Annotated in this window: 92 protein-coding genes, 2 tRNA genes and 1 pseudogene (1 of these 95 cut by a window edge); 45 read left to right on the top strand and 50 right to left on the bottom strand. The window is 63.4% G+C overall.

What is annotated here, in order from left to right; all coding sequences use genetic code 11:
• Both AC2FNA_RS16530 and AC2FNA_RS16525 read left to right on the top strand, forming a co-directional pair.
• Nucleotides 1-110 (top strand): annotated as a pseudogene (locus tag AC2FNA_RS16530) (bifunctional methylenetetrahydrofolate dehydrogenase/methenyltetrahydrofolate cyclohydrolase); the annotation flags it as partial.
• 262 nt (nt 111-372) lie between these two features.
• On the top strand, nt 373-1116 hold the full coding sequence (locus AC2FNA_RS16525; RefSeq protein ID WP_496828378.1) for a LytTR family DNA-binding domain-containing protein: 744 nt from the start codon (nt 373-375) through the stop codon (nt 1114-1116).
• Nucleotides 1117-1126: 10 nt separating this feature from the next.
• On the opposite strand, the gene pdeM is transcribed toward AC2FNA_RS16525, so the two are convergent.
• The 16 genes from pdeM to AC2FNA_RS16445 all read right to left on the bottom strand — a co-directional run bounded on the left by pdeM (nt 1127) and on the right by AC2FNA_RS16445 (nt 17199).
• On the bottom strand, nt 1127-1789 hold the full coding sequence (pdeM, locus tag AC2FNA_RS16520) for a ligase-associated DNA damage response endonuclease PdeM (protein WP_496828376.1): 663 nt from the start codon (nt 1787-1789) through the stop codon (nt 1127-1129).
• 41 nt (nt 1790-1830) lie between these two features.
• Entirely contained in the window at nt 1831-4239 is a 2409-nt protein-coding gene (locus AC2FNA_RS16515) for a ligase-associated DNA damage response DEXH box helicase (RefSeq protein ID WP_496828374.1), read from the bottom strand.
• Between the two features lie 82 nt (nt 4240-4321).
• Nucleotides 4322-5131 (bottom strand): NAD(P)-dependent oxidoreductase, encoded by an 810-nt coding sequence (locus tag AC2FNA_RS16510; protein ID WP_496828372.1) that lies wholly within the window; start codon nt 5129-5131, stop codon nt 4322-4324.
• Nucleotides 5128-6435, bottom strand: a complete 1308-nt coding sequence (locus AC2FNA_RS16505; RefSeq protein ID WP_496828370.1) for a DUF8689 domain-containing protein — start codon at nt 6433-6435, stop codon at nt 5128-5130. Before AC2FNA_RS16505 ends, AC2FNA_RS16510 begins: the two co-directional genes overlap by 4 nt.
• Before the next feature lie 118 nt (nt 6436-6553).
• Nucleotides 6554-7099 carry a hypothetical protein gene (locus AC2FNA_RS16500; RefSeq protein ID WP_496828368.1) on the bottom strand — a complete coding sequence of 182 codons (546 nt, stop codon included), beginning with the start codon at nt 7097-7099 and terminating at the stop codon, nt 6554-6556.
• A gap of 4 nt (nt 7100-7103) precedes the next feature.
• Complete coding sequence (locus AC2FNA_RS16495) at nt 7104-7952, bottom strand: tetratricopeptide repeat protein (RefSeq protein WP_496828366.1); 849 nt, start codon at nt 7950-7952, stop codon at nt 7104-7106.
• A 29-nt stretch (nt 7953-7981) separates the two neighbouring features.
• Nucleotides 7982-8572: a tetratricopeptide repeat protein gene (locus AC2FNA_RS16490; RefSeq protein WP_496828364.1), complete on the bottom strand. Its 591-nt coding sequence runs from the start codon at nt 8570-8572 to the stop codon at nt 7982-7984.
• A gap of 4 nt (nt 8573-8576) precedes the next feature.
• Nucleotides 8577-9557, bottom strand: a complete 981-nt coding sequence (locus AC2FNA_RS16485; protein WP_234144677.1) for a type II secretion system F family protein — start codon at nt 9555-9557, stop codon at nt 8577-8579.
• Nucleotides 9558-9567: 10 nt separating this feature from the next.
• A complete protein-coding gene (locus AC2FNA_RS16480) occupies nt 9568-10536 on the bottom strand; it encodes a type II secretion system F family protein (RefSeq protein WP_496828361.1) in 969 nt (322 codons plus the stop codon).
• An 11-nt stretch (nt 10537-10547) separates the two neighbouring features.
• Nucleotides 10548-11987: a TadA family conjugal transfer-associated ATPase gene (locus AC2FNA_RS16475; protein WP_496828359.1), complete on the bottom strand. Its 1440-nt coding sequence runs from the start codon at nt 11985-11987 to the stop codon at nt 10548-10550.
• Nucleotides 11988-12011: 24 nt separating this feature from the next.
• On the bottom strand, nt 12012-13250 hold the full coding sequence (locus AC2FNA_RS16470; protein ID WP_496828357.1) for a CpaE/TadZ family protein: 1239 nt from the start codon (nt 13248-13250) through the stop codon (nt 12012-12014).
• Nucleotides 13251-13433: 183 nt separating this feature from the next.
• Nucleotides 13434-14060, bottom strand: a complete 627-nt coding sequence (locus AC2FNA_RS16465) for an OmpA family protein (protein ID WP_496828355.1) — start codon at nt 14058-14060, stop codon at nt 13434-13436.
• A gap of 16 nt (nt 14061-14076) precedes the next feature.
• Nucleotides 14077-15483, bottom strand: a complete 1407-nt coding sequence (locus AC2FNA_RS16460; protein WP_234144682.1) for a type II and III secretion system protein family protein — start codon at nt 15481-15483, stop codon at nt 14077-14079.
• Nucleotides 15484-15678: 195 nt separating this feature from the next.
• Nucleotides 15679-16545 (bottom strand): Flp pilus assembly protein CpaB, encoded by an 867-nt coding sequence (cpaB, locus tag AC2FNA_RS16455; RefSeq protein ID WP_234222098.1) that lies wholly within the window; start codon nt 16543-16545, stop codon nt 15679-15681.
• 188 nt (nt 16546-16733) lie between these two features.
• Entirely contained in the window at nt 16734-16922 is a 189-nt protein-coding gene (locus tag AC2FNA_RS16450) for a hypothetical protein (protein WP_496828353.1), read from the bottom strand.
• 88 nt (nt 16923-17010) lie between these two features.
• Nucleotides 17011-17199 (bottom strand): hypothetical protein, encoded by a 189-nt coding sequence (locus AC2FNA_RS16445; protein WP_496828351.1) that lies wholly within the window; start codon nt 17197-17199, stop codon nt 17011-17013.
• Between the two features lie 354 nt (nt 17200-17553).
• On the opposite strand from AC2FNA_RS16445, the gene AC2FNA_RS16440 reads away from it, so the two are divergent.
• Nucleotides 17554-18399 (top strand): lytic transglycosylase domain-containing protein, encoded by an 846-nt coding sequence (locus AC2FNA_RS16440; protein WP_496828349.1) that lies wholly within the window; start codon nt 17554-17556, stop codon nt 18397-18399.
• A 53-nt stretch (nt 18400-18452) separates the two neighbouring features.
• Here the strand turns inward: AC2FNA_RS16440 and AC2FNA_RS16435 are convergent, their stop codons facing one another.
• The 3 genes from AC2FNA_RS16435 to AC2FNA_RS16425 form a co-directional block, all read right to left on the bottom strand.
• Nucleotides 18453-19079, bottom strand: coding sequence for a 3-oxoacid CoA-transferase subunit B (locus AC2FNA_RS16435; protein WP_496828347.1), 627 nt, complete (start codon nt 19077-19079; stop codon nt 18453-18455).
• 3 nt (nt 19080-19082) lie between these two features.
• Nucleotides 19083-19787 carry a CoA transferase subunit A gene (locus AC2FNA_RS16430; RefSeq protein ID WP_496828345.1) on the bottom strand — a complete coding sequence of 235 codons (705 nt, stop codon included), beginning with the start codon at nt 19785-19787 and terminating at the stop codon, nt 19083-19085.
• A 132-nt stretch (nt 19788-19919) separates the two neighbouring features.
• On the bottom strand, nt 19920-20345 hold the full coding sequence (locus AC2FNA_RS16425; protein ID WP_496828343.1) for a VOC family protein: 426 nt from the start codon (nt 20343-20345) through the stop codon (nt 19920-19922).
• 67 nt (nt 20346-20412) lie between these two features.
• Between AC2FNA_RS16425 and AC2FNA_RS16420 the strand changes: the two genes are divergently transcribed.
• Nucleotides 20413-20994 carry a TetR family transcriptional regulator gene (locus AC2FNA_RS16420; protein WP_496828341.1) on the top strand — a complete coding sequence of 194 codons (582 nt, stop codon included), beginning with the start codon at nt 20413-20415 and terminating at the stop codon, nt 20992-20994.
• A gap of 20 nt (nt 20995-21014) precedes the next feature.
• Here AC2FNA_RS16420 and topA read toward each other — a convergent pair whose 3' ends face one another.
• From topA to tldD, 3 genes are all read right to left on the bottom strand, one after another.
• Nucleotides 21015-23654 carry a type I DNA topoisomerase gene (gene topA, locus AC2FNA_RS16415; RefSeq protein ID WP_496828339.1) on the bottom strand — a complete coding sequence of 880 codons (2640 nt, stop codon included), beginning with the start codon at nt 23652-23654 and terminating at the stop codon, nt 21015-21017.
• 163 nt (nt 23655-23817) lie between these two features.
• On the bottom strand, nt 23818-24966 hold the full coding sequence (gene dprA, locus AC2FNA_RS16410) for a DNA-processing protein DprA (RefSeq protein ID WP_496828337.1): 1149 nt from the start codon (nt 24964-24966) through the stop codon (nt 23818-23820).
• A 224-nt stretch (nt 24967-25190) separates the two neighbouring features.
• On the bottom strand, nt 25191-26612 hold the full coding sequence (tldD, locus tag AC2FNA_RS16405; RefSeq protein WP_496828335.1) for a metalloprotease TldD: 1422 nt from the start codon (nt 26610-26612) through the stop codon (nt 25191-25193).
• 177 nt (nt 26613-26789) lie between these two features.
• Between tldD and coxB the strand changes: the two genes are divergently transcribed.
• The 12 genes from coxB to AC2FNA_RS16345 all read left to right on the top strand — a co-directional run bounded on the left by coxB (nt 26790) and on the right by AC2FNA_RS16345 (nt 37336).
• Nucleotides 26790-27626, top strand: coding sequence for a cytochrome c oxidase subunit II (coxB, locus tag AC2FNA_RS16400; RefSeq protein ID WP_496828333.1), 837 nt, complete (start codon nt 26790-26792; stop codon nt 27624-27626).
• An 87-nt stretch (nt 27627-27713) separates the two neighbouring features.
• Nucleotides 27714-28670, top strand: coding sequence for a heme o synthase (gene cyoE, locus AC2FNA_RS16395; RefSeq protein ID WP_496828331.1), 957 nt, complete (start codon nt 27714-27716; stop codon nt 28668-28670).
• Nucleotides 28667-28834 (top strand): cytochrome c oxidase system small membrane protein, encoded by a 168-nt coding sequence (locus AC2FNA_RS16390; RefSeq protein ID WP_234139625.1) that lies wholly within the window; start codon nt 28667-28669, stop codon nt 28832-28834. Before cyoE ends, AC2FNA_RS16390 begins: the two co-directional genes overlap by 4 nt.
• Nucleotides 28834-29409, top strand: coding sequence for a cytochrome c oxidase assembly protein (locus AC2FNA_RS16385; protein ID WP_496828329.1), 576 nt, complete (start codon nt 28834-28836; stop codon nt 29407-29409). The genes AC2FNA_RS16390 and AC2FNA_RS16385 overlap by 1 nt, the downstream gene beginning before the upstream one ends.
• Nucleotides 29410-29431: 22 nt before the next feature.
• A complete protein-coding gene (locus tag AC2FNA_RS16380) occupies nt 29432-30247 on the top strand; it encodes a cytochrome c oxidase subunit 3 (RefSeq protein WP_496828327.1) in 816 nt (271 codons plus the stop codon).
• Between the two features lie 183 nt (nt 30248-30430).
• Nucleotides 30431-31102 (top strand): SURF1 family protein, encoded by a 672-nt coding sequence (locus AC2FNA_RS16375; protein WP_496828325.1) that lies wholly within the window; start codon nt 30431-30433, stop codon nt 31100-31102.
• Between the two features lie 5 nt (nt 31103-31107).
• Entirely contained in the window at nt 31108-32499 is a 1392-nt protein-coding gene (gene thrC / locus AC2FNA_RS16370; RefSeq protein ID WP_496828323.1) for a threonine synthase, read from the top strand.
• Nucleotides 32496-33758, top strand: coding sequence for a M16 family metallopeptidase (locus AC2FNA_RS16365; RefSeq protein ID WP_496828321.1), 1263 nt, complete (start codon nt 32496-32498; stop codon nt 33756-33758). Before thrC ends, AC2FNA_RS16365 begins: the two co-directional genes overlap by 4 nt.
• Nucleotides 33758-34342, top strand: a complete 585-nt coding sequence (locus AC2FNA_RS16360; RefSeq protein WP_234139631.1) for a GNAT family N-acetyltransferase — start codon at nt 33758-33760, stop codon at nt 34340-34342. Before AC2FNA_RS16365 ends, AC2FNA_RS16360 begins: the two co-directional genes overlap by 1 nt.
• Nucleotides 34343-34446: 104 nt before the next feature.
• The gene (locus AC2FNA_RS16355) at nt 34447-35265 is read left to right on the top strand and encodes an MBL fold metallo-hydrolase (protein WP_496828318.1); all 819 of its coding nucleotides are present in this window, start codon (nt 34447-34449) and stop codon (nt 35263-35265) included.
• 38 nt (nt 35266-35303) lie between these two features.
• On the top strand, nt 35304-36719 hold the full coding sequence (locus AC2FNA_RS16350; RefSeq protein ID WP_496828316.1) for an FAD-binding oxidoreductase: 1416 nt from the start codon (nt 35304-35306) through the stop codon (nt 36717-36719).
• A 182-nt stretch (nt 36720-36901) separates the two neighbouring features.
• Nucleotides 36902-37336 carry a DsrE family protein gene (locus tag AC2FNA_RS16345; RefSeq protein WP_496828314.1) on the top strand — a complete coding sequence of 145 codons (435 nt, stop codon included), beginning with the start codon at nt 36902-36904 and terminating at the stop codon, nt 37334-37336.
• Between the two features lie 41 nt (nt 37337-37377).
• Here the strand turns inward: AC2FNA_RS16345 and AC2FNA_RS16340 are convergent, their stop codons facing one another.
• The 3 genes from AC2FNA_RS16340 to AC2FNA_RS16330 all read right to left on the bottom strand — a co-directional run bounded on the left by AC2FNA_RS16340 (nt 37378) and on the right by AC2FNA_RS16330 (nt 38790).
• Nucleotides 37378-37860 (bottom strand): fasciclin domain-containing protein, encoded by a 483-nt coding sequence (locus AC2FNA_RS16340; RefSeq protein WP_496828312.1) that lies wholly within the window; start codon nt 37858-37860, stop codon nt 37378-37380.
• A gap of 168 nt (nt 37861-38028) precedes the next feature.
• Nucleotides 38029-38568, bottom strand: coding sequence for an adenine phosphoribosyltransferase (locus AC2FNA_RS16335; protein ID WP_496828310.1), 540 nt, complete (start codon nt 38566-38568; stop codon nt 38029-38031).
• Between the two features lie 99 nt (nt 38569-38667).
• Nucleotides 38668-38790: a hypothetical protein gene (locus AC2FNA_RS16330; protein ID WP_496828308.1), complete on the bottom strand. Its 123-nt coding sequence runs from the start codon at nt 38788-38790 to the stop codon at nt 38668-38670.
• 72 nt (nt 38791-38862) lie between these two features.
• Between AC2FNA_RS16330 and AC2FNA_RS16325 the strand changes: the two genes are divergently transcribed.
• Nucleotides 38863-39066 (top strand): hypothetical protein, encoded by a 204-nt coding sequence (locus tag AC2FNA_RS16325; RefSeq protein ID WP_496828306.1) that lies wholly within the window; start codon nt 38863-38865, stop codon nt 39064-39066.
• Here AC2FNA_RS16325 and AC2FNA_RS16320 read toward each other — a convergent pair.
• The 3 genes from AC2FNA_RS16320 to AC2FNA_RS16310 all read right to left on the bottom strand — a co-directional run bounded on the left by AC2FNA_RS16320 (nt 39063) and on the right by AC2FNA_RS16310 (nt 41296).
• A complete protein-coding gene (locus AC2FNA_RS16320; protein WP_496828304.1) occupies nt 39063-39692 on the bottom strand; it encodes a LysE family translocator in 630 nt (209 codons plus the stop codon). The two genes, AC2FNA_RS16325 and AC2FNA_RS16320, sit on opposite strands and share 4 nt — an antisense overlap.
• A gap of 73 nt (nt 39693-39765) precedes the next feature.
• Nucleotides 39766-40638 carry an S-methyl-5'-thioadenosine phosphorylase gene (locus tag AC2FNA_RS16315; protein WP_496828302.1) on the bottom strand — a complete coding sequence of 291 codons (873 nt, stop codon included), beginning with the start codon at nt 40636-40638 and terminating at the stop codon, nt 39766-39768.
• Nucleotides 40639-40714: 76 nt separating this feature from the next.
• Nucleotides 40715-41296 carry a hypothetical protein gene (locus AC2FNA_RS16310; protein ID WP_496828300.1) on the bottom strand — a complete coding sequence of 194 codons (582 nt, stop codon included), beginning with the start codon at nt 41294-41296 and terminating at the stop codon, nt 40715-40717.
• Between the two features lie 160 nt (nt 41297-41456).
• On the opposite strand from AC2FNA_RS16310, the gene AC2FNA_RS16305 reads away from it, so the two are divergent.
• Entirely contained in the window at nt 41457-43091 is a 1635-nt protein-coding gene (locus AC2FNA_RS16305) for a SulP family inorganic anion transporter (RefSeq protein ID WP_496828298.1), read from the top strand.
• A gap of 128 nt (nt 43092-43219) precedes the next feature.
• On the opposite strand, the gene AC2FNA_RS16300 is transcribed toward AC2FNA_RS16305, so the two are convergent.
• Nucleotides 43220-43858: a CatB-related O-acetyltransferase gene (locus AC2FNA_RS16300; protein WP_496828296.1), complete on the bottom strand. Its 639-nt coding sequence runs from the start codon at nt 43856-43858 to the stop codon at nt 43220-43222.
• On the bottom strand, nt 43855-44463 hold the full coding sequence (locus tag AC2FNA_RS16295; protein ID WP_496828294.1) for a flavin reductase family protein: 609 nt from the start codon (nt 44461-44463) through the stop codon (nt 43855-43857). Before AC2FNA_RS16295 ends, AC2FNA_RS16300 begins: the two co-directional genes overlap by 4 nt.
• Before the next feature lie 83 nt (nt 44464-44546).
• On the opposite strand from AC2FNA_RS16295, the gene AC2FNA_RS16290 reads away from it, so the two are divergent.
• The 5 genes from AC2FNA_RS16290 (at nt 44547) to AC2FNA_RS16270 (ending at nt 47532) form a co-directional block, all read left to right on the top strand.
• A complete protein-coding gene (locus AC2FNA_RS16290; RefSeq protein ID WP_496828292.1) occupies nt 44547-45035 on the top strand; it encodes a GNAT family N-acetyltransferase in 489 nt (162 codons plus the stop codon).
• Nucleotides 45036-45084: 49 nt separating this feature from the next.
• A complete protein-coding gene (locus AC2FNA_RS16285) occupies nt 45085-45846 on the top strand; it encodes an EcsC family protein (RefSeq protein ID WP_496828290.1) in 762 nt (253 codons plus the stop codon).
• Between the two features lie 68 nt (nt 45847-45914).
• Nucleotides 45915-46415, top strand: coding sequence for an NUDIX hydrolase (locus AC2FNA_RS16280; RefSeq protein WP_496828288.1), 501 nt, complete (start codon nt 45915-45917; stop codon nt 46413-46415).
• A gap of 51 nt (nt 46416-46466) precedes the next feature.
• A complete protein-coding gene (locus tag AC2FNA_RS16275) occupies nt 46467-46892 on the top strand; it encodes a DUF1178 family protein (RefSeq protein WP_496828286.1) in 426 nt (141 codons plus the stop codon).
• Nucleotide 46893: 1 nt separating this feature from the next.
• Nucleotides 46894-47532, top strand: coding sequence for an SDR family oxidoreductase (locus AC2FNA_RS16270; protein ID WP_496828284.1), 639 nt, complete (start codon nt 46894-46896; stop codon nt 47530-47532).
• Here AC2FNA_RS16270 and AC2FNA_RS16265 read toward each other — a convergent pair.
• Nucleotides 47526-47879, bottom strand: a complete 354-nt coding sequence (locus AC2FNA_RS16265; protein WP_496828282.1) for a hypothetical protein — start codon at nt 47877-47879, stop codon at nt 47526-47528. The two genes, AC2FNA_RS16270 and AC2FNA_RS16265, sit on opposite strands and share 7 nt — an antisense overlap.
• 182 nt (nt 47880-48061) lie before the next feature.
• On the opposite strand from AC2FNA_RS16265, the gene AC2FNA_RS16260 reads away from it, so the two are divergent.
• The 5 genes from AC2FNA_RS16260 to AC2FNA_RS16240 all read left to right on the top strand — a co-directional run bounded on the left by AC2FNA_RS16260 (nt 48062) and on the right by AC2FNA_RS16240 (nt 56278).
• Nucleotides 48062-49300, top strand: a complete 1239-nt coding sequence (locus AC2FNA_RS16260) for an aspartate kinase (protein WP_496828280.1) — start codon at nt 48062-48064, stop codon at nt 49298-49300.
• 47 nt (nt 49301-49347) lie between these two features.
• On the top strand, nt 49348-51591 hold the full coding sequence (gene ptsP, locus AC2FNA_RS16255) for a phosphoenolpyruvate--protein phosphotransferase (RefSeq protein ID WP_496828278.1): 2244 nt from the start codon (nt 49348-49350) through the stop codon (nt 51589-51591).
• 791 nt (nt 51592-52382) lie between these two features.
• Nucleotides 52383-53834 carry a glucose-6-phosphate dehydrogenase gene (gene zwf, locus AC2FNA_RS16250; RefSeq protein ID WP_496828276.1) on the top strand — a complete coding sequence of 484 codons (1452 nt, stop codon included), beginning with the start codon at nt 52383-52385 and terminating at the stop codon, nt 53832-53834.
• A 2-nt stretch (nt 53835-53836) separates the two neighbouring features.
• A complete protein-coding gene (gene edd / locus AC2FNA_RS16245; RefSeq protein ID WP_496828274.1) occupies nt 53837-55642 on the top strand; it encodes a phosphogluconate dehydratase in 1806 nt (601 codons plus the stop codon).
• Between the two features lie 3 nt (nt 55643-55645).
• Nucleotides 55646-56278, top strand: a complete 633-nt coding sequence (locus AC2FNA_RS16240; RefSeq protein WP_496828272.1) for a bifunctional 4-hydroxy-2-oxoglutarate aldolase/2-dehydro-3-deoxy-phosphogluconate aldolase — start codon at nt 55646-55648, stop codon at nt 56276-56278.
• 21 nt (nt 56279-56299) lie between these two features.
• Here AC2FNA_RS16240 and AC2FNA_RS16235 read toward each other — a convergent pair whose 3' ends face one another.
• Nucleotides 56300-57112 (bottom strand): alpha/beta fold hydrolase, encoded by an 813-nt coding sequence (locus AC2FNA_RS16235; RefSeq protein ID WP_496828270.1) that lies wholly within the window; start codon nt 57110-57112, stop codon nt 56300-56302.
• 50 nt (nt 57113-57162) lie between these two features.
• Between AC2FNA_RS16235 and AC2FNA_RS16230 the strand changes: the two genes are divergently transcribed.
• Nucleotides 57163-57477: an ArsR/SmtB family transcription factor gene (locus AC2FNA_RS16230; protein WP_496828268.1), complete on the top strand. Its 315-nt coding sequence runs from the start codon at nt 57163-57165 to the stop codon at nt 57475-57477.
• Between the two features lie 93 nt (nt 57478-57570).
• Here the strand turns inward: AC2FNA_RS16230 and AC2FNA_RS16225 are convergent, their stop codons facing one another.
• Entirely contained in the window at nt 57571-59427 is a 1857-nt protein-coding gene (locus AC2FNA_RS16225) for an ABC transporter ATP-binding protein (RefSeq protein ID WP_496828266.1), read from the bottom strand.
• Nucleotides 59428-59635: 208 nt separating this feature from the next.
• On the opposite strand from AC2FNA_RS16225, the gene AC2FNA_RS16220 reads away from it, so the two are divergent.
• On the top strand, nt 59636-60844 hold the full coding sequence (locus AC2FNA_RS16220; RefSeq protein ID WP_496828264.1) for a pyridoxal-phosphate-dependent aminotransferase family protein: 1209 nt from the start codon (nt 59636-59638) through the stop codon (nt 60842-60844).
• A 7-nt stretch (nt 60845-60851) separates the two neighbouring features.
• Here the strand turns inward: AC2FNA_RS16220 and AC2FNA_RS16215 are convergent, their stop codons facing one another.
• Both AC2FNA_RS16215 and AC2FNA_RS16210 read right to left on the bottom strand, forming a co-directional pair.
• Entirely contained in the window at nt 60852-61031 is a 180-nt protein-coding gene (locus AC2FNA_RS16215; RefSeq protein ID WP_496828262.1) for a hypothetical protein, read from the bottom strand.
• A 50-nt stretch (nt 61032-61081) separates the two neighbouring features.
• A complete protein-coding gene (locus tag AC2FNA_RS16210) occupies nt 61082-62188 on the bottom strand; it encodes a pyridoxal phosphate-dependent aminotransferase (RefSeq protein WP_496828260.1) in 1107 nt (368 codons plus the stop codon).
• A 92-nt stretch (nt 62189-62280) separates the two neighbouring features.
• On the opposite strand from AC2FNA_RS16210, the gene AC2FNA_RS16205 reads away from it, so the two are divergent.
• Together AC2FNA_RS16205 and AC2FNA_RS16200 are read left to right on the top strand one after the other, a co-directional pair.
• Nucleotides 62281-63351: an SMP-30/gluconolactonase/LRE family protein gene (locus tag AC2FNA_RS16205; protein WP_496828258.1), complete on the top strand. Its 1071-nt coding sequence runs from the start codon at nt 62281-62283 to the stop codon at nt 63349-63351.
• A gap of 73 nt (nt 63352-63424) precedes the next feature.
• Entirely contained in the window at nt 63425-64207 is a 783-nt protein-coding gene (locus tag AC2FNA_RS16200; protein WP_496828256.1) for a crotonase/enoyl-CoA hydratase family protein, read from the top strand.
• 170 nt (nt 64208-64377) lie between these two features.
• On the opposite strand, the gene AC2FNA_RS16195 is transcribed toward AC2FNA_RS16200, so the two are convergent.
• The 4 genes from AC2FNA_RS16195 to AC2FNA_RS16180 form a co-directional block, all read right to left on the bottom strand.
• Nucleotides 64378-65775, bottom strand: a complete 1398-nt coding sequence (locus AC2FNA_RS16195; RefSeq protein ID WP_496828254.1) for an alpha/beta fold hydrolase — start codon at nt 65773-65775, stop codon at nt 64378-64380.
• Between the two features lie 72 nt (nt 65776-65847).
• On the bottom strand, nt 65848-66180 hold the full coding sequence (locus tag AC2FNA_RS16190; protein WP_496828252.1) for a DnaJ family domain-containing protein: 333 nt from the start codon (nt 66178-66180) through the stop codon (nt 65848-65850).
• Nucleotides 66181-66262: 82 nt separating this feature from the next.
• Nucleotides 66263-69424, bottom strand: coding sequence for a valine--tRNA ligase (locus tag AC2FNA_RS16185; protein ID WP_496828250.1), 3162 nt, complete (start codon nt 69422-69424; stop codon nt 66263-66265).
• A gap of 358 nt (nt 69425-69782) precedes the next feature.
• Entirely contained in the window at nt 69783-70670 is an 888-nt protein-coding gene (locus tag AC2FNA_RS16180; RefSeq protein ID WP_496828248.1) for a phytanoyl-CoA dioxygenase family protein, read from the bottom strand.
• 105 nt (nt 70671-70775) lie between these two features.
• Here AC2FNA_RS16180 and AC2FNA_RS16175 point away from each other — a divergent pair, with 105 nt between their 5' ends.
• The gene (locus AC2FNA_RS16175) at nt 70776-71687 is read left to right on the top strand and encodes a LysR substrate-binding domain-containing protein (protein ID WP_496828246.1); all 912 of its coding nucleotides are present in this window, start codon (nt 70776-70778) and stop codon (nt 71685-71687) included.
• Here AC2FNA_RS16175 and AC2FNA_RS16170 read toward each other — a convergent pair.
• Nucleotides 71660-72388, bottom strand: a complete 729-nt coding sequence (locus AC2FNA_RS16170; RefSeq protein ID WP_496828244.1) for a dienelactone hydrolase family protein — start codon at nt 72386-72388, stop codon at nt 71660-71662. The two genes, AC2FNA_RS16175 and AC2FNA_RS16170, sit on opposite strands and share 28 nt — an antisense overlap.
• 161 nt (nt 72389-72549) lie before the next feature.
• Here AC2FNA_RS16170 and AC2FNA_RS16165 point away from each other — a divergent pair, with 161 nt between their 5' ends.
• Nucleotides 72550-74841, top strand: coding sequence for a xanthine dehydrogenase family protein molybdopterin-binding subunit (locus tag AC2FNA_RS16165; RefSeq protein ID WP_496828242.1), 2292 nt, complete (start codon nt 72550-72552; stop codon nt 74839-74841).
• Nucleotides 74816-75895 (top strand): T6SS phospholipase effector Tle1-like catalytic domain-containing protein, encoded by a 1080-nt coding sequence (locus tag AC2FNA_RS16160; protein ID WP_496828240.1) that lies wholly within the window; start codon nt 74816-74818, stop codon nt 75893-75895. The genes AC2FNA_RS16165 and AC2FNA_RS16160 overlap by 26 nt, the downstream gene beginning before the upstream one ends.
• Nucleotides 75896-76098: 203 nt before the next feature.
• Here the strand turns inward: AC2FNA_RS16160 and AC2FNA_RS16155 are convergent, their stop codons facing one another.
• Entirely contained in the window at nt 76099-76584 is a 486-nt protein-coding gene (locus AC2FNA_RS16155; RefSeq protein ID WP_496828238.1) for a PaaI family thioesterase, read from the bottom strand.
• A gap of 61 nt (nt 76585-76645) precedes the next feature.
• On the bottom strand, nt 76646-77512 hold the full coding sequence (gene metF / locus AC2FNA_RS16150; RefSeq protein ID WP_496828236.1) for a methylenetetrahydrofolate reductase [NAD(P)H]: 867 nt from the start codon (nt 77510-77512) through the stop codon (nt 76646-76648).
• Nucleotides 77513-77618: 106 nt separating this feature from the next.
• On the opposite strand from metF, the gene AC2FNA_RS16145 reads away from it, so the two are divergent.
• Complete coding sequence (locus AC2FNA_RS16145; RefSeq protein ID WP_496828234.1) at nt 77619-78524, top strand: LysR family transcriptional regulator; 906 nt, start codon at nt 77619-77621, stop codon at nt 78522-78524.
• A gap of 42 nt (nt 78525-78566) precedes the next feature.
• On the opposite strand, the gene AC2FNA_RS16140 is transcribed toward AC2FNA_RS16145, so the two are convergent.
• Both AC2FNA_RS16140 and AC2FNA_RS16135 read right to left on the bottom strand, forming a co-directional pair.
• Complete coding sequence (locus AC2FNA_RS16140; RefSeq protein WP_234218315.1) at nt 78567-78926, bottom strand: hypothetical protein; 360 nt, start codon at nt 78924-78926, stop codon at nt 78567-78569.
• Between the two features lie 235 nt (nt 78927-79161).
• Entirely contained in the window at nt 79162-80202 is a 1041-nt protein-coding gene (locus tag AC2FNA_RS16135) for an NADP-dependent oxidoreductase (RefSeq protein ID WP_496828232.1), read from the bottom strand.
• Nucleotides 80203-80377: 175 nt separating this feature from the next.
• Between AC2FNA_RS16135 and AC2FNA_RS16130 the strand changes: the two genes are divergently transcribed.
• On the top strand, nt 80378-81163 hold the full coding sequence (locus tag AC2FNA_RS16130) for an inositol monophosphatase family protein (protein WP_496828230.1): 786 nt from the start codon (nt 80378-80380) through the stop codon (nt 81161-81163).
• A gap of 70 nt (nt 81164-81233) precedes the next feature.
• Here the strand turns inward: AC2FNA_RS16130 and AC2FNA_RS16125 are convergent, their stop codons facing one another.
• On the bottom strand, nt 81234-81977 hold the full coding sequence (locus AC2FNA_RS16125; protein WP_496828228.1) for a rhomboid family intramembrane serine protease: 744 nt from the start codon (nt 81975-81977) through the stop codon (nt 81234-81236).
• Nucleotides 81978-82099: 122 nt separating this feature from the next.
• Nucleotides 82100-85504: a bifunctional proline dehydrogenase/L-glutamate gamma-semialdehyde dehydrogenase PutA gene (gene putA, locus AC2FNA_RS16120; RefSeq protein WP_496828226.1), complete on the bottom strand. Its 3405-nt coding sequence runs from the start codon at nt 85502-85504 to the stop codon at nt 82100-82102.
• A 104-nt stretch (nt 85505-85608) separates the two neighbouring features.
• Here putA and AC2FNA_RS16115 point away from each other — a divergent pair, with 104 nt between their 5' ends.
• The 8 genes from AC2FNA_RS16115 to AC2FNA_RS16080 all read left to right on the top strand — a co-directional run bounded on the left by AC2FNA_RS16115 (nt 85609) and on the right by AC2FNA_RS16080 (nt 92675).
• Nucleotides 85609-86097, top strand: a complete 489-nt coding sequence (locus AC2FNA_RS16115; protein WP_496828224.1) for an Lrp/AsnC family transcriptional regulator — start codon at nt 85609-85611, stop codon at nt 86095-86097.
• Nucleotides 86098-86127: 30 nt separating this feature from the next.
• The gene (locus AC2FNA_RS16110) at nt 86128-86688 is read left to right on the top strand and encodes a tetratricopeptide repeat protein (RefSeq protein ID WP_496828222.1); all 561 of its coding nucleotides are present in this window, start codon (nt 86128-86130) and stop codon (nt 86686-86688) included.
• 226 nt (nt 86689-86914) lie between these two features.
• Nucleotides 86915-87001, top strand: a tRNA-Leu gene (locus AC2FNA_RS16105).
• An 88-nt stretch (nt 87002-87089) separates the two neighbouring features.
• Nucleotides 87090-87164, top strand: a tRNA-Gly gene (locus tag AC2FNA_RS16100).
• Nucleotides 87165-87324: 160 nt separating this feature from the next.
• Entirely contained in the window at nt 87325-89124 is a 1800-nt protein-coding gene (locus tag AC2FNA_RS16095) for an ABC transporter transmembrane domain-containing protein (protein WP_496828220.1), read from the top strand.
• 66 nt (nt 89125-89190) lie between these two features.
• The gene (lysM, locus tag AC2FNA_RS16090) at nt 89191-89619 is read left to right on the top strand and encodes a peptidoglycan-binding protein LysM (RefSeq protein ID WP_496828218.1); all 429 of its coding nucleotides are present in this window, start codon (nt 89191-89193) and stop codon (nt 89617-89619) included.
• Nucleotides 89620-89844: 225 nt separating this feature from the next.
• Nucleotides 89845-91734 carry an acyl-CoA synthetase gene (locus AC2FNA_RS16085; RefSeq protein WP_496828216.1) on the top strand — a complete coding sequence of 630 codons (1890 nt, stop codon included), beginning with the start codon at nt 89845-89847 and terminating at the stop codon, nt 91732-91734.
• Entirely contained in the window at nt 91722-92675 is a 954-nt protein-coding gene (locus tag AC2FNA_RS16080) for an alpha/beta hydrolase (RefSeq protein ID WP_496828214.1), read from the top strand. The genes AC2FNA_RS16085 and AC2FNA_RS16080 overlap by 13 nt, the downstream gene beginning before the upstream one ends.
• A gap of 13 nt (nt 92676-92688) precedes the next feature.
• Here the strand turns inward: AC2FNA_RS16080 and AC2FNA_RS16075 are convergent, their stop codons facing one another.
• From AC2FNA_RS16075 to AC2FNA_RS16060, 4 genes are all read right to left on the bottom strand, one after another.
• Nucleotides 92689-93255 carry a DUF4453 domain-containing protein gene (locus AC2FNA_RS16075; protein ID WP_496828212.1) on the bottom strand — a complete coding sequence of 189 codons (567 nt, stop codon included), beginning with the start codon at nt 93253-93255 and terminating at the stop codon, nt 92689-92691.
• Between the two features lie 58 nt (nt 93256-93313).
• Complete coding sequence (locus tag AC2FNA_RS16070; protein WP_496828210.1) at nt 93314-94150, bottom strand: alkaline phosphatase family protein; 837 nt, start codon at nt 94148-94150, stop codon at nt 93314-93316.
• 95 nt (nt 94151-94245) lie between these two features.
• Nucleotides 94246-95883 carry an ABC transporter ATP-binding protein gene (locus tag AC2FNA_RS16065; protein ID WP_496828208.1) on the bottom strand — a complete coding sequence of 546 codons (1638 nt, stop codon included), beginning with the start codon at nt 95881-95883 and terminating at the stop codon, nt 94246-94248.
• Nucleotides 95880-96101 carry the end of an ABC transporter permease gene (locus AC2FNA_RS16060; protein ID WP_496828206.1) on the bottom strand. The gene runs 594 nt beyond the window's last position, so 222 of the gene's 816 nt are visible here — the last part of the coding sequence; its start codon lies off the right edge, out of view — the gene reads right to left on this strand; the stop codon is at nt 95880-95882. The genes AC2FNA_RS16065 and AC2FNA_RS16060 overlap by 4 nt, the downstream gene beginning before the upstream one ends.

The raw sequence follows: 96101 nt of genomic DNA, 5'->3' as shown, positions 1-96101 counted from the left end.
CCGTCCCCGGCGGCGTCGGCCCCATGACCATCGCCTGCCTGCTCGCCAACACCCTCACCGCATGCACTCGCGCAAACAAACTCACAGAACCAAAGGGACTTACTCCGTGAGTATCCTCTGATCAGCGATGGGCCGCTGGAAGGCGCAAGCACCGGTGGCCCTGATGCTTCGGAGCGTCAAACTGACTTGGAGCAGATTGTATTTTCTGCTGCGCATTAAACTTTATTGAACAACTTTAAGCTGTTGCTTTCTTGCTCTGCCTGACGCCAAAGCGTCGCAGTTTGTCAAAATGGACCCTTCCCGGTATTTGTCGCAGGGGGCCAGTTGCGGTATGACGGTGTTCCGCGTCAGATCAGTTCAAGCAAGTTCTTCATGATAGCCACACTGAGATCCTTTCTGAGTGCCGATAAACGGGGTCTGATCGGACCGGCCTTTGTGTTTCTATCGCTCTTGGCCAGTATCTCGGCTCCGTTCGGCGGACACAGCATGTCCTTTGTGCAGCGGTTCCTGTTCTGGCTGCTGCTCATGGGGGTCGCGGGCGGCATCGCGCACCAGAGCCATCGTCTGGTCGAGCGGCATTTGCCCGACGCGGCGCTTTTGGGCAAGGACCTGCTGATTGTCGCACTGGTCACGCTGCTTTTTACACCGGCGTTGTGGCTGTTGATTCGGCTTCTGGCGCTGCCTTCTGCCGCCGCATCGCCCGACCTGTGGAGCATGGCGCGCTATGGGACCATTTTTGCCTTGGGCCTGATCATTTTGCGTCGCGGGGTGTCGTCTTTGGGGAGCGCGTCAGAGCAACCGCCGCAACCCCGGATATATAAACGCCTGCCTGACGGGTTTTCGGAACAAATCCTCCGGTTGACCGTCCGTGATCACAGTGTCGATGTGGTGACCGACAAGGGGGTGCACACGATCCGCTCGCGGTTCGGGGATGCCATTGACGAGATGGCGCCGATCAGCGGCCATTGTACCCATCGTTCGCATTGGGTGACCGATGTGGCGATCGAGAGCGTCGAGCGCAGCGGCGGCAAGGTCCATCTGCGCCTGACCAATGGCGACCTGATCCCGGTCAGCCGCAAATACCGCCCAGCACTGGAAGAGGCGGGGATCATCTAGCAAGACTGCCTTAGCGCGGCATCGGCACGGCCACGGGGGTGGCGCCGGTGACGATGGCGAGTGCCCCGGGGCGCATCAGCCGGGCCAGCACCGGCGCATCGCTGCGCAACCCGCCGGTATAGGTGCCATAGGCGGGCATCACGATCCGGTCCTGATCGAGCAGGAAGGCGGGGCGCGACAGGCTGCGCCCGCGCAGGCGCAGCGCCGCCTTTGGGTGGTAATGGCCCGAGATCTCTCCCTGTGCTCCATCTTGCGCGATATGACGAAACAGCAGCGGCCCAAATGTCAGTTCGCGCAGATGCGTGCCGCCGATGTCCACCGGGCCGGGATCGTGGTTGCCTTCGATCCAGACCCAGCGCAGCCCGGCCTGGAGCGTGGCGATGCGCAGGCGCGCGGGTTCGGGCAGCGCGCGGGCGGCTTCGGCATCGTCGAAACTGTCGCCCAGGCAGATCACCGTCTCGGGCGCGGTGCGCTCCAGATCGGCGGAAAGCCGATCCAGCGTGTCGGCCACCTCATAGGGCGGCAGCGGGGTGCCGCCGCGCCGGGCGATGCGCTCGGATTTCCCCAGATGCAGGTCTGAAACACACAAGAGCCGCCGTTCGCCCCACCAGAGCGCGCCGGACCCCAGCGCCGTCAGCCGCGTCCCGGCAAAGGTGAAATCATACCCGTTCATGATGTGTTCTTTGCGCGGGACGTCGGGATGCGCAAGCCTTTTCAGACGGTCAGCCCGGCGTCGGCCAGCAGACGGGCGCTTTCCTCGGCCAAGAGTCGTTCTTCGGCTGCACCCTGTACCGGCACCTTGCCGACCTCCAGAAACAGCGGCGCGGCCAGCGGCGTCACCCGGTCCAGCCGCACCAGGTCGATACGGCTGCCGACCCGGGCGATCATCTCTTCGATCCGGCCGAAATCGACCAGCCCGCGCATCGCCTCGGCCCGGGTGATTTGCATCATCAGGTGGTCGGGATCGTATTTAAGCAAGGTGTCATAGAGGATGTCCGAGCTGAAGGTCGCCTGCCGCCCGGTCTTGCGCTGGCCGCCCAGATTGCGCTCGATCAGCCCGGCGATGGTGGCCGAGGCGCGAAAGGTGCGTTTCATCACCGCGTTGCCGGCCAGCCACTGATCCAACCCGGCGCGCAAGCTGTCGATTTCAAAGAGTGGCGCCGGGTCGGTTGTGGCCTCGAGCCCCCAGATCAGCACCGCGTAATCGGTGGCGACAAAGCCCAGCGGGTTCAGGCCCGTCTCCTCCATCCGTTTGGTCAGCAACAGGCCCAGCGTCTGCATCGCGTTGCGCCCGGCGAAACCATAGACGCAAAGATGCTCGCGCCCGTCCTTGGGAAAGCTTTCGACCAGCAGCCGCCCGCGTTCGGGCAGGCGCGAGACCTGGCGTTGCAGGGCCAGCCATTCGGCGGTGTGGCGCGGCAGTTGCGGCCAGTCGGCCTGCCCGAACAGGTCGAGGATACGGGCGCTGAGCTGGGTCGAGGTGGCGAATTTTGTGCCCATGAAGGTGGCGATCTTGGGCTTTTTATCGGCGCGGCGGCTGACCTCGACCACCATTTCTCGCAGGCCCTCGTACCGCACGATCTGGCCGCCGATCAGAAAGGTGTCGCCGGGGGTGAGCGAGGCGGCGAACCCTTCCTCGATCTCACCCAGCGGCTTGCCGCCGCGATTGCGCCGGAGCCGCACCTTGAGCGTATCGGTGTCCTGGATGGTGCCGATATTCTGGCGGATCCGCTGGGCACTGCGCGGGTCGCGCAATTGCCAATGCCCATCGGGGCGTTGTTGCAGGCGCTGCCAGCGGTCATAGGCGCGCAGGGCATAGCCGCCGGTGGCGCAGAACTCGAGACAGGCATCGAATTCGGATCGGGCAAGATCGGCATAAGGCCCGGCAGAGGTCATCTCGGCAAAGAGTGCATCGGCGTCGAACGGGCCGGAACAGGCGGCGATCAGGATATGCTGGCAGAGCACGTCGCGCGGGCCGGGGCCGCGCGGATCACCGTCCAGTGCGTGTGCGCGCACCGCCTCAAGCGCGGCGATGCATTCGACCACCTCGAACCGGTTGGCGGGCACCAACAGCGCCTTGGAGGGCGCGTTATAGCGATGATTGGCCCGCCCGATCCGCTGCACCAGCCGTTTGACGTTCTTGGGGGCGCCGATCTGGATCACCAGGTCCACGTCACCCCAGTCGATGCCCAGATCGAGACTGCCGGTGCAGACGATGGCGCGCAAGTCGCCCCGCACCATCGCCGCCTCAACCCGCTCGCGCTGCGCCCGGTCGAGGCTGCCGTGATGGATGCCGATGGGCAAACCTTCGTCATTGGCCAGCCACAGGTTGTGAAAGAAGATCTCGGCCTGGGCGCGGGTGTTGTGAAAGATCAGCGTCGTTTTGTGCTGCCGGATCTGATCGAGCACGGCGGGGATGGCATAGGCGGCACCACCACCCGACCAGGGCGGCATCTCTTCGGTCTCCAGCATGGCGATATCGGGGTCGGGGCCGGGATCGGCCAGCAGGATCTCGCAAGGGTCGGGGTGGCGGGCGAGGAAGCGGGCGATGGCCTGCGGGTCCTCGACCGTGGCCGACAGGCCCACCCGGCGCAGGTCGGGACAGAGGGTTTGCAGCCGCGCCAGTGCCAGCATCAGCTGGTCGCCGCGCTTGCTTTCGGCCAAGGCGTGGATTTCGTCGATCACCACGCGGCGCAGCCCGGCAAACATGCGCGTTGCATCCTCGTAGGAGGTCAGGAGCGCCAGGCTTTCCGGCGTGGTCAGCAGGATATGGGGAGGATCGGCGCGCTGGCGTTTCTTTTGCGTAGCCGAGGTGTCGCCGGTGCGATCTTCGATCCGGACGGCCAGGCCGATCTCGTCGACCGGGGTGCGCAGGTTGCGCTTGATATCGGCGGCCAGCGCCTTGAGCGGAGAGACATAGAGCGTGTGCAAGCCCTGATGCTGTCCATCTGCCAGCTCGGCCAACGTGGGGAGAAACCCGGCCATGGTCTTGCCGCCACCGGTGGGCGCAATCAACAGGGTCGCGGGGCGGTCGGCGCGATCAAACATCGCCTGTTGATGGGGATGGACGGACCAGCCCTTGGCGGTGAACCAGTCGGTGATGGGAGTGGGGAGTGCGGGCATGGCTGTGACACTAGCATCTGCCTTGTGCAAGGGAAGGGGGCGCTGCCCCCGCCGCCCTTTGGGCGACTCCCCCGAGGTATTTTCAAACAGAAGAAGGGCGCGGGCGCAGGGCTCTGATCGCGGCCTGCACGCTGCGGGGCAGGGTGGTGTCGGTGCCCGGAGGCGCGGCATCGAGCGCGCTTTCGACATCCTTGACCAGGATGCCGATCGTGTTGTCCTCGCTCAACCCGTCACGGGCGAATTCGATCTGGTCGAAATTGCTGGCGAACCAGTTCTGGCCCGAGCTGGTATGGATGAGTCGAAGCAGCGCGGCCTCGTCGAGGCCGGCGGCATCGCCCCAGTCCAGCACCAGCCGTGTCATCGCCGTATTGGCGGCGGCGAGCAGGTTGTTGAGTACCTTGGCCTGCACGCCCGAGCCATAGGGGCCCATACGGTGGAAATGGCTGCCCATCGCGTCGAAGAGCGGTTGTGCCGCATCCAGATCGGTGGGTGCGCCGCCCAGCATGAAAGAGAGCCGCGCCTCTTCGGCCGCGACCTGGGCACCGGACATGGGGGCGTCGATCAGGGCGATATGGTTCGGCACCCTAGCCCGCAGCGCGCGCACATAGCGGGGCGACAGGGTAGAGCAGAGGATGACACAATCGAGATGTTTTGCGTAAATAAGTTTCTGATCCGTAAACAATATCTGCTCAGTTTGCGCAATATCCCGGACGACGGTGATGAGAGTCTTCAAGTCTTGCGAAAATACTGCGATGTCATCGGTAATCCCGTGATCTTTGCCTGCAAAATCGCTGGATGGGCGAATGTCGAAACCTTTCGCCGGGAACCCCGCGCGTCGCAGGGCGGCCAGCATTGGCGCGCCCATGCGGCCACAGCCCGCGACCCCGATCATTTCACGATCTTCTCGTCCTTGACGAACATGTTGGCCCAGGCGCGGTCGATCAGGTCGGGGCTCATCTGATAGGGGATGCCCTCGAACTCGCAGATGGCGATCATCTGGTCGATCAGGAAGACCGGCTGATAATTGGCGTAAATGTTGTCAATGGTCGGGTATTTGACCTTGAGCAGATGCACCAGCGCCTTTTCGTCCAGCGGTACACCCTTCTTGCGGGCGACCATGGCGAAGATTTTCAGGAAGTTTTCCTGGTTCGGGCCGTCGATCTTGATCTTGAAGAAGATCCGCCGCAGCGCCGCCTGGTCAAAGATCTCGTTGGGGTGGAAGTTGGTCGAGAAGATCACCAGCGTGTCGAAGGGGACCTCGAATTTCTCGCCCGATTGCAGGCCCAGGATGTCCTTGCCCTCTTCCAACGGCACGATCCAGCGGTTGATGATCGCCTGCGGAGGCTCGGCTTGGCGGCCAAGGTCGTCGATGATGAAGATGCCGCCGGTGGATTTCAGCTGCAAGGGCGCCTGATAGGTGCGCGCGGTGGGGTTGTAGACCAGATCAAGCATCGACAGCGACAGTTCGCCCCCGGTGATCACGGTGGGGCGCTCGCACATCACATACCGGCTGTCAAAGCGGGCGCGGCGGCGCAACTGGGTCGGGTCGTCGGGCTCCTGTTCCACGGCGGTGTGCACGATCGGGTCATAGACGGTAATGACCTGGCCGGAATATTCGATGGCGCGCGGCACATAGACATTGTCGCCCAAGGCGTCGCGGATGCCGTTCGAGATCGAGGATTTGCCGTTGCCGGGCGGGCCATACATCAGGATCGAGCGGCCGGCGCTGACGGCGGGGCCGAGATGGCCCAGCAGGCTGTCGGGCAGCACCAGGTGGCCCATCGCGCGGACCAGTTGATCGCGGGTGACCTGGATATTGCGGATCGACTGGCGTTTCACCTGCTCACGGTAAACCTCGAGCGGGACCGGCATCGCGCCGAAATATTCAGATTGGCTGAGCGCGTCGAGCGCGCGCGACTTGCCCGCATCGGTCAGCTGATAGCCCATCTCGTTGCCGCTGTTGGCGTTGAGTGTCCCGGTCGCCTCGAGCAGTTTCTGGCCGCGCGCCATGTCGATCAGTTCCTGTGTCACCGACAGGGGCAGACAGATCGCCTCGGCGATCTCGCGAGCGGTTTCCACATTCTTGCGGAACACGGTCTTCAACAGGATGTCCCGCATCATGACGATGGGCAGCTGCATCTCGGCGATGCCCTTGGGCGCGGGAGGGGCGATCACGGCGGTGGGTTGCATATTCATCGGAGTGCCTGCGGTGCTTCTGGTGACATGTCTGCGGGGGACCCGCATGGCGCCGAAAGTGATGTAACAATGTGGCAGCACAAGGGCGCCGGAAGGGAGTTTGAAGGGTCAGCCGCCCTCAAGCCCCCCAGGCCACGCCAAGCGCCAGATAGGTGGCCAGCCACAGGCCCAGCGCCAGGCCCATTGGGAACTTCTTGCCGCTGTCCCAGCTTTTCCAGTCAGGGGCAAAGCGTCTGAGACCGCTGTATTTGGCGATGCGATGGGTTGCAAAGGCCCCCAACAGGCTGGCCGCGAGGATCGCCATGGCAAGGATCAGGTCGGCGGTCCAGACAAAGGGCGCGGCGGCGGCCAGGAACTTGGCATCGCCTGCGCCCATGGCGCCAGCGGCATTGAATGCGATCCCCAGCAGCAGGATCAGCGGCAGGTGCAGCAATTGCCAGACATAGGTGGGCAGGGCCATGGGGATCGGGCCGATCCGACCCGACACCCAGTCGCTGGTGAAAGGCGGATAGGCGATCAGGCCGATCGCCACAAAGATCGCGGCCAGGGCCACGACGGCGTGGTTCCGGATCTTCAACTCGGCCAGATCGGTATAAGCGACATAGAGGCAGATCGGCAGTGCGAAGGGCAGAAACCACATTGCCGCATAGGCGGGGAGGGCCATCGGCTCAGCCGGTTTCCAGCGCCCGAAGCGAGCGTACCGCGTCTTCGAAATGCTGCGGGTGGGTGTCGATCGCCTCGCGCAACAGGCCCTTGCCGGTTGTTATGTCACCTTGTTTGACCGCTGACAGAGCCATTGTATGCAACAGCTGGGCGCGCTCGGTCTGGGTCATCGGTACGACCGGCAGCGTATAGTTGCGCTGGGCACTGCGGGCCAGAACCAGATTGTTCTTGGCGGTGAACAGGTTGCCGTCCTGGCGGATGGCGTCGCCGAACAGGCGTTCGGCCTCGGCAAAATCGCCGCGGGTCAGCTTGGAATAGCCCCAGTTGTTCATCACGCCCGCGGGACGAGTGGTCAGGCCAACGGCAATCTCGTAGAAGGTATCGGCGTTTTTCCATTCCTGATTGGAATCCGCCACCATCGCCTCGAGCCGATAGCGCTTGAAGGTCTCGTGGGTGGGCGGCACGGTATCCAGGACCTGCTCGGCCCGGTCCCATTCGTTGTTGCGGATCAACGCATCGGCCAGATCCACAGAGTCATCGGGTGCCGCGCCATCCATCTTGACCACGCGGTTCCAGGCGGCGACCGCTTCGGTGTTGCGGTTGGCACGGGTCAGCGATTTGGCAAGGCCGCGTTGCAGGTCGACCCGGTCAGGATTGTCCTTTGCGGCACGCTGGAAGTAGTCAACCGCCTCGTTGGGGTCGGCCACGGTCAGCATCACGTCGTTCAGATTGGTTTCGTCGACGACATTCACGTCCTGAAACGCACGCTCGACGGTTTCATCCGCGTTGTCGGAACAGGCCGATAGGGTCAGGCCACCTGCCAGCATGACCGGAACCAGGATAAAGTGGCGCATTTTTGCGTCCTTCTTGCTGCTCTTGCCCTCTATGGCGTCTTGCGGATCAAGAAGTCTCCTTGCCCCCGCTGCACCAATTTGAATTCTTCTTTTTGTTCAGTATTAATAGCAGGATTTTCGGATTTTGCGAGCGCAATCCGCAGATTGTTCCGGATTGAGTCACTTTCGCCATTGTCCAGCGCATAGGCCTTGCGAAAGACGGCTGTCGCTTCGGCGATCTCGCCTTTTTCCATCAGCAGAACGCCCAGATTGTTCCAGGCTTCGGGCCAGTCGGGGGCCTCTTCGACGGCGCGGCGCAGCATGGTTTCCGATTGCCCCAGCCGCCCCAGGCCCAGATTGGCGGTGCCGATGCCGGTCAGGATCTCGGTGGTCATGCCCTCGTCCAGCGCGGCACGGGTAAAGGCGTCGAGCGCCAGTTCGTATTCGCCGGCGGCCATCAGGCGTTGGCCCACTTCGACACCGCTGACCGCCTGCTTGCGGTGATCCACGCCGGGTGGGAAGGGGCTGTCAGGCAGGGCGATGTCGTCGTTTCTTGTGCAAGAGGCCACCGTCACCACGGTGACGATGGCCCATGCGAGAACAAGCCTTGGCGGCCGGGTCGGCGCAGCCGATGATGTCATGTCGTCATTTGCTCATGTTGCCAAGTTCCATGATGCCTTTGGCCGAGGGACCCACAAGGATGATCAGCAGCGGCGGAACCGTCAGCATCATTGTGGCAAGGGTCATTTTGGTTGGCAACTTGTTTGCGGCCTCTTCCGCGCGCATCACGCGCTTGTCCCGCATCTCGCCGGCATAGACGCGCAGCGCCTCGGCGATCGAGGTCCCGAATTGCGACGACTGGATCATCACGGTCACGAAAGAGGACACATCGACCACGCCGCAGCGGGTGCCCATGTCGCGCAGAACCTTGTCCTTTTCCTTGCCCGCTTTCATCTCGTGGGCGACCACCTCGAATTCGTCCGCCAGATCGGGATACGAGGCCCGCAACTCCTTTGAGACGCGCACGATGGACTGGTCGAGCGACTGGCCCGCCTCGACGCAGACCAACAACATGTCAAGCGCGTCGGGAAAGGCACGGGTGATGTTTTCCTTGCGTGTATCGACCCGCCGGGTGATCCAGTAGCGTGGCAGGAAATAGGCAACACCGCCCGGACCCAGAACACGGATCAGCATGGCCTGGCCATCCAGATCCTTGTCCGCTTCGATGACGAAGACATAGAGCACGCCAAGCAGAAGGCCCACCAGACCCAGCGCCATCTGCGCAAAGTGGAAGAAGCGCACGGCGTCCTTGGACTGATAGCCGGCCTGGCGCAGTTTGAGCTGCATCGCGGAAAGCTCGTCGGCGTCTTGCGGTTCCAGGAAAGTGGCAAAACGTTGCAGCTGTTCGTTGCGCCCGCTCTGGCGCAACTGCTCTTTCTTGGGTTTGGCGACCGTTTTGGGATTCATGTCGCGCTTGAGCTTTTTCAGTGGGTCCTCGGGCTGGCTCATCAGCAACGGAACCGCCAGAAGGACCATGAACAGGCCCAGCACGCCAACCACGATCAGAGGACCGAACTCGCCCAGGTGCTCGGTCAGGAAAGTATTGATCTGGCTCAGGATTTCCATGATGCTCTCCTCAGACCTTGATATTGGTCAGCATGCGCATGACGAACAGGTTGGCGGTCAGCAGGACCCCGACGACGAAACAGGCGGGAATGAACAGCGGGTGGTCCATCACCCCGTCGTAATAGCCCGGATCGTTGAACAGGATGACCATCAGCGCGACCAGCGGGAAGGCGGACAGGAACTTGCCCGACCATTGCGCTTCGGCGGTGATCGCCTTGACGCGCCGGAACAGGCGAAAGCGGGCACGGATCACCTTGGCCAGGCCGGCCAGAACCTCGGCCAGGTTGCCGCCCGATTGCTGCTGGATGGTGACCGCAACCGAGAGGAAGCGCAAATCCTGCATGTCGAGCCGCTCGGCCATTTCCTTGAGCGCCTCGCCCACTTCGCGGCCATAGGCGGCCTCATCGGCGATGATGCCGAACTCGGTGGCGATCGGATCCTCGGATTCCTTGGCCACGATCTGGATGGCCGAGACCAGCGGGTGCCCGACCCGGAGCGAGCGCACCATCAGTTCGACCGAGTCGGGGAGCTGCTCTTCGATCATGCTCAGCCGTTTCTTGGCTTTCTGATTGACCCAGAGATAGACGGCGGCGATGCCAATCGCGACCGAGATGGCGGCGCGCAGCTTGACCTCGGTTTGGGTGCCGACGCTGAGACCGACAAAGGCGATACCCGCCAGCAGCGCCATGATCATGATCAGCTGCCGGGGGGTAAAGGCGATGGCCGCCTTTTGCGCCTTTTCCGCCAAGAGCGAATAAAGCGGGATCGACTTCGACTTCATGTGCTGCTGCATCTCCTTGCGGAGCTGCTCCAGCACCTGTTCGCGACCGGCGCCCTTGTCCAGCATTTCCAGCCGGCGGTTTACCCTGCTGTTGAGGCTGATGGATTTCCCGAAAGCGACAAGATAAAGACCCTCGACCAGGACCAGGACCCCGACGAAGATCAGGCCGTAGATGATCGGTTCTGCACTGAGTTGCATCGTTTTGATCCTTACATCGTGGTCGGTTCATAGATCGACGGCGGCAGATCATAGCCCCACATGCGGAAGCGCTCCGAGAAATGGCTGCGCACGCCGGTGGCGGTGAAATGGCCGATAATCTTGTTGTCGGGGGTCAGGCCCACCCGCTGATAGCGGAAGATTTCCTGCATCGAGATGACGTCGCCCTCCATCCCGGTAATCTCGGTGATCGAGGTCATGCGACGGCTGCCGTCCTGAAGGCGGCTGGCCTGCACGATCAGGTTGACGGCGCTGGCGATCTGGCTGCGCACGGCCTTGATGGGCATCTCGATACCGGCCATGGCGATCATGTTCTCCAGACGGCTGACACCGTCACGGGCGCTGTTCGCGTGGATCGTGGTCATCGAACCGTCATGGCCGGTGTTCATGGCCTGGAGCATGTCGATGACTTCCTCGCCGCGGGTCTCGCCGACGATGATGCGGTCGGGGCGCATCCGAAGCGCGTTCTTCAGACAGTCGCGGGGGGAAACCTCGCCCTTACCCTCGACGTTTGGCGGGCGGCTTTCCATCCGGCCCACATGAATCTGCTGCAGCTGGAGTTCGGCCGTATCCTCGATTGTCAGAATGCGTTCGGCATTGTCGATGAAACTCGACAGCGCGTTCAGCGTTGTGGTCTTGCCCGATCCGGTACCGCCCGAGACGATCACGTTCAGCCGGGTGGCGACGGCGGCCTGAAGATAGGCGGCCATCTCCTCGGTAAAGGCGCCGAATTTCACCAGGTCGTCGATGCCCAGCTTGTCCTTCTTGAATTTCCGGATCGACACCAGCGAGCCGTCCACCGCGATCGGCGGCACCATCGCATTGAAACGCGAACCATCGGCGAGGCGGGCGTCGACATAGGGATTGGATTCATCGACACGCCGGCCGACCGCGCTGACGATCTTGTCGATGATCCGCAGCAGGTGGCGTTCGTCTTTGAATGTGATGTCGGTCAGTTGCAGCTTGCCCGAACGTTCGACAAAAATCTGCTGCGGCCCGTTCACCAGGATATCGTTGACCGTATCGTCCTGAAGCAGGGTTTCCAACGGTCCCAGACCGGTGACCTCGTCATACAGCTCCTTGTTGAGCTGCATGCGGTCCTCGCGGTTCAGTACCACGCCTTTGTTTTCTAGTATCTCGCTGGTGATGGCGGTAATTTCAGCGCGCAGTTCTGCCTCGGCGGCGTGTTCCAGCGCCGACAGGTTGAGATTCTCCAGCAGATCGCGATGGAGCTCTATCTTGAGCTCGCTCAGCCGCTCCTTGCGCTTGCGGTCCCGGTCCTGCGGAGCCGCCTCGGCCGCCTGTTTCTGGATCGGTTTGCGCAGGCTGGCGACGGGCGCCGGTTCGACCTTGGCGATGGGCGCTTCGGCTTTCTTGGTGGCCAGGGCGGCCACCGGCATTGCCTTGTCGGTCTTTTTATATCTCGAAAACACGGTCGACCCCCTCTTCTATGGTGTTCAGGCTGCCTTGACGTCGCTGCGCCCCAATTCGTGCAGCGATTGCGCCAGTTTCGCGATTTCGCGGCGTAGTGGATTCTTGGGCGCCGAGGTTGCCAGCGGCAGACCGTGATCGGCGCCCTGGGTGACCTGTTTGCCACCATCGGGCAGTTGCAGGTCGATCGAGATGCCCAGGGATTCCCCCATCCGTTTGACCCGACTCTTGCCGCTGAGATCGGTGAATTTAGGCGCTTTGTTCAGGGCAAAGCGCAATTTGTTGAAAGGCAGGTCCTCGGATTGCAACGCGCGCTTCATCCGCAGCGCGTTCTGGGCCGAGCGCATGTCCAGCTCGATCATCGCGAAATAGACATGGGCGGCCTGAAGGATCGTCTCGGACCATTGCACCAGCGTTTTGGGCATGTCGACGATGACATAATCGAAATGCGCGCGCGCCATTTCGATCACCCGCTGGATGTCCTCGGGTGTCAGAATGTCGAGTGGCACCATGTCCGACGGCGCGGTAAGCACCTGCAACTTGTCCTCGAAGCTCAAGAGTGCCTGACCGAACACCTCTTCGTCCATGCTTTCGGTTTCCGAAAGCATCTCGAACACCGCCTCGCGGCGGGGCAGGTCCAGATAGGTCGAGACAGAGCCGTATTGCAGGTCGAAATCCAGAAGACAGACGCTTGGCGCATCGTCGCCGCCGATATTGGCCAGCTCCCAGGCCAGATTCACCGCCAAGGTGGTTGATCCGGTACCGCCGGCCAGCCCATGCACAACGATCAACGCCCCCTCGCGCGCGGCGCCCTTGTTCAGGTGCGCGGTGTTATGATGGGCCTGAGTTTGTTCGGGTTCGGGCTTGTTCAGCCGGTCGATGGCCGATTGCAGTTCGCGTTCGGGCAGGGGATAGGGTACGAATTCGTCCGCCCCCTTGCGCAACAGCTGATGCAGCGAGGCCGGGGTGACGTCTTCGGCGATCAGAATGACCTTGATACCGCGCGCCTTGGCCTGGGTGATGATTTCACCCATAAGCACCAGATTGTCTTCGTCATCGGCGTCGATCGCCAGGGCGATGAATTCAAGTGAGTCGGATTCGGGCTGACCGAAGAAGGCCAGCGCCTCGGCAAAACCCAGGTCGCCCCAGCCTTCGCCCATCGCGGCTTCCATGTCCTCGATCAGAAGATCGAAATTCTGCACGTCCCGGCTGACGGTACAGGCCAGGATCGGCATTGTTTCGGGTTGCGGCATTGCGCTGCTCATTGCCTTTTTCCTCTTTACGGGGGCGGGGCAACAAGACGGTGTCCGTTCTGCCTTCACCCGCATGCGACCGGGAATCTGGTCGCACGTCACCTATTGGAAGCAATGTCGCGGGTAAGTTGGGCGAGATTTGGGCCGAAAAGAACCAATTGTAGGGAATGGGGCGACTATGCCGCCCGATTCCACTTATTGTTCGAAGGCGCTGGAGGTGGTGTCGATCTCGATCGAGGTTTTGGGCTCAGCGCTCTTGATGTATTCGCGATAGACAACTTGGGCATATTTGCCGTCCAGGATGTTCTGATGCCCATCGACAAAGCCCGAGACCTGGGTGACCGTGCGCCGGTTGCGGCGTTCCCGCTCCGAGGTGGGCACCAGCGGCTGCGTTTCGCCATAAGAGACCATCGCTTCGAGCCGGTTCCGGCTGATGCCGCGGCTGGCAAAGAACGACACGACCGCGCGCGCGCGACGCATCCCCAGGCTCTTGTTATAGCCCGAGGACCCGACCGCGTCGGTGTGGCCGTAGACTCGGAATCGCACCTCGGGGAACTGCCGGATCCAATCCGCCTGAAGGGTCAGGACCTGTTGGGCAGTGGCGTCCAGCTCGGCGCTGTCAAAGGCAAAGTTGATCTGGGTCGGGACCTCGCGGGCAAAGCGGTCCGCCAGGGTCTGCGCATAGCTGCGCTCGCCGTTCATCATCTGGGTATTGTTCAGCGTTGCGTTGCCGAACGTGCCCGAATCGACCTGATAGCCCGCTTCGAGACCGCAGGCTGAAAGCGTTCCGGCCAGCCCAAGGCACATCATCCAGTTCCGCATCGGTCCCATCCCCTGATCACTCCAAGACATAGCCATAAGAGCCGCTGAAATCCTGTCGCGCGACCTCGGAGGCAGCGCCGCTACGGGCCCGCTGGGTCCGGGTGGTTTTGCCACGCAGGAACAGATCGCTCTCGGTGGGCGGCTTGACCCGATCGGTCGGCAGCGCCAATGCCTCGCCCCGCGTGGGCGAGACCAGATGCGCGGTGATGATGATCACCAGCTCGGTCTGCGAGCGCTGATAGTTTGCACTGCGGAACAGGGCACCCAGCACCGGCACGTCGCCGATCCAGGGTAGTTGCGAGTTGTTGTCCAGAAACTCGTCCTCGATCAGACCGGCGATTGCAAAGCTCTCGCCATCCTTGAGTTCGACGGTGGTCGAGGTTTCGCGGCGTTGGAACGCGGCGATTTCGAATCCGTTCACGGTTACCGAATTGTTGGGATCAAGCGACGAGACCGCTGCAAGCAGTTCGAGATTGATCAGATCGCCATCGACGACACGGGGGATGAATGCCATCTCGACGCCAAAGGGCTTGTACTCGACCGTGAACAAGCCGTCGCGCTGGGCCACCGGGATCGGATATTCGCCACCTGCTAGGAACTTGGCCTCTTGCCCAGACAGGGCCGAAAGGTTCGGTTCGGCCAGTGTTCGCACCACGCCCTTGCGCTCCAACGCCTCGAGCAGCAGCCGCACCTGGGTCGATCCGGCGCTGAACCCGAACAGGATCGCACCGGTATTGTCGTTCAGGACCGGGATGTTGCCGTTGATCGCGTTGGTCAGGCTTCCCGAGTTGTTCAGCGTGTTCAGGCCGCCGACGGCATTGCCGCCGCTGAAGCCAAGCGAGGCGCTGAGCGATTTCGAGACCGAGCGCTGCATCTCGGCGAAACGCACCTTGAGCATGACCTGCTGCACGCCGGCCACGCTCATCAGGTTCGAAACCCGTTCGGGCGCATAGCGTTCGGCCAGGTCAAGCGCCCGTTGCAAACGCGCGGCGCTGGAGGCGGTGCCCGACAGCACGATACCGTCATTGGCGGTGCGCACCTCGATCTTCTCGTTGGGCAGGATCTGTTTGAGACGTTCCTTGAACTCGGCCACGTCGAACGAGACCCGCACGTTCACATTGGTGATAAGCCGCCCACCCGCGTCGAACAGGCTGAGTGTTGTCAGGCCCGGCGATTTGCCCAGAACATAGATGGTACGGTCGGACAGCGAAGAGATATCCGCGATCCCGGCATTGGCAATCGAAAGCTCGGCAAAGGGCGTTTCGCTTTCAACCACGATGGCCCGGTTCATGGGAACATCGAGAGTTTCGGCGGTGCCTTGTTTGACCACGCGCAGGTCCTGAGCTTGCGACATGCCCGCGATCGGGCTGCACGCAAGGACGAGCCCTGTCAGGGCCGCTTTGATGAAACCATCAATTTTCATGTGACCTGCCTTTCCGATCACGCCTCTGAACCGGGTCTTGACGCCCGATGTTTGGGTCACTTTGCGCGACTTGATGCTTTTTTGCAAGAATCAATGCTTTTGGGCGCCTTATTGATGTGTGGATTGAGCAACAAGCAAGAAGGACCGCCCCTTGCGGTGCGGCCCTTCCTTTTGCAACCTGCGCAGATCGACACATCAATTCGTGCAGGGGATCGGGATGTCGACAACCTCGGCCCCGCGACGGGTGCGGATGGTGCAGACCTTCTCTTCGACCTTTTCGGGGGCGGCTTCGAGCGCACCGAGACCCAGCAGCATACGCTGATCCACCTCGACCGCAGAAGCGATGGTATCGTCATCGGCGCCGACCAGCGCGAGGGTCAGGCGTCCGGTTGTCTGCGCCTGGGCCAGCGCGGCCACCTGCTGGGGCAGGGCGGCGACGGTGACCGTGCGGGCGATATTGGCGCCAGTCACGTCACCCCCCGCGATCTGGTCGATTGCGACAATCTGGATATTGGTCTGAATCAGGCGGGTAATCTCTCCCTGCATGCCTTCCAGCGGGCCGGTTCCGCCTGACATGCCTCCGGTCCAGTAGACATCGACCCGGTCACCCGGACGCAGGAAACCGGACACGCCGCTGGTGACGTCGACCTTGATGGCAAAGGCGCGCATGCCGCGCGATAGTTGCGAGGTCAGCCCGGCATCCTCGCCGGGTTTGGTGACCTTGACGGCCATGATCGCCTCATCCTTCTCCATCGCGCGCAGGACGTAGCGATTGTCCTCCTGACGCTCGGGGAACAGGGTGGCGGCATCCAGGAATGTGCCTTCGGGGATTGCGTTCTCGGGCCATTTGACCGCGCGCACGTCCTCTTTGGTCAGCCGTTCGCCATAGCGCAGCGGGCGCGAGGCCACATAGACCGTCTTTGTAGGCACGATCTGTGCCCGTGCCTGCCGCTCACGCGCCAGTTCGCTTTGATAGGCGGAAATATAGTTGCGGGCCATCATGACCGCGCCCCCGGCAAGTGCGATCCCCACGATCAGGACCAGTCCGAATACTGCTCGCATCTTGTCACCTCTCTTCTGTTCCGCTCGCCCGGCGTCGGCCATTCTGGCCGGGCACGGGCGATCTGAAACAAATCTTGCGCTTCAAATATGTCATTCTGAGGGTCAAAGGGCGCCCCTACAGCGTCTTTGACAGACAATTGAAGCTTGTTTTTCTGCGCATTTGTCTCGAAACGGTCTTTGCCGCCAGTTCAGAACCCGGCGTCCACGTTGACCGAACCAATTGTGGTCGAAACGGCTGTGGATACATCCCCGGTCGGACCGTTGATCGCCGAATAGGCGATACCGGCCAGGGAAACCACCGCAGCAGTCAGAACCACCCAGTCCACCGTGACGGCGCCGTCTTCCTCTTTTGCAAAGAGCATCCAGCTAATCAGCATGGTAGTGCCTCCGTCGCATCGGATTCAGGAAAAAGGGCCACGCCTTGGGTAAAGACGCGGCCCCGATCTGCTGTAGTCAGCCAGGCTATTACAGGCCGGTATCCGGCGTCACGGTGCCCAGCTCGGTGTTGATGGCGGTCGACAGCGTGCTGGTACCGGTCGAGATGCCGTTGTAGGCAACTGCGGCCAGGGCCACGACTGCTGCGGTCAGCACGACCCAGTCAACGGTCACTGCGCCATCTTCGTCTTTGCGGAAGTTTTTGAAGAATTTGATCATGGTTAGTCCCTCCTAAGGATCACAAGAGTGTTTCTCAACCTCGCCGTCCGTCTGAACCTGCTCTCTCTCGTTGGCTCATGTCCGTCGCGGTATGGGTGTATATTTGCCGGTCAGCCGTGGCAGGATTTGGGCCAAAACTCGGATTTCTTTGCCAGATTTTAATTTTTCTAGCGGAATTTCACTAACTCTTTGTTTTGTAACGGTAAAAAAAGAAAAATTTTTAGTTACCCCCGGTAGGGCCGATGCAAAACCGCATCAAATATGGCGAAATCGCCTTATTTGGGTGGTTTTTTCGGTGTTGAAAGGGTCTTTTGCACCGTAGAGTCGTGAAAAAACATATCTAGAGGCGAGCAGATGGCCCTCAGATACATCACTCTGATTGCGGCGGTGGCCGTTCTTGCGGTCGTGGGCGAGTCGCACGCGGAAAGCCCCGTGCCGCTGCCCGAGGTCAAGTTCAAGCGGGTGCGCGCACCCGCGCCGGGGGCGCCCCCCCGCGTGGATGTCCAGATCTCGGCCGAAGAGCACGCCCGCGCGCCGGTTTCCGGGCGGCAGAAGCCGGTTGCGGAGGACGATATCGTCACCGCGGCGGCCGCGCCCGTGCCTGACGCAGCGGGCGCCGCCGGCCGTTATGCGTGGTTCTGGGACAAGATATCTCCGGCGCTTGGTCCCGACCGACCCCGCCAGTTGGAGGATATGCTGAGCGCGCTATCCGCCGGCGGGGTGGATGCGCCGCGCCTTCAGGCCTTGCAGGATATCGCGCGGGCACAAGGCATCTCGATTCTGCGCTCGACGGTGGGAACCGAGGTTTCGCCAGCGCTGGTGCTGGCGGTGATCGCGGTGGAATCGGCGGGGCGGGCCGATGCTGTCAGCGGTGCGGGCGCGCAGGGTCTCATGCAGCTGATGCCGGATACCGCGGCCCGGTTCGGGGTCAATGACAGCCTTTTGCCGGATGACAATATCGCGGGCGGCGTGCGCTATCTGAACTGGCTGATGAAGGAATTCGGGCGCGACCCGGTTCTGGTGCTTGCCGGATACAACGCGGGCGAGGGCGCGGTGCGCAAACACGAAGGCGTGCCGCCCTATGCCGAGACCCGCGATTACGTGCCCAAGGTGCTAGCCGCCTATCAGGTTGCGCGCGGGCTCTGCGCCACACCGCCAGAACTGATCACCGACGGTTGCGTGTTCACCGCCATGCAATAGAAAAACCCGCCCCGGTTGCGGGGGCGGGTTGGTGATCCCAAGAAGAGACCCGGTCAATCGACCAGCGTCGCCTCGGTCGCGGCGCGCATCTCTGCCTCGGTCACGCCATCGGCCAGTTCGACGATCCGCAATCCGCCATCGACTACGTCGAGTACGCCGAGGTTGGTGATGATGCGGTCGACCACGCCCTTGCCGGTCAGCGGCAGGGTGCATTCCTTGAGCACTTTCGATTCGCCGTGCTTGTTGGTGTGATCCATCACAACCACCACGCGACCAACGCCCGCCACCAGGTCCATGGCGCCGCCCATGCCCTTGACCAGCTTGCCGGGGATCATCCAGTTGGCCAGATCGCCCTTTTCGTCCACTTCCATCGCGCCCAGGATCGCAGCGGCGATCTTGCCGCCCCGGATCATCGCAAAGGATGTGGCGCTGTCGAAATAGGCGGTACGGGCCAGTTCGGTGATGGTCTGCTTGCCGGCATTGATCAGGTCCGGGTCCTCGTCGCCCTCATAAGGGAAGGGGCCCATGCCCAGCATGCCGTTTTCCGATTGCAGGGTGATGTCCTTGTCGCCCACATAGTTGGCCACCAGCGTCGGGATCCCGATGCCGAGGTTCACATACATGCCGTCTTCAAGCTCTTCTGCCGCGCGCGCGGCCATCTGATTGCGGTCCCAGGGCATGGCTCAAGCCTCCTCACGTTTGCGGGTGGTGCGCTGTTCGATGCGCTTTTCATGCTCGCCCTGAATGATGCGATGCACATAGATGCCGGGCAGGTGGATGCAATCGGGGTCCAGCTCGCCGCGCGGAACGATTTCCTCGACCTCGGCGATGCAGATCTTGCCGCAGGTGGCCGCGGGCACGTTGAAATTGCGCGCGGTCTTGCGGAACACCAGGTTGCCTGTGTCATCGGCCTTCCAGGCCTTGATGATCGACAGGTCGGCAAAGATACCCTCTTCGAGGATATAGGTCTCGCCGTTGAAGTCCTTGTGCTCCTTGCCATCGGCGATGACGGTGCCGACGCCGGTCTTGGTATAGAAGCCGGGGATGCCCGCACCACCGGCGCGCATGCGCTCGGCCAGGGTGCCTTGGGGATTGAATTCCAGCTCCAGCTCGCCGCTCAGGTATTGCCGCATGAATTCGGCGTTTTCGCCGACATACGAGCTGATCATTTTCTTGACCTGCTTGGTTTGCAGCAGGATGCCGATGCCGAAATCGTCGACACCCGCATTGTTCGAGGCAAAGGTCAGATCCTTGGCGCCCGACTCCTTGATGGCCTGCAACAGCAGCTCGGGAATGCCGCACAGGCCGAAACCGCCCGCCGCGATCAGCATGCCGTCCTGCAGCAGACCGTCGAGCGCCTCGGTGGCGTTGGCATAGATTTTTTTCATGGAAACTCCCCCAATGACTTGGTGATTGCGCCGGTTTTGCCGCCGCGTCAGCGCGGAGTCAATGACGGGTTCCGGGGGATGGTATTTCTACGGAATGGCACGGGCCGGGGCGGCGGAACCGCCCCGGCCGGGTCACTGGGGCAGCGCCTCGGCGCTGTATTGCGCGGCAAATTCGGCGCTGGGCGGGATCGGGGTGATGACGTCAATCAGCACGCCATTTGGGTCGGCGGTGATGAAATGGCGCTGGCCGAACGCCTCGTCCTTGAGCGGTTTCAGCATTGGCAGGCCAGCCGCTGTCAGCCGGTCATATTCCGCCGCCGCGTCTGCCACCTCGAAGTTAAGGATTACGCCGCGCACCGGGCCACGGGCCCGGCTCGGTATGGTTTCGTGCTGCCCGTCCAGGATCGCCAGATTGACCGAGGGGTCGGCGCTGGATTGCAGATGAACGTACCAATCGGCCTCGAACGCGGTGTGGAACCCGAAATGGCTGCGATAGAAATCGGCGGTGCCCTGCACGTCGTCGGTCTGGATGACGGGGTAATACTGGGTCGTTTTCATATTGCCTTTCTCCTCAACATGCATACAGTTTGTATGTGAGTTGTAAATAAACATACAGGCTGTATGTATGCAAGAGAAAAATACACCCGTCCCCAATGCCGACCGCCGCGCCGCGATGCGGGCACGCCTGATCGCCGCCGCGCGGGCGCTGTTCGTGGACAAGGGATATGCCGAGACCTCGACACCCGAGATTGTGCGCGCCGCCGACGTGACGCGCGGCGCTCTCTATCACCATTTCGCCGACAAGGCCGATCTGTTTCGCGCCGTGGTCGAGGCGGAGGCCGAGGCGCTGGTGGAGCGGATCGATGCCGAGGCCGTCGACGCCGGGGCAGGGGGGATGGAAGCGGGCAGCGCCGCCTTCTTCCGCGCCATGGCCGAGCCGGGCCGCGCCAGGCTGCTGCTGATCGACGGGCCAGCGGTGCTGGGACCGGACGAGATGAGCCGGATCGACGCCGGAGGCGGGCGTGCCTCGCTGCGGGCGGGGCTCGATCTTGTGGTCAGCGGTGTCGGCGAAGCTGAGATGCAGGCATTGACCGAGGTTTTGTCTGCCGCTTTCGATCGCGCCGCGCTTGCGATTGCGCAAGGAGCAGAACCCGCGCCTTTTGAACAGGCGATGGCACGGCTGGTGGCGGGGTTGGGCGCGCGCTGACGCCCGCGCCCGCGCCGTGGTCAGCTCTCGGTCTTCTTGGTGGTCTTCTTGCGCGGGGCGGCCTTTTTCTTGGTGCCCTTCTTGGCTGATTTCTCGGCAATCAGCGCGACCGCCATCTCCATCGTCACATCCGCCGCCTCGACATCCTTGGGCAGGGTCGCATTGACCTTGTCCCATTTGACATAGGCGCCATAGCGGCCATCCAGCACGTTGACCGCGCCGCCGTGTTCGGGATGTTCGCCCAGCTCCTTGAGCGGTTTGGCCGCCGCCCGGCCCCGACCGCGCGGATTCGCGCGCTTCTCGGCCAGCAGTTCCACCGCGCGGTTCATGCCGATCTCGAACACGTCGTTCGGGTCCTTGAGATTGGCATAGACCGGTTTGGCCTCATCCGGCAGCTGATGCATCAGATAGGGGCCGAAACGCCCGAAATTCGAGCTGATCATGCCGCCTTCGGGGTGTTGGCCGATCTGGCGCGGCAGACTGAGCAGCACCAGCGCCTTTTCGAGGTCCAGGTCTTCGGCCGACCAGCCACGCGGCAGGCTGGCGCGCGGAGGTTTCTTGTTTTCTTCGCTGATCTCGCCGCGCTGGACATAAGGTCCGAACCGGCCCGCCTTGAGCCAGATCTCGTCGCCCCCGTCCTCGCCCAGCAGCCGCTCGGCGCTGTCGTCCGCGTCGCCGCTGATCGGGCGGGTATAGCGGCATTCGGGATAGTTGCCGCAGCCGACGAACCCGCCGGTGCGCGAGGTCTTCAGATGCAGCTGGCCGGTGCCGCATTTGGGGCAGATCCGCGGGTCGGATCCATCCTCGCGCGGCGGATAGAGCTGCGGCGCCAGCGCCTCGTCCAGCTTGTCGAGCACTTCGGAGATCCGCAGCTCGGATGTTTCGCTGATCGCCGCCGAGAAATCGCGCCAGAACCGGCCCAGCAGGTCCTTGTAATCGCGCGAGCCTGCGCTGACGTCATCCAGCTGCTCTTCCAGATTGGCGGTGAACTCGTAACCCACATACTGGCGGAAGAAGTTCAGCAGGAAGATGGTGACGATGCGGCCCTTCTCCTCGGGGATCAGCCGGTTCTTGTCCTTGCGGACATATTCGCGGTCCTGAATCGTGGTGATGACCGAGGCGTAGGTCGAGGGGCGGCCGATGCCCAGCTCTTCCATCCGCTTGACCAGCGTCGCCTCGGTATAGCGCGGGGGCGGCTGGGTGTGGTGTTGCAGCGCCAGGACGGCTTCGTTTTCGGAGAGAATCGCCTCTTTGGCGATCTTGGCACCCTCGGTCAGCGGGGCATCTCCGGTCGCCTTGGCGAACTGATCGGCCAGCGAAATCTTGGCAAAGACCGCCTTTTCCCCCATCGAGATCTGGGGCAGGCGCTTGTCCTCGTCATTCTCGACATCGTCGCGCCCCTCTTCGTAGACGCGCAGGAACCCGTCGAACAGCACCACCTGGCCGGTGGCGCGCAGGCCGACCTGGCCGTCGGCGCTGCCGATTTCGACCGTGGTCCGCTCCAGCCGGGCGGCGGCCATCTGACAGGCGATGGTGCGTTTCCAGATCAGGTCATAGAGACGGCGCTGATCCTCGTCTTTCAGTTTCAGCGCGGCGGCATCCTTGCGCATGTCGGTGGGGCGGATGCATTCATGCGCCTCCTGCGCGTTCTTGGCCTTGTTCTTGTACATGCGCGGGCTGTCGGGCACGTATTCGGCGCCGAACCGCTCGGCAATGGCGTCGCGGGTGGCCATCACCGCCTCGGGCGCCATGTCGATGCCGTCGGTCCGCATATAGGTGATGTGCCCGGCCTCGTAGAGGCGCTGCGCCGCGCTCATGCAGTGGCGCGCGCCCATGCCGAACTTGCGGCTGGCCTCCTGTTGCAGGGTCGAGGTCATGAAGGGCGCCGAGGGGTTGCGCGCCGCCGGTTTCGCCTCGACCGACTGGATGCTCAGCGCGCGGCTGGTGATCGCCTGCACCGCCAGTTCGGCCTGGGTGGCGTTGGACAGGTCCATCTTGTCGAGCTTGTTGCCCGCCAGCGTGACCAGCCGCGCCTCGTAGACCTGGCCACGCGGGGTTTCCAGCAACGCCTTGACCGACCAGTATTCCACCGGCTTGAAGGCCTCGATCTCCATCTCGCGCTCGACGATCAGGCGCAGGCAGACCGATTGCACCCGGCCCGCGCTGCGCGCACCGGGCAGCTTGCGCCAGAGGACGGGCGACAGGTTGAATCCCACCAGATAATCCAGCGCACGGCGGGCCAGATAGGCCTCGACCAGCGGCATGTCGACCTGGCGCGGGTTCTGCATCGCCTTGGTCACCGCGTCCTTGGTGATGGCATTGAAGGTGACGCGACTGACGGCGGTGCCCTTCTTGATCGAGCGGCGCTTGGTCAGCGCCTCTTGCAGGTGCCAGCTGATCGCCTCACCCTCGCGATCGGGGTCGGTGGCGAGGATCAGTTCGTTGTCCTCGGCCAGGGCGTCGGCGATCGCCTTGACGTGCTTGCGACTGTCGGCGGCAACCTCCCAGGTCATGTCGAAATCATGCTCGGGATCGACCGATCCGTCCTTGGCAGGCAGGTCGCGCACATGGCCATAAGATGCCAGAACCGTGTAGTCCGAGCCGAGATATTTGTTGATCGTTTTTGCCTTGGCAGGGGATTCTACAACAACAACAGGCATTTAAGTGGCTACCTCATTCATCGGACACGGCGCGTTCTATGGCGGGGCAACATGTGGGGTGCAAGCCCCGATTGTCAATCGGTGCTGTTTGGGCGCAGTTGTTCCGAGTGTCAGAGGCGGGTGGGACCGGCCCTTCGCAGTCTTGGGTGCGGGCGGGACGGGGTCAGTTGACGCGCGACAGCAGCCCACCGGCCTGACGGTTGATCCGGCCTTCCAACTCCAGATCGACCAGCACCGGGGCGACCTCGCCCGGGCTGGCGGCCAGATCGCGGATCAGCTGATCCTCGGCCACCGGCGAGGGGCCGAGCCGGTCGAGGATTTGGCTGTGCAAGTGCGCCGTCTCGCGCAGGCTGCGCTTTGGGGGCGGCGCTGGCTGTTGCATCAGGTCGCACAGGTCGGGCTGCGGTTCCGGTGTCGTCAGGGTCGGAAGGGCAGCGATCACGTCTTCGGCATTGCGCACTAGATGGGCGCCGTCGCGGATCAGCATGTTGCAGCCGGCGGCACGTGCATCGAACGGGTGGCCGGGCACCGCCAACACTTCGCGTCCCTGATCTAGCGCGTCGCGCGCGGTGATCAGGCTGCCGGATTTGGCGGCGGCCTCGACCACCACCACCGCCTGGGCCAGGCCCGAGATGATGCGGTTGCGGCGCGGGAAGTGGCGGGCCTGCGGGGGCAGGCGCATCGGCTGTTCCGACAGGCGCAGCCCTTGCCGCGCGATATCACCCGCCAGATGCGTGTTCTCGGCGGGATAGACCGTGTCGACACCACCGGCCATGACCGCGATGGTGCCGCTGGGCAGCGCGGCCAGATGCGCGGCGGTGTCGATGCCGCGCGCCAACCCCGAGACCACGACAAAACCGGCAGCACCCAGATCCTGCGCCAAGGCCCGCGCCATGCGGGTGCCCAGCGACGAGGCATTGCGGGCGCCCACCAGCGCGATCATCTGGCGGCGCAACAGGGCCGGGTCGCCGAGCAACCACAATAGCGGCGGCGCATCCGAGATCTCGGCCAAGTGAGCGGGGTAATCGGCATCGCCCAGGCACAAAAGCCGCGCTTGCGCGGCTTTTGCGGCCTTGAGCTCTGCTTCGACAACACCGGGCGGGCATATTTCATAGCCCTCGACCCCGGCGGCACGTGCCACTTCAGGCAACGCGGCCAGCGCGTTCTGCGCCGTGCCATGCTCGTGCATCAGTCGGCGGAACGTTGTCGGGCCAACTCTGCGCGAGCGCAAAAGGCGGAGCCAGGAAAACCGGTCCTCTTCCGTGGTGGGTGGGAGTGGGGGGTGATAGGAAGAAAACTGTTCCTCGGTCATCCGTCGCTCCGCCTGTTTGCAGAAACAGGTTTACGGTCCGGCGCGTTAACAGGTGGTGAATCAAGCTAAATTTTTCGCAGTTTTTTGCGGTCGGGACAGAAAGCCACGCTCAACCATCTGAAATAAAAGAACTTTGATGAATGTTTCTTGGGCGAGCCCGTGGGCGGCTCGGTCGCAGGGAGGCGAATCGGCGGCAAAGCTGTTTACCTTGCCGCCGTCCGGTTTCACGCCGCCGAGCCGCCCACCGTCAGCCCATCCATCAACACCGTGGGCTGGCCCACGCCCACCGGCACCCATTGGCCGTCCTTGCCGCAGGTGCCCATGCCGGGGTCGAGTGCCATGTCATTGCCAAGCCCCCGGATGCGTTTCAACGCCGAAGGCCCGTCGCCGATCAGCGTGGCCCCCTTGACTGGGGCGCCGATGCGGCCGTTGCGCACCCGATAGGCCTCGGTGCAGGAGAACACGAACTTGCCATTGGTGATGTCGACCTGGCCGCCGCCAAATCCCACCGCCCAGATGCCGTCCTTGATCTCGCCCACCAGATCGGCTGGGTCTGCATCGCCGCCCAGCATCACCGTATTGGTCATCCGTGGCATCGGCTTGTGGGCATAGCTTTGCCGCCGTCCGTTGCCGGTCGGCTCCACTCCCATCAGGCGGGCGTTCTGGCGGTCTTGCATGTACCCGGTCAGAATGCCGTCCTCGATCAGCACGGTCCGGCGCGAGGGCGTGCCCTCGTCATCGACGGTGATCGAGCCGCGCCGGTCGGGCAGGGTGCCATCATCGACCACGGTGACCCCGCGCGCGGCGACCTGCTGACCCATCAGCCCGGCAAAGGCCGAGGTGCCCTTGCGGTTGAAGTCGCCCTCCAGCCCATGGCCGATCGCCTCATGCAGCAGAATGCCGGGCCAGCCGGGGCCAAGCGCCACCTCCATCACCCCAGCAGGCGCCGGTTCGGCATCGAGGTTTACCAGCGCGATCCTCAGCGCCTCGCGCGCCTGCACTTGCCAGGCCTCGGGCGCGATCAGCCCGTCCAGCCCGACCCGACCACCGCCACCGGCGCTGCCGCTCTCGCGCCGTCCGTCCCGCTCGACGATGACCGAGACATTGACCCGCGTCATGGGCCGCACATCGCGCAGATGCACCCCGTCGGGTCGCAGTATCTCGACCTCTTGCAGCGAGGCCATGATCGAGGCCGAGACCTGCACCACCCGTGGATCGAGATCGCGGGCAAAGGCGTCGATCTCGCGCAGGGTCTCGACCTTGACCGGAAAGGCGGCCGACGCGATGGGATCGTCCTCGGTGTATAGCTTGCGATTGGTGCGAGCCGGGGCGCCCGCCAGAGTGCCGCCACCATCGCCCACCGCCAGCCGCGCGGTTTCTGCCGCTCGCCGCAATGCAGGGATCGAGACATCGGTGGAATGCGCATATCCCGCCACCTCGCCCTTGACTGCCCGCAACCCGAAACCCTCGGATGCGTCGTAAGAGGCCGAGCGCAACCGCCCGTCGTCAAAGCTCAGCGCCTCGGATTTGCGGCGCTCGACGAACAGCTCGCCATCTTCGGCCCCGTCGGTGGCTGCCCGAAGAACTGTCAGCGCCTCGTCCTGCGGAAGGGCTGTTTCAAAGGGGCGAAAAGGGTTCTGCGCCATGATTTGCGGCCTCGTTGTTTGATCCAGATCAAAAATAGCGTCTGTTTGACGCAAGCATTTTGCTTTATCTGCCTCCGGGAATATGATTTTTAACGCGACCAAAGACAACGGGCGGGGTGTGTTTGATTCACGAACCCCCCGGTCAGGGACGCAAAGATCAAACGATCAGGACAGAACATGAAGAACGCTTTGACGCTTTCGGCGCTTCTCGCCACACTTTCGAGCCTGCCCGCCGCGGCGCAGGAGCTGGAGATCATCGGCAAACCGGTCGACGGTGGGATGGGCTTTCAGCCCGCCGCAACCGAGCTGGCGCGCGAGTTGCAATCGCTGGACGGCATGATTCTGGTGATCATCACCGCCATCTGCCTGTTGGTGGCGGCATTGCTGGTCTGGTGCATCGTGCGGTTCAACAGCCGCGCCAACCCGACCCCGGCGAAGTTTTCGCATTACACCCCTGTGGAAATCCTCTGGACCGTCGGGCCGATCCTGATTCTGGTCTTCATCGGTGCCTTCTCGCTGCCGGTTCTGTTCAACCAGCAGGAAATTCCCGAGGGCGAGATCAACATCAAGGTCACCGGCTACCAGTGGTACTGGGGCTATGACTACACCGACGAGGGCTTCGGCTTTGAAAGCTTCATGCTGGGTCGCGACGATCTGGAAGAGCATGGCTACAGCCAGGACGAATACCTGCTGGCGACCGATACCGCCGTTGTCGTGCCCGTAGGCAAGGTCGTCGTGATGAACGTCACCGGTGCCGATGTGATCCATTCCTGGACCATCCCCGCATTCGGCGTGAAGCAGGACGCAGTGCCGGGCCGTCTGGCGCAGCTCTGGTTCAAGGCCGAGAAGGAAGGTATCTATTTCGGCCAGTGCTCGGAGCTTTGCGGCAAGGATCACGCCTATATGCCGATCACCGTCAAGGTGGTCAGCGAGGCGGAATACGCCAAGTGGCTGGCAAGCGCCAAGGAAGAATTTGCCGGTCTGCCGACCAGCTATCAGGTCGCATCGAACTGAACCTTTCGGGCGGGGCCTGATCCCGCCTGCCAAGACTGATCCGGGCTGCGCGCATGTCGCGCGGCTTTTGCCCCAAGGGACCACCGCATGAGCGACGCAAGCTTCAACGCCAGCACTGCCCGGGCCGCACATCGCCCGGAAGAGGCCGGTTTTGGCGACTACTTCGCCCTGCTGAAACCGCGGGTCATGTCGCTTGTTGTTTTTACCGCGCTGGTTGGCCTCTTGGCCGCGCCGGTGCCGGTGCATCCCTTCATCGGTTTTTGCGCCATCCTGTTCATAGCCATCGGCGGCGGCGCCTCGGGTGCGCTGAACATGTGGTGGGATGCCGATATCGACCAGGTGATGAAGCGCACCAAGAAGCGTCCGATTCCCGCCGGCAAAGTCGAAGCGGGCGAGGCGCTGGCCGTGGGTCTGGGCCTGTCGGGCCTGTCGGTGATGATGCTGGCCCTGGCCACCAATGTGTTTGCCGGTGCCTTTCTTGCCTTCACCATCTTCTTTTATGTCGTCGTCTATACCATGTGGCTGAAGCGGACGACGCCGCAGAACATCGTGATCGGTGGTGCGGCAGGGGCCTTTCCGCCGGTGATCGGCTGGATCGCGGCAACGGGTGACATGTCGGTGGAACCCTGGCTGATGTTCGCGCTGACCTTCATGTGGACGCCGCCGCATTTCTGGGCGCTCGCGCTCTTCATGCGCTCGGATTACGACGACGCAGGCGTGCCGATGCTGACCGTGACTCACGGTCGCCGCGCCACGCGTGTTCATATCCTCGTCTATACGGTCCTGCTGGCGCTTCTGGCGCTGGGTACCGCGTTCTCCGATATCGGCGGACCGATCTATCTGGCCGTCGCTCTGGTGCTGAACGCGCTGTTCCTGCTGGGGGCCATCCGTATCTGGCGCCGGGACGAGGCCGATAGCGAGGCCGATAACTTCAAGACTGAGCGGAACTTCTTCAAATTGTCGCTGCTCTACCTCTTCCTGCATTTCGGCGCCATTCTGGCCGAAGCGCTGCTGCGCCCCTATGGGCTGGGAGGCTGGGGATGAGCCTGCGCCAGACACATGAACTGCATCAGCGCCGCTTTGGACGCAACCTGGGTGTTGCTCTGACGCTTGCGGCGTTCATCGTCATCATTTTCGGCCTGACCGTGGTCAAGGTGACCCGTGGCGATTTCGAGCCGCCGCAGGCCAGTACCGGAGGGCAGGGTTGATGGCTTTGAAGGGACCTCAGAAAACCGTTTTGCAACTGGTCAGCGTGGTCGTGGTTATGGGCGGTCTAGCCTGGGCCTCGGTGCCGTTCTATGACTGGTTCTGCCGGGTCACCGGGTTTGGCGGCGCCACCGGCGTGGCCGAGGCCGGGTCGGACACCATCCTCGACAAGACAATCAAGGTGCGCTTCGACGCCTCGAAAGAGCGCGGCATGCCGTGGGAGTTCCGCCCCGTTCAAACCGAGATGGAGCTGCGCATCGGCGAGACCGGGCTGGCCTTTTACGAGGCCTACAATCCGACCGACCGGCCGGTGGCGGGGCAGGCGTCGTACAACGTCGCGCCCTATTCGGCGGGTGGCTATTTCGACAAGATCGCCTGTTTCTGCTTCGAAGAGCAGGTTCTGCAGCCCGGCGAGCGGGTGCAGATGCCGGTCAGTTTCTTTGTCGACCCCGAGATCGTCAACGACCGGGACGCGAAATATGTGCATACGATCACGCTGTCGTATACATTCTACGAAATCGATCTGCCCGAGGGCTATGCCGCTCTTGATGCAGGTACAACAACGAACACGAACTAACGCCGCAAGGTGAGGGACACTGATGGCACACGCTAAGAACCACGATTATCACATTCTGCCCCCGTCGATCTGGCCGCTGGTTGGCGCGATCGGCGGCTTTGTCATGCTCTTCGGCGCCGTTCTCTGGATGCACGGAATCACCTCCTACATGTTCTGGGCCGGTTTCATTGCCGTGCTCTATGTCATGTACGCATGGTGGGCCGAGGTCGTGGCCGAAAGCCGCGTCGGCGATCACACGCCCGTTGTCCGCATCGGCCTGCGCTATGGCATGATCCTGTTCATCACCTCCGAGGTGATGTTCTTTTTTGCCTGGTTCTGGTCCTTCTTCAAACATCGCATGTACCCGATGCAGGACTATGTGGGCACCGAGTATGTGGCGCCGAACATCCACGCGGTCGACCCGTTCCACCTGCCGCTGATCAACACGCTGATCCTGCTGCTGTCGGGCTGCGCCGTGACCTGGGCGCACCATGCGCTGGTGCATAACAACGACCGCAAGGCGCTGATCCAGGGCCTGTCGATCGGCATCTTCCTGGGCATGATCTTTACCTTGCTGCAAGCCTATGAATATGCCGAGCTGCTGCTGCATGAAGACTGGACCTTTGGTGGTGACCAGTTCTACTCGAACTTCTTCATGGCAACCGGGTTCCACGGCATGCACGTGATCATCGGCACCATCTTCCTTGCGGTGTGCCTGTTGCGCGCGCTCAAGGGCGATTTCACCCCTGAGAAGCATATCGGTTTCGAGGCCGCCGCCTGGTACTGGCACTTCGTTGATGTGGTCTGGCTGTTCCTCTTCTTCGCCGTCTACATCTGGGGTCAGTGGCCGCTGCTCTGATCGCATGGGCCCTGCGCCGGAAAGACAGACAAGGCCGCCCCTCGGGGCGGCTTTTTCATTGGTGCTTCGGTGGCGCGATCCCTGAATTGCACCCGATACAATTGACCGGTTGCAAATGCGGCCCGTCTCGCCATACCAAGGCACCGGCCCGCGCCGGGCCGTTTCACCTGTTCCGGAGCCGCCATGCGCCGCGTTCTCTTTCTGCTTCTCGTAGGTCTTGCGGGCCTCGCCGTGCTGATCGCGCTGGGCAGTTGGCAGTTGCGGCGGCTGGACTGGAAACAGACGATGCTGGCAGATATCGACAGCCGCATCGCCGGCGCGCCGCAGGTGCTGCCTGCCCAGCCCAATCCCGAACGTGACCGCTATCTGCCGGTTGCGGTCAGTGGCGAGATGGCGGGCGAGGAACTGCACGTGCTGGTCTCTGTCAAGATGGTCGGGCCGGGCTACCGCGTCATCGCCCCCTTGGTGACAGACGAGGGCAGGCGCATCCTGATCGATCGCGGCTTCATCCCCACGACCGCCAAGCAGGACCGCCGCGAGATCGGCCCGATGCGGGTCGAGGGCAACCTGCACTGGCCCGACGAAATCGACAGCTATACCCCCGCGCCCGATCTAAGCGGCAATATCTGGTTTGCCCGTGACGTGCCTGCGATGGCAGCGGAGCTGGGCACCGAGCCGGTGCTGCTGATCGCCCGCGCGCCGACCGGCCCCGGTATCACGCCCTTGCCGGTCGAGAGCGCCGGCATCCCCAACGATCACCTGCAATATGCAATCACCTGGTTTGGCCTGGCCCTGGTCTGGGCCGCGATGACCTCCCTGTTTTTGTGGCGCAGCCGCGCCCGCAAGAAAGGCTGACAGCAATGAAATACATCTCGACACGCGGGCAGGCGCCCGAGCTTACCTTCGAAGAGGCGATGCTGACCGGTCTGGCCCGCGACGGCGGCCTTTACTTGCCCGCCGAGATCCCGGTGATGGGCCAGGACGAGATCGCCGCGCTTGCGGGCCTGCACTATGAAGAGATCGCCTTTCGTGTAATGTGGCCCTATGTGAGCGGATCGTTTGCTGAGGACGAATTCCGGGGCATCATCGCCCGCGCATACGAAGGCTTTGGCCATGCCGCACGGGCGCCGCTGAAACAGCTCAACGAGAACCACTTCCTGCTGGAGCTGTTCCACGGGCCGACGCTGGCCTTCAAGGATTTCGCGATGCAGCTGATCGGCCAGCTGTTTCAGGCGGCACTGGCGCGGCGCGGCGAGACGGTGACCATCGTCGGCGCCACTTCGGGCGATACCGGCTCGGCCGCGATCGAGGCGTTCCGGGGGCTGGATGCGGTCAATGTCTTTATCCTGTTCCCGCATGGCCGCGTCAGCGAGGTGCAGCGCCGCCAGATGACCACGCCCGCCGACAGCAACGTGCACGCACTGGCGGTGGATGGTGATTTCGACGACTGTCAGGCGCGGGTCAAGGACATGTTCAACGACTTCGCTTTCCGCGACGGGGTGCGGCTGGCTGGTGTCAACTCGATCAATTTCGCGCGGGTTCTGGCTCAGGTGGTCTATTACTTCTCGGCGGCCACCAGCCTTGGCGCACCGCATCGCAAGGTCAGCTTCACCGTACCCACTGGCAATTTCGGCGATATTTTCGCGGGCTATATCGCCAAGCGGATGGGGTTGCCGATCGAACAGCTTGTGGTGGCCACCAACCAGAACGACATCCTGCACCGCTGTCTGTCGGGCGAGGGCTATTTCAAGGGCGAAACCATCCCTTCGATCAGCCCGTCGATGGATATTCAGGTCAGCTCCAACTTCGAACGCGCGCTGTATTACGCCTATGGCCAGGATGGTGCGGCGGTGTCGCAGCTGATGGACGAGCTGCAAAAGGGCGGGTTCCATGTCAGCCAGGGCGCGATGCAGGCCCTGCGTGAAAGTTTCACCTCGGGCCGCGCCTCGGAAGAAGAGACGCTGGCCACCATCAAGGCCACGCTGGCCTCGAGCGGCGAGCTGCTGTGCCCGCATTCGGCGGTGGGGGTGAAGGTCGCCGAAGAGGCCCGCAGGGCCGACGCGGCGCCGATGATCACGCTGGCCACCGCCCATCCGGCGAAATTCCCCGCCGCGGTGGAACAGGCCAGCGGTGTGTTTCCGCCTCTTCCCCCGCGCATGTCGGATCTGTATGAACGACCGGAACGGGTGACCCGGATCGCAAACGAGCTGGCCGCCCTCCAGGATCATATCAGAAGGCATATCCCTGCGTGACAGTAAGACAGGACCAACTGGCCAACGGCTTTCGCATCGTCAGCGAGAACATGCCGGGCCTGCAATCGGCGGCAATCGGCATCTGGGTGACCGCAGGCGGGCGGCATGAACGGATCGATCAGAACGGCATCGCTCATTTCCTGGAACATATGGCGTTCAAGGGGACGGAGCGCCGCTCGGCGCTGCAAATCGCCGAAGCGATCGAGGATGTGGGCGGCTATATCAACGCCTATACCTCGCGCGAAGTGACCGCCTATTATGCCCGCGTCCTGAAAGAGGACGTGGCGCTGGCGCTCGACGTGATCGGCGATATCGTCCTCAACCCTGTCTTTGACCCCCGCGAGATCGAGGTCGAGCGCGGCGTGATCCTGCAAGAGATCGGCCAGGCCCATGATACGCCCGACGACGTGATCTTTGACTGGCTGCAGGAGGAAAGCTATCGCGACCAGCCGCTGGGCCGCACCATCCTGGGGCCGGCTGAGCGGGTCAGCGCCTTTTCCCGCGCCGATCTGTCGACCTTTGTGGCCGACAATTACGGGCCCGAGCAGATGATTCTGTCGGCCACCGGCGCCGTCGATCACGACCTGCTGGTCCGGCTGGCAGAAGAGATGTTCGGCCATCTCACCCCGCGCAAGGGCGCGCTGGCGGAACCTGCGCTGTTTACCGGCGGCGAAGCACGGCGGGAAAAGGCGTTGGAGCAGGCCCATTTCGCGCTGGCGCTCGAGGGGCCCGGCTATCGCGACGACGCCATCTATACCGCTCAGATCTACTCTTCGGCACTGGGGGGCGGCATGTCCTCGCGCCTGTTCCAAGAAGTGCGCGAAACGCGTGGCCTGTGTTACACGATCTTTGCACAGACCGGCGCCTATGCCGATACCGGCACCACCACCATCTATGCTGGGACCAGCGCGGGCCAAGTGGCCGAACTGGCGGGCATCACCATCGACGAGATGAAGCGCGCCGCCGAAGACATGAGCGAGGCCGAGGTGGCCCGCGCCCGTGCCCAGATGAAGGCGGGCATGCTGATGGGGCTGGAAAGCCCGTCGAACCGGGCCGAACGGCTGGCGCGGCTTGTGCAGATCTGGGGCAAGGTGCCCTCGCTCGAGGATACGGTCGCACGAATCGACGCGGTGACCACCGCCGATGTCCGCGCCTTTGCCGAGCGGATGGCGGTCGAGGCGCCGGCGGCGCTGGCGCTCTATGGCCCGGTCTCGGCTGCACCCAACCTGGCGGAGCTGCAAGAGAGGCGCGCTGCCTGATGCTGCTGGGCCGCCGCAAGCTGACACTCGAAACCGAGCGGCTCAGCCTGCGTCTGCCGGCGCATTCCGACTATGCCGACTGGGCGGCGCTGCGGCGGGCTTCGCGTGACTATCTGATCCCGTGGGAGCCCAGCTGGGCCAGCGATCATCTCAGCCGCAAGAGTTTCACAAACCGGGTTTATTGGGCGCAGCGCTCGGTCTCCAGCGGCTCGGCGGTGCCCCTGTTCGTGTTCCGTCGCTCGGACGATGTGCTGGTTGGGGCGATCACGCTGGACAATATCCGCCGCGGTCCCGCCCAGGCGGGAACGCTGGGATACTGGACCGGGCAATGCTATGCCCGGCAGGGATATATGCGCGAGGCGATCGGCGCGGTGGTGCACCATGCGTTCTCCCGTCTCGACCTCAGCCGACTCGAAGCGGCCTGCCTGCCCGAGAATATGGCTTCGCGCGGGCTGCTGGAAAGCTCGGGCTTCAAATACGAAGGCGTGGCGCAGTCCTATCTTCAGATAAACGGGCGCTGGCGAACCCATGTACTCTATGCCTGCCTGCGCTCGGACCGGCGCGGCAAGACGGACGCGGGCTAGATGGGCGGTCTTGCGTCGTCGGGACCGTTCCGGAGCCGGTGTGTTTTTTAACGAACATGGATCAGAGGCGTGACTTGCCGCGATGATGCGCTACTATTCATGAAATGTGGTGGTTTCTACTGGCATTGACTTTACTTGCTGGCGGCGCGGCGGCGCAAGAGCGTCGCCCAAGCCACTGCATTGCCATCGCCGATGCCGCGCCCGGCATCGAGTATCTGCACAAGGTGGGCTGGCAGGATCCGGTGCCGGAGTATTCGGTGCGGATCAGCTATATCGCGCATGCTTCGTTTCTGATCCAGACGCCCGGCGGGCTGAACGCGGTCACCGATTTCACCGGGTTCATAGGCACGGCCGACATGATCCCCGATATCGTGACCATGAACCACGCGCACGAGACCCATTGGACGCAATTCCCCGACCCGGCGATCCCGCATGTTCTGCAAGGCTGGGGTCCGTTCGGCGAGGGAATAGAACACTATCTCGATCTGGGTGAAATGCTGATCCGGAATGTCTCGACCGATATCCGTTCGGTCTATGGTGGGGTCGAGGAGCGCGGCAATTCGATCTTCGTGTTCGAGGTCGAGGGAATGTGCATTGGGCATCTGGGACACCTGCACCATGTTCCTGACGATGCGCAATTCGCTGCCCTTGGCCGGCTTGATGTGGTGATGGCCGCTGTTGATGGTGGCACGACCATGTCGCTGCCCGAGATGATCGCGGTGCTGCGGCGCCTGAAAAGCTCGGTCATCATCCCGATGCACTGGTTCTCGGGGCACTCGCTGGACCGCTTTCTTGCAGGCGTTCGAAACGATTTCGACATTCGCCGCGATGGCGTGTCCGAGATCGACATATCGCTGCGCTCGCTGCCCGACCGGCCCACGGTGGTGGTGCTTGAACCGCGCTACCTCGTCGATCTTGATTAGGGCTTGCCCGGTCCGCGCGCCTTGGGCATGGAAAGGGAATGATCCCGAATCCCGCCGATGAGAGTTTTGCCACCCACCTGCGCGGCCTTCTGCCCGCCGAGGTGTTTCGCCCGGTCGAGCCCCGCTATCTGGCCGAGCCGCGCGGGCGCTGGACCGGGCAGGCGGGCGTTCTGGCCTTGCCGCGTTCGACCGAGGAGGTGGCGACACTGATCCGGGCTGCATCGTCGCAGCGTGTGGCGGTGTTGCCTTATGGCGGCGGAACCGGGTTGGTGGGCGGACAGGTAATGCCCGACGGGCCCGCGCCGCTGGTCATCTCGCTGGAACGTATGAACCGGATACGCGGCGTCTATCCGCAAGAGAATGTGGTGGTGGCCGAAGCGGGCTGCATCCTGGCCGATCTTCAGTCTGCGGCAGCCGATGTGAACCGACTGTTCCCGCTGTCACTGGCGTCCGAAGGGTCCTGCCGGATCGGTGGCAATCTGGCGACAAACGCCGGCGGGGTGGGGGTGCTGCGCTATGGCAATGCGCGTGACCTGTGCCTGGGGCTTGAGGCGGTGTTGCCCAACGGCGAAATCTGGAACGGGCTGACCCGTCTGAGAAAGGATAATACCGGCTATGATTTGCGGAACCTGCTGATCGGTTCCGAGGGCACACTGGGTATCATCACCGCCGCCGCGCTGAAACTTTTTCCGATGCCGAACTCGCTGGGCACCGCATTGCTTGCGGTGCGCGATCCGCAGGCCGCGTTGGACATTCTGGTATTGGCGCGTGGCCAGATCGGCGAGGGTATCAGCGCCTTTGAACTGATTCACCGCCAGAGTTTCGAGTTTCTGGCGGAGACCCTGCCGCATCTGCGCCAGCCGCTGGACCCGGTTCCGGAATGGAGCGTTCTGGTGGAGTTGGGCCTGTCGGGCGGTCTGGACGCGGTCACTGCGCTTGAGTCGCTGTTCGAGGTGGCGGTGGAGGCCGAGTTGGTCAGCGATGGGGTGGTAGCACAGAGCGAGGCGCAACGAGCCGCGCTCTGGAGCCTGCGTGAGCATATCCCAGAAGCAAATCGCCGGATCGGTTCGATCTCCAGCCATGACGTATCGCTGCCGCTGTCGGAACTTCCAGAGTTCATCCGCCGCGGGAAAGAGCTGGTTGCCGCAGCGGGATCATACCGCATCAACTGCTTTGGTCACCTCGGAGACGGGAATCTGCACTACAACCTGTTTCCACCAAAGGGACGGAACCGGTCGGATTATGCGGATCAGGCCACTGGCCTCAAGAGACTGGTGCATGACCTCGTGCACGAGCACGGCGGTTCTGTCAGTGCCGAGCACGGCATCGGACGGTTCAAGACCGGAGATTTACAGCGCTATGGCGATCCGGCGAAACTGGCTGCGATGCGCGCGATCAAAACAGCGCTCGATCCCGAAGGGATCATGAACCCTGGTGCAGTCCTCATCACCTGAAACGGCATATATGGTGGCAAGCGGTTGCAGCCGGACCTCTAGGCAATGCGAAGCCGGGATTTGCGTGTACGTCGCGAGGAGACAAGCCAAGCTGCCACGAAAAAACAAATGCGAGAAATATGATTTTTCTATGAATGTTCCCAGTAATGCGAAACAATGAATGTGTTAGGGAGGACACGAAAATGAAACATTTTTTTCTGGCAGCAGCTCTGGCCGTTTCAACAGCAAGCGGGACCTGGGCCGAAGGCAAGACGCACTACGTCGCTGTTCATGTGGACGAGAATGATCCGCAGGTCATGAACATGGCGCTTAACAACGTGGCGAATGTCACCAAGCACTATGAAAGTGTCGGTGACACGGTTTTTGTAGAGGTCGTGGCCTACGGCCCTGGCCTTAACATGTACATACCCGGCAAAAGTCCGGTTGCGGACCGCATCTCGACCATGAGCCTGGAAATGGAGAACCTTACTTTCGCTGCCTGCGGCAACACCAAGACTAAGATGAGCAAGAAGGCCGGTCACGAGATCGAATTGATGGCGGAGGCGACCATCGTTCCTTCGGGTGTTGTCCGGCTCATCGAGCTGCAAGAGCAGGGCTACGCCTACGTACGCCCGTAATGGGAATACGGGGCCGGTTCCACCGGCCCCGCATCTACGGGTTATCCTTTCGGCAGGATAACCTTGTCGATCACGTGAATGACGCCGTTGCTGGCTTCGATATCCGCTGCAGATACGGTCGCATCGTTCACCATCACTCCGTTGTCCAGGTCGATGGTTACAGCGCCACCCTGAACGGTGGTTGCGGTCATGTCGTCGCTCAGATCTGTCGACATCACCTTGCCCGGAACCACGTGATAGGTGAGGACGGCGATCAACTGATCCTTGTTTTCCGGTTTCAGCAAGTTCTCAACCGTCCCTGCGGGCAGCGCGGCAAAGGCTTCATCCGTCGGGGCGAAGACCGTGAAGGGGCCATCCCCTTTCAGCGTGTCCACAAGACCGGCGGCCTGAACCGCGGCCACAAGTGTCGAGAACGAGCCCGCGCCGACGGCGGTATCGACGATGTCCTTGGAATTACTGCCTGCGACGGCTGAGGTGGCAAAGAGAAGGGCAGTTGCGGTCGTGAGTGCAGACTTTCGAAACATTTGGTATCTCCTTCGGTTTGCTGCCAATGTTGGCATCGAAGTCGATTACGCGCAGCTTGAGGCCATGGATTTCCGGGAATTGGTGGCCGGCCTTCTTGACGGAAAGAGAGGAAAAGCTAAGCTCGGGTCCTTTGTAAAAGCCAATCACGATTTTGCGATGTTTCGTGATCAAAGGCCGTCGAATTCGCAAAGGGCGTGCACATCCATGCCCATCGCTTCCAGCACCTTGCGGCCACCCAGGTCAGGCAGGTCAATGATGAAGGCACAAGAGACGATCTCGCCGCCCAGCCGTTCGACCAGCTTGATTCCGGCCGCCGCAGTTCCGCCGGTCGCCAGCAGGTCATCTACCAGAAGCACCTTCTCGCCAGGTTGGATCGCATCGTCGTGGATCTCGACAATGGCCTCGCCGTATTCCAATTTATAGTCTTGGCTGATCGTGGTTCCGGGCAGCTTGCCTTTTTTGCGGATCGGTACGAAACCAACGCTCAGTTGGTGCGCGATTGCACCGCCGAGAATGAAACCGCGCGCCTCGAGCCCCACCACTTTGTCGATCCGCTCGCCGGCATAGGGGTGCAGCATTTGGTCGATCGCCATGCGAAAACCGCGTGGATCGGCAAACAGCGTGGTCACATCCCGAAACAGGATCCCTTCATGGGGAAAATCGACGATTGTGCGGATGTAATCCTGAACCGATTTCGTTCTGGACATGTGGCCCCCGGAAAAACAGCGTTTCCTGCGGTTTGGCGCATGAAACGCGTGGACGCAAGGGGGAGGGGTGACTTGTGTCGTCCCGGAGCGGGGGCGTCGTCAGGTCTTGGTCTTGAGGCTACCAAAGGATCGGTAGAGCGCTGCCGGCAACCAGGACAGGTGCGGTTTCACCCAGTCGCGGCGATCCTGTATGAGCAGCGATTGTGCGGTGTGCAGGTTCATTGCATTTGCCTCCGTTATGTTGCTACGGTTGAAGTGCATCGACATGTTCTATGCTTTGTATATACAAAGAATATGCAGATTTTCAACCACACAGGTAGGTTTGTGGGCAAGAAAGACGGAAAAAACGCCTCCAGAAAGGATGCGCAGCTGGTTTTGCGGCTCGACAAGAACGAGCGGGACGCGTTTGTGGACAAGTGCAAGGCGCTCGACACCAGCGCCGCGCGCGAGATACGCCGCTTCATCCGCGAGTTCATGAAGGCGCATTCGGACGATTAGGCGGGACGCCGAAGCAGAGCTGTGGCAATACCCATACCCATCAGGGTTATTCCGCCCGTGCGGGTCAGTCCGGCAATGACCGAAGGCCGGTCGATCCAGCGGCGCAGATGGTCTGCCAGCAGCGCATAGGCAAGCGCATTCAGCCCTGCCAGTCCTACAAAGGTTGCGATCAGGATGGCGAATTGTGGGATCAAGGGGGCTTCGGGGCGCAGAAACTGCGGCACGAAAGCGATGAAGAAGGCGATGGATTTCGGGTTCAGCGCGGTGACAGCGGCGGTATGGGCAAAGACAGAGCCTGCGCTGACATCCTGAGAGACACGCATCTGCGCCAGCCCGGCGCTGCCCGCGCTGCGAAACAGGCGATAACCCAGCCACAGAAGATAGGCGGCGCCGACCCATTTCAGGACTGTAAACAGCGTGGCCGAGGCCAGCACCAATGCGCCGAGCCCGGCGAGAGAGGCGCTCATAGCGATCAGATCGCCCAGAGCCACCCCCGTGGCCGAGGCAACCGCCACACCGCGTCCCTTGGACAGCGCATAGCTCAAGACCAGCAGCACAGTGGGGCCGGGGATCAGCAGAAGGGCGGTCGAGGCGGCCACAAAGGCCAGCCAGAGATCGAGGGGCATTGGGATCTCCGTACGGTAACTGGATGCAGCAGTCAGCCTGCTTATCTGCTCAGCGTCAAGCGCCTGTTCGCGCTCACAACATCCGGCCCGCGACGGCGTCGAGTTTTGCAAGCAGGGCCGGGTCGCGCGCCTCGGGTGCGGTCAGGATGGCATGGTCCAGCGCCCGGTCGCAGCCATGCGGGCAGGGTGCGCGCGCGTCGCCCAAGAGGGCGGGCAGGCCCTTGACCATAGCGCGCGCCTTGTCGGCATTGCCCATCAGGGTGGCGATGATCTGGGTCACGTCGACCTCGCCATGATCGGGATGCCAGCTGTCGTAATCGGTGACCATCGCGACGGAGGCATAACAAAGCTCGGCCTCGCGGGCGAGTTTCGCCTCGGGCATGTTGGTCATGCCGATCACATCGGCGCCCCAGTGTTCGCGATACATCTTCGATTCAGCCAGGGTCGAGAATTGCGGCCCCTCCATCGCCAGATAGGTGCCGCCGCGATGCACGGTGACGCCGGCGGCACGGGCAGAGGTCTCGCAGGCATCCGACAGGCGCGGGCAGGTGGGATGGGCAACGCTCACATGGGCGACGCAGCCGGTGCCAAAGAAACTCTTCTCTCGCGCAAAGGTGCGGTCGATGAACTGATCGACGATCACGAAATGCCCCGGTGCCATCGCCTCGCGGAACGACCCGCAGGCGGAAACCGAGATCACGTCGGTGACGCCCAGCCGTTTCAGCGCGTCGATATTGGCGCGATAGGGGACCTCGGTCGGGGAATGCACGTGACCCCGCCCATGCCGGGGCAGAAAGGCCATCTCGACCCCGTCGAGCCGCCCGGTCAGGATCTGGTCCGAAGGCGCCCCCCAAGGCGTCTCGACGGTGACCCATTCCGCCGCGTCCAACCCGTCGATGTCATAGATGCCCGAGCCGCCGATCACGGCGATCTTGGTGTTGCGCATGTCTCTGGCCTTTTCCTGTTGCGGGCGTTTCGCGTCCGAGTTGCGCGGATTCCGGCGCGCATTTCAAGGGTGGGGCTTATCCGCCCCGAGGGGCGTCTTCGCCGGTCAGGCTGCGCTGGCCGGACTGATCTAGAAAGTCCTGCCAGGCCGCTTCGAACAGATCGAGCGGCCAGGCGCGATCCTGCGCCTTTCCGTGGCGGTCTCGGAAGGTAAAGCGAAAGCTTTCGCCCTGTCGCATCGCTGCGATAAGGGTCTCGGCGCTGCCCTCAGAGAAGGCGCAGCCGAGCCCGGTCAGGCAGCCGGGCCAGTTGCTGTGCCAAAGCCGTTCTCCAGCCCTCTCGATCCGGATGCCGCCGGGCGCAAACAGCGTACCCGGCTCGATGCCGATTTCGACCGCAAAGCCCGTATCCTCGGGCGTGACAAAGAGATATTGCGCGGCGAATTCGGGATGTGGCGAGAACACGTCCACGTGCCGCAGATAGCAGCGTTGTACCAATTGCCCCTGCTCGACCCGCTCGTCGCACATCGAGTCCCAGATGCCGATCAGCCGGTGATGGGTGACCCGCCAGTTGCCGGCGGTATCGTTGCCCTGCATGTCCTGGGCATGTGCGGGCAGGGCGATCAGGGCGGAGAGCAGCAAGGGGATAAAGGAACGCATGCAAGACAGGTGAGCAGCGGTCGGGCCGGGTGCAAGTCACGTTGCCGCGAGCGAAAGTCATGCATGCGACGCATAGCCGCTACCCGTGCTGCGCCATGGCCGTATGGGTAGCGATTCGTTACAAGGCGCGGAACGCGAACTCCCCATCAGGACCTGACCCATGCCCCGTGCCTTCCTGGCAAGTGTTGCCAATCGTCTCGCCATTCCCGACCTGCGCTGGATGCCGGACGAGCCGCTGACCGCCTCGCGCCTCAGGATCGAGCTGTTGTCGGGGCTGACCGTGGCACTGGCGCTGGTGCCCGAGGCGGTGGCCTTTGCCTTTGTCGCCGGGGTGCATCCGCTGGTCGGGCTTTATGCGGCCTTTCTGGTCGGGCTGATCACCGCGCTGATCGGTGGGCGGCCGGGCATGATCTCGGGTGCGACCGGGGCGCTGGCGGTGGTGATGGTGGCGCTGGTGGCACAGCACGGGGTGGAATACCTGTTTGCGACCGTGGTGCTGATGGGCCTTTTGCAGCTGGTCGCCGGGGTCATGCAATGGGGCAAGTTCATCCGGCTGGTGCCGCATCCGGTCATGCTGGGCTTTGTCAACGGGCTGGCGATTGTGATCTTTCTGGCGCAGATGGGCCAGTTCAAGGTGCCCGGCAGCATGGAAAACACCGGCCACGGGCTGGGCGGCGGCGAATGGCTGTCCGGCGGACCGCTGATGTTGATGCTGGCGCTGGTGGCACTGACGATGGTGGTGATCTGGATCATGCCGCGGGTCACGCGTGCGATCCCTGCGCCGCTGGCGGGCATCGCGGTGGTCGCGGCGCTGGTGATCGGCGCCGGGCTGGATGTGCCGCGCGTGGGCGACATGGCTTCTATCGAGGGCGGCTTACCGCAGTTCCACATCCCGATGGTGCCGCTCAATTGGGAAACGCTGGAAATCATCCTGCCCTATGCGGTGATCCTCGCCGCGATCGGGCTGATCGAGTCGCTGCTGACCCTGAACCTGGTGGGCGACATCACCGGTAAACGGGGTGGTGCCAGCCAGGAATGCATCGCCCAGGGCGCGGCCAATGTGGTGACCGGCTTCTTTGGCGGCATGGGTGGCTGCGCGATGATCGGCCAGTCGATGATCAACGTGAAATCCGGGGGCAGGACCCGCGTGGCGGGGATCGCGGCGGCGCTGTTCCTGCTGTTGTTCATCCTGGTGGGCGCACCGCTGATCGAGCAGATCCCGCTGGCCGCGCTCGTCGGCGTGATGTTCATGGTGGTGATCGGAACCTTTGCCTGGAACTCGCTGATGATCCTGCGCAAGGTGCCGCTGACCGATGCATTCGTCACCGTTCTGGTCACCGTGGTCACGGTGATGGAGGACCTTGCGGTTGCCGTGGTCGTGGGCGTCATCGTCTCGGCCCTGGCCTATGCCTGGAACAACGCCAAGCGCATCCATGCGGTCACGCGCGAATCCCATACCGCCAAGGGCGCCAAGGTTTATGAAATCCAGGGGCCGCTGTTCTTTGGTTCGACCGACGGGTTCGTGGAGCTTTTCGAGGTCGAGGAGGACCCCGACACCGTGATCGTCGATTTCAAGGAGAGCCGGGTTGTCGACCAGTCGGCACTGCAGGCAATCGAGGCGGTGGCACTGAAATACGAGGCGGCGGGCAAGCAGGTGATGCTGCGGCATCTGAGCCGCGATTGCCACCAGCTTTTGAACAAGGCCGGGCATCTGATGGTCGACAGCGATGATGACCCCGATTACGGGCTGGCTGTGGATTACTCGGTGCGGACCGGCATCCTGGGCGGCCATTGAGCCGTTGCCAAGCGGTGCGCGCCTGACGGCGCGCGCTCTGTCTGTGCCGCACCTTTAGGTGCGGGATGCGAGGCGCTGCCTCGCGCTCCGGAGTATTTCGAACCAGAAAGAAGCCCCAGAGGCCGAATTTAAGGGCTCAGGCGGGCAAGATGATCGATATCGCCCGAGAGCAGCGCCGGTTCGGCCTGGGCGATGCGGTCTGCTGGCCAGTCCCACCAGGCGAGTGTCTGCAGCGTGGCAATGGTGTCTGGATCGAAGCGGAAGCGGATAACTCGGCCCGGATTTCCGGAGACCACCGCGTAAGCGGGTACCGTGCCGCGCACCACAGCGCCCGCGCCGATGACGGCGCCGTTGCCGATCCGGGCGCCGGGCAGGATCATCGCGCCATAGCCGATCCAGACATCGTGGCCGATCACCGTATCACGGCGGTCCGGCTGGTAGGAGGCCATTTGTGCCGGGTCGAAGACCGGGAAGGGAAAGCAGGTGATCCCGTCCTGAGCGTGATTGGCCGAGGCGGTGATGAAGCGCACCCCGTGGGCGATCTGGCAGAAGCGCCCAAGTGTCAGTGTCTCGGCAGAGGTTGCGAACAGATAGGGGGCCAGCCGCGCCGCCCAATCCGCCGGCGGATCGAAATCCGAGGCATAGCTGTAGTCTCCGGCGTGGAACCGGGGATGGTCGATCACCCGGTTCAGGAACACGGTGCCGATATGGTCCGTGCCGTCGGGCAACGTGATCGGGTAGCGGCGACCGGGGTCCGGAAGGGTCATCTGTCGTCCGGGCGCGCAAGCGTGAAGAGGTCGCGCACGACGGTATAGTCGCGATAGCCAAGCCGGGCGAGCGGCTGATAGGTGGTGACGTCGAAAATCCCGTCCTTAAGGCAATCATCGCGCATGTGGATACCGGTCACCTCGCCGAACACCACCCGATTGGACACGCCGGGCAGCGTCACGATCTGCGTCAGCTTGCATTCCAGCGCGGCGGGCACCCCGGCGATGCGGGCGCAGGCGATCGTTTCGCACTCGACCGGTGTCAGCCCGGCATGGGCGAATTCATCCACCTCGCGCGGAAGTGTCTCCGATGTCGCGTTCATCGCGTCTCTCATCGCGTATTCGACGATGTTGACGCAGAAGACGCCCGTCGCCTCGATATTGGCGACGGTGTCCTTGGTGTTGTCCTGGTCGGGCTTGCTGCCCGTGGTCGAAAACATCACCTGAGGCGGGACATAGGCGGCACCATTGAAGAAGCTGTAGGGGGCAAGGTTGTTGGTGCCATCCGCAGCGCGGGTGGATATCCAGCCGATGGGGCGCGGCGTGATGATGGCATTGAACGGGTTGTGCGGCAGGCCGTGCCCGTCTTCGGGTCGATAGAACATGTCTCTTTTATCTCCAATCATTTGCCCTAGGGGTAACGAAGTGATAGGGCGATTTCCACCCGAAGGGAGAGGCAGGAAGACAGGTGATCGAGGTCAAGCCGGAAACACCGGACGATTGGTGGGAGGTCGAGGCGCTTTATGACCTGTGTTTTGCACCGGGCAGGACGGCGCTGTCCTCTTACCGGCTGCGCGATGATGTACCGCCGGTGGCGGGCCTGTCCCTGGTCGCGCGCGACAGCGATGGCACGCTGGCCGGTGCGATACGGTTCTGGCCGGTGCATGTCGGCGATAGCGACGCGCTGCTCTTGGGCCCCGTGGCCGTCCACCCCACCCACCAGGGCGAGGGGCTGGGCGGGTTCCTGATCCAGGAAGGGCTGGAGGCAGGCCGCGAATGTGGTTGGGCGCGGGTAATGCTGGTGGGAGACGCACCCTATTACAGCCGCTTCGGATTTGCCCGGTTGGACGGAGTCGAAATGCCGCCACCTACCAATCCCGACCGGGTGTTGGGGCTGGATCTGGTGCCCGGCGCCTGGACCGGAGTTTCGGGTCGTGTCACCCGCTGGACCCGTTGAAATCGCGTTGTGCGATGCCGATCTTTGACAAACAGAGGAGGCATGCGCCATGCAGGATATCGTGATCGTTGCCCCGGTGGATGCCGAGGCCGAGCTGGAGGCGCTGGCGAGACGCTATCGTGCGGCGGGCGGCACCGGGATCCGGTTGCTGAACGCGCTGGGCGGGCAGGCGGAGGGCTTGCTTGACCGGCTGCCGCAACAGGTGCGCGCCGGTCTGACCGAGGCGACCGAGCGCGCGCTGGTGCTGGCGATGCGTGCCGCACAAGGCTCTCGCGTGGCGGTGCCGGGGCAGAGCGCGCTTACCAACATGATCTGGACCACCGCCATGGGCGCCGCCGGTGGCATGGGTGGTTTGCCTTCGGCGCTGGTCGAATTGCCAGCGACCACCACGGTTCTGTTGCGTGCGATACAGGATGTGGCCGCCGAACACGGGTTCGATCCCGCCGCCGAGAACGTGCAGTTCGACTGTATCCGGGTCTTTGCCGCCGCTGGCCCGTTGTCGACGGATGACGGTGCCGATCTGGGTTTTGTCTCGCTGCGCCTAACGTTGACCGGTGGGGCCTTGCACAAGATGATCTCGGCCGTGGCGCCCCGGCTGGCCACTGCGTTGGGGCAAAAGCTGGCGGCGCAATCGGTGCCAGTGCTGGGCGCGGTCGCCGGGGCATCGGTGAACTATGTCTATACCCGCTACTACCAGCAGATCGCGCATGTGCATTTCGGCCTCAGGCGGCTGGCAGTGGACGCGGATATTCCCCATGACGAACTGGTTACGCGCCTGTCGGACAAAATGGCGCTGAGCGACCGGATGTAACCGCAGTTTTACAATTCTGCCGTTAACTGGCGTCAACCCGCGCGACCACGCGGACAGGACGGAGCGCGATGAACGCAAAGCTCGACAAGACAGTGACGATGCAAAGGGCGCAGGCGCTGCCCCGGCTGCAATATGGCGCGCTATGCTACCGGTTTGACGGGGACACGCCCCTGGTGCTGTTGATCACCTCGCGTGGAACGGGGCGCTGGATTCTGCCCAAGGGCTGGCCGATGCCCGGCCTAGACGGAGCCGCCACCGCCGCACGCGAGGCGTGGGAGGAGGCGGGCGTCGTAGGGCAAGTCTCTCCGGTCCGGCTGGGGGCTTACCACTATGTCAAGCTGCTCGACAAACGGCGCGAGGTTCCCTGCAAGGTCGAGATCCATCCGCTCTGCGTTGCGCGGCTGGAGGATGAATTCCCCGAAACGGGCCAGCGACAGCGGGTCTGGTTTACCGCGACCGAGGCAGCCCGGAAGGTTGATGAACCGGAGCTGAAACAGCTGCTCGGGACACTCGATCCGATGGCGCTGCGCCGGTTGTGCCCGACGGCCACAGGGCCGCACTCCACTTGATCTTGCGGGATATGTGGATATCTACTGGGCGGACCGCAACGGAATGGCCAGATGATTCAGTATTCTCTGAAATGCAGCGCCGGGCACAGCTTTGACAGCTGGTTCCAATCGGCTGCCGCCTTTGAAAAACTGGCGGCGACCGGAATGGTCGCCTGCTCGGTCTGTGGCGGGACCGAGGTCGAAAAGGCGATCATGAGCCCCCGTGTCACCTCGGTCCGGTCCAACAAGGACGCCCGCCCGCTGACCGCGCCTGCAACACCCGCCGAACAGGCACTGGCCGAGATCCGGCGCAAGATCGAGGCGAATTCCGACTATGTGGGTCGGGATTTCGCAACCGAAGCACGCCGCATGCATCTGGGCGAGGTTCCGGAACGGGCGATCTATGGCGAGGCCAAGATGGAAGAGGCCAAGGCCCTGCTCGAGGATGGTATTCCCGTCGCGCCGCTGCCATTCCTGCCGAACCGAAAGGCGAATTGACATGCATGTACTGATCACCGGCGGCAACCGCGGGATCGGGCGGGAGCTTGCCGCACAGTATCGCACGGCGGGGCATAATGTCTCTGCAACCGCGCGCGACGGCAGCGCAGACATTGCGCTCGACGTGACCGATCCGGCCCAGCATCGCGCCATGGCCGAGGTGTTGGCGGGGCGTCCGGTCGACCTGTTGATCTGCAATGCAGGCGTCTATCTGGACAAGGGGCTGTCGCTGGAGGGCTACACCGCGCAGGTCTGGACCGACAGCTTTGCCGCCAATGTCACCGGCGTGTTTCTGACCGTTCAGGCGCTGCTCCCCAATATCAGGGCCGCCGGCGGCAAGATTGCAATCATCTCTTCGCAGATGGCCTCGCACACGCGCGCGCCGGGCGGCAGCTATGCCTATCGCGCGTCCAAGGCGGCTGTGCTGAACCTGGGTCGCAACCTGGCCGCCGATCTGGCACCCGAGGGCATCGCCGTGGGCGTCTATCATCCGGGCTGGGTCCGTACCGACATGGGCGGGCAGGGCGGCGATATCGACGTTGCCGAGGCGGCAGGCGGCCTGATCGAGCGCTTTGCCGAGCTATCGCCCGAGACGACGGGATGTTTCGAAACCTGGGACGGGCGCGCGCACCCTTATTGAGATGCGACCGCGGCCGCCGGCAGTTCGAACACCTCGCCTGGTGCGATGAAAATCCGCAGCGTATCGCCGGTGGTTTCCGAGCTGACGGGAGAGGGCGAGCTGCTGGAAACCGGTTTGCCATTCTCGAAATAGATGTTGCGAACCGTCCCGCCGGGGAGGATGACGGCCAATGTGGCGGTACCATCCTCCTTGCGGCGCAACTCTGCCGGGCAATCTGACAGGGCCTGACCACCCGTCGCGCAGGGAACCGTTCCCAACGCGTTTTGTCCGTCGGTCCCGGATACGGTGGCGGCAAACGCCACAGGCGATGACAGGATGAGGCTGACGGCGAGAATGGTGGCGCGCATGGTCGTTCCTTGCTGGCTACAGGCTATGCAACGCTCGCATTCCGGCCCGGATCTGTAAAGCCCGCAACCCGCCTTGCGGCCCTGCGTCAAATCGGTGCGGCCCCAATGCCCTCTTGCTCTTGTACCCCCCCTCGCATAAGAGGCTCGGGACATTTTTCCACAGGCGCGGAGACCTAGCCCCCATGCCAACGCTCGTGATGAAATTCGGCGGCACTTCGGTCGCCAATCTCGACCGTATCCGCCGCGCGGCCAAGCGCGTGGGCGTTGAAGTGGCCAAGGGCTATGACGTGATCGTCATCGTCTCGGCCATGGCCGGCAAGACCAATGAACTGGTGGGCTGGGTCAACGAGACCTCGCCGTTGTTCGATGCACGCGAATATGACGCAGTTGTGTCGTCGGGCGAGAACATCACTGCCGGCCTGATGGCGCTGACGCTGCAAGAGATGGATATCCCTGCGCGCAGCTGGCAGGGCTGGCAGGTGCCGCTGATGACCAATAGCGCCCATAGCCAGGCCCGGATCGAAGATATCCCGCCGCACAATATCAACCAGAAATTCGCCGAAGGCATGAAGGTCGCGGTGGTCGCCGGGTTCCAGGGCGTCAGCCCCGAGGGCCGTATCACCACGCTGGGCCGGGGCGGGTCGGACACCACCGCCGTTGCCTTTGCCGCCGCCTTCGAGGCAGAGCGCTGCGACATTTATACCGATGTGGATGGCGTCTATACCACCGATCCGCGCATCTGCACCAAGGCGCGCAAGCTGGAAAAGATCTCGTTCGAGGAAATGCTCGAACTGGCCTCGCTGGGGGCCAAGGTGCTGCAAACCCGCTCGGTCGAACTCGCCATGCGGTACAAGGTCAAACTGCGTGTCCTCTCCAGTTTCGAGGAACAATCCGACACCGCCGGTACGCTGGTTGTCGATGAGGAGGAAATCATGGAATCCAATGTAGTCTCCGGCGTCGCCTATTCCCGTGACGAGGCCAAGATGACCGTTGTCTCGGTCCAGGACCGCCCCGGCGTTGCGGCCACTATCTTCAACGCGCTCAGCGAGGGTGGCGTGAACGTGGACATGATCGTGCAGAACGTGTCCGAGGAGGGTATCACCGACATGACCTTCTCGTGCCCCACCGACCAGGTGGCGCGCGCGGAAAAGGCCATGAACGCGGTCAAGGGCGCGGGCGAGCTGGAATTCGAGGACCTGCTGGTCGACTATGACGTCTGCAAGGTGTCGGTCGTCGGCATCGGCATGCGCAGCCAGTCGGGCGTGGCCGCCAAGATGTTCAAGATACTCTCGGATGAGGGGATCAACATTAAGGTGATTACAACCTCTGAGATCAAGATTTCCGTACTGATCGACCGGAAATACATGGAACTTGCCGTGCAGGCGCTGCATGATGCGTTTGAACTGGACAAGGCGGCCTGATCCAACCGGAACCGGGCACGCCTGACCCTGCAACCGCACGAGGGCCCATGGCGGACGGAACCGAAAGCGAATCCCGCAAGCTGCTGGGGCGGCTGCGCGAGGCGATGGCGACGGACGAGGCCGGACAGGCCCGTCTGGATCGCATCACGCATCTGATCGCCGACAGCATGGGGACCGAGGTCTGCTCGATCTACCTGTTCCGCGATGTCGACACGCTGGAACTGTGCGCCACCGAGGGGTTGAAGCCCGAGTCGGTGCACCAGACCCGGATGCGGCTGGGCGAGGGGCTGGTCGGCCGCGTCGCCAAGTCCGGCAAGGTGGTCAACACGCCCGATGCGCCCTCGGCCAAGGGGTTCCGCTACATGCCCGAGACGGGAGAGGAACGCTATTCCTCCTTCCTGGGCATCCCCGTGCAGCGGCTTGGTGAAAAGCTGGGCGTTCTGGTGGTGCAGTCGCGCGACGCGCGCGAGTTTTCCGCCGACGAGGTCTATGCGCTGGAAGTGGTGGCCATGGTGCTGGCCGAGATGGCCGAGCTGGGTGCCTTTGTCGGCGAGGGCGCGGCGCTGTCACCGCTGCATCAGAAATCGGCCATGTTCAAGGGCGGCACCGGTCAGGAAGGCGCGGCCGAGGGCCATGTCTGGCTGCACGAACCTCGTGTGGTGATCACCAACCCGATCGCCGACGATCCCCATCGCGAGATGGAGCGCCTGAACGAGGCTGTGGACGAGTTGCGCGTCGGCGTCGACAAGATGCTGGAGATGTCGCAGAACGGCGACAAGGAACAGTTGCAGGTTCTGGAAGCATACCGGATGTTCGCCAATTCCAAGGGCTGGATGCGCCGGATGGAAGAGGATATCGCCCGCGGCCTCAGCGCCGAGGCAGCGGTGGAAAAGGAACAGTCTCTGGCCCGCGCTCGCATGGGGCAGGTACAGGATTCCTATCTGCGCGAGCGGTTGGCCGATCTCGATGACCTGTCGAACCGCCTGCTGCGCATCCTGACCGGTCAGGGCAAACAGACCGGTGCCGAACTGCCGCCCGATCCAATCCTGGTGGCACGCAATATCGGGCCGGGCGACCTGCTGGAATATGGCCGCTCGCTCAAGGGGGTCGTGCTCGAAGAAGGCTCGGTCGGCAGCCATGCGGCCATCGTGGCACGGGCACTGGCGATCCCGCTGGTCGTGCATGCCGAGCGGATCACGACCGAGGCGCTGAACGGAGACCAGATCCTGGTCGATGGCGATCAGGGGGTCGTGCATCTGCGCCCCGAGGAGAGTGTGGTCAGTGCCTTTCGCGACAAGATCGCGATGCAGGCGGATGCACAGGCGCGCTATGCCTCGATCCGGGAAACCCCCGCCATCACAAAGGACGGACAGCATATCAATCTGGTGATGAACGCAGGCCTGATGGCGGATCTGCCCTCGCTCGAAAGTTCGGGCGCCGAGGGGGTGGGGCTGTTTCGGACCGAGCTGCAATTTCTGGTGCGCAACCAGATGCCGAAACGCTCGGAGCTGGTGGCGCTCTACTCCCGCGTTCTCGACGCGGCCAAGGGCAAGCGGGTTGTGTTCCGCACGCTCGATATCGGGTCCGACAAGGTGCTGCCCTATATGAAGCCCACGGACGAGCCGAACCCGGCGCTGGGCTGGCGCGCGATCCGGGTGGGGCTGGACAAGCCCGGGGTGATGCGGATGCAGTTGCAGGCGCTGATCCGGGCCGCCAACGGGCGCGCGCTGACCATCATGTTCCCCTTTGTCGCCCAGGCCGAGGAATACCACGCCGCTCGCGCCGAGGTGGACAAGACCATTGCCCGCGAAAAGGTGCTGGGGCATCCGCTTCCGGAAACGCTTGAAATCGGCGCGATGCTCGAGACCCCCTCGCTGGCCTTTGCGCCGCAGAAGTTCTTTGACGATGTCGGATTTCTGTCCATCGGCGGCAACGACCTGAAGCAGTTCTTCTTTGCTGCCGACCGCGAGAACGAACGCGTGCGCCGGCGTTATGACACGCTCAACAGCAGTTTTCTCAGCCTGATCGAACGGATTGTCGAACGATGCGGCATCTCTGGGACGCCGCTCAGCTTTTGCGGTGAGGATGCAGGGCGACCCATTGAGGCGATCTGTCTGGCGGCCATGGGTATCCGCACTCTGTCGATGCGCCCTGCTTCAATTGGACCTGTCAAGAGCTTGCTTTTGCGCACGGATCTGGGCGAGCTGCGCAAGATCATCACGGATGCCCGCCACCGCGGTGTTCAATCCGTGCGTCCTGCGGTGATGGACTGGCTTAGCCAGAATCCTTGATCTTCCCCGATGCTGGATCTGTGTCGGTGCCCGCATGGGCCGGGTGCGATTTTGTCTGTTGGTTACAGCAAATCTATGCTGGCCCTTGGCCCGTTCGAGTAGCGCCCTGGGTGAATTGAGAGCGAGAACTGTGGATAAGTCTGTCTGCGTTTTTGCTGAAAAAATTGATGAATCATGATGAATGCGGTTGTCCATTGTGGACATTTGGCAAAAAAAAATATTATTTATGATACTTGACGTATTAGGCCTCAGTTCCATCCACAAGTCTGTTGCAGACAGGAATCCGCTGGATGACATGCTCTGGCGTACCTCCGCAGATCGTTTTCTGGCAGCAAGCCTGGTTCACCTCACTTTTGGTCGCGCGGATATCAGGTGCTATGCGATTTCTTCGTTGAATCCGGGCGTAGTGGTCTCAAATGCTGAACCGCTACATAAGCATTCATGTCTAACTATCTATGATAAAGTTTATTTTCGATATCACCCACAGAGTTCTCCACAGCCGAAAGCAGAAGTTAAATGGGTCTGAAACCCTGTTTTCATAGAGGTTATTTCGTCCGATGGTGAGCAGTTGTGTCACAGATATCCACAATCGTTTCTCGCCTTGCTCGTCTCCGCTTGTTGAGGGTGGGCCGGATCAGGGCCGTTACAGAAAACTGTTTTATGTCAGGATGGGCTTGATATTTTGCGGGGTATCCGTAAAGAGGACGACGAATTGTTAGCGTTAACATTTGTGATGTCCCGGCCCGGAGCCCGGCGTGGATACGCAAAAGAGCCGTTGCAAAGGAGACAGCATGGTATCCCGTGTCATTCCGGTCAGTGCCTTCGATCTGGTTCTGTTCGGGGCCACCGGCGATCTTGCCCGCCGCAAGATCTTGCCAGCGCTCTTTCATCGCTATGAAGTGGGACAAATGCCCGAGGAGGCGCGGATTATCGGTTCGGCTCGTACCGAGCTGACCACCGAGGCCTTTCGCGCCGAGGTGCGTCAGGCGATCGAGGAATTTACCCCGGACACCCCGACCCGCACCGAGGTGCTCGGACGGTTCCTGCAAAAGCTCGACTATGTGGCGGTGGATGCGCTCGGCGAGGATGGCTGGCAGGCGCTTGCAGCCATGTTGCGCGCGGATGCGGTGCGGGCCTTCTACCTTTCGGTCGGACCGTCCCTGTTTGCCGGCATCGCACGGCAGCTTGAGAGCCACGGCATGGCCACGCCCGAGGCGCGGATCGTGGTCGAAAAGCCCTTTGGGCGCGATCTGGAAACCGCGCGCGCTCTGAATGCCGGTCTGAGGGTCTGTTTCGAGGAACATCAGATCTATCGGATCGACCATTACCTCGGCAAGGAGACCGTGCAGAACCTGATGGCGCTGCGCTTTGCCAACTCGCTGTTCGAACCGCTTTGGAACGCGACTCATATCGACCATGTACAGATCACGGTGGCCGAAAGCATCGGGGTCGAGGGGCGCGAGGCTTATTATGATCAGTCGGGTGCCATGCGGGACATGGTGCAGAACCATCTGGTGCAGCTCCTTTGTCTGACCGCGATGGAGCCTCCATCGAAATTCACCCCCAACGCGGTGCGCGACGAAAAGGTCAAGGTGATCGAGGCGCTTGATCCGGTGCCGCCGGGCGACATCGCCCGGGGGCAATATCGCGCCGACGAGGGCAGCGATGGCTATCTCGATCATGTGGGCGATCCCCAGAGCCGCACCGAGAGTTTCATTGCGCTCAGGGTTCATGTGGCCAACTGGCGCTGGGCCGGGGTGCCGTTCTATCTGCGCACCGGCAAGAAGCTGAGGGCGCGGGTGTCGGAAATCGTGGTGCAGTTCCGCGATCCGCCACATTCGATCTTTCCCAATGTGGGGCCGATCCACGGCAACAAGCTGATCATCCGGTTGCAACCGGACGAGGGCATTACCCTGCGCACCACGATCAAGGATCCGGGGCCGGGCGGGTTCCGGTTGGCCGAGGTGCCGCTGGACATGAGCTTTGCCGAGGCGCTGGGTGGAGATACCCGGGCACAGGACGCCTATGAGCGTTTGGTGATGGACGTGATCCGGGGTGACCAGACCCTGTTCATGCGGGGCGACGAGGCCGAGGCCGCCTGGGCCTGGGTGGATCCCATCATTGCCGAATGGGAAAGAAACCGCGACCGGCCCTATCCTTATGATCAGGGCAGTTCGGGTCCGGAAGAGGCGCTGATGCTGCTGCATCGTGATGGCCGCCGCTGGCGGCAGATCGGAGGATGACCATGGTACATGCGACCATAGCCGAGGTGACGGCCCGGATCGTGGCTCGCAGCGCTGAAACGCGTGGCGCCTATCTGGCCCGGATCGACGCGGCCCGCGACCAGGGTCCGGCGCGGGCGCATCTCAGCTGTTCGGGACAGGCACATGCCTATGCCGGTGCGGGGGCGGATCAACATGCGTTGGCCACCGGCTCGGCCGGGCATCTGGGCATCGTCACCAGCTATAACGACATGCTCTCGGCGCATCAGCCGTTCGAGCGCTACCCGGATGTGTTGCGCCAGGCCGCCCGCTCTGTCGGCGGCACCGCGCAAGTTGCGGGTGGGGTTCCCGCCATGTGCGACGGTGTCACCCAGGGCGCGCCTGGAATGGAACTGTCGCTGTTCTCGCGCGACGTGATCGCGATGGCGGCGGGTGTTGCGCTCAGCCACAACACCTTTGATGCGGCGGTGTTCCTGGGCGTCTGCGACAAGATCGTACCGGGGTTGGTGATCGCGGCGCAAAGCTTTGGCCACCTGCCGGCGGTCTTCGTGCCGGCAGGACCAATGACCAGCGGCCTTCCCAATGACGAAAAGGCCAAGGTGCGGCAGCGCTTTGCCAAGGGCGAGGTGGGCCACGCCGAGTTGATGGCGGCCGAGATGGCCGCCTATCATGGGCCGGGCACCTGCACCTTTTACGGCACCGCCAACACCAACCAGATGCTGATGGAGTTCATGGGGTTGCACCTGCCGGGCGCCAGTTTCGTGCCGCCGAACACCGGTCTGCGCGAGGCGCTGACCGCGGAGGCGGCGCGGCGGTCACTCAGCCTGTCGGCGCTGGGCAGCAACTATGCCCCGGTGGGGCATGTGTTGGATGAACGCGCCTATGTGAACGGCATTGTCGGGCTGATGGCGACCGGTGGCTCAACCAACCTGCTCATTCATCTGGTTGCCATGGCGCGGGCGGGAGGCATCCTGCTCGACTGGCAGGACTTTGCCGAGATCTCGGCGGTGGTGCCGCTGATCGCACGGGTCTATCCCAACGGGCTGGCCGACGTGAACCATTTCCACGCGGCGGGGGGGCTGGGCTATACCATCCATACCCTGATCGAGGCGGGGTTCCTGCATCCCGACACGCTGACCGTAGCGGGCCGGGGGCTGGAGCTCTATACACAGGAGCCCAAGCTGCGGGATGGGGTGCTGAACTGGGAGGCCGGAACGCAAACCAGCCTCAACGACAAGATCCTGCGCCCGGTCTCTGACCCGTTTCAGGCGACCGGTGGGTTGTCGCGGCTTTCGGGGTCGCTGGGTACGGCGGTGATGAAGGTCTCGGCCGTGGCGCCGGAACATCGGGTGGTCGAGGCGCCGGTTCGCGTGTTTCATGGCCAGGACGAGGTCAAGGCTGCTTTCAAAGCCGGTCAGCTGACCGGCGACATGGTGGTGGTGGTCCGCTTTCAGGGGCCCAAGGCCAATGGCATGCCCGAGCTGCACTCGCTGACGCCGATCCTGTCAATCCTGCAAGGGCGCGGGCAAAAGGTGGCGCTGGTGACCGACGGGCGCATGTCGGGCGCCTCGGGCAAGGTTCCGGCCGCAATCCACGTGGTGCCCGAGGCGCTGGAGGGTGGTCCCATCGCGCGGCTGCGCGACGGCGACCTGTTGCGGGTCGATGCCGAGGTGGGCGTGCTTGATATCCTGACCGAAGGTGTGCTGGCGCGCGACCCGGTCACGGCGGACCTCTCGGGGAACCAGTTCGGCACCGGACGCGACCTGTTCGCCGCCTTCCGTGCTGCGGTCGGTTCGGCCGATACCGGCGCCAGCGTATTTGGAGGATAGTGCATGACATCCCGCGAGACCCGTGAAATCTGCGAGATGGCGCCCATCGTACCGGTTCTGGTGATCGACGATGCCGCCCATGCGCGCCCGCTGGCCGAGGCGCTGGTCGCCGGTGGCCTGCCCGCGCTGGAGGTGACGCTGCGCACCCCGGCGGCTCTGGAGGCGATCCGCATCATGGCTCAGGTACCCGGCGGCGTGGTCGGCGCCGGCACGCTGGTCACGCCCGAGGATGTGCGCGCGGCCAAGGCCGCGGGCGCCCGGTTCGGTGTATCGCCCGGCGCGACCGACAGATTGCTGGCCGCCTGCGAGGAGGAGGGCTTGCCGCTCTTGCCGGGTGCGGCCACTGCCAGCGAGGCGATGCGGCTGTTGGAGCGGGGTTATGACATGCTCAAGTTCTTTCCGGCCGAGGCCTCGGGTGGGGCGCCGGCGCTCAAGGCGATCGGGGCGCCTCTGCCACAGATCGGGTTCTGCCCCACCGGCGGCGTGTCGCCACAGAATGCCGAGAGCTATCTGAGCTTGCCCAACGTGGTCTGTGCCGGTGGCAGCTGGGTGGCACCCAAGGACCTGGTGGCGGCGGGCGACTGGGCCGGGATCGAGGCCCTGGCCCGTGCCGCAGCAGGGCTCCGCAGGAAATAGATTGGGCCGGATCGTCCAGGGTCAGGTGATTTGCTTCAGTACGGCGGCAACGATCGCTTCGGGGCAATCCTCCTGAACCAGATGCCCGGCATCGGGGATGGGAGTGCACGGTGTCCTTGAGATCAAAGCCGCCAGCTCCATGCCTTTGTCGTAGGGGATCCAGGCGTCGCGCTCTCCCCATAGGACGGTGACAGGGCAATCCATCTGACGGTAAAGCCCTTGAACCTCGTCGGTGTATTTCTGATCCATCTGGGCGATCTGGCGATAGAAGGCCGGTTGCCCGACCGGGCCGGTCCAGGGCGCTGCATAGATATCGATCGCCTCCGGTGGCAGCGGCCGGTGCGCTGCGGTCTGCAAATAGGCGCGCATCAGGGCCTGATGCATATAGTCGGGCATTCCCGAAAATGCGGCCTCGTGCTGACGCACGTGCTGCACGAAGGGCGACCCCCAGGGAGCAAGTGCTACAGCGTCGAAGATCGTCAGTGACTTGAAGCGCAGACCATCGAGGAAGTAGCCACGCAATGCTGTTGCGCCGCCAAAATCATGGGCCAGAACATCGGGGCCGTCCAGGTCCCAGTCCCGGAACAGGCCGGCCAGGACCCTGTTCTGAACCGCTAGGGACACGTCCTGACCTTCACGCATTTCCGATTGGCCATATCCGGCCAGATCAAAATAATAGACCGTCCTATGGTCCGTCAGGTAAGGGACGATCCTGCGCCAGACTTGCGAGGAAAACGGCGTGCCGTGGATGGCAACCAACGGAGGGCCGTTCCCGGTCTTTCCCCACCGAATTGCGGTGCCTTCGATGATCGACATATGAGGAAGATCCAGCATGGCCATAACTCACATTTACACTTAGCTAACTAACTATATGATGAGAGGCCATGGACAGGTCAATTCAAATCAAGGCCATGGCCAGCGGGCCGCGACTGAAGGTTTTGCAGCTGCTGGCGGAACCGCAGCGGCATTTTTCGGATCAATGGTCGGCGGATCCGGCAGAGTTCGGGGTGTGCATGACGATGATCGCCAAGGCGCTCGACGTTGCGCAGCCAACGGCCAGCAAGCATCTGGACCTGCTGAAACAGGCAGGATTCATATCGGTGCAGAGGCACCTGAAATGGTCCTATTGCAAGCGGGACGAGGCGGCGATCCAGGACTATCTGGATTGGCTCGCAGCAGAACTCGCACCAAGGTGCTAGAGCGGTGAGGGCATAAGCCGGGGGCTCTGCCCCCGTCGCGCAGGCGCGACTCCCCCGAGGTGATTTCGAACAGAAGAAATGTAAGGCGCGCGATCAGCCCAGGATGCGGGACATCAACCGCCGATACCAGCCGGAGATACGCTGCGTCTCGTCGGTGCTGGGCCGTTGCTGGGCGGCGGCGCCGATCGGGTCGACCAACTCCTTGCCGCCTTCGAATTGCAGACGATAGAGATCGGCATAGATGCCGCCGCGCGCCAGCAGGTCTTCGTGACTGCCCTCGTCCACCACTTCGCCACGCTCCATCACCACGATCTTGTCGGCATTGCGGATGGTGGAGAGACGGTGTGCGATAACCAGCGTGGTGCGCCCGCCCGAGAGCTGATCCAGCGCGGCCTGCACCACTTTTTCCGATTGCGCATCGAGCGCCGAGGTCGCCTCGTCCAGCAGCAGGATTGGCGTGTCGCGCAGCAGCGCGCGGGCGATCACCACCCGTTGTCGTTGCCCGCCCGACAAGGCAGAGCCGCGCGGCCCTACCAACGTGTCGAGCCCGTGTTCCAGCTTGGGAAGGAAATCCGAGACATGGGCAGCATCCAGCACTTCCTTCAAGCGCGCCTCGCTGACATCGGTACGGCCCAGCAGAATGTTCTCGCGCAGGGTTTCGTCGAACAGAAGCGCCTCTTGGGTGACCACCGAAAAGAGGCCGCGCAGTATTTCCAGCGACATGTCCCCCACCGCGACATCGCCCACGGCGACCCTGCCCGATTGCGGATCGACCAGTCGGGTGAGCAGGTTGAAGATGGTCGATTTGCCCGCCCCCGAGGCGCCCACCAATGCGGTGGTCTTGCCCGCCTCGGCGCTGAGTGACAGGTTGCGAAGCACCTGCGCGTCGCCATAGGAGAGCGAGACATTCTCAAGCTGGATCGCGGGCAATCCCGAGGGCGCGGCCACCGGCTTCGGTGGCGACAACAGCAGGATCGGCGTGTCGAGCAGGTCCTTGATCCGCTCCAACGCCGCCGCCGCCGCCTGCCAGGTGCCCGAAATCGAGGCCAGCCGCCGCATCGGGTCAAAGCTGAGGCCGATGGCGGTGAAGAAGCTCATGAACTGGCCGACGCTCTTTTCCCCGGCGATGATCTCGGCCCCGCCATAGAGCAGTACGCCCATGAAGCCCAGGCCCGCCATCACATCCACCAACCCGGTGATTGAGGCGGTGCCGAAAGACGCGCGCACCTCGGACCTTACATAGGTCTTCATGTGGCCATCAAACCGGTCGAGCTGATAGCGCTCCAGTGCGTTCAGCTTGATCGGTACGATGCCGTGGAAAATCTCGTCCAGCCGGGTGGCCAGCGTCGCGCCCTGATCACGGGCCATCGCAGCCTTCTTGCGCACATAACGCTGCGCCATGGCGATGGGCAGAAAGGCCAGCGGGACGCCCACCAGCATGACCAGCGTCCAGATCAGATCGACATTGACCGCCACCCCAATCAGAACCACCAGCGAGACCAGATCCTTGCCTGCACCGGTGATGATCACCTGCCAGACCTGGTTGACCGAGCCGACATCGACCTGCACCCGCTGGATCAGGAAGCCGGGTGGATGGGTCTGGTGAAAAGCGGTGTCCTGTCGGATCAGCCGTTTGAGCAGGTCGAACCGCAGATGCGCGGCGGTTTCCTGCGAGATGCGCGCCAGCAGCACCTTTTGCCCGACGCTGGCCAGACCTCGTACCGAGAAGATCACCAGAAAGGCGAGGCTGACCCAGACCAGCGCATCGCCATTGCCGTTGACGAAGATCTCGTCGAACATCGGCTGCATCATGTAGCTGATCGCGCCGACCATCGAACCTTCGAGCAGCATGAACAGAAAGGCCACGCCCAAGAGGCCCATCCGGCTTTTCAGATAGTTCTGCCAGAGCCAGCCCACCAGCTCGCGCGAGGACATCGGTTTAGCGCTCATCTTTCGGCCTTCATGTGGGGGAGAGGGGGCAGGATAGAAACCATGACCGGGCCATTTAAGCAGGTGGCGGGCAGGGTGCAAGTGTTCGGGGCGGTCTCGGGCTTGTGAAGACATGGATGCAGATTCTCCGAGACCGAGGTTGCGGCACGGATTGACGCCGCCCGGGCGCGGGCTAGGCTGTGCGCGACTTCAGGAAACGGGTAAACCCATGACAGGCAATATCTCTCTGGCGCAGGGGCGCGGCTATCTGGCGATTCCGGGGCCTTCGGTGATGCCGGACGCGGTGCTGCGTGCCATGCATCGCGCCGCGCCCAATATCTATGCCGGCGAATTGGTCGATATGATGCCCGGCCTGATGACCGATCTGCGCCGGGTGGTGCGGACCGAACATCACGCGACCATCTATATTTGCAACGGCCATGGCGCGTGGGAGGCGGCACTGTCCAACGTGATCGCGCCGGGCGAGGTCGTGTTGGTTCCTGCTTCGGGAAGGTTTTCGCATGGTTGGGCCGAGATGGCCGAGGGGCTGGGCGCCGAATGCCAGATCATCGACTTTGGCAAATCCGCGCCTTGGGATCTGGACCGGATCGCCGAGGCGCTGAAGGCCGATACCGCGCACCGGATCAAGGCCGTGTTGGCGGTGCATGTGGATACCTCGAGCTCGATCCGCAATGACATCGCCGGGCTGCGGGCGGTTCTGGACGAGGTGGGGCATCCGGCGCTTCTGATGGCCGATTGCATCGCTTCGCTGGGTTGTGACGTGTTCGAGATGGATGGCTGGGGCGTTGATGTGACTGTCACCGCCAGTCAAAAGGGTCTGATGGTGCCGCCGGGGCTTGGTTTTGTTTTCTTCAATGAAAGGGCGGCGGCAAAACGGGCATCCATGCCACGCGTTTCGCGCTATTGGGACTGGGTGCCGCGCGCCAACCCAACCGATTTCTACCAGTATTTCGATGGCACCGCGCCGACGCATCATCTCTATGGGTTGCGCACCGCGCTCGACATGATCCACGCCGAGGGGATCGAACATGTCTGGGCCCGTCATGCCGTGTTGGCGCGGGCGATCTGGGCCGCCTGCTCGGTTTGGGCCGAGGGGGGCGATCTGGTGATGAATGTTGCCGACCCGGCTTATCGCAGTCATGCGGTGACTGCCTTGCGGCTGGACAGCGGCAAGGGCGCGGCGCTGCGGGAATGGACAGAGGTCAATCTGGGCCTGACGCTGGGCATCGGTCTGGGCATGGCTGCGCCGGGTGACCAGGCCTCTGGCAAGTTCTTCCGGCTAGGCCATATGGGGCACTTGAACGGGCAGATGGTCATGGGACTTCTAGGCGGGATCGAGGCAGGGTTGCATGCGCTGGACGTTCCACGTGGCGCAGGTGCGCTGGAGGCGGCGGCTCAGGTCCTCGCGATGGGGTGAGCGCTGTTCAGCGCATCCGTGCGGCCAGCCGTGTGATGCCATGGTGAACAAGCGCTGCCAGCAGCAGCGCGGCGGCAAAGCCCCAGAGCGCCCAGACCAGTATCAGGATCCAGGTCAGGTTCACCCCGAGCATGACCAGGGCAGGGACTGTATAGTCGGGCGCACGCCCGATGCCGCGTTCATCCATGATCCGCAGTTTAGGGCAAATTGCCTGAATGTCAGGTAAATCCGTTGCGATCAGCGGCGTGCCGCCGCCAAGGCGGCGGGCAGGGCGGCGGCAAACGCGTCCAGATCGGCCCTTGGTCCGCAACTGACGCGGATGCAGCGATTGTGTGGCTCGGCAAAGGGCATCCGCACAAAGATGCCAGATGCGACCAGGCTATCGAGTACCCGTTTGGCAAAAGCACCATCTCTGCCGCAGTCGATGGTCACGAAATTGGTGGCCGACGGCAGCGGTATCAGTCCGTTTTCGCGCGCGATTTCGCCCAGCCGGATGCGCGCTTCGGCGATCTGTTCCTGCACTTGGGTCAGCCAGTCGCTATCGGCCAGCGCCGCCAGCGCCCCGGCCTGGGCCGCGCGGTTCATGCCGAAATGGTTGCGCACCTTGTTGAAGGCGGCGATCAACTCTGGCGCCCCCAGCGCATAGCCCACCCGCGCGCCCGCCATGCCATAGGCCTTGGAGAAGGTGCGCATGCGGATCAGGCGCGGGTCGTCGGCATCGACCTGAACGGTGGTGCCCTCGGGGGCGCATTCCACATAGGCCTCGTCCAGCACCAACAGCGTATCCTCGGGCAGCGCCTTCATTGCGGCCACGATATCGGCGCCCTTCAGCCAACTGCCCATCGGGTTGTCGGGATTGGCGAGATAGACCAGCTTGGCCCCCACCTCGGTTGCCTTGGCAAAGAGCGCCTGCGGGTCCTCGTGGTCGCCCGCATATGGCACCTTGTGCAGCACCCCGCCAAAGCCCGCCACGTGATAGTTGAAGGTGGGATAGGCGCCCTCGGACGTGACCACCGGATCGCCCGGACCCACCACCAGTCGCACGAGATAGCCCAACAGCCCGTCGATGCCTTCGCCCACCACGATATTGTCGGGCCGAACCCCGTGATGCACCGCAAGCGCCGCGCGCAGGTCGTGGTTTTCCGGGTCGCCATACATCCAGATCTCGCCCGCCGCCTGCTGCATGGTTGCGATGGCGCGGGGCGAGGGACCAAAGATATTCTCGTTCGCGCCCAGCCGCGCGGCGAAGGGCGCGCCGCGCTGACGCTCCTGCGTCTCGGGGCCGACAAAGGGCACGGTTGCGGGCAGCGATTGGGCAAGCGGGGTATAGCGTGGTCCGGTCATGCGCGCCACATAAGCGCAAGCCGTGGCGCCGGGCAAGACTTGCCTTTGCTGGTCCCGCCTCGCATGGTGCGCCCAAGTGCAGAGAGGTGCCCATGCGTTACGTTCTGATCCTGTTGCTCGCTGGCCTTGGCTATCTGCTGTTCTGGCCCATTCCGGTGGCGCCCGTGGCCTATCACCCGCCGGAAAACCCCGGATTTATCGGTGATTTCGCCGAGAACCGGGTTCTGGACAAGGTCGAATTCGTACCGCTCCCAGACGGTGAAATCGGCCCCGAGGATCTGGCCGTGATGCCGGACGGCACGGTCTATACGGCGTCGCTTGCAGGCAATCTCTATCGCATCGACGGCGCGGTGCCGGAACTGGTCGACCGGCTGGGCGGGCGGCCACTGGGCCTCAAGGCCGGACCGAACGGCGCGCTTTACATCGCGGACAGTTTCCGGGGCGTCCTGCGCTGGACAGCACCCGGCAAGGTCGAGACCGTGGTGGACCGGATCGACGGTGCACCGGTGATCTATGCCAACCAGCTGGATCTGGGGCGCGACGGAACCATCTATTTCTCGAACTCCACCGACCGGTTCGATCCCAGGACCCTGGGTGGCACCAAACCCACCTCGGTCATGACCGTCTGGGAACAGTCCGATACCGGTTATGTCGCCCGGCGCACGCCCGATGGCAGGGTCGAGAAGATCGCGACCGGTTTCGTCTATACCAATGGTGTCGCCCTTTCACCGGACGAGGATTTCCTGCTGATCAACGAGACCGGGCGGGCGCGGGTGCACCGGCTGTGGCTCAAGGGCGAGAAGGCGGGACAGACAGAGGTGTTCCTGGAAAACCTGCCGGGCTATCCCGACAATCTCGAGGCGCAGGGCGACGGCACCTATTGGCTGGCCTTTGCCAGCCCGCGCGTCCCGGCCGAGGCGCTGATGCCTCACCCCTTTCTGCGCAAGGTGGTCTGGCGGCTGGGCCCCAAGGTGCGGCCCGCGCCGATCCATCGCGGCATGCTGATCCAGTTCGACGGAACGGGGCGCATCCTGCGCACGGTACAGGACCCCGATGGCCGGCTGGGCATCACCACCGGCGGCAAGCAGGTGGGCGAGCGGTTCTATGTCATGACGCTGGATAGCCCCGGCTTCGCCCGCATGGATGCCGCCGACCTGCCCTGATCTGCCCCCACGTCCTGCTGGCAAGTCGGATCGGAACCGGGCAGTCTGGCGCCAAACAGGAATGGAGAACCAGATGGCGCGCGTATCTGTCGAATACAAGGACCATATCGCACTTGTCACCCTGACCCGCGGTGACAAGATGAACGCGCTGGACGAGGCGATGTTTCAGGCGATTATCGCCGCAGGGCAAGAGGTTGCAGCCTCGGATGCGCGCGCGGTCGTGTTGTCGGGCGAAGGCAAGAGCTTCTGCGCGGGGCTCGATGTATCGAACTTTGCCGCTTTCGCCGGCAAGGACCCGGTCGAGATGCTGATGCCGCGCAGCCATCACGATGCCAATGATTTTCAGGAGGTCGCGATGGTCTGGCGCCGGGTGCCGGTTCCGGTGATCGCGGCGCTGCACGGAGCGGTTTATGGCGGCGGTTTGCAGATCGCACTGGGCGCCGATATCCGGATTGCCGCACCGGATACGAAACTGTCCGTGCTGGAAATGAAATGGGGCCTGATCCCGGATATGGGCGGCATGGTTCTGTTGCCGCAACTGGTACGTTCGGACGTGTTGCGCCTGCTCACCTATACCGCGCGGCCTATCGGGGCCGCCAAGGCAGCCGAGTGGGGGCTGGTGACCGAGCTGGCTGATGATCCTCTGGCCGAGGCCACCGCGCTGGCGCAAGAGATCGCGGGCAAGAGCCCCTCGGCGATACGATCGGCCAAGCGCTTGATTGAGCTTGCTGAATCGGAGCAGAGAACCGAAATTTTACTGGCGGAATCGCAAGAACAGGCACAACTGATCGGCAAGCCGGATCAGATGGAAGTCATCGCGGCCCAGATGCAAGGGCGCGCACCGGTCTTCAAGTAGTGGGTTCAGACTTTCGCGAAAGTCTGAAGACAAATCCTCGGCGAGGATTTGTGCCAATTCCTTTCAGGAATTGACCTGCACCTATGCGTGCTCTCCACTTCTACCGGCTGAACTCCTAGGAGGGGTCTCACCAAGTACGAAGAGGCAATGTAATCCGCTACTCTTCTTTCTCAACTTTCGTCAATCTCTGCCATAAACGACGAGAATTCCGAAAGGAACATGTCCAGTGCGGGTGAGTCATCGATCAGGGCATGGTTGTTCCCGGGCAGGGTAACAAAGCGCGCGCCGGGGATCAGCGCTGCCATCCTGCGCCCCTCAGCCACAGGCACGCGTCGGTCGCCTTCGGAATGCAGAACCAGTGTTGGAGCCTTGATGCGGGGCGCATAGTCTGAAACCTCGACCGAGGCGTTCATCGTATTGATCCGGGCCGCCACATCCGGCGAGCATGAGACCCGCTGTAACTCGTCAAAGCTGGATTTTTGCGCCTCGGTGGAATCCGGCATCATGCTTTCGGTGAACAGGTGCCGATAGGCCGGGTTGGGTGATCCCCAGCCTTCGCGGATGAGAACGTTCGTCGCCTCGGACAGGGCCGTTTGTTCGGGCGAATTGCGCTTGAGCGCGCCACGAAGATAGCCCGCGATCAGCACTAGGCCTGAAACTTTTTCCGGGTTTTCAGCGGCATAGCGCACAGAGAATGCGCAACCCTGCGAGATGCCGAAGAGAACGAACCGGTTCAGGCCAGCCGCCTCGACGATGCTGCCGATGTCCGAGATCATCGCGTCCTCGGAAATCTCGGCCGGGTCCCGATCGGAAAGCCCATTGCCGCGTTGGTCGAAGCGGACAAGATCGCATCTGTGCGACATCTGCTCCAGAAACGGCCCCCAGACCGGGCTGCGCCATTCATAGTCGAGATGGTTGAGCCAGTTTGGTGCCTTCAGGACACTCGGCCCCTTGCCGATCCGCGCCCATGCCAGTTGTGTGCCGTCCGCTGCAATGCAGAACGATACATGCTGGGCCTGGGAACGGGCGATATCGGGGCTTTTGTCCTGGTTACGGTTCGGCACCCATTGCCAGACACGGATCGGGCGTGTGATGTTCTTGACCTTTTGCAGGCCCAGATCGGTGAAAGACTCCGCTACCCGGTCCTGTGTAATCTGGTGTACGATGTCCGCGATACAGATCCCGCCAGGTTCCGAAATCGCCTCCAGCCGGGCCGCTACATTCACCCCGTCACCGAAAATATCCCCGTCCTCCAAAAGGATATCTCCGATATTGATGCCGATGCGGTACTGGATGCGTTCCTTGCGCGGGGTGTCGGCCTCACGCTGCTGCATGGCCTGCTGGATCTCGAGCGCACAGCGCACGGCGGCCTGCGCCGTGTCGAAGCGCGTCAGCATGCCATCGCCGGTCGTCTTGACGATCTGGCCACCCGCCTGCGCGATGGCGGGGTCGATCAACTCGCGCCGATAGAGTTTCTGTCGCCCCAGAACATCGCTTTCGTTGCGCTCCATCAGGCGCGTGTAGCCTGCCATGTCGGCAGCCAGAATGGCGCAGAGACGACGCTCCATGATCCGATCCCCCGTTGAGTGCCCTACACCCTTGCGGACGATCATACATGGATATCGCCGACTTGCGTGATCCTATTTCAGAAAGGCGCGCCGTGCGTCACGCGCCATGTTGTAGCGCATCTCGAGATCGGCGATCCGTGCCATGGCCGCTTTGCGTTCTGCCGGGTCGCTCAGCCGGGCAAAGGCCGCGCGTGCGTCATCGAGTTGCGTTTTCAGAGAGAACTCCTCGGGGATTACTCCGGCCTGCGCCATGATCCGGAAACCGGCCGCGACAGCAGGGTCGCTCAAGGCCTCCTGGCTGCGGTCGGGCAGGGGTTTGCCCTCGCCCTCAAGACCCGAGAGCTTGCCCTCGGCCCGGGCCTTGAGGATCTGGCGTTCGATCAGGCTGCGCAATGTGTTCAGCATGCGGGCAGCCTAGCAAAAACCCCCACCGGTGGCGACACCGATGGGGGTATTCATGGCCACTTTTTGGGGCGCAGAGAAAGGATCAGCCGAGTTCGGCCAGTCGCGCCAGCGCCTCGTTCAGCCGGGCCTCTTCCTCTTCGCGGGCGGCAAGGTTCTCGCGCGCTTCTTCAACCACTTCGTCTGGCGCGGACTCCACGAATTTGGGGTTGTTGAGACGTCCGCGCAGGCCGCCCAACTCCTTGGCCAGCTTGCCCTTGGCCTTTTCCAGCCGGTCCTTTTCGGCGCTGATGTCGATGATCTCGGCCAGCGGCAGACCAAAGGCCGCGCCGGGGGCGGCGATCGAGATGCAGCCCTTGGGCATCGCATCGGCCTTGGTCAGGCTGTCGATCCGCGCCAGACGCTTGATCAGCGCCTCGTTCCGGTCCCAGGCCGCCTGCCCTAGATCGTCGATTTCCGTAACGATCATGGGCACATAGAGGCCGGCAGGCACGCGCATCTGGGCGCGGGCGGAACGCGTGTTCTCGATCACCGAGATCACCCAGTTCATTTCGCGGTCAGCGGCGTCATCGACCAGATCTGCGGCCTTGTAGGTGGGCCAGTCGGCATGCACCAGCATCTTGGCCCGCTCGGCGGTCAGCCCCCATAGCTCCTCGGTAATGAAGGGCATGATCGGGTGCAGCAGGACCAGGCACTGATCCATCACCCAGCGCATTGTGGCGCGGGTCTCGGCCTGGGCCTCGGTATCCTCGCCCTGCAACAGCGGTTTGGACAGTTCCACGTACCAGTCACAGACCTTGCCCCAGACAAAGGCGTAAAGCGCGTTGGCCGCGTCGTTGAAGCGATAGCTGTCCAGCGCCGCATCCACCTCTTCGCGTACACGGGCGGTTTCGCCGATGATCCAGCGGTTGACAGCGGCCTTGGGCGCCAGCTCGGCGGCGCTCAGCCGAGGCACGGCGTCGGTAAAGACCTCGTTCATTTCGGCAAAGCGGATGGCGTTCCACAGCTTGGTGGTGAAGTTGCGATAGCCGGTGATCCGCTCTTTCGACAGTTTCAGCACCCCGCCAATCGCCGCCATCGAGGCGTTGGTAAAGCGCAATGCGTCGGCGCCGAATTCGTCGACGATCTCCAGCGGGTCGATGACGTTGCCGGTGGTCTTGGACATCTTCTTGCCCTTCTCGTCGCGGACGAGCTGGTGCAGATAGACTGTGTGGAACGGCACCTCGTTCACGACCGCAAGCTGCATCATCATCATCCGGGCGACCCAGAAGAACAGGATGTCGAAGCCGGTGATCAGGACCGAGGTCGGGAAGTACCGGTGCATCTCGTCGGTATCCTCGGGCCAGCCCAGCGTGCCGATGGGCCAGAGGCCGGAGGAGAACCAGGTGTCGAGCACGTCAGGGTCGCGCCAGACCGGGTAGACCAATTTGGTCGGGTCCTGCGACATCTCGTATTCGGCCAGCCCTGCCGCAAGCGCATGCACGGCGGCGGCGCGGTCTTCGACCTCGATCACGCGGGCATGGTTCAGCGGCGTGGGCAGGGGGGCCTCGGCATCGGCGACCTGCCGGATGACCGCCTCGAAATCAGGTGCGCAGAAATGATGTTCGTCGCCCAGCAGCAGTTTTTGTTCCGACAGCAGGCGGCCCATCTCGACCAGGTCGAGGGCTCCGTCGTTCTCATCGTCGGAAAAGCCGTTGGTCGACAGGTCGAACCCATACCAAACCGGGATCTGATGCCCCCACCACAGCTGGCGCGAGATGCACCAGGGCTCGATGTTTTCCAGCCAGTGGTAATAGGTCTTCTCGCCCGATTCAGGGATGATCTTGACCGTGCCGTCGCGCACCGCGTCCAGCGCGGGGCCGACGACCTTTTCGGCGTCGACGAACCACTGGTCGGTCAGCATCGGCTCGATCACCACCTTGGAGCGATCGCCAAAGGGCTGCATGATGGGCTTGGCCTCGACCAGCGGCACGATGGCATCCGCCCCCTCGGCGCCGGGTTTCAGCGCGGTGGTGCCCAGGCGCGGGTCCGAGGCCACAGTCATCACGGCGAGACCCTCGCTGGTGATCTCTTCGACCACTTTCGCCCGCGCTTCGAACCGGTCGAGGCCGCGCAGGTGGTCGGGGACCAGGTTTATCACGTCGATCTCGTTTTCGGTGAAGTCCTTGCCGCGCGCGTAGTCCTGCGCCTTGCCCGCCTCTTCGGCATAGGGCGCGCCATCGGCCCGCATCTGGCCGCGCGTGTCCATAAGGCGGTAAAGCGGGATGCCGCCGCGCTTGGCCACCGCATAGTCGTTGAAATCATGCGCGCCGGTGATCTTGACCGCGCCCGAGCCGAAATCCTTGTCCGGGTACTCATCCGTGATGATCGGGATCTGGCGGCGGTGCTCTTTCGGGCCGACCGGGATTTCGCAGAGCTTGCCAACGATGGGCGCATACCGTTCGTCCGAGGGGTGCACGGCCACCGCGCCATCGCCCAGCATGGTCTCGGGCCGGGTGGTGGCGATGGAGATATAGTCGCGTTCCTCTTCGAGGATGACGTTGCCGTCTTCGTCCTTCTCGACATAGGTATAGGTGGCGCCGCCCGCGAGCGGGTATTTGAAGTGCCACATATGGCCCGCGACCTCGATATTCTCGACCTCGAGATCCGAGATCGCGGTCTCGAAATGCGGATCCCAGTTGACCAGACGCTTGCCGCGATAGATCAGGCCCTTGTTGTACATGTCGACAAAGACCTTGATCACCGCATCATGAAAATTCGGAGAATTTTCATGGCCGGTGCGCGGGTCGCCGGCGGCACCCGCCATGGTGAAGGCATTGCGCGACCAGTCGCAGGAGGCGCCGAGGCGTTTGAGCTGATCGACGATGGTGCCGCCGTACTGGCCCTTCCACTCCCAGACCTTCTTGAGGAATTCCTCGCGGCCCAGTTCGCGGCGCGAGGGCTGCCCCGTCGCGGCCAGCATCTTTTCCACCTGCATCTGGGTGGCGATGCCCGCGTGGTCCTGGCCGGGCTGCCAGAGCGTGTCGAAACCGCGCATCCGGTGCCAGCGGGTCAGGATGTCCTGGAGCGTGTTGTTGAAGGCATGGCCCACATGCAGCGCGCCGGTGACGTTGGGCGGCGGGATCATGATGGTAAAGCTTTCGTCGCGCGAACGGTTTGCGCCCGCCTTGAAGGCGCCGGCCTCTTCCCAGGCCTTGGTGATGCGGGCCTCGGCCTCGGCCGCGTCGAATGTCTTTTCCATCGCCATCGTGGGGATCCCTTCGGTCAATCGAGGGATCAATTACCCAAAGGCGGGGCGAAGGAAAAGGCGGCTGGTCATGTTTTCTTGTTGCTTCGGGCCGGATCGCCGGCGGATGCGGGCGGAAATGAGTATTTTTGACCAGAAAGAAGCGGCAAGTCTTTGTTAACCAGAATCGCCGCAAGCTGGGGAGGCGGTACAGGCTGGAGAGCCCATGACCGCACCAGGAAGAAGCCGCCCCTGTCCCGCGGCAGGATTATCCCCTTGCGGACGGACGGCCACCGGATCGGGGCGCTTCGTTGCTGCTTCTTTCTGGTTACAAATACTCAAATGGCGCACCCGTGGGGCCGGGTGCACCGCCGGGGGTCTATCCGGCTGTCTGATAGAGCGGCACCGCGCTGCTGGCACCCTGGGCCAGGGCCTTGGCCTGGTCGGCGCGGATGCGCTCGTAGAGTGCCAGCGCCTCGGGGGAGAAGAGGCGCGCGGGTGCGTCGACTGGGATGAAATTGCCTGAACTGTCTGTGCCGCGTGCGGGCATGGCATAATCGCGCTCGGCCACCAATTGGCGCGCATTGGGATTGAGATAGCGGATCGCCATGCCAATGCGGCGGTCGTCCGAGCGGTTGGGGCCGGAGCCGTGGATGGTCAGCCCGTGGTGCAGTGACATCTGGCCCGGCGCGAGTTCGATATGGGTCCTGTCGGCCTCGGCCACGTCGACGGCGATCTCCTGCCCGCGCGACAGCAGGTTGTTTTCGGAATAGGTATCCGTATGCGGCAGGATCGGGTTCTTGTGGCTGCCCGCCACGAAGTCCATGCAGCCGCTTTCCACCGTCGCGGGTGACAGCGCCAGCCAAGCGGTCACCTGGTCGGGGGTTTCGCCCATGCCCCAATAGGTCAGGTCCTGGTGCATGCCGACCACATGGGTGGTGCGGGGTTCCTTGATGAAGAATTCGGCCGACCAGACCAAGAGGTCGGGGCCAAGCACGCCCTGGACCAGATCGAGGATGCGCGGATCGCGGGCGATGCGGGCGGCGAGCGGCATCACCACATGGGCATTCACGCGCTTGTACATGTTGAGTGGCAGCGGCAGCTCGGCGGTAAGCCAGTTGCGCTCGATCTGTTCCAGTTCGGCGCGCAGGGTGGCGGCCTCGCTCGCGGACATCACCTGCAACGGGTGCAGGAAGCCGTCCTGCCAGTATTGCGCGGTCTGCTCGGCAGAGAGGTGGCCGTTCGCGGTGGGAATGGGGCTGGGCATCGCGGTCTCCGTCTGTTCGCGTTTCCGGCAGGATAGCGGCGGTGTTGCGCGGTTCAGAACAGTATGTCTTGCCGGTCAGAGCAAGTTCAGCTTAGCCTTGCGGTCATGGTATCGCGGATCCCCTCGCTCAACTGGTTGCGTGTCTTCGAGGCGGCGGCGCGCACGCAGAGTTTTGCCCGGGCGGGGGCGCAGCTGAACATGTCGGCGGCCGCCGTCAGCCAGCAGGTCAAGGCGCTGGAGGGGCATCTGGGCGTGGCGCTGTTCGAGCGGCGGGCGCATTCAGTGGTGCTGACCGAGAGGGGGCGGGCCTATCTGCCCGGTGTGCAGCAGTCGCTCTTGATGCTCGAGACCACGACGGCGGGCCTGTTCGGGGGCGGTGGTGAGCAGATCGTTTATGTCCGCTCGATCCTGCTGTTTGCGCAGGGCGTGCTGGCCCCGGCGCTGGGCGGGTTCATGGCGGCATATCCCGGGGTCGATCTGCGCTTGAGCACCGGCAATGACGTGGCCGATTTCCAGGGTTCAGTGGCGGATATGCAGATCGTGTTCGGCAATCCGGCGTTGTTTGGCGGGCAGGCGGACGATCTGATGGGCGAGCTTCTGTATCCCGTGGCGCATCCCGATCTGGCGGCTGGGATCACCCGCCCGGAGGACCTGTTACGGCATCGGCTGATTGATGTGTCGGCGCATCGGGCGGGGTGGTTGCGCCTCTTCGAGGCGCTGCGCCTTTCACCGGCTGCGGGGCAGTTCCTGTTTGTCGACAACACGGTGATGGCGGCGGCGCTGGCGGCCGAAGGGGTCGGGCTGGCGCTGGCGCGGGCGCCTGCCAGCGATACGCTGATGGCGCGGCATGGTCTGGTGCGCTGCCTGCCCGGGGTCGAGTCGGCGGGGCTGGAGCGCTATCACCTTGTTTGCGAGGATCGCGCGCGGCTACGCGCGCCCGCCCGCCACTTCCGGTCGTGGCTGCTGGATCACCTGCGGGTGGCGCCGGATCAGGCGCCCAGCCGCGCGCGGAAATAGGTTTCGACTCGCGCATAGGCCGGTTCGTGGAAATGCAGCGTAAGAAGGGAATGCCGGTTGCCGGGGTATTCGACCGTTTCCAGCCCGTCGTCAAACGCAGTTTCTAGGTTCCGCATCAGCCTTGCGGGGGCCATCTTGTCGTCGCGGTAGCGCATGGCCAGGGCTGGCCCCTTGGCGGACATGCCCGCACGGGCACCGGAAATGTCGGCCTCGCTCATAGGCAGTGCGTCGCCCCCGAAAACGGGCAGGGCCGGCTGGCTGGCCACAGCACCCAGAACGGCGTCATCGGCCATCAGCGTCAGGGCAAAACCGCCGGTCAGGCACATGCCGATCACGCCGATGCCGCTCCTGCCCTCGCGTTCGCGGATATGGCGGGCAAGGGCGCGCATCCACGTGGCAACCGGGCTTTGTCGGCCCCTGAGAAACATGTTGAACTCGCGACGGACACAGAACAGGCGGACGGCGTTGGTTACAAGGGTGGTCTTGCCGAAGGTTCCGAAGAAATGTGGCAGGTAGACGGTGAACCCCGCCGCGATCAGACGGTCGGCCAGTGCCAGTGTCTCGGGGCCTATACCGGGCAGTTCCTGCAACAGCAGGATGGGCGGACCGGAGCCTTTGACATGCACGCTGTGTCGGGCCTCGCGCCCGCTGTCCAACGGGGCGGCGAAGGTGAAACACTCATCCGGGTTCCAGCTGCACATGCGCGCTTATAAGCCTTTTGCGTGCACAAATCCACGCGCTTGAGCGTGGTACCACTGGTGTAGGGCTCAGAGGCGCACTCTGCGGTATCGCCGGGCGACTGGACAAGCCGTGGGCACAGGCTAGTCTCGGGTGAAGCAGAATGCGGGCGAAGGGGAAAGCAATGGAAAAATTCGGCAAAAGCCAGCGGGTTACGCGGATCGAGGACCAACGCTTTCTGACCGGCCAGGGCCGGTATGTCGACGACCTGGTTCCGGGTGACGCGCTGGTGGCGATGTTCTTTCGCTCGCCGGTGGCACATGGTGAAATCCTCGATCTGGACCTGGGCGCGTCGCGCGAGATGCCGGGCGTGCATCTGGTGCTGACACTGGCCGATCTCGAAGCGGCAGGGGTCAAGGTGGGGCTGAGCGGCACCACCATGGCCAATCGCGATGGTAGTCAGGGGGCAGCGCCGGAACGACCGATGCTGGCGCGCAATCACGTGCGCTTCGTCGGCGAGGCGGTGGCGATGGTGGTGGCCGAAACCGCCGATCAGGCCCGCGACGCGATCGAAGCGATGGGCATGGATATCCGCGACCTTCCGGTAATAACCGACGTGGGCCCGGGCGGCCCGGCGATCCACGCGGAGGCTCCCGAGAATCGTGCCTTTGATTGGGGGCTGGGCGACGAGGCCGCAACCGAGGCGGCCTTTGCCAGCGCCACACATGTGGTCGGGTTGCAGGTCGACGACAACCGGGTCATCACCAACTCGATGGAGCCGCGCGGCTGTTACGCCGAGATGGTCGAGGGGCGACTGCATTTCGCCTATGGCGGCCAGGGTGTCTGGGGGATGAAGGCGCAACTGGTCGAGAAGCTGGGCATCGCATCCGAGGATGTGCGGGTGACTACCCCCGATGTGGGGGGCGGGTTCGGCATGAAGGCGATGCCATACCCCGAATATTTCACCGTCGCCCATGCGGCACGGGTGCTGAACCGACCGGTGCGCTGGATGTCTGACCGGACCGAGGCGATGCTGAGTGACAATCACGGTCGCGACCTGACCTCGCTGGCGGAACTGGCCTTTGACGCCGATCTGCGCATCACCGCCTACCGGGTGCGCACCCGCTGCAACCTGGGCGCCTATAACAGCCATTTCGGCCAAGCGATCCAGACTCAGCTGTTCTCGCGCGTGTTGACCGGGGTCTATGACATCCAGACCGCCTGGTTGCGGGTCGAGGGGTACTACACCAATACCACCCAGGTAGATGCCTATCGCGGGGCGGGGCGGCCCGAGGCGATCTATGTGCTGGAAAGGGTCATGGACCGGGCCGCGCGCGAGTTGGGTGTCACCCCCTGGGAGATCCGGCGCCGCAACTTCATCCGGACCGAGGCGTTCCCCTACAAGACCGCGACGGGCGAGACCTATGACGTGGGTGATTTCGACCGCTTGCTGCGGCTCGCCGAGGCCGAGGCGCAGGGCTTTGCGGCACGTCGCGAGGCCGATGCCCAGTCAGGTCTGCTGCGCGGGATCGGAGTGTGTTACTATATCGAAAGCATTCTGGGCGATCCTTCCGAAGGCGCGGAGATCGCTTTCAACGAGGATGACACCGTGGACCTGATGGTCGGCACCCAATCGAACGGACAGGGGCACGAGACTGTCTATGCTCGATTTCTGGCCGACCAAACCGGGCTGCCGATGGACCGAATCCGGGTGGTGCAGGGCGACAGCGACCGCATCGCGCAGGGCGGCGGTACCGGCGGCTCGCGTTCGGTCACGGTGCAAAGCAATGCAACTTTGGCCACAGTTGAACGCATGGTTGCCGCATTCACGCCCTTTCTCGCGGGCAAGATGGGGGTTGAGGAGAGCGAGGTGACATTTGACGACGAAACCTTTCGGGCGCCGGGCTCCAATCTGACGCCCTCGATGCTGGAGGCCGCTGCGATGGCACGGGCCGACGGGCGCAATGACCTTCTGCGCCATGCCGCGCGGGCCAAACTGCCGGGTCGGTCCTATCCCAACGGCGCTCATCTTGCCGAGATCGTGATCGACCCCGAGACCGGCCAGGCGACGGTAGACCGCTACCGGGTCTGGGACGATTTCGGGAACCTGATCAATCCCTTGCTCGCCGAAGGACAGGTGCACGGGGGAGTCGCGCAGGGGATCGGTCAGGCGCTTTGCGAACATGTCGTGCATGACGACGAGGGGCAGCTGCTCACGGCAACGTTCATGGACTATGCCTTGCCACGCGCAAGCGAGGTTCCCATCATCGGGTTTACCTCGGTGCCGGTGCCGTCGACAGCCAACCCGATGGGGATGAAAGGCTGTGGCGAGGCCGGTACGGTCGGCGCATTGGCCGCGATTGCGAACGCGGTGCAGGATGCGATCTGGGATCGGGGGGTGAGGCAGGCGGATATGCCCTTTACCCCCCTCAGGCTATGGGAAATGCTGAATGCTGAACCTGTCGCGGCTGAGTAGGAAGCTACTGGGATGGCTGGGGCGGCCGCTCAGCGCCGCCCATTCAGGCGAGGTACGCCAGCGCGGACCGCAAACCCATGTGATCATCCTCGACGGGACCATGTCGACGTTGGAGCCGGGGCGCGAGACCCATGCGGGCCAGACCTATCGGCTGATGTGCGAGATGGGGGCGCAGGTTTCGGTCTTCTACGAGGCGGGTGTGCAATGGACCAGCTGGCGCACGACGCCGGACGTGATGATGGGCCGAGGGCTGAACCGCCAGATCCGCCGGGCCTACGGATATCTTGCGTCGCGCTATCGGCCTGGCGACCGGATCTTTCTGCTGGGATATTCACGCGGCGCCTATGCGGTGCGCAGCCTGGCCGGGGTGATCGACATGGTGGGACTGTTGAAGGCCGAACATGCCACGGTGCGCAATATCCGGCAAGCCTATCGCCATTATGAATGCGACGTCCAGGGACCGCATGCGCAGGTGTTTCGCGATCTCTATTGTCACCACGACGTGATGATCGAAATGGTCGGGGTCTGGGACACGGTCAAGGCGCTGGGCTTGCGGCTGCCGGTGCTGTGGCGCCTGTCGGAACAGCGGCACGCCTTTCACAGCCACCATCTGGGCCGTAGCGTGCGCCATGGCTATCACGCGCTGGCGCTGAACGAGACGCGCGACGTATTCGAGCCGATCCTGTGGGACTGCAAGCCCGAATTCCGTGGCCATGTGGAGCAGGTCTGGTTCCGCGGCACGCATGGTGATGTGGGCGGGCAGTTGGGCGGGGATGAGCGCGCCCGGCCTCTGGCCAATCTCTCGCTTGTCTGGATGCTGGAGCGGGCCGAGAACCTTGGCCTGCCGCTGCCCGAGGGCTGGCGCGCGCGCTTTCCCACCGATCCCAACGCGCCTTCGGTCGGAACATGGAACGGGTGGGGCAAGATATTTTTGCTGCGCTCGGCCCGCGCTGTCGGCAAGGATCCCAGCGAGCGGTTGCATGAAAGCGTAACCGGCGACGCGCTGCCCGCCGGCCTGCCGGCCCCCTACCTGCGCTCACGCAGTTACGGCTAAGCGGGCCGCTGCCAGATTGCGCGCCTGCGGCGCAAGACGATACCTCGGCGGCGTGCCGCCGCCTCGGGCGGGTGATCGTTGTGAGGTCGCGCAATGCGTGCCGGTCGGCAACGGGTTGAGAGGTGGGATGCCTCCGGCGGGAGTATTTTCGGCGGAATGAAGAGGTGGGGGTGCCGCTTCTTTCTGGTCGCAAATACGCGACATCAACCGCGCGGGATATTCAGGACGATGCAGGTGGTCGAGCCTGTCGCATAAAGGCGGTCGTCCTCGACGCCCCTGATCTCGCCATGGGCGACGCCGGTGGAGCGGCCGACATGGTCGGCGATCCCGATACACTCGACCTCGGTCCCGGTCGGGATCGAACGGATGATGTTGATCTTGTATTCCAGCGTTGTATAGGCCGCGCCCTTTGGCACCATCGTCTGCACCGCGCAGGCCATGGCGCTGTCGAGCAGGGTGCCGTACCAGCCGCCATGCACGGCGCCGAGCGGGTTGCAGACGTCGAAACTGGGCGTGCCGCGAAAGGCGACGCGGCCTTTCGCGACCGCGTGCAGGTGATACCCCATGGTGCGCGCGATGGGCGGGGCGGGCAGGCGGCCATCGAGGATGCCCTGCATGAAATCGAGCCCCGACATATTGGCCATGTCGGCCGGTCCCAGCAGCTCTTCGGGTCCGTTGGCGAAAGTCATGGCGCGTTCCTCCGGGTCAAGGTCGGAGGAACGCTAGCAGGGGCCGCAGGATGCTCAACCGTTACGCAACGTTCTGGAGCGCCACCTTGTGCGTGACGCCAAGCGCGTGGCAGACATCGCGGGTCAGTTCGGGGCGGTTCAGCGTGTAAAAATGCAGCTTGTCGACGCCGCCCTCGATCAGGTCCGAGCAGAGTTCGGTGCAGATGGCGGTGGCCAGCAGATCCTCGCGCCCGTCGCGGGTGGCCTTGTCAAAGGCGTCCTCGACCCAGGCAGGGATATGGGTGCCGCAACGACGGGCGAAGTTGCGAGCGCCCTTCCAGTTCTCGATCGGCAGGATGCCGGGCGTGATCTGCTTGTCGATACCCGCCTTGGCGCAGGCGTCGCGGAAGCGGAAGAAGGTGTCCGCCTCGAAGAAGAACTGTGTCAGCGCCTCATCCGCTCCTGCGTCCAGCTTGGCCTTCAACCAGTCGATATCGGCCTGGGCGCTGGCGGCTTCGGGGTGGATGTCCGGATAGGCGCCGACCCTGATGGCGAATTTGCCGGTTTCGGCCAGGGCCTGGATCAACTCCACCGAATTGGCAAAACCGCCGGGGTGCGGCGTGAAGCGGCCCGCGCCCTGGGGCGGGTCGCCACGCAGGGCGACGATGTCGGTTACACCGGCCTGTGCAAAACTGTCGGCAATGGCCAGCGTTTCCTCGCGGCTGGCCTGCACGCAGGTCAGGTGGGCCGCCACGTTGAGGCCCGAGGATTTGTGCAGCGTGGCGACCGCGTCGCGGGTCAGTTCGCGGGTGGTGCCGCCGGCACCATAGGTGACCGAGACGAAGCGGGGGGCCAGCGGCGCCAGCACCTGTACCGTATCCCAGAGCCGGAACGAGGCTTCGAGGTTTTTCGGCGGGAAGAATTCGAAGGAGATCTGAGGGGCGGTCATTTGGGCGGTCATCCTGCGCAAGGGGCGGTGTTTCGCCTCTTGTCGCATCCGCAGCATTGTGAGACAACTTCATAATACTCAAGAACAACATGAGTGATACTATAGGATGCATATCGAATTCCGGCATTTGCGGACCATCAAGGCGATCCATGAATGCGGCGGGCTGGCCCGCGCTGCCGATCAGCTGAACATCACCCAGTCGGCTCTGAGCCACCAGATCAAGGGGTTGGAAGATCAGGCGGGGGTGGAGCTGTTCGTGCGGCGGTCGAAGCCGATGAAACTGTCGGCGGCGGGGATGCGCCTGCTCAGGCTGGCCGAGCAGATCTTGCCGCAGGTGGAGGCGATGCAGGCCGAGTTCTCGTCTTTGCGCGACGGGCGATCGGGGCGAATGCATATCGCCATCGAATGCCATGCCTGTTTCGAATGGCTGTTTCCGGTGCTGGAGGCCTTTCGCAAGAGCTGGCCGGATGTGGACGTGGATATCCGCCCCGGGCTGGCGTTTGATGCGCTGCCGGCGCTGCAAAAGGAAGAGGTGGATCTGGTGGTCTCCTCGGACCCCGAGGAGATACCTGGCGTCGAGTTCGTGGAACTTTTCGATTACAACGCGGTGTTTGTCGCGGCCTCGACCCATCCTCTGGCGTCGAAGCCATGGATCGAGGCCGAGGATTTCCGGGGTGAGACGCTGATCACCTATCCGGTGGAACGGTCGCGGCTGGATGTGTTCAGCCAGTTGCTGATCCCGGCCAAGGTGGAACCAGCGCAGGTGCGTCAGGCCGAGCTGACGGCGGTGATTCTGCTGTTGGTGGCGTCGAACCGGGGGGTATCGGTCCTGCCCGATTGGGTGGTGCGCGAAGTGAAATACAGCTCGGACTACGTGACGCGGCCCTTGACCGAGACGGGGATCACCCGGCGGCTTTATGCGGCGGTGCGCAGCGAGGACCTGGAAAAACCGTTTGTGCGGGAACTGGTCGGGCTTGCCCGGACCGAGGCGCGCAAATTGCAAAACCAATAGAGGGGCCTTGTCTTGGACAAGGCCCCGGTTGACGCGTCCAGTTCAGCACTTGCCGAAGCACTGATGCACGATCTGCATGCCCAGGGCCGAGATCGTGACGCAGACACCGGTCGGGATGCCGATGGTCGTGCAGATCTTCAGGCATGCCTTTGCCGCGGTTCCGTTCGGCACCGAAACCGGGATCGGAAAGCAGATTTTCTTGTCGATGATCGGCAGGTGCAGACAGACCTTGTGGTCTTCGACCGTGACCGAGATGCAGGTTTCGCCCAGCACCAGCGGCGAGGCGTGCAGCATGGCATCGGACGGTCCCATCGCCTTGAGATTGACGGTGTCGTGATGGGCTTTGCCGGCGTCGATCAGGCCCTGAATATCTTCCTGGGAAAACTCGTGATAGGTGGTCATGTTCTTCCTCCTGTTCCGGGCGGAAAACGCAGGCGCCGCCGCCCTAATATGATTGAGCGTTAGACTTTCAAGCTCGCTCAAATCTCGATGCGAGCAGGATCAGGCTGACAGGAAAAAGAGTTCAGGTATGTGATCGACATCACATCTTAGAGTAGAGAATCACTCGAAATTGCAATTTATGGATGCTGCGCTTCACAGCTTTCGAACCGAAAAGCGAAGCGCAGCCAGGTCTGGATCAGATCAGCTTGACGATCTGCTTGCCTGTATTGCCGCCTCGCAGCATGGACATGAAGGCGGCAGGCGCGTTTTCCAGCCCTTCGGCCACGTCCTCGAGATAGCGGATCTCGCCGGTGGCCAGTTTCGGTGCGACTTCGGTCAGGAAGGCAGGGTAGCGGTCGAAATGGTTCGAGATGATGAAGCCGTTCACGGAAAGGAACTTCACCAGGATCGAGCGCCAGATTGCCGGGCCGGTCAGCCCGGGGTCCGACGCGCCAGCGCCCAGGCCACCGGCATTGTACCAGCTGATCATGCCGCAGATCGGGATGCGGCCGAAATTGTTCATCAGCGGCAGCACCGCTTCCAGCACCTTGCCGCCGACATTCTCGAAATAGATGTCGACCCCGTCCGGGCATTCTGCGGCCAGCGCCCGTCGCAGATCCGCTGCCGTCTCAAAAGCGCGGTGATCCAGGCAGGCGTCAAAGCCAAATGTCTCGGTGGCGATGCGGCATTTGTCGGCGCCTCCTGCGACGCCCACGGTGCGCAGCCCGGCCAGGCGCGCGACCTGACCCACCATCGAGCCCACCGGCCCGGTGGCCGCGGCCACCACCAGCGTTTCACCGGCCTTGGGCCGACCATGTTCCAGCAACCCGAACCAGCCGGTGAACCCCGGCATGCCCAGCACGCCCAGCGCGGTGGTGATCGGCATCACCTTGGGGTCGATCTTGCGCAGCATCTTGCCCGGTTGCACGCCGTGTGTCGCCCAGCCGAACATGCCAAAGGCGAAGTCGCCCGGCCCAAACCTCGGATCGTTCGAGGCAATCACCTCGCCCACGCCACCGGCCTCCATCGTGCCGCCGATGGGCACCGGCGCGGCATAGGATTTGGCATCGTCCATCCGACCCCGCATATAGGGGTCCAGCGACATGTAATGCACCCGCACCAGCACCTCGCTGGGGCCGGGAGTGGGAATGGGCGCTTCTTCAAATGAGAAATTGGCGGCCTCGGGCGCGCCGGTCGGGCGGCTGGCGAGGGCGATGCGGTACATGCGGTCGGTCATGGAGATGCTCCTTTGTTCGGAAACAGTCTAAAGTGCTGCTCGCGGGCTGCAAACCGTGCCGAGCCGATGACGCGGCGCCATGCACCGGTATGGCAACCGCCTTGCACAGAGAGCCCCTTGGCAAGTCGCGCCCGCGCGAGTATACGCGCGGCTTGACCGAACAGGAGCTCCCCCGATGATTGGCAGTGCGAACCTCAACATCATGATCAAGGCCGCCCGCAAGGCAGGCCGGTCGCTGGTGAAGGATTTCCGCGAGGTCGAGAACCTGCAAGTGTCGATGAAGGGCGCGGGCGATTTCGTGTCCAAGGCCGATATCGCCGCCGAGAATATTCTCAAGGAAGAGCTGCGCAATGCCCGCCCGACCTATGGCTGGGTCGCCGAAGAGGGCGGCTCGGAAGAGGGCGAAGACCCGACTCGGCGCTGGATCGTCGATCCGCTGGACGGCACCACCAACTTTTTGCACGGGCTGCCGCATTGGGCGATCTCCATAGCGCTCGAGCACAAGGGCAAGGTTGTCGCCGGTGTCATCTATGACGCCGCCAAGGACGAGATGTTCTTTGCCGAAAAGGGCGAAGGCGCCTGGATGAACGATCAGCGTATCCGGGTGTCGGGTCGCCACCGGATGATCGAGTCGATCTTTGCAACTGGTCTGCCGTTTGGTGGGCGCGCTGACCTGCCGATGACCCTGCAGGATCTGGCTCGGCTGATGCCGGTCTGCGCCGGTGTACGGCGCTGGGGTTCGGCGGCGCTCGACATGGCTTATGTGGCGGCGGGCCGCTACGAGGGGTTCTGGGAGCGGCGCCTGAATGCCTGGGACATGGCCGCGGGCATCATCATCGTCAAGGAAGCAGGCGGCTTGGTCGAGGCGCTTGATCCCGAAATCTCGATCCTCGACAGCGGCGAAGTGATCTGCGCAAACGGCGACATATTCGATCCCTTTGCCAAGGTGATCCGCGGCTAAGCCGCGGCCGAGATTTTTCGTCGAAAAATCTTGCACCCGGCCAAGGGCCGGGTTTTTGCGTTCGTGGCGCTCACCTGCGCGGTATCTTGGGGATCCGGCTGGGTGACAGGCGGTACTTCTGCTCGGGATGCGGCGGGTGGCCCTCGGTACGCTGCCAGAATCCGCGCCCGCCACGCTTCAGCCAAAGCGGTAGCGTCAGAACCAACCCCACCGCAAACCCGCCCGTATGCGCCCAATAGGCGACGCCGCCGGTATCGGGATCGGAACTGAACCCGCCCAGGAACTGGAACCCTAGCCAGGCGCCCAGCATCACAAAGGCGGGGATCGTGAAAATGCGGAAATAGACGAACAGGATCAGCAGGATATCGACGCGCGCACGGGGAAACAGCAGCAGATAGCCCCCCATCACCCCGGCAATCGCGCCCGAGGCGCCGATGGTCGGCACCATCGACCCCGGCCCGCTCAGAACATGAATCAGCCCGGCCCCAATCCCTGCGGCCAGGTAGAACAAGGCAAAGCCCAGATGGCCCATCTCGTCTTCGAGATTGTCGCCGAAGATCCACAGAAACAGCATGTTGCCACCCAGATGCATCCAGCCGCCATGCAGAAAGGTCGAGGTGACCAGGTTCAGCCATCCGTCGCCGTTCGAGATCCGGGCGGGGATGATTGCATAGTCATAGTAAAACCGGCCGACCAGCCGGGGATCCTCCATGATGCCCAGAGTGGCCAGAAAGATCCCGATATTGGCCGCCAGCAGCAGGTAGACGACATAGGGCGTTCGGCCCGAGGGGTTGTGATCGCGGATCGGGAACATCCCGCGACGCTGCGGGCAAACGCGGCAGAGGTCAAGGGGCGCCGGGTGCGCCGCGTCCGCGGCGCGCCCGGCCCAACTGCCGCGGATCGCAATATCCGGCGGCAGGCGGGAGGCTCCCTGCCTTAGCCCATACCGCCCAGCAGCGCGGCATTGCCGCCCGCCGCGGTGGTATCGACGCAGACATGGCGCTCGGCCAGAACACGGGCGCGGTCGGGTAGGCCGGGGAGCAGCGGCAGGATCGGGCCGGGCCGGCGCGACAGGGCCAGTTCATAGGCGCGCGCGGTCTCTTCGTCACCCCACCAGAACACGCCCGAGATGTCCTCTACCGTCTCCAGTGCTTCGGCGTTCAGCGAACCGATGGCGCGGATAGCGGTACCCCCCAGTGCCTCGACTGCCTGCGCCTGCGCTGCGACCGCTTCTGCCGTGGGGCCAAGGCACAAGAGCGGCGGACGCGCCATCTCACTCAACCGGTTCGACTCGCCGGTCGGGCCGGGCAGGCTCAGTGTTCGCAGCGGCGCGGGCGTGCCGGTCGCGCGGGGCAGGGTGGCCATGGGCGTGGCCCAGTCGGCCGCCGCCTGCTGCCGATCCGGCGCACAGAAGCGCGCCATGTAGTTCGGGCCACCCGCCTTGGGGCCGGTGCCCGACAGACCCTCGCCGCCAAAGGGCTGGCTGCCGACAATGGCGCCGATCTGGTTGCGGTTGACATAGATATTGCCCGCATGCACCGCCTCGGTCACATGTTGCACCCGGTCGTCGATCCGGGTTTGCAGGCCAAAGGTCAGACCATAGCCGGTGGCGTTGATCGCGTCGATCACCTGGTCCAGTTCGTCCGAACGGAAGGTGGCCACATGCAGTACGGGGCCGAAAATTTCGCGCTCCAGCGCCCCGATGCCTGTGACCTTGATCAGGGTCGGGGCCACGAATGTGCCCTCGGGCGGCAGGGACAGTTCCTTCAGTACCCGTCCCTCGGCCCGAGCGCGCGCCACATGGTCCGCGATGGTCTGGCGCGCGGCCTCGTCGATTACCGGACCGCTGTCGGTCGACAGCGCCCAGGGGTTGCCCAGGCCCAGCGCGTCCATCGCGCCCTTGAGCATGGTCAGCACATCCTCGGCGATATCCTCTTGCAAGTAGAGGCAGCGCAGCGCCGAACAGCGTTGGCCCGCCGACTGGAACGCGCTTTCGATCACCGCCTGCACCGCCTGTTCCGGCAGCGCGGTTGAATCGACGATCATCGCATTGAGCCCGCCAGTTTCCGCGATCAGCGGCGTGCCCGGGCGCATATGTGCTGCCATGGCGGCGCGGATCTTCTGCGCGGTCGCGGTCGAGCCGGTGAAGGCCACGCCCGAAACCCGCGCATCCGAGGTCAGCGCCGCCCCCACCGCCGGACCACCCGGCAAGAGTTGCAGCGCATCGCGCGGCACCCCGGCCTCGTGCAGCAACTCTACCGCGCGATGGGCGATCAGCGGGGTCTGCGGCGCGGGCTTGGCCAGCACCGCGTTGCCGGTGGCCAGCGCCGCCGCGATCTGGCCCGAGAAGATGGCCAGCGGAAAGTTCCACGGGCTGATGCAGGTGAAAATGCCCGCAGGCGCCGCATCGGGGATATTGGCCGCGTAATAGCGCATGAAGTCCACCGCCTCGCGCAGCTCGGCCACCGCGTCCATCAGGGTCTTGCCCGCCTCGCGATGCAACAGCGCAAACAGCTCGCCATAATGCGCCTCGTAAAGGTCGGCGGCGCGGTTCAGCACGGCGGCGCGCTCGGCTGCCGGGGCCTGCCAGGGCTGGGCGCGGGCCAGCGCCAGTTCGGCATCCGCCGCACTTGCGGGGGCCACGCTGCCGGGCACGTCATGCGGATCGGCGGGATTGACCACGGCCTCCTCGGCCTCGGGCGAGGCCTCCTCGGCCAGCAGCGGTCCGGCCTGCCAGCGATGGTTGCGGAACGGATCGCGTGCCGCGTCGATCGCATCCAGCGTGGGCTGGTGGCCGAGGTCAAAGCCTTTCGAGTTCGGGCGTTCGGGCGCAAACAGCTCCGGGCCGCGCTTCAGTGGCTTGGCTGGGGCCTTGACCGTCTCGAACGGGTCGGCCGCCACCACCTCGGGCGGGACGTTCTCGTCCACGATCTGGTTGACGAAAGAGCTGTTGGCGCCGTTCTCCAACAGGCGCCGCACCAGATAGGCCAAGAGATCGCGATGCGCCCCCACCGGTGCATAGATGCGGCAGCGGGTCTTGTTGGCGGTCAGCACAAGGTTATGCAGCGTCTCGCCCATGCCGTGCAGGCGCTGGAATTCATAGGGCTGGCCGTCCCGCGCCATATGCAGGATCGCGGCCACGGTATGGGCGTTATGGGTGGCGAATTGCGGATAGATCCGGTCGGTCATACCCAAGAGCTTGCGCGCATTGGCGATGTAAGAGACATCGGTCACCGCCTTTTGCGTAAAGACCGGGAAGCCATCGACCCCCGCAACCTGGGCGCGCTTCACCTCGGTGTCCCAATAGGCGCCCTTGACCAGCCGCACCATCAGCTTGCGGTCGTGCCGTTCCGCCATCTCGTAAAGCGTGTCGATCACCAGCCCGGCGCGCGGCCCATAGGCCTGTACCACGATGCCGAACCCGTCCCAGCCCTTCAGCGCCGGTTCCGCCATCACCGCCTCGATCACCTGCAACGACAGCGCCAGCCGGTTGGCCTCTTCGGCGTCCACATTCAGCCCCATGCCGGCGGCCTTGGCCAAAAGCGCCAGCGCCCGCAGGCGCGGCACCAACTCGTCCATGACGCGGGCCTCCTGCGCCAGCTCATAGCGCGGATGCAGGGCCGACAGCTTGACCGATATGCCCGGATTGGCACGGATGTCACCATGGGTGCAGGCCTCGGCAATGGCGGCAATGGCGCGCGAATAGCTCAGGTGATAGCGCGCGGCATCCGCCTCGGTGCGCGCGGCCTCGCCCAGCATGTCATAGGAATAGGTATAGCCCTTGGCCTCCATCCCCTGCGCGCGTTTCATCGCCGCCTGGATGGATTCGCCCAGCACGAACTGGCGCCCCATCTCCTTCATCGCGCGGGAGACGGCGGTGCGGATCACCGGCTCGCCCAGCCGCTTGATGGCGCCGCGCAGCGCGCCCACGGGGCTTGCCTTGCGCTCGTCCAGCACCTTGCCGGTCAGCATTAGCGCCCAGGTCGAGGCATTGACCAGCGAAGACGAGGAATGCCCCAGATGCTTGCCCCAGTCCGACGGCGCGATCTTGTCCTCGATCAGCGCGTCGATGGTGTCGGCATCGGGCACGCGCAACAGCGCCTCGGCCAGGCACATCAGCGCGATGCCCTCGTCGGTGGACAGGCCATATTCGGCCAGGAACACTTCCATCATGCCCGGCGCGGTGCTGGCGCGGATATCGCGCACCAGCCCGGCGGCCGCGGCGCTGATCGCGGCGCGATCCTCCGGGCTCAGCGCCGCTTGCGCAACCAGCGCGTCGAGCAGCGCCGATTGGTCGGCATAGGTGAAAGTGTCGATTTGGGTGCGCAGGGCGTGGGTCATGATGCCTCCGGGTCAGTTGGCGCATGATACATCGCAACTGCAGGTTCATTCGCCTGATTTTTGTGATAACGCAGTCCAAATCACCAAAGATGTGGGTAAATGCGATGCAAACGGACTTTCCTAACCTCGACCGGCACGACCGGGCGATTCTGGCCGAGCTAGCCGCCGACGGGCGGATGTCGGTCGCCGACCTTGCCCGCCGCATCGGCCTGTCGAAATCGCCGACCCAGGCGCGGGTCAAACGGCTTGAGGCCGAAGGCATCATCACCGGCTATCGCGCGATGGTCGATCCCATCCGGCTGGGACTTGACCATGTGGCCTTTGTCGAGGTGCGCCTGAGCGACACCCGAGAAAAGGCGCTGGCCGAATTCAACGCCGCCGTGCGCCGCATCGGCGAGGTCGAACAGGCCCATATGATCGCGTCGAATTTCGACTATCTGCTCAAGGTGCGGACGCATTCGATGACCGAATACCGAACCGTATTGGCCGAGCGCATTTCGTCGTTGCCGCATGTTTCCAGTACCTCGACCTTTGTTGCGATGGAGGCGGTGAAGGAACCCGGAATGCTGGGCGCGCTCGAAAGCGTTACTTGACGCGAGGCCCGTTTGCGTCAGCATTGGCATATGAGACATCTTGCCCTTGCCTGTTTCCTGCTCGTCCCCGGTGCCGCACTGGCGTCGGAATGCCCCGCCGCACCAGACAACTCCGAGCAAATCGCGCATCTGATCGAGGACATCCGCGTTGCGCCCAACGAAATGCATGCGCGCACCATATCGAACCAAATGTGGGAGCTATGGGCTGACGCGCCGGACGAGGTCGCCCAAGCGATCCTCGACAACGGCATGTCGCGACGCAGGGCCTGGGACCTGCTGGGAGCATTGAACGAGTTCGACCGGCTGGTCGACTACTGTCCCGACTATGCCGAGGGCTATAATCAACGAGCTTTTGTCCAATACCTGCGGCAGAACTATGCCGCCGCGCTGCCCGATCTCGACAAGGCGCTGGCCCTGTCTCCGAACCACGTGGCCGCGATGAGCGGCCGGGCGCTGACGCTGATGGGCCTGGGACGCCTGGACGAGGCGCGCATGGCCCTGGCCGAAGCGCTCAAACTCAATCCCTGGTTGCCAGAGCGTGGACTTGTTGCACCCGGAGGCGACCTGGAGCCCAAGGGTCAGGACATCTGAGCACGGCGAATCTTCACTTTTTTTGCCAGTCGTGATCTGCGTCACATTGAGATTGGCCCTCTATCTGATTAGAGGGAGAAGGATCCGGTTGGGGCCGGTGGTTGATTTGAGTTCGTTACGAGTTGCAGGGCCTTGGCCTTGCTGTTTTTCCAGAGTTTGTTATCGAGTTCCACCTGGACCTGACGGCCGGCAGAAATGCCGGCCTCCCCTTCCGGATTCACGAGATGCGGGCGTGGTGGAATGGTAGACACATGGCACTTAAAATGCCTGGGCCGTATAGGCCGTGCCGGTTCAAATCCGGCCGCCCGTACCATCAAGTCATCTTCCCTTGTGGGGCAAGAATGGCGCACAATCCGGGCCTTGACGCCACCGGATGCATGTCTTAGCTATCCCCTTGCTGAGCGGGCGTCGTATACTGGCTATTACCTCAGCCTTCCAAGCTGATGAAGCGGGTTCGATTCCCGCCGCCCGCTCCAACACATCAGCACCGACATATCCGTCCGATTGCGTCATTTGGACCTTTTTACAGGGTCCGGGCACGCAGATTGCTTGACCCTGCCTGGTCGCGCCTCCATGAAGCTGAACCTAGCCCGGGTTTCCGGGCGCATCCGGATCAATGGCAGGATATCGCAACGCATGGCTCGCAGACCCACCGCCCCCGTCGCCAGCGAAGAGCGCGCAGGCTCGAAGAAGGTTGGCGTGCTGTCCGCGCTCTGGCCGTTCATGAAGCCCTACAAGTTGCTGATGGCGGGCGCGCTGATGGCGCTGGTGCTGACGGCGAGCATGTCGCTGGCCCTGCCGCTGGCGGTACGCCGGGTGGTCGATAATTTCCGCATCGAAAATGGCGACTTGCTGGATGTGTATTTCCTGGCCGCGCTGGGTATTGCCGGGGTACTGGCGCTGGGCACCGGCATCCGTTACGCGCTGGTCACCCGGCTGGGCGAACGCGTGGTGGCCGATATCCGCAAGGCGGTGTTCGACCGGGTGATCGGAATGAGCCCGGAATTCTTCGAACGCATCATGACCGGCGAGGTGTTGAGCCGGATCACCACCGATACCACGCTGATCCAATCGGTGCTGGGATCCTCGGCCTCGATCGCGCTGCGCAACATGCTGCTGTTTGCTGGCGGCCTGGTGCTGATGCTGCTGACCTCGGCCAAGCTGACGGGGCTGGTGCTGCTGCTGGTGCCTGCGGTGCTGGTGCCGATTCTTGTGCTGGGCCGCCGTCTGCGCGCCATCAGCCGCGAGAATCAGGACTGGATCGCGGCCAGTTCCGGCAATGCGGGCGAGGCGCTGGGCGCGGTGCAGACGGTGCAATCCTATACCAACGAGATCGCCAGCCGGGCAGCATTCGCCGAGGTGACCGAAACTGCCTATGATGTCTCGCGCCGCCGGATCGCCACGCGCGCGGTGCTGACCGTGATCGTGATCTTTCTGGTGTTCTCGGGCATCGTCGGCGTGCTCTGGATGGGCGCCAACGATGTGCGTGCCGGAGTGATGACCGAAGGCACGCTGATCCAGTTCGTGATCTATTCGGTGATCATGGCGGGCGCGGTGGCCGCGCTCTCCGAGATCTGGAGCGAGTTGCAACGTGCTGCCGGCGCGACCGAACGTCTGGTCGAGCTGTTGAATGCTGAAGATACGGTGAATGATCCTGTGGCTCCAGCGACGCTGAACACGCCGGTACGGGGCGAAATCACCTTTGACAACGTGACCTTCCGTTATCCGGCGCGGCCCGATCAGGTGGCGCTTGACGGCATGAGCCTGACCGTGCAGCCGGGTGAAACGGTGGCCTTTGTCGGCCCCTCGGGCGCCGGCAAGACCACGGTGATCCAGTTGATCCAGCGGTTCTATGACCCGCAATCGGGCCGGGTACTGCTGGACGGGCAGGACCTGACGACACTGGCGCGGCCCGCATTCCGCCGCCACATGGCGCTGGTGCCGCAGGATCCGATGATCTTCGCCGCCTCGGCGCGGGAGAACATCCGTTTTGGTCGCCCGACCGCCAGCGATGCCGAGGTCGAGGAAGCCGCCCGCGCAGCCGCCGCGCATGATTTCATCGCCGCCCTGCCCGAAGGTTATGACAGTTTCGTGGGTGAACGCGGCGTGATGTTGTCGGGCGGCCAGAAGCAACGCATCGCCATCGCCCGTGCCATCCTGCGCGACGCACCTGTGCTGCTCCTGGACGAGGCGACCTCGGCGCTGGATGCCGAAAGCGAGCGTGCGGTGCAGCAGGCGGTGGAACGGCTGAGCGCCGACCGCACGACGCTGATCGTGGCGCACCGGCTGGCCACGGTGAAAAAGGCCGATCGCATCGTGGTGCTGGAAGAAGGTCGCATCGTCGCCCAGGGCACCCATGACGAGCTGGTGACGGGCGGCGGACTCTATGCCCGGCTGGCGCGGCTTCAATTCACCGATGGGCTGGCGGCGGAATAATTCCCCTTATTCCAGACCCTGCGCGGGCGCATCCTCGGAACCAGTTGGAACCGAAGGAGAGCGGGTATGGGTCTGTGGAGCTTTGTTAAGGACAGCGGCAAGAAACTCTTTGGCGGCGGCGCGGAAGAGCCGCAGGTCGAGGCGCTGCAAAAAGAGATCGCGGATTTGGGACTGGATGCCAGCGGTGTCGAGATCTCGGTCGAGGGCGATACCGTCAAGCTGCACGGCGCGGCGGCAAGCGACGAGCTGAAGGAAAAGATCATCCTGGCGGTCGGCAATGTCGAAGGTGTGGGCGCGGTGGATGACCAGACCACCGGTGGCGGTGCCGAACCGGTATTCCACACGGTTACCAAGGGCGACACCCTGTGGGCGATTGCGGAAAAGACGCTGGGCAAGGGCAGCCGCTACAACGAGATCTTCGAGGCCAACCGCCCGATGCTCAGTCATCCCGACAAGATCTATCCCGGCCAGATGCTGCGTATTCCGCAGGCCTGACATCAGTAGGCGAATTGCAAAAGGAGGCGACACGGTGGGCCGCCCCCTTGGTTACATCGCTCAAAGCGCTTGGGGGCGCAACGTCACCTTCCTTTCGCCGTTGCGTCACGGGCGCTTTCGCGGCGCCATCCGGTTAAGCGCCAGCTTGCGCCGGGATGCGTTTCTTCGCATCTTGGGATCAAGGATGGAATGGCTCGGGAAACGGGCCCTTGGGGAGGATTGCTCATGCCGTTTGCCGGGCTCGAAGACCGCGCACGTGTCGAAAACGAAATGCCGTGGGAGGCGCGGGACGTTCCCGCCACGCTGCACCAGCTGCTGACGCGGACAGCCACCCGGTTCCCGGGGCACAAGGCGATGAGCTATCAGCTGCTCTCGGGGCCCACGGACAAGGCCGAAACCCTGACCTGGTCGCAGCTGCTGTCCAAGGTCAACCAGACCGCCAACCTGTTCCGCAGCCTAGGCATCGGCGAAAACGATGTGGTGGCCTATGTGCTGCCCAATACCAGCGAGACGCTGATCACCATGCTGGCCGGTGCCGTGGCGGGGATCGTCAATCCGATCAACCCGCTGCTCGAACCCGAGCAGATCGCCGCGATCCTGCGCGAGACCAATGCCAAGGTGGTGGTCACGCTGAAACCCTTCCCCAAAACCGATATCGCGCAAAAGGTGGCCGAGGCGGTGCGCCACGCCCCGCATGTGAATACGGTGCTGGAGGTTGATCTGAACCGCTATCTGACGCCGCCGAAATCCTGGATCGTGCCGCTGGTGCGCCCCAAGATGGCGGACAAGGAACATCTGGCCCATGCCGATTACCTCAGCTTCAACCGCGAGATGCGCAAGCAGCCGACCGAGCTGACCTTCGCCGATTCCACCGGTGACCGGGTGGCCTGCTATTTCCACACCGGTGGCACCACCGGCATGCCCAAGGTGGCACAGCACAAATACTCCGGCATGATCTATAACGGCTGGCTGGGCCATACGCTGCTGTTCAACGAAGAGGACACCATCATGTGTCCGCTGCCGCTGTTCCATGTGTTTGCCTGCCACGTGATCGTGATGGCGGCGGTGTCCTCGGGCGCGCATGTGGTGTTCCCGACCCCCGCCGGCTATCGCGGCGACGGTGTGTTCGACAATTTCTGGAAGCTGATCGAGCGCTGGAAGGTGACATTCATCATCACCGTGCCCACCGCCATTTCGGCCAAGATGCAGCGCCCGGTCGATGCCGATATCTCGAGCGTGAAGACCGCGTTTTCGGGATCGGCGCCGCTGCCGGTGGAACTGTTCCGCCGCTTTGAAAAGGCGACCGGCGTCACCATCGTCGAGGGTTATGGCCTGACCGAGGCAACCTGTCTGGTGTCCTGCAATCCGGTGGATGGTGAGAAGAAGATCGGCTCGATCGGCATTCCGTTCCCCTATTCGGATGTGAAGATCATCAAGGGCACGCCCGACGGCCCCGTCGAATGCGCGGTGGACGAGATCGGCGAGATCTGCATCTCGAACCCGGGCGTCTATGCCGGCAACACCTATACCGAAGAGGACAAGAACAAGGACCTCTACTATTACGGCACCCATCTGCGCACCGGTGATCTGGGCCGCTTTGACGCGGATGGCTATCTGTGGATCACCGGCCGGGCCAAGGACCTGATCATTCGCGGCGGTCACAATATCGACCCCGCCGAGATCGAAGAGGCGCTGCTGGGCCATCCGGCGGTCGCCTTTGCCGGGGCCATCGGCCAGCCGGATGCCCATGCGGGCGAGGTGCCTTGCGCCTTTGTCGAACTGGTCGAGGGCGGCAAGGTGACCGAGGCCGAGCTGATGGAATATTGCAAGGTGCATGTGCATGAACGCGCAGCCCACCCCAAGCATATGACCATCCTGCCGGAACTGCCCAAGACCGCCGTGGGCAAGGTGTTCAAGCCCGATCTGCGCAAGAACGCGATCACGCGTGTCTATAACGGTGCCTTGACCGAGGCGGGTTCGGCCGCGCGGGTGGTGTCGGTGATCGATGACAAGAAACGCGGGCTGGTGGCGCAGCTTGCGGCACATGGCGCGACCGAGGGCGAGGTGGCCAAGGTGCTGGGCGCCTATACCCGGCCCTGGGAATGGGCAGAGTGAGTGGCGAGGGACAGCCGGTAGATTATGACCGGCTGCTCGATGCCGAAACATGGGCCTTTGTCCGGCGCACGGCTGAGAGCTACCCCGAGGATGCGGTCTCGCTGAGTATCGAGGGTCAGCGCCAGGTCTATGACGCCATGTGCCGCGCCTTTCATGCGGGTCGCCCCGAGGGGGTACGGGCCGAGGATCGCGATGCCGACGGTGTCCCGGTCCGGCTCTACCGGGCGGGACAGCCCACGCGCACCGTGGTCTATGCCCATGGCGGCGGCTTCGTGCTGGGCGGGCTGGACAGCCACGACGATGTCTGCGCCGAGATTTGTGCCAGAACCGGTTACCGCGTGGTGGCTGTCGATTACCGGCTTTGCCCGGAACACCGTCACCCGGCGCAGCTTGACGATTGTCTGGCGGCTGTGGGGTGGGCCGAGACCGAATTCGGCGATCCCATCGTGCTGGCCGGTGACAGTGCCGGCGGCAATCTGATGGCCGCGGTGACGCATCGCTTGCGCGGCCAGCGCCGCGAGATCTGGGGGCAGGTGCTGATCTATCCGCTGTTGTCGGCCCGGCCCGAGGCGCCTTCATACCGCGAACATGCCGAGGCACCGATGCTGAGCACGGCGGACGTGGCCTTTTACCAGTCGGTCCGTTTCGATGGGCCAGTGCCCCAGGGCGATCCCGGCTGGGCGCCGCTGTCGGACAGCGATTTCGCAGGCCTGCCACCCACTGTGGCGGTGACCGCCGGTTGCGATCCGCTGCGCGATGACGGGCGCGACTATTGCGCCGCCATCACTGCTGCCGGTGGCCGTGCCGCCTGGATCAACGAAGAGGGGCTGGTGCATGGCTATTTGCGGGCGCGCTCCAGTGTCACCCGCGCCGCCGACAGTTTCGAGCGGATCACCCTGGCAATCGAGGCGCTGGGGCAGGGGCTCTGGCCCTACGATTGACGAGAGTGCGGGCTCAGCCCGCGAAATCCCGGCATTGCTCGGGGATTGAAAGGTCGAACCAGCCGCCGCTCTTGACCTGCCAGTCGGGGGTGTGGGTGGTGACATAGGTCCAGCCGCCAACCGGAATATGAGCGTAGCCGACAGTGTCGCCTGGCAGAACCTGCCCGACCGGTGCGGTGCCATGGCCAGGTCCGGCGCGTAATGCGATCACCGGCCCCAGCCAGCCCAGGCAGGCGCTTTCGAACTCATCCCGCACCGGCAGGACCCAGAGCTGTCTCCGCCAGAACACGTCGTCCAGATCCAGCCAGGTCTGCCCGGTATCTACCTTGCAGCCATGGCTTTGCTCCAGCGCGCGGACTTGGGTGACCAGCCGTTGCTCGTCGGCGCCCAGGCTAACGGATTTTCCGGTGCAACCGCGATTGTCGAACACCGCCTGACCCAGCGTCGAGCCGAAACAATACCCGGCCCGGTCCATGATCAGGTTGCGGGTGAACCACAGGTCGTGACAGCCGTCATCGGCTAGAGCGGGCAGTGGTAGGGCAATGAGCAGGGCAAAGAGCAGGGCCAACAGGCGGCGCATCGCAAAATCTCCGAGTGGAAGGCGGTTGATCGAAATGCCGCCAGCCTGCCACGCCCCGTTATGTCAGGAAAGACCCTGCCTTCATCGTCTCGGCAATCGGGGCGCCGAGGCGGCCTAGGATGGCCGGTGCCAGTTGCAGCTGGTCGATCACCGTATCAGGGGCCGGCCCCTCGGCATCACCAAAGTAATAAAGCGCGGTTTCCTGCTGCAACGGGTGGCGCCCACCGTGATGGCCACGTTCGTCCTGACCGTGATCGGCGGTGACGATCACGTCATAGCCCAGCTGCCGCCAGCGCGGGATGAAGGGGGCCAGCATCTCGTCCATCACGAAACAGGCATGATCCATCTCGGTGCAGTCGTGATGGAACCGGTGTCCCATGCTGTCCAGCGTGCAGGTGTGCAGGACGCCATAGTTCAGCCCGAAACGCAGGCACAGATTGGTGAGGGTCGCGAACAGGTCGACATCCGAGGGCGTCATCTGGTTGTCATGACCGTAACCGGTCATCGTATGGAACCGGCCATGGTTGATCGTGGCGCTGTCGGGCTCGTCATATTCGATGTCGCGCACATAGTCGAACGGGTGGCGGTTGAAGAATTGCGACCAGAAACTGTGGGTAACCGCGCCGGTCACACCGCCGCCCGCGCGGACCTGGCTGAAGATATCCTTGTGTTCCATCCGGAACACGTTGCCGTTGCCGGTGCAGCCGTGTTCCTGCGGAGTGACCCCGGTATGGATCGAGGCATAGCAGCTGGCCGAGATCGAGGGCAGCACCGCGCGCAGTTTCCACACTCGCGCCTCGCCGCTATCGACCCAGCCTTCGAGATTGCCGAAAAGCCGCCGGAAGTTCCGATAAGGGACACCATCGAGGATGATGAGAAGAAGCTTGCGGTCCATGAGATAACTCCGGTTCGGGACGCATTTTCTGGCACAGAAAATGCCTCAGATTTTTCGAAAAATCTGAGGCCAGACCCTGTATCAGGGTCTGGATTTCAGTTTCCGGCGCTTTCCATCTTGCGATGGGCGACCACCTCTTCCAGCCAGCCCAGACGCATCTCTGGCACCGAGCTGAGCAAGAGGTCGGTATAGTCGTCGAACGGCGGGCTCAGCACCTGGCTCTTGGGCCCGTAGCGGACCACCCGGCCCTGATACATCACCGCGATGGAATCCGAGATCGCCCGCACCGTCGCCAGATCGTGTGTAATGAACAGATAGGCGACATCCTCGATCTTTTGCAGGTCGAGCAGCAGCTTCAGGATGCCGTCGGCCACCAATGGGTCAAGCGCGCTGGTCACCTCGTCACAAATGATCATCTTGGGCTTGGCCGCCAGCGAGCGGGCGATGCAGACGCGCTGTTTCTGACCACCCGACAGCTCGGCCGGATAGCGATCAATGAACTTCTCGCCCATCTCGATCTCGTCCAGCAGTTCGATGATGCGCTTGCGCTTTTCGGCGCCGCGCAGCCCGAAATAGAACTCCAGCGGCCGGCCGATGATGGTGCCCACGGTCTGACGCGGGTTCATCGCGGTGTCGGCCATCTGGTAGATCATCTGCAACTCGCGCAAGTCCTCGCGCGAACGCCCGGCCAGATCGCGGCTGAGTTTGCGCCCGGCAAAGGTGATCTCGCCCTCGCGCGGGGGCAACAGGCCGGTGATCACCCGCGCCAGCGTCGACTTGCCCGAGCCGCTTTCGCCCACCACGGCCAGGGTCTGGCCGGGATGCAGATCGACGGTGACGTCATGCAGCACGTCAAAGGCCAGCCCCTTGTAGCGGGCCGAGATGCCCTTGACCGACAGCACCGGCTCGGGCGTCGGTTTCTTCTCTTCGTGCTCGATCGAGCGGACCGAGACCAGCGCCTGCGTATACTCTTTCTGCGGGCGGTTGATGATCTGGTCGGTCTCGCCATACTCGACCATGTCGCCCATCCGCAGCACCATGATGTCGTCGCTGACCTGCGCCACCACCGCCAGGTCGTGGGTGATGTAAAGCGCACCAACGCCGGTATCGCGGATCGCCTCCTTGATGGCCATCAGAACGTCGATCTGGGTGGTCACGTCCAGCGCCGTGGTGGGCTCGTCGAACACCACCAGATCAGGCTCCGGACACAGCGCCAGCGCCGTCATGCAGCGCTGCAATTGCCCGCCCGAGACCTGATGCGGATAGCGCTCGCCGATATTGTCGGGATCGGGCAGGCCCAGCTTGGCGAACAGGGTACGCGCCCGCGCCTCTGCCTCCTTGCGGGTGAACTTGTTCTGTTCCACCGCCGCCTCGACAACCTGTTCCATGATCTTCTTGGCGGGGTTGAACGAGGCCGCCGCCGACTGGCTGACATAGGTGACCTCGCCGCCGCGCAGGCCGCGGATATCCTTGAGCGAGGTCTTGAGAATGTCGCGCCCGTTGACCCAGACCTCGCCGCCGGTGATCTTCACACCGCCGCGGCCATAGGCCATCGAGGCCAGCCCGATGGTCGATTTGCCGGCCCCGGATTCGCCGATCAGCCCCAGCACCTTGCCGCGCTCGAGGTCGAAATCGACCCCGTGCACAATCTCGATATCATGCGGCTTTTCGCCCGGCGGATAGACGGTGGCGCCGATCTTGAGGCCACGGACCTTGAGAAGCGGTTCGCTCATCCCCGGCCTCCTTTCAGCGATGTGGTGCGGTTCAGCACCCAGTCGGCCACCAGGTTGACCGAGATGGCCAGGGTGGCGATGGCCACGGCCGGATAAAGCGCCGCGCCGATGCCATAGACGATACCGTCCTTGTTCTCTTTCACGATGCCGCCCCAATCGGCCAGCGGCGGTTGCACGCCCAGGCCCAGGAAAGACAGGGTCGAGATGAACAGCACCAT

The sequence above is a fragment of the Ruegeria sp. YKSD163 genome, from assembly GCF_059612905.1.
Note: the sequence above shows the minus strand (reverse complement) of the source record. Positions and strands in the feature narration are given on the sequence as shown.

What these genes read in the sequence shown, in the direction of transcription:
- AC2FNA_RS16205 (WP_496828258.1), top strand. Translation starts at nt 62,281, where the DNA reads ATGCGTTACGTTCTGATCCTGTTGCTCGCTGGCCTTGGCTATCTGCTG.
- AC2FNA_RS16435 (WP_496828347.1), bottom strand. Translation starts at nt 19,079, where the DNA reads ATGCCCTGGGACCGCAATCAGATGGCCGCGCGCGCGGCAGAAGAGCTT.
- AC2FNA_RS16310 (WP_496828300.1), bottom strand. Translation starts at nt 41,296, where the DNA reads ATGCGTTCCTTTATCCCCTTGCTGCTCTCCGCCCTGATCGCCCTGCCC.
- AC2FNA_RS16360 (WP_234139631.1), top strand. Translation starts at nt 33,758, where the DNA reads ATGCTGCTGGGCCGCCGCAAGCTGACACTCGAAACCGAGCGGCTCAGC.
- AC2FNA_RS16270 (WP_496828284.1), top strand. Translation starts at nt 46,894, where the DNA reads ATGCATGTACTGATCACCGGCGGCAACCGCGGGATCGGGCGGGAGCTT.
- AC2FNA_RS16220 (WP_496828264.1), top strand. Translation starts at nt 59,636, where the DNA reads ATGACAGGCAATATCTCTCTGGCGCAGGGGCGCGGCTATCTGGCGATT.
- AC2FNA_RS16505 (WP_496828370.1), bottom strand. Translation starts at nt 6,435, where the DNA reads ATGAATATGCAACCCACCGCCGTGATCGCCCCTCCCGCGCCCAAGGGC.
- AC2FNA_RS16230 (WP_496828268.1), top strand. Translation starts at nt 57,163, where the DNA reads ATGGACAGGTCAATTCAAATCAAGGCCATGGCCAGCGGGCCGCGACTG.
- AC2FNA_RS16390 (WP_234139625.1), top strand. Translation starts at nt 28,667, where the DNA reads ATGAGCCTGCGCCAGACACATGAACTGCATCAGCGCCGCTTTGGACGC.
- AC2FNA_RS16130 (WP_496828230.1), top strand. Translation starts at nt 80,378, where the DNA reads ATGATTGGCAGTGCGAACCTCAACATCATGATCAAGGCCGCCCGCAAG.
- AC2FNA_RS16425 (WP_496828343.1), bottom strand. Translation starts at nt 20,345, where the DNA reads ATGAAAACGACCCAGTATTACCCCGTCATCCAGACCGACGACGTGCAG.
- edd (WP_496828274.1), top strand. Translation starts at nt 53,837, where the DNA reads ATGGTACATGCGACCATAGCCGAGGTGACGGCCCGGATCGTGGCTCGC.
- AC2FNA_RS16465 (WP_496828355.1), bottom strand. Translation starts at nt 14,060, where the DNA reads ATGCGGAACTGGATGATGTGCCTTGGGCTGGCCGGAACGCTTTCAGCC.
- AC2FNA_RS16190 (WP_496828252.1), bottom strand. Translation starts at nt 66,180, where the DNA reads ATGCTGAACACATTGCGCAGCCTGATCGAACGCCAGATCCTCAAGGCC.
- AC2FNA_RS16485 (WP_234144677.1), bottom strand. Translation starts at nt 9,557, where the DNA reads ATGGAAATCCTGAGCCAGATCAATACTTTCCTGACCGAGCACCTGGGC.
- AC2FNA_RS16070 (WP_496828210.1), bottom strand. Translation starts at nt 94,150, where the DNA reads ATGGACCGCAAGCTTCTTCTCATCATCCTCGATGGTGTCCCTTATCGG.
- AC2FNA_RS16195 (WP_496828254.1), bottom strand. Translation starts at nt 65,775, where the DNA reads ATGGAGCGTCGTCTCTGCGCCATTCTGGCTGCCGACATGGCAGGCTAC.
- AC2FNA_RS16285 (WP_496828290.1), top strand. Translation starts at nt 45,085, where the DNA reads ATGCAGGATATCGTGATCGTTGCCCCGGTGGATGCCGAGGCCGAGCTG.
- lysM (WP_496828218.1), top strand. Translation starts at nt 89,191, where the DNA reads ATGGGTCTGTGGAGCTTTGTTAAGGACAGCGGCAAGAAACTCTTTGGC.
- metF (WP_496828236.1), bottom strand. Translation starts at nt 77,512, where the DNA reads ATGACCGCCCCTCAGATCTCCTTCGAATTCTTCCCGCCGAAAAACCTC.
- AC2FNA_RS16115 (WP_496828224.1), top strand. Translation starts at nt 85,609, where the DNA reads ATGCAAACGGACTTTCCTAACCTCGACCGGCACGACCGGGCGATTCTG.
- AC2FNA_RS16420 (WP_496828341.1), top strand. Translation starts at nt 20,413, where the DNA reads ATGCAAGAGAAAAATACACCCGTCCCCAATGCCGACCGCCGCGCCGCG.
- AC2FNA_RS16095 (WP_496828220.1), top strand. Translation starts at nt 87,325, where the DNA reads ATGGCTCGCAGACCCACCGCCCCCGTCGCCAGCGAAGAGCGCGCAGGC.
- AC2FNA_RS16440 (WP_496828349.1), top strand. Translation starts at nt 17,554, where the DNA reads ATGGCCCTCAGATACATCACTCTGATTGCGGCGGTGGCCGTTCTTGCG.
- AC2FNA_RS16075 (WP_496828212.1), bottom strand. Translation starts at nt 93,255, where the DNA reads ATGCGCCGCCTGTTGGCCCTGCTCTTTGCCCTGCTCATTGCCCTACCA.
- thrC (WP_496828323.1), top strand. Translation starts at nt 31,108, where the DNA reads ATGAAATACATCTCGACACGCGGGCAGGCGCCCGAGCTTACCTTCGAA.
- AC2FNA_RS16490 (WP_496828364.1), bottom strand. Translation starts at nt 8,572, where the DNA reads ATGACATCATCGGCTGCGCCGACCCGGCCGCCAAGGCTTGTTCTCGCA.
- AC2FNA_RS16160 (WP_496828240.1), top strand. Translation starts at nt 74,816, where the DNA reads ATGCTGAACCTGTCGCGGCTGAGTAGGAAGCTACTGGGATGGCTGGGG.
- AC2FNA_RS16185 (WP_496828250.1), bottom strand. Translation starts at nt 69,424, where the DNA reads ATGGCGATGGAAAAGACATTCGACGCGGCCGAGGCCGAGGCCCGCATC.
- AC2FNA_RS16215 (WP_496828262.1), bottom strand. Translation starts at nt 61,031, where the DNA reads ATGGATGAACGCGGCATCGGGCGTGCGCCCGACTATACAGTCCCTGCC.
- AC2FNA_RS16180 (WP_496828248.1), bottom strand. Translation starts at nt 70,670, where the DNA reads ATGCCCAGCCCCATTCCCACCGCGAACGGCCACCTCTCTGCCGAGCAG.
- AC2FNA_RS16450 (WP_496828353.1), bottom strand. Translation starts at nt 16,922, where the DNA reads ATGCTGATTAGCTGGATGCTCTTTGCAAAAGAGGAAGACGGCGCCGTC.
- AC2FNA_RS16280 (WP_496828288.1), top strand. Translation starts at nt 45,915, where the DNA reads ATGAACGCAAAGCTCGACAAGACAGTGACGATGCAAAGGGCGCAGGCG.
- AC2FNA_RS16345 (WP_496828314.1), top strand. Translation starts at nt 36,902, where the DNA reads ATGAAACATTTTTTTCTGGCAGCAGCTCTGGCCGTTTCAACAGCAAGC.
- AC2FNA_RS16295 (WP_496828294.1), bottom strand. Translation starts at nt 44,463, where the DNA reads ATGTTCTATCGACCCGAAGACGGGCACGGCCTGCCGCACAACCCGTTC.
- AC2FNA_RS16355 (WP_496828318.1), top strand. Translation starts at nt 34,447, where the DNA reads ATGTGGTGGTTTCTACTGGCATTGACTTTACTTGCTGGCGGCGCGGCG.
- AC2FNA_RS16140 (WP_234218315.1), bottom strand. Translation starts at nt 78,926, where the DNA reads ATGACCACCTATCACGAGTTTTCCCAGGAAGATATTCAGGGCCTGATC.
- AC2FNA_RS16210 (WP_496828260.1), bottom strand. Translation starts at nt 62,188, where the DNA reads ATGACCGGACCACGCTATACCCCGCTTGCCCAATCGCTGCCCGCAACC.
- AC2FNA_RS16200 (WP_496828256.1), top strand. Translation starts at nt 63,425, where the DNA reads ATGGCGCGCGTATCTGTCGAATACAAGGACCATATCGCACTTGTCACC.
- AC2FNA_RS16315 (WP_496828302.1), bottom strand. Translation starts at nt 40,638, where the DNA reads ATGCGCAACACCAAGATCGCCGTGATCGGCGGCTCGGGCATCTATGAC.
- AC2FNA_RS16135 (WP_496828232.1), bottom strand. Translation starts at nt 80,202, where the DNA reads ATGACCGACCGCATGTACCGCATCGCCCTCGCCAGCCGCCCGACCGGC.
- AC2FNA_RS16480 (WP_496828361.1), bottom strand. Translation starts at nt 10,536, where the DNA reads ATGCAACTCAGTGCAGAACCGATCATCTACGGCCTGATCTTCGTCGGG.
- AC2FNA_RS16265 (WP_496828282.1), bottom strand. Translation starts at nt 47,879, where the DNA reads ATGCGCGCCACCATTCTCGCCGTCAGCCTCATCCTGTCATCGCCTGTG.
- AC2FNA_RS16495 (WP_496828366.1), bottom strand. Translation starts at nt 7,952, where the DNA reads ATGCGCCACTTTATCCTGGTTCCGGTCATGCTGGCAGGTGGCCTGACC.
- AC2FNA_RS16470 (WP_496828357.1), bottom strand. Translation starts at nt 13,250, where the DNA reads ATGAGCAGCGCAATGCCGCAACCCGAAACAATGCCGATCCTGGCCTGT.
- AC2FNA_RS16380 (WP_496828327.1), top strand. Translation starts at nt 29,432, where the DNA reads ATGGCACACGCTAAGAACCACGATTATCACATTCTGCCCCCGTCGATC.
- cyoE (WP_496828331.1), top strand. Translation starts at nt 27,714, where the DNA reads ATGAGCGACGCAAGCTTCAACGCCAGCACTGCCCGGGCCGCACATCGC.
- AC2FNA_RS16525 (WP_496828378.1), top strand. Translation starts at nt 373, where the DNA reads ATGATAGCCACACTGAGATCCTTTCTGAGTGCCGATAAACGGGGTCTG.
- AC2FNA_RS16225 (WP_496828266.1), bottom strand. Translation starts at nt 59,427, where the DNA reads ATGAGCGCTAAACCGATGTCCTCGCGCGAGCTGGTGGGCTGGCTCTGG.
- AC2FNA_RS16305 (WP_496828298.1), top strand. Translation starts at nt 41,457, where the DNA reads ATGCCCCGTGCCTTCCTGGCAAGTGTTGCCAATCGTCTCGCCATTCCC.
- tldD (WP_496828335.1), bottom strand. Translation starts at nt 26,612, where the DNA reads ATGGCGCAGAACCCTTTTCGCCCCTTTGAAACAGCCCTTCCGCAGGAC.
- AC2FNA_RS16350 (WP_496828316.1), top strand. Translation starts at nt 35,304, where the DNA reads ATGATCCCGAATCCCGCCGATGAGAGTTTTGCCACCCACCTGCGCGGC.
- AC2FNA_RS16320 (WP_496828304.1), bottom strand. Translation starts at nt 39,692, where the DNA reads ATGCCCCTCGATCTCTGGCTGGCCTTTGTGGCCGCCTCGACCGCCCTT.
- pdeM (WP_496828376.1), bottom strand. Translation starts at nt 1,789, where the DNA reads ATGAACGGGTATGATTTCACCTTTGCCGGGACGCGGCTGACGGCGCTG.
- AC2FNA_RS16340 (WP_496828312.1), bottom strand. Translation starts at nt 37,860, where the DNA reads ATGTTTCGAAAGTCTGCACTCACGACCGCAACTGCCCTTCTCTTTGCC.
- AC2FNA_RS16155 (WP_496828238.1), bottom strand. Translation starts at nt 76,584, where the DNA reads ATGACTTTCGCCAACGGACCCGAAGAGCTGCTGGGACCGGCCGACATG.
- topA (WP_496828339.1), bottom strand. Translation starts at nt 23,654, where the DNA reads ATGCCTGTTGTTGTTGTAGAATCCCCTGCCAAGGCAAAAACGATCAAC.
- AC2FNA_RS16110 (WP_496828222.1), top strand. Translation starts at nt 86,128, where the DNA reads ATGAGACATCTTGCCCTTGCCTGTTTCCTGCTCGTCCCCGGTGCCGCA.
- cpaB (WP_234222098.1), bottom strand. Translation starts at nt 16,545, where the DNA reads ATGCGAGCAGTATTCGGACTGGTCCTGATCGTGGGGATCGCACTTGCC.
- AC2FNA_RS16175 (WP_496828246.1), top strand. Translation starts at nt 70,776, where the DNA reads ATGGTATCGCGGATCCCCTCGCTCAACTGGTTGCGTGTCTTCGAGGCG.
- AC2FNA_RS16500 (WP_496828368.1), bottom strand. Translation starts at nt 7,099, where the DNA reads ATGGCCCTCCCCGCCTATGCGGCAATGTGGTTTCTGCCCTTCGCACTG.
- AC2FNA_RS16460 (WP_234144682.1), bottom strand. Translation starts at nt 15,483, where the DNA reads ATGAAAATTGATGGTTTCATCAAAGCGGCCCTGACAGGGCTCGTCCTT.
- AC2FNA_RS16445 (WP_496828351.1), bottom strand. Translation starts at nt 17,199, where the DNA reads ATGATCAAATTCTTCAAAAACTTCCGCAAAGACGAAGATGGCGCAGTG.
- AC2FNA_RS16170 (WP_496828244.1), bottom strand. Translation starts at nt 72,388, where the DNA reads ATGTGCAGCTGGAACCCGGATGAGTGTTTCACCTTCGCCGCCCCGTTG.
- AC2FNA_RS16325 (WP_496828306.1), top strand. Translation starts at nt 38,863, where the DNA reads ATGCAGATTTTCAACCACACAGGTAGGTTTGTGGGCAAGAAAGACGGA.
- dprA (WP_496828337.1), bottom strand. Translation starts at nt 24,966, where the DNA reads ATGACCGAGGAACAGTTTTCTTCCTATCACCCCCCACTCCCACCCACC.
- AC2FNA_RS16275 (WP_496828286.1), top strand. Translation starts at nt 46,467, where the DNA reads ATGATTCAGTATTCTCTGAAATGCAGCGCCGGGCACAGCTTTGACAGC.
- ptsP (WP_496828278.1), top strand. Translation starts at nt 49,348, where the DNA reads ATGGCGGACGGAACCGAAAGCGAATCCCGCAAGCTGCTGGGGCGGCTG.
- AC2FNA_RS16330 (WP_496828308.1), bottom strand. Translation starts at nt 38,790, where the DNA reads ATGAACCTGCACACCGCACAATCGCTGCTCATACAGGATCGCCGCGAC.
- AC2FNA_RS16085 (WP_496828216.1), top strand. Translation starts at nt 89,845, where the DNA reads ATGCCGTTTGCCGGGCTCGAAGACCGCGCACGTGTCGAAAACGAAATG.
- AC2FNA_RS16260 (WP_496828280.1), top strand. Translation starts at nt 48,062, where the DNA reads ATGCCAACGCTCGTGATGAAATTCGGCGGCACTTCGGTCGCCAATCTC.
- AC2FNA_RS16145 (WP_496828234.1), top strand. Translation starts at nt 77,619, where the DNA reads ATGCATATCGAATTCCGGCATTTGCGGACCATCAAGGCGATCCATGAA.
- coxB (WP_496828333.1), top strand. Translation starts at nt 26,790, where the DNA reads ATGAAGAACGCTTTGACGCTTTCGGCGCTTCTCGCCACACTTTCGAGC.
- AC2FNA_RS16165 (WP_496828242.1), top strand. Translation starts at nt 72,550, where the DNA reads ATGGAAAAATTCGGCAAAAGCCAGCGGGTTACGCGGATCGAGGACCAA.
- AC2FNA_RS16385 (WP_496828329.1), top strand. Translation starts at nt 28,834, where the DNA reads ATGGCTTTGAAGGGACCTCAGAAAACCGTTTTGCAACTGGTCAGCGTG.
- AC2FNA_RS16510 (WP_496828372.1), bottom strand. Translation starts at nt 5,131, where the DNA reads ATGATCGGGGTCGCGGGCTGTGGCCGCATGGGCGCGCCAATGCTGGCC.
- AC2FNA_RS16080 (WP_496828214.1), top strand. Translation starts at nt 91,722, where the DNA reads ATGGGCAGAGTGAGTGGCGAGGGACAGCCGGTAGATTATGACCGGCTG.
- putA (WP_496828226.1), bottom strand. Translation starts at nt 85,504, where the DNA reads ATGACCCACGCCCTGCGCACCCAAATCGACACTTTCACCTATGCCGAC.
- AC2FNA_RS16125 (WP_496828228.1), bottom strand. Translation starts at nt 81,977, where the DNA reads ATGTTCCCGATCCGCGATCACAACCCCTCGGGCCGAACGCCCTATGTC.
- AC2FNA_RS16300 (WP_496828296.1), bottom strand. Translation starts at nt 43,858, where the DNA reads ATGACCCTTCCGGACCCCGGTCGCCGCTACCCGATCACGTTGCCCGAC.
- AC2FNA_RS16375 (WP_496828325.1), top strand. Translation starts at nt 30,431, where the DNA reads ATGCGCCGCGTTCTCTTTCTGCTTCTCGTAGGTCTTGCGGGCCTCGCC.
- AC2FNA_RS16240 (WP_496828272.1), top strand. Translation starts at nt 55,646, where the DNA reads ATGACATCCCGCGAGACCCGTGAAATCTGCGAGATGGCGCCCATCGTA.
- AC2FNA_RS16515 (WP_496828374.1), bottom strand. Translation starts at nt 4,239, where the DNA reads ATGCCCGCACTCCCCACTCCCATCACCGACTGGTTCACCGCCAAGGGC.
- AC2FNA_RS16065 (WP_496828208.1), bottom strand. Translation starts at nt 95,883, where the DNA reads ATGAGCGAACCGCTTCTCAAGGTCCGTGGCCTCAAGATCGGCGCCACC.
- AC2FNA_RS16430 (WP_496828345.1), bottom strand. Translation starts at nt 19,787, where the DNA reads ATGAAAAAAATCTATGCCAACGCCACCGAGGCGCTCGACGGTCTGCTG.
- zwf (WP_496828276.1), top strand. Translation starts at nt 52,383, where the DNA reads ATGGTATCCCGTGTCATTCCGGTCAGTGCCTTCGATCTGGTTCTGTTC.
- AC2FNA_RS16335 (WP_496828310.1), bottom strand. Translation starts at nt 38,568, where the DNA reads ATGTCCAGAACGAAATCGGTTCAGGATTACATCCGCACAATCGTCGAT.
- AC2FNA_RS16235 (WP_496828270.1), bottom strand. Translation starts at nt 57,112, where the DNA reads ATGCTGGATCTTCCTCATATGTCGATCATCGAAGGCACCGCAATTCGG.